This window comes from Pseudomonas saxonica (assembly GCF_007858365.1).
GTDB lineage: Bacteria > Pseudomonadota > Gammaproteobacteria > Pseudomonadales > Pseudomonadaceae > Aquipseudomonas > Aquipseudomonas saxonica.
Genome location: NZ_VFIO01000001.1, coordinates 913,007 through 1,027,051, shown reverse-complemented (window position 1 = coordinate 1,027,051; position 114,045 = coordinate 913,007). Strand labels below are relative to the sequence as shown.

Below are 114,045 nucleotides of genomic sequence, written 5' to 3'. Positions count from 1 at the left end.
CCGCGCCATGAATACCTTCGATCGCTTGCGTAGGGATGCGGTTGTCGAATGTATTGACCACTCCTCCAATAGCATTGCCGCCATACAGCAGGGCCGCTGGCCCGCGCACGATTTCGATGCGTTCAACATTGACCGGGTCGAGTGGAACCGCGTGGTCGTAAGACAGGGATGACGCATCAAGCGCACCAACACCGTTGCGCAATATACGAATACGGTCGCCATCAAGTCCGCGAATGATGGGTCTGCTGGCTCCGGGGCCGAAGTAGGATGACGACACGCCGGGCTGGTTTTTCAGCGTTTCACCCAAACTGCCCTGTTGTTGCAGGAGCAGATCGTCGCCTTCCAGAACCGTTGTGGGCGAGGCCAGCTGGCTGTTGCCTAACGGATTGCCGGTGATGACTTGGGGTTGCAGTTCGAGGGCGAAGACAGGGGAGGCGAACAGTAAAGCCGTGGCAATGGGTGTCAAGCGCAGGGGGCGTCGAGATAGAGCGGGGCAGGGCATTGCAGATTCCTTGGCAAGGAGAGATAAAGTCGCAAACAATAGTTACAATATAACATTGCTTTCATCATCTCCAAGCGGAACTTTCACCGCATCGGTGGTGACGTCTAGACTCTGCCTGTGCGAATGCGCTTCCCCCTGAGCAGGCGCTCGGCTAAGGTGCGCGGCTTTCCTTCACTTGCTAAAAGGCTCGGCATGACTGAACCCAACCACAATCCTTTGCACGGCGTGACGCTGGAACAGATCCTCACGGCGCTGGTGGCGCACTACGAGTGGGAAGGCCTAGCCGAGCGCATTGATATTCGTTGCTTCAAGAGCGATCCGAGTATCAAGTCGAGTCTGACCTTCTTGCGCAAAACACCTTGGGCGCGAGAAAAGGTCGAAAAGTTGTATGTGAAATATGCCCGTACCAAGCGCGAACTCTGAGTCGGGCATGAATGCCGCGCCAAAGCACTGGCTATGTACGTTGATGGCATTGCTGGGCTGGGGCGGGCTGGCGATTCAACTGTATGTGGTCCTGCTGATGCGCTGGGCATCGGGCGCCAGTGTGATCGGCGGTCTGTTGAGTTATTTCAGTTTTTTTACCGTGCTCACCAACACGATGGTTGCAACGGTGCTGACCTATGCAGTGATCTCTCGATCTTCAAAAGGCAGGAGTTTTTTCCTGCAAGCGTGGGTAAGCAGCGGTATTACGGTGAGCATTATCGTGGTGGGTGTCGCATACAGCCTGTTGCTGCGCCAGCTCTGGCAACCTCACGGTGTGGCATGGTTGGCCAACGAGTTGCTGCATGACGTGATGCCAGTGCTGTTTACGTTGTACTGGTGGTATTGCGTGCCTAAAGGCTTGCTACGTGTGAGTCATATCGGAGTATGGGCTCTTTACCCGGTCCTGTATTTCGCCTACATCTTGTTGCGTGGGCACTTGCTGGGTGTTTACCCGTACCCATTTATTGATGTGGGCAAGTTGGGGTATGCGCAGGTGTTTCTCAATGCGGGCGAAATTTTGGCGGGATTTTTCGTTGTGGCGCTGATGCTGGTGGCGCTTGATCGATGGGTGGGAAGCAAGCGCATGGTCGGCGACGCACTCTAACCCTCTGTAGAGGGTTAGAGTGAAGCCGCGATTTACTCTTCGTCGCTGCCTTCCAACCGCCAGTAACCGGCGGCTTTAACGAATTCGTCGTTCAAGCCATGGGTATCCAGCAGCACTCTGCGCACTTTGCGTGACAGCGTGCTTTCGGTAGCGACCCAGGCATACAACTGGCCCGCTGGGATTGTCAGCCCTTCAACGGTTTTGAGCAGATCTTGCTCAGGATTGTCTCGGTGTACCCAAATCACCTCAACGGCTGCCGCACTCTTCAGGGGTTGCTCTTCAAGCGCGTTTTCGACCTCCACGACCACCAGTGCACGGCGGTTGCCGGGCAGCTCTTCCAACCGACGGGCAATGGCTGGCAAAGCGGTCTCATCGCCAATCAGCAGATAGCTGTCGAAAATGTCGGGTACTACCATCGAGCCACGCGGGCCGCCAATGTGCAGGAACTGCCCAGGTTTGGCTTGTGCCGCCCATGTGGCAGCAGGGCCATCTCCGTGCAGCACAAAGTCGATATCCAGCTCCAGAGCGTCAAGGTCATAACGGCGCGGGGTGTAGTCGCGCATTGGGGGCATGGCACCGGTTTTTTTCCCAGCGCCTAACTCCAACGATTCCAGTGCCGTCAGTTCCTGTTCGTTCTGCGGGAAAAACAGTTTTACGTGATCATCGCTGCCCAAGCTGATGAACCCTGCCAATTCGGGCCCGCCCACGGTAATACGGCGCATGCGCGGGGTCAGGTCGACCACGCGCAGCACCTCCAGTTTGCGACGTTTAATTTCATGCATGACCCTGTGAATGGTCAGAGCATTGGTGTCGTTCATTGATCATTCTCCTGCACGGGCTGAGCAGTAACCGGGCCATCGACGATGGCTTTGGCGGTGTTGTTGAGCAACTCACGAACCCGCAGGATTTCTGCCGGGTTCCAGCGACCATGATGCATTTGCAAGGCGTGGCGCAGGTTGTGTATCGCTTCATGTATTTCTTCGGGACGGTCATGGCCGCGCAGTGAGCGCTTGCTCACATCGATGCGCATGCGTACACCATCCAGCGCCACGGCTTGATCACTCAAGGACTGACGGCCAAGATCGGTGATGGTGTAGCGTTTTTTGCCGCCTTGGGCATCGCCCTGAATCATTTCGCTTTCTTCCAGAAAGGTCAGTGTCGGATAGATGACACCGGGGCTGGGGCTATAAGCACCATCGAACAGCCCTTCAATCTGGCGGATAAGGTCGTAACCGTGGCACGGTTGCTCAGCAATCAGTGCCAGCAGCAGTAATTTCAAATCGCCAGGCGCAAATACACGAGGCCCACGTCCGCCGCGCTCGCGGCCAGTGCGTTTTTCAAAGCCGTCTTGGCCCGGGCCGCGTTCACGACCGTTGCGTTTCTCTGAACCTTCTTGTCCCGCGCGCTGTGCGTGGTGATGGGGATGATGTTCTCTCATTTCTCTTCGCTCTCTCATTAAGTTAGACATAACTTAAGATATATCTTAGATCGCGTAAAGTTGAGGCGATGAACGGTAATTATTCGTAATAAATACGGATTGGCGCGTTTCTTACAACGCGCTCAGATTTTGCGGGGCTGTGCATCGTGTATGGGAGCCGGGTTGCAGGTAGGGGGTGAGGATCGGAGCCATGCCTTTCAGCACTTGCACCGGTAAGGCAGAGGTGAACGTAAAGGCTTCTGCTGAGCGGCCGGGTACGAATGCCGTCAAGGTGCCAAAGTGATGTTCGCCGATATAGAACACAAAGGTTGCCGTGCGATTGATGGACTTGGAGCTGATGATTCGCCCCCCAGCGCCCATGCTTTCAATGCGGTTGTCGCCTGTGCCCGTTTTACCACCCATGGCCAGTGGGGAGCCGTTGTCGAGAGTGAAGCTGCCCGAGACCCGCCGTGCGGTGCCCGCGTCAACCACTTGCGACAATGCCTCGCGCAGGGCGGTCGCGACTTCGCTGGGCATTACTCTCACGCCTTTGTCAGGATCGTTTATCAGCCGTGTCTCATACGGTGTATTGGCCGCGAAATGCAGCGTATCAATACGTAAAACCGGTAAGCGCACACCATCGTTAAGGATGATGCCCATCAGTTCGGACAGCGCCGCCGGGCGATCCCCCGAGCTGCCCAGCGCTGTGGCAAGGGAAGGCACCAAATGGTCAAACGGGTAACCCACTTGTTGCCAGCGCTGGTGAATATCGAGGAAGGCTTCGATCTCAAGCATGGTGCGAATCCGGCTGTCGCGGGCGCTCTTGTGCCGGCTTTTAAACAGCCAGCTATACACTTCCTGACGCTCGAACACGCTGGCGGCGACCGCTTGCTTGAAGGTGGCCTCGGGGTTTTTCAGCAAATAGCCCGCCATCCATAAATCAAGCGGATGCACCTTGGCGATATAGCCCTGATCGGGGAGGTCGTAAGCACCCGGGCCGTAGCTTTGATAAAGCTTGGCTAAACGCTCATCGGTGATCTTGTCGCTCTTGAGATGAGCTCGCACAAAGCTGTCAAAGGTGTCCTGGCTGGCATTCGGAAACAGGTAACGGTGCACCGCCGCCATGCGGATAGGTGTCGGGCGCATGCTGTCGAGAAAGGTTTCAAGGCGCTCCTTGGAATCTTTGCCTTTGTATTTCTTCCAGAACTTGAGCATGTAGGTGGTGCCTTCGCGGTCGGCGAAGCGGCTCAGGTACTCCTGACGGCGCGGGTTCAAGTCATCCTTGAGCAATTCAGCGTTATTGCTGGGGGCTTGATACGAGGTGTATCTCACCACGTCCCGCATCAGGCGCACGAAGGGCAAGTTGATCGATTCACGTATTGCGTCGCGTAGCGTGGGGTTGCGGTTGTTGTCCTGATTGCGGAAGTTGTGGAAGTAATGCATGCCGCCGCCTGTGAAAAAACCTTCACCAGGACTGGCCGAATATGTGCGGTTAAGCGCCGCGTCGAGCATCTTGGCGAGGTTCGTCCCCGGATTCGCAATCATGTAACTCAGAGCCCAGCGGGTCAGCGGGTCCTGATCAGTCAGCTGTATTTGCTTCAGTTGGCTGCCCGACTGGCTGGCATAGCGGTCATGCAGCTCACTGATGATCTGCAAGTAAGTGGTCAGTACCCGCATCTTGGCGGTTGAACCCAACTCCAGCTTGCTGCCTTCGTTGATATCGAAAGGTTGGTCAGTGCTGTCAGTCTGCACCCGCGCCCGTGCGCCGTCGGGTGTCAATTCAAACAGCGTAAAGCTGTAGCGCACTTGCGCGGTGCTGGCTGGCGTCAGCAAGCTTTTTCCCAGCAGGCCCATCTTGCCGGCAAATACAGGGTCTGCCAGTTGCCGCAGGTAGTCGCTGGCTTGCAGCTGCAAATCGCTCTGCAAGGTGCTGGTGGCAGACAGATCGAGGCGGTCGAGGTCATACAGCGGGCGCTTGAGCATGGCCGACAGGCGCGTGCGTGCCAGGCTGATGCCCTTATTGGTTTCAATCGCTTGCAGGGTGGGCGACACCTGCCAGTCGCGGTAGGTCACGCGGCTGGTCAAAGCGGCTTGTGTCAGAGCCGGATCAATTACATTGTTTTGCGCCAGTAGCCGGATGTGGCTGTCAGTCAGTTGTGCAAGTTCATCGCGGCCCTTGGTCAAATAATAGGAGGGGCGACGCTGGGCAATCATCAAGGACAGCACTTCGCGCAAAGCCAGCCCCTTATTCGCAAGACTTTGCGGGTCGGTAGCAGCGCTGGCGAGGTACTGATTGACTTGATTGAAATCGGTGCCGTACCACACGCGCATGCCTTCAGCCATGCCATGTACCTCCCCGTGACCGGGGACGGCCGACAGCGGCACACTGTTGAGATAGTCACGCACTATGTTTTGACGGGCGATCAAGGTATCCGGGCCATCCTGATAAGCCCGCACGCTGGCTGAAATCATCTGGCGCAGCTTTTCGGTGCCCGATACGGTTAAACCATCAGGTGAGTGCCGATATTTCTCAAGCTGGGTTGCCAAGGTGCTTCCCCCTGCCGATTGCCCCGGCAGGTGAAACAGTTTGGCGACTTGTGAGTAAGCGGCCATGGCAAAACGGGGCCAGTCGACAGCAGGGTTATTTAAAGGCTGTTTAGGGTCCAACAGGTCGCGGTTCTCAATAAACAGCAAGCTGTGAACCACTAAGGGAGGAATGCTCGCAAAGGTCGGGTAAAGCTGTTGTGGGTAGTTGTACTGGTAAAGCGAACCACCCGAACAGTCAGTAATGGAAAGCCCTGCTTGAATCTTTTCGGCGTAGGGGACGAAAAAACCTTTTTGACCGTAGCTCAGCATTTCAGGGCTAAAACGAGCTTGCTCGGCAATCACGTAGTCACGCTTTAGCAGACGCGGCAGAAAATCCCCCAGTGCGCTGTAACCCAGACGTTTGTCGAAGGGCCCCAAGCCCGGGTAATAAATCGAATCGCTGGGGCCTGCCTGCACTGAGTAACTCAGGTTGGCAGCAAAGCGGCTGAACTCGCGTGACTGGATTTTTGAGGTGCGTACCTCTTTAGCGATGGCAAAGCCCAAAACGACAAGGCCAATCAGGGCCATAAGTAACAGGACCCAAAATACCCGCCAGCCATAGCGTTTGCGCGGAGGCTTTTGCGCAGGCGGATCAGGTTGAGCCATTGGCGCTATTGGTTGCGACGCTTTGCTGGAGTTGGAGTGCCACAGTGCGCCCATAGTTGATTGATCCATGTACGCATCTTTGCTGCGCTTGAATGAAGCGTAGACGCTGTGGGCGGGTCTTGATGAATAAATCTGAGGCGCTCATGACTGTTTCTAATCAGGCCATGAAGATCGAAGCAGAGCCTTCCAGAAGGTGACATAGGTCCTGGGGAGGGGCATGACTGTGCACCAACCCTGTGCAATACTCGGCGCCGATCTCTGTAGGACATTTCCCTTTTGATCTACTGACCTACAAGGTCAGGGCTGATCAAAAGGCGAGAGCAGGTGACCAACCCGGCCTACAGCTGCATATCCAATAACAATACGAGGTTGTACATTTATGCCAGTCGGCAACCACCAGCCCCACGGCGAAACCGTGCAGGGCGGTCCTCTGAAACGCGAACTGGGCGAGCGCCACATTCGTTTGATGGCGCTGGGCGCCTGTATCGGTGTCGGCCTGTTTCTAGGGTCGGCCAAAGCGATAGAAATGGCCGGGCCGGCCATCATGCTCTCTTACATCATCGGTGGCCTGGCCATTTTGGTGATCATGCGTGCCCTCGGTGAAATGGCCGTGCATAACCCGGTAGCAGGCTCCTTCAGCCGCTACGCCCAAGATTACTTGGGGCCGTTGGCCGGCTTTTTGACCGGCTGGAATTATTGGTTTCTTTGGCTGGTGACCTGTGTGGCGGAGATTACCGCCGTGGCGGTGTACATGGGTGTCTGGTTCCCCGATGTACCGCGCTGGATATGGGCCCTCGCAGCGCTCATTAGCATGGGCTCTATCAACCTGATTGCGGTCAAGGCCTTTGGTGAATTCGAGTTCTGGTTTGCCCTGATCAAGATCGTCACCATCATTGCGATGGTCCTGGGCGGTGTCGGCATTATTGCGTTCGGTTTTGGCAATGACGGCGTTGCGCTGGGTATTTCCAATCTCTGGACCCATGGCGGCTTTTTACCCAATGGCATGCAGGGCGTGCTGATGTCCTTGCAGATGGTCATGTTTGCCTATCTGGGCGTCGAAATGATCGGCCTGACAGCGGGTGAAGCGAAGAACCCGCAAAAAACCATCCCGAGTGCGATCGGTTCGGTGTTCTGGCGAATTCTGCTGTTCTACGTGGGCGCGCTGTTCGTGATTCTCTCGATCTACCCGTGGAATGAAATCGGCACTCAGGGCAGCCCGTTCGTGATGACTTTTGAGCGTCTGGGCATCAAAACGGCCGCGGGTATCATCAACTTTGTTGTTATTACCGCAGCATTGTCATCCTGTAATGGCGGTATTTTCAGTACCGGTCGCATGCTCTACAGCCTGGCGCAAAACGGACAGGCACCGGCCAACTTTGGCACCACTTCGAAAAATGGGGTGCCGCGTCAGGCGCTGTTGTTATCGATCGCGGTGCTCCTTCTAGGGGTGGTGCTTAACTATATGGCGCCCGAGAAAGTCTTTGTATGGGTAACAGCCATTGCCACCTTTGGTGCTATCTGGACTTGGTTGATGATTTTGCTGGCGCAACTGCGTTTCCGTCGAAGCCTGAGTGCTGAACAGGCCGCTGCCTTGAAATACCGGATGTGGCTGTATCCCTACAGCTCTTTTGCCGCCTTGGGTTTCTTGCTTATGGTGGTCGGCCTGATGGCATGGTTTGAAGAAACGCGCATCGCGTTGATCGTTGGACCGGCGTTTCTAGTGCTGCTGACAGTGCTGTTTTATGTCTTCAAGTTGTACCCCGCTGATAAGGTGACTTCCCCAGTAACCACGGCGGGCTGAACACCCTATAACCGCTAGCAGTACTTCTCTAAAACCCCGACGGTGATGTTTGCCCGTCGGGTTTTTTTATGCATGAATTAAAGGCGCTCATTACACCAGGTGTGGGTGTGCCGTTAGTTTTGATAGTTCTTTTATCCCCGGGTTCTGCGTAGCTTTAGAACAGCGCTTAAAGCGTAAATTTCATTCATGACTGATGTCAATATCGGAAGTGAAGGGTGGTGTTCTCATGTGGCAATAGGGCAGTGGGGCAATAGATGAGTAATTTTGATTTGGTAGTTGGCCTCTCGCAGTCAGAGGTCAGTCGTCTTTTAGCCGGTTATCATGCCAGTGCGCCGGTCGATGACAATCCCTTTAAAGGGCGTGAAGAAGTTGATGTGTTGGATCAGCTCGGGGTCATTGAGTGGGAAGTGCCGGTAGCGCCGAATGTAGTATTGGATACACCGGAGTGCAGCGTATGGAAGGCCGCCCAAGGCGAAGACGGCCTAACTAATCTTGAAGCCCATAGGCCGCGGCCTAAACTACCCATGCTACAACTTGTGTTTCCCTTGCTGGATCTGAAGTGGGGATTAAAAGACGCGGAGCTTGAACAGGGCACATCCCGTAATGTACTTGCGCACGTGACGCTGGACTTCAGAGAGGCGACTATTGCAATGGCAGTTGTTGCTCTGACGATCGACCAAAGCGAGTTTGAAGAGTTCGACAAACAATTGTTCAATCTGCTGGTACTGCCGATGATTTTTGCACAGGCACGCAAAATGCTGTCTGTGATTCATTTGCCAGAATTGAAATTGGGCGATGACCTGTTATTTAAACCCCTGCAACTTAGTTTGGTAGAGCGTTGTCTGCTAGGGGCTACGACCTTGACAGACAACCCGCACCCCCTGGACATAACTGATCTGACTTTGCCCGAAGAAGCTGTTTTTTTAATAGTGAATAATGCGTGCATTAACAGGGCCTTGGTCACTGCAGTCGAGTCTTTGGGTGATCTTGAAGCCAGTGATTCCGGCAAAATAGGTATTTTGGCAAATTGGACTTCATACGCCAGAGGAACGCCTAGCTTTACATTGGGTACATTGAGCCCGTTGACGTTTTCTGGAACGGCTGATTTGTTGCTGGACGTGGAAGTTACCTTATCCGAACAGTTTCTTGAAATATTGAATCCCTCCAAGTGCGCCATGATGATGTGGGGGGGCTGGGGTCGTAGGCGTGTAGGATGAAATGGATGATGAATGGATTGTATTCTCAAACTTAAGGTCGATAATTAATGAAACTTTACTATGACGTGGTTATTGACAATGCGCCACTCGACGTTCCTATAGAAGTGGAACTTGTTCGGGGCGATTTAAATATTGTTATTGGGCAGGTGCCCGAGCTGCAATTGTCGTTGAATCCACGAGGCGGTGGACTTGAGCAAGTGGTGTCAGACGTGTTAGAGCCGCTGGCAGCCAAGATGGTAGAAGATAATAAAGGCCGATTGAGTAGTATGTTGTCGGGTCGCGAAATAAATATTACTTCTGTCGAGAGTTTTACGGTGGGCGGTATTTCTATTTCGGTCGATGAACTTGAAGTGAGTAGTCACTCGGTAGGTTCGGAGCAGCATTTGATGTTGGTACCGACACTCTCAGTGGGCTCGCGTTGAACAGTTTAATTAGGTCGTCACTCATACAAGGTCTTCGACATGACAATTGATGGTTTTTTATCCCGCCTCGCTTCTCTGAGCGACTCACCGGCAGAGCATCCTTTTTTACCGCCTGTTTTTACCATAGCTGACGCGGGTCCTTTCCCGTTAAAGCAGCACATCAAACCCGACGGACACACATTGGGCGGGGAGCTGTTGCTCTCTTTTGACAGTCTGTCAGTGGCGCCTGTGATATTGGGGGCAGTGCAGTCCGGTAGTGATAAGCGTCATTTCAGCGTCACGCTTGAACCTGCGTCGCTCCGGGGAAAGTATCAGCTGTACTACAACGAGTGCGCGCAAGTCACGCTGGACACAGGCGGCTTTATGGCCCCATTGCCTGCTGAAGGCGAAGAAACAGGCGAGATGACCGAGGAAAAGTATTGGCGTTTAGTGCAACTCGAAAAAGAACGTGCCCAACTGAATCAATCGGCCAATGGCCGTGTGCTGGTTAATGAATATAACGAGCACAATGATGTCTATCATCAGGTGTTTACCGAAAACGAGCAATTGCGCAAGTTTTGGCATCAAGACGGCGCCAGTGATGAGATGGGCGAGCACACCTCTGAGGCACTCAAGAGCGGTGCTGTCATCAATCCGCCTGATGGCCAGTTTGGTGCCAAGGGTGTGAGTTACAACTCCAATGCTTTTGCGCAACAACTTAACTTGTGGGCCGCATGCTTAACTAATCACAAGGAAGCAGCTGAAGCGGCGTTGAAATTTTCTGACACAGTGGATCTCACGGGCAACACCCAAACGGTGACTGTGCCACTCACGGGTGAGCAGGTGCATGCCTCTGTTTATGCTGAAGGCCGCGCAGTCAACCCTGCTGAGTCGAGTGCCAAGGTGCAGGCTCTGCATACGGCTCTGTGCAATATCGTGGTCAATAAAGTAGCAACAGACAGCGATATACAGGTCTGCCATGGACAAGGTTACGTGATGGATCTTGAAACGCAGCAGAGGCTGCAAGAGATTTATCAAGCCTCATTGCGTGCGCAAGACCCAATGCAGCGAGTGGCACTGAGCAGTGAATGTTTCGAGATCGCTCTGCCTCAAAGTGAGTTCAACTACCTGCTGACTGCACAACCCGATGGCGCATTGACTCTAAAACTGTTGGCTACCACGTTGCGTATCCCGCAGATTCCCTTGGGGCCAGAGGTGGGAGAGCCAGTCAGCACACGCTTTATCCGAGGCTTGCTGGTTGATCGCATTGCCTCTGGGTTGACCCGTTGTTTGCGCGAAATGGCCAGGCAGGAAAGCTGATGAGCCTACTTGCCTGTGATCCTGAAGAGCAGCACTCCCCAGATTTTGCTGAGTCGCCCCTAACGCTTATCTGTGAAGGACTGCTGGGCGAAGATCTCCCGCAGTTTCGACACGAGATCAATCTAGCGTTGCAGGCGCAAGACTCTTACCTGACGGACATTGAGCGCCAAATGTTTCACGGCGGGAAAAAAATCCGGCCGGTGGTGATGATGCTGGCTGCCCGCATGGTTGCGGGGCCAGCTCCTCTAGACCCGAAGATCCATAAAGGCGCAGCGTCACTTGAAATGCTGCACGTTGCTACCTTGATCCATGACGACATTGTCGATGACGCGCCATTGCGTCGAGGCGTGCCCTCTGTATCGGCCGCACGGGGCATTAAAACCGCCTTGCTGGTGGGCGATTTACAGTTCGTTCAAGCGCTGCGCGGCTTCGCTCAGGCTGTCGAGACCGAAAGGGATATGAGCCTTGTGCGCATGGTGCTCGACACGGCTTTTGATATTTGCCGGGGCGAGCTGGACGAGTTGGATCGTACTTTGCCCACAGATATGGATTCGGCACTTACTCGCTATTACCAGACTATTGACCGCAAAACGGCTGAGCTGTTTCGCCTAGCGTGTCATGCGGGCGTCGAGTTGGCGGGCGGACGCTTGCGCGACGCAAGGCGAGCCGGTTACTTCGGACGTTCCTTGGGGCGAGCCTTCCAGATCATGGATGACGTTCTGGATATTGTTGAGTACGAGGGGTCGGCGGGTAAAGAAGCGGGCATCGACCTGGCTCAGGGTCGCTTGTCATTGCCGTTGCTCTATGCGCTGCAACGACTGGGGGCCGAGCATGAAATTGGCCGGGCCCTCAAGGGCGAACTGCACCTGAGCGGTGATGCGCTGCAACGATCGATTGATGACTTACGCGATTGCGGGGCCATCGATATGGCGTATTCCCATGCACGGCGCGAGGCCCACCAAGCGCTGTTTTATCTCAAAGGGTTTACCCCGTCGGCCTACCGCACGGCGCTGCAGGACTTGGCGCTGTATGTAATTGATCGCCCTCTGAACGGACAACTTTGATCATTTTAAGGAGGCGCTTCTCCATGAGCACCTTGATGAGTTTTATCCATAATTCCGTGCAACCGCGACTTAATGACCCTGCTAATGCCCGGCTCTGGTTGCCTCGGCTGTTGGTCGGGATGACCGAAAACGATGAACCTGTACTGCCGATCCGTTCTGATGTTCAGGATCTGGGCTTTCTGCAAGGCGAGCACGGCGGTTATGTGGCTGATCGCTTCGTGCAAGTGTGGAGCATCATGAACCAGAAAGATGCAGTGGCCGACCCACTGCAGCCTTTGCCTGCGATGAAGCTGACAGAAGTCACGCTGGGCGGTTTGCAAAATATGCTTGTACAGCAGGTCAGTTCGCTTCCCAAGCCAGCCGGCTATGACGCTAGCGTCGTCTTGCTGCCCAATCATTATCCCAACCCGACCCAAGGTCTGGAAATGCCATCGCTGACCTTCTCTGGGCGGTATCAGATTGAGCAATCACTGTGGGTAGAAGACGCTTATAGAACGTCCATCACGGGTATCGGGTCGTTTAGTGCATCATTCAGTGATTGTTCACTTAACGCTCTTCTGGCGCTTGAAACTGCGGGCAGTGCAGAGCAACGAGTGCCGACAGTGACGCTGTCAAGCTTGAACATGAACGCTATCGAGGGGGAGCAGCCCACACTCCTGTTCGAGAAGTTAACCCTTGAAGGCGATCTGGAACAAAGCGAGGTACTGATCCAGTTTATCCAACAGGCGTTGAATGCTCCGGATGGCAAGCTGAGTATGCTCAGCACCGTAGCGGACATGCTCAACGGGCCCGACAACCTGGATTCAATGAGTTCGGCATTGTCTACCTATTTGATCAACAGCCTGGATGAGTTATTCAGCCGTGTGCCAGACCAAGGTTTACCCACCGATAGCCATAACCAGCAGGGCGCAACTGTGCTGGATGTGTACCTGTTTGATCGCTTGCGTGTGGCATTAAATCAATCCGACAGCGAGTGGTATTTACCCCTGCTGCTCAGTGATAGCACTGACCCTGTACTTGAGCCCTATCACCACGCCCAAGTAGTGATCCCCGATCAAACCATTGCAGGCCTCGAATACACCAACATTGAACTCAACAACTTATACGTTGCCGGGTTATCCAATGCCTTTATGCCCCTTGAAAAATGCTTATTGGCATCGCCCGTGATGACCATGGAAGTGCTGTTTGGCGTCTTGCCTGAAGGTAATACGGTTTCACGGCAAGCGCTGCACTTAGGATTGCCACCCGCTCCGCCTGTCACGATCACCACTCGGCTATCACTGACCCAGCAGGGTAACGTCTCAGTGGACCTGAAAGGGGATGTTCACGCTTCGCTACACGATTGTCATCTGAACATTAACGTGAGTGTAAGCGGTGAAGACGTCAGCGATCTCGACGTCACAATCAACGCGTTGAATTTTGTGTGGGGAAGCGAGCCTGTTGAGTTCAACGTAGCGCTGGAGCCACGTAACAGTGTGTTGGAAAGCATGCTCCAGAAGATGCTGCTCAAACCTGAAATTCAAGACCCTCTTAAAGCTCAACTGGCCAATGCCTTGACCGCGCAACGATCTGAACTGTCTGCAAGCTTCACGCGTTTAGCGCGGGCCACATTGATTAATCAACTTAGTTAAGAGATTTATATGTCCAATAATCAGCTGGTCGATATTCTACAAAATATGCTGCTCACCCCCGCGTCGGATTTTTACGTGTCCAAGTTGCTGCACAGTCCTGAACAGGATTCTCTTGATCCGTGCAGCATCGCAGAAATTTATTTGGGTTCTTTTTATGTGTTAAATACTCTCTTTGAAATAGTCGTTAAGAACTTACACGTCAAGGGGCTGAGTAATACTCAGGTAAAATTCAATCAACAAGGTAATCCTGAAATTGTAGTGGTCGGTAATAAAGTGTCATTTACCGCCAAACAACCCAATACGCAGGAAGGGTACGAACGACCTTCAGATGTGCCTGCTCAAGTGGAAGCGTTGGGCGAATTGCATATCACTGGCGACGGCAGTCCAATGCCAGTGGGTTCCCTGAGCATCACCATCAAAGCCACTGATCAGATCATGGGGGTGTTTACGGCGGAGGAGGAAATTGAAGGCCAATTGGACAGTGCCAAAATTACTTTCTCGGCTTTTTCACTTCATCCGTCGGTTAGCGGTGACACCATTGAAGTTGAGGCGGACCTGGAAACATTATTTCTGGAGCAGATTAACCAGTTTCTTAACCGTGAAAGTTCAAAACAGACTTTGCTGAATGAAATGAATACTTATTTGGCAAGTGCTCAGACCTTGGCCAACTTTTCGCAGAAGGCGACGGAACAAGCCAGGTTGGCATTGGCTGATTTTTAAAGCTTCCCGTACCGCAATTAATCTCAGGTGTGAAGTCGGCTTGATATAGAGCGTGTTCCCGATGAAAGGGGTAAAACCTTTACGCCGGTGGATGCACATGGGCAGGTGTATTTGATTTAAAGGCCGTACTCTGGACGTTCATCTCGATAGTATTGGGTTGGACGCAGCTTCGTCGCACTCTTCAGTTGGGTTTACGCCACGGGTAAAGCTTAACGCTTATTCAATAACGCTTATTCAAACGGCGCTTAGCGCCGTTTGATCATAAAAACCGATTATTTAACCGGCTTCAAACCTGGAGTATTCAGCCGTTTATTCCATTCTAGCCAAGCGGCGAATACGGCCATCACGCCCACGCCCATTAAGGCGCTGAACAGCTTAATGGTCGTGGTGTCGCCTCCCAGTGCATTGAGCATGTCTGCCAAGGGCGCAAGGATCACACCTAAACAAAAGACTTCAAGAGAATATCGGCCCATGCGGCATATTTGACGGGCCAGCCATACGTTAAGCCACTCCGTGTGGGGCACGGATTTGGCAACAACATAAGCCAAGGCTAGAAAATGCAGTAATCGCACGGGCGAAAGATTGGTTTTGCTTATGGGATATATCGCCTCGCCCAGCCACATCGGCATCAATGCATCATGAACTTGCGGCCATCGCCAGGAAACGGCAATCAGGCCTGTAACCAGCAGATAAATAATGGCACTTATAAACAGCGGCTGACGGGAAAGCGGTCGGGTTTTTTGAGTTGTTTGTCGTTGGCCAATCATTGCGGCAGCCCCGCCCAAAATAAACAGAAACTGCCAGGCCAATGGATTAAAAAACCAGACGCCGCCTTCCTGTGCCGAGAAATTCCATTGCGGGGCGGTTAGATACACGATCAATGAAACAGCAACGACGTATTCAGCCTTGCGTAGCAGCATAGGCAGCACCAGTGGCAACCCCAACAACAGCACGATATAGAGCGGTAAGGGGTCCATCAGGTTGGGTTTGAAGCGCAACAACAACTCATCGGTCAACGCCTGCTGCGGATTGCTCAAAAAGTACTGCAACCCCATTTCTTGCACCAAGTCGCGCGTTTCTACGTGGTTGTTTGCAAAAAAAACAATCCCCATCAACACGGCAAGCAAGAAAATATGCACGACGTAAAGTACCCACGCGCGGCGCAGTATTTTAACCGTGGCGATGATGAAACCGTCGCGTTGAGCTATTTTTCCGTAAGCCAGAACGGCCGCGTATCCGGCCAGAAATACAAAAATCTCGGCCGCATCACTGAAACCAAAGTTGCGCACGGTCAACTCGGCCAGCGGGTTATGCGGGATGTGATCCCAAAATATAAAAATCAGTGCCAACCCGCGAAAGAAATCGATGCGGTGGTCACGTCCGTTCAGCGTCACGGCGAGTGCTCATTCAATTGTTCAATTAAAGACCTGCGGGTGCAGCCAAGATTGCACGCCGCGTTTATTGACGGCGCGCAGGGTGAGGGTATTGGCGGCTAAATGCAAAGGTTGGGTCGCTGAGTTTTCCGGTTTCGTACCGCCCGTGAGCGGCCCATGAAGGGCCGCTGCAACGGCTCAGACTTCAAGCAGCGTTTATGACATTGGCTTCAAAACTGTCCGCCCGGGCCATTTGCCACATGCGCGAATAGAACTCTCCGTTCACTTCGCCCGTCAACAATTCCCCCGGCTTGAGAAACACATGCAACTGCGAGAACAGTTTGATCTCGGTGGCGGACACACGGCGCACCAAGTGTTTTGCTTGCAGTTGAGAGGGATGCTCAAGGCCCGCAGCGGCGAGCATTTCAGCCAGCCCTTTAAGGGTATTGCGATGGAAGTGAAATACCCGTTGTGCTTTGTCCGGCACCACAAGCGCACGCTGACGCAAGGCATCCTGAGTCGCGACGCCGGTAGGGCATTTGTTGGTGTGGCACGACTGCGACTGGATGCAGCCGATAGCGAACATAAAACCGCGCGCGGAGTTGGCCCAGTCAGCGCCGATGGCCAGCACACTGGCGATGTCGAAGGCACTGACAATCTTGCCGCTGGCGCCCAGTTTGATCTTGCTGCGCAGGTTCAGGCCTACCAGGGTGTTATGGACAAACAGCAAGCCTTCGCGCATCGGCGCGCCCATATGGTCGGTGAATTCCACAGGGGCTGCGCCGGTTCCGCCTTCCTTGCCGTCAATCACGATAAAGTCTGGCAGGATGCCGGTTTCGAGCATGGCCTTGGCAATCCCCATAAACTCCCAAGGGTGGCCCAGACAGAATTTGAAGCCCACGGGTTTGCCGCCCGACAGTTCACGCAATTGGGCGATAAAGTGCATTAATTCCAGCGGGGTCGAAAAGGCACTGTGGCGCGACGGCGAAATGCAGTCTTCGCCCATCATGATGCCGCGGGTTTCAGCGATTTCCTGGGTGACTTTGTCTTTGGGCAAAATGCCGCCGTGGCCAGGCTTGGCGCCTTGGCTCAGCTTGATTTCAATCATGCGCACTTGTGGGTTTTGTGCTTGTACGGCAAAACGTTCGGGGTCGAAGCGACCATCGGCTGTGCGGCAACCGAAATAGCCACTGCCCAATTCCCACGTCAGGTCGCCACCGTTCTCACGGTGATAGGCGCTGATGCTGCCTTCGCCAGTGTCGTGGGCAAAATTACCGAGTTTGGCGCCCTGGTTCAGTGCGCGAATCGCGTTGGCGCTCAGCGAACCAAAACTCATGGCTGAAATGTTAAACACGGAGGCCGAGTACGGGTGGGTGCATTGCGGACCGCCCACAATGACCCGAAAACTTGCGGGGTCGCTCAAGGGCGCGGGGCGCATGGAGTGGCCGATAAATTCAAATCCGGACTGATACACATCCAGCAAGGTGCCAAACGGCTTGTCGGCACTCTCATTTTTGGCGCGAGAGTAAACCAGCGAACGTTGAGCGCGTGAGAAGGGCAGCGCGTCGCTGTCCGACTCCAGCAGGTATTGGCGAATTTCTGGGCGAATGGCTTCCACCAGATAACGAATATTGCCCAGGATCGGGTAATTGCGACGGACTGCGTGGGGGCTTTGCATCAGGTCAAAAATGCCGAGCAAGCTCAAGGCCAGTGTCAGGGCGGTAAAAGGCCACAACCACTCGTGGTGCATGAAGGGAAGGCTGGCGAGGGTGAATATCACGCATAACGCAAAAAACGCATAACGGCTTAACAGTGACAGGCTCATACGGTTTCCTGTTTCAGGCTTTTCTGTTCGTCGGTCGAGTGAACAGCAAGATCGGGACGGTTGACACCGGTAATACAGCGGGCCTCTCTAGCGTGGAGGTTTGTTGCGCCAAGGTGGTTGCTCAGTGTCAGGCCACCTGTTGTAAAGCATACCTGCCATTGAACGGGGTTTCGTGAAGAACAACATCCCGACCAAGGTCGTGGGCAGTTTAGCCGCCTGACGTAAAGGTGGCTGAAACTTCATAGGGTTGTTGCGGCAATCCCTTTCATCTGTGTCTTTTCAGCTGCGTGAAGGCATGTGATCCTTTGTGCCCTTACTCAACTGCAGGCTGATTTTTGCGATGCCCTCCGAAAGCTCAACAACACCTAAGATCCATATTGCCGCGGCTGTACTGATGGACCCGAAAGGCCGAACCTTGCTCGTACGCAAGCGTGGCACGCAAGCTTTCATGCAGCCGGGGGGCAAGATTGAGGCTCATGAGCAACCGATCAACGCTCTGGTACGTGAACTGGAAGAAGAGCTTTCATTGAAAATCGACCCGGCCAGTGCTACCTATCTGGGGCACTTTAATGCCCCGGCGGCCAATGAACCGGGCTATGAAGTGCTGGCTGAGCTGTTTCTGATATTGACCGAGCAAGCCATTACGCCCGCTGCCGAGATTGAAGAAGTGCAGTGGATTGATCCTGCCGGTGATGGCGGATTGGTGTTGGCCCCTTTGACTCGTGACGTGATCTTGCCCTTCTACCGCAATAGCGTGCGGGCACCTGCTTGATGCTGCTGGAACACCGTAAAACTGTATGACCTGGACATGTTATGGCAATCGAACTGCTTGAACCCTCCCACGCCAAGGCCTATCGTCAATTGATGCTTGATGCATACGCACTGCATCCTGAAGCGTTTGTGTCCACCCTCACAAACCGTGAGAGGTTGCCGTTGAGTTGGTGGCAAGGGCAACTGGACGATGAGTTAAGCGCCACGCTGGGCGCTTTTGTCGGTGACCGGCTGGCAGGCATTGTCGGTCTGGCGTTTGAGCCTTGGGAGGACGCACAACATAAGGCCACTTTGTTTGGCCTGTATGTGTCAGAGGCGTTTCGCGGCCAAGGGCTGGGCGAAGGGTTGGTACAGGCAGTGCTGTCACTGGCCGAAGAAGAGCCCCCACTCAAAGTGATAGAACTGACAGTGAGTGCCAATAGTGCCGCTGCCCTCGCACTGTACAAACGCTGCGGTTTTCAGCAATCGGGTCTTGAAGACTGTGCGATTCGGGTAGGGGAGGCGTACTACGACCGGGTGCATATGCGCCGCCTGGTCAACCAAGGCTCGCCGGACCCTCACCCTTGCTAACAAGGTGAGGGCGCTGGATTCACCGGCTATTTAACCGCGCTAACGCCATCGAGCGTCGAGAAAGAGGTGTCTTTGGCCGTCAGCAAAAAGTCGCGCATATAGGGCGCATCCAGCATGTCTGTGCGTACGGCTGCATAAAGGGTGGCAAACAACCCCTTTTCACCCAGACGCTTGGCTTTTACATAGCCCCGCGAGCTGTATTCATGCAGCGCCCAGTGCGGCATACCGCATACCCCACGACCGCTGGCGACCAGTTGCATCATCATCACCGTCAGCTCGGACGTACGCACCTGTGCCGGCTCAATATCGGCAGGTTCCAGAAAGCGGGTAAAGATGTCGAGGCGGTCGCGCTCCACCGGATAAGTAATCAGGATTTCCGTGCTCAAATCCTCGGGCACGATAAAAGGCTTGTGGGCCAATGCATGCTGATTGGCGACAGCGAGCATTGCCTCGTAGGTAAACAGCGGAACGTAGGTCAGACCCGCGATCTCTTGTGGATCAGAGGTCACGACCAGATCCAGATCGCCCCGTGCCAAGGCAGGCAGTGGGGCAAATGCAAAGCCCGAGGCCAGATCCAGTTCGACCTCCGGCCACGCATCGCGAAATTGGTCAATGGTGGGCATCAGCCACTGAAAGCAGCTGTGGCATTCAATCGCCATATGCAGCCGCCCTGCGGTCCCACCGACCAAGCGGGCGATATCGCGTTCGGCACCACGCAGCAAAGGCAGCATGGCGTCGGCCAGTTGCAGCAGGCGCAAGCCGCCGCTGGTGAAGCGTACGGGCTTGGTTTTTCGTACAAACAAGGGCATGCCCATGCGCTCTTCCAGCTCTTTGAACTGGTGGGATAACGCGGACTGGGTCAGGTGTAAACGTTCAGCGGCTTCGACCAGGCTGTCGGACTCGCGCAAAGCGTGCAGGGTTTTGAGGTGACGAATTTCCAGCACGTGGACTCCATGAGTAAATTTTGTGATCAACACTAAAGCGTTGAGTTTGTCTCATGTTGTCGTGGGTGTCGATAACAGTGCCATTACTCATACGAAGGAATGTTGTTCGGGCCCATGCGCGCGATCTTGTCGACATGAATATCCAGCTTTTTCAGGCGATACCATAAACTGCGCTCTGAAATTCCGATCAGCTGTGCGGCGGCAGCTTGAACCCCTTGGGTCTGTTGCAGGGCTGCAAGGATGTAGGCTCTTTCAACCTCAGCCAATGCTGCTTCCAGATCAGGCGGCACGTCACCCAACCGAGTAAACGGTTTATCGGCTTGATCCATTTGCCCGCTAAACAGATAAGGCGGCAGGTCGCTGTCTTCAATCGTGCTGCTGGTCGCCACAATCGTGGCACGCTCCACGCAGTTCTGTAATTCACGAATATTGCCCGGCCAGTGGTAATGCATCATGGCCTGCAAGGCAGTGGGGCTGAAGTCGGTGATCCGCTTACCTGCGGTCGCCCCCAAGCTGTGGGCAAAGTGTCGCGCTAACGGGGTAATGTCTTCCACGCGCTCGCGCAAAGCGGGCAATGGAATCGGAAACACGTTAAGGCGGTAATACAAATCTTCGCGAAACTCTTTTTTTGCCACCGCTTCCAGAAGGTTTTTGTGGGTCGCGGCTATCACGCGCACGTCCACTTTGCGCTCTCGAGTTTCGCCTACCGGCTCGATCACCCGCTCTTGCAGCGCGCGAAGAATCTTTGCTTGCAAGGTCAGCGGCATATCGCCGATCTCATCAAGAAACAAAGTCCCTTTGTCCGCCTGTAAAAACCGTCCAATCCGGTCAGCCACCGCGCCGGTAAATGCGCCTTTGCGATGGCCGAACATCTCGCTTTCCAGCAGCCCTTCAGGAATTGCCGCGCAGTTGACCGCTACAAAAGGCTGGTCAGCACGGCTGCCATGTTTATGGATGGCGCGAGCCACCATCTCTTTGCCGGTGCCGCTCTCGCCGGTCAGCAAGATCGTGGCATTACTGTCACGCACAGAGTCGATGGCCTGTAGCACCCGGCGAAAGCTCGGGCTGTCGCCGATCAAGCTGTCGATGTGCTGGTGTTCATCCAGCTCGGCACGCAGGCGAGCGTTATCGCGCAGGATGTCGCGAAATTGCAGGGCCTTGCTAACGGTGATGTCCAGTTCGTCAATGTCGAACGGTTTGGCGATGTAATCGTAGGCGCCGTTACGCATCGACTGTACGGCGTTTTTCACGGTGCTATAGGCGGTCATGACAATGACCGGTATGTGGGGGTAGCGAAGTTTTATTTCTGCCAATAACTGTGGGCCATCCATTCCGGGCATGCGCCAGTCGCTGATGACCAGATCAATACTCTCCTGCTCCAGTAAGGTCAGGGCTTGCAGGCCATTGCCTGCGGTGAAAACCTCTATTGCGTTCTGGCTCAATACCGAGCTGAGCAGATCGCACAGCTTGGGCTCATCGTCGACCACCAACACCTTATGACTCATGATTCGTCCCCTCCGTGGGTTGGAATGTACACATTGAAGGTGGCACCGGCCTCTTTCTCGCTGATGCATTCGATACGTCCATCATGGCTGTCCATGATGGAAAAGACCTTGGCCAGGCCCAAGCCTGTGCCTGAGGCTTTGGTGGTCACGAAGGGAGTGAAAATGCGCTCGATCATATCGGGGGCAATCCCTTCTCCTGTGTCCGTAATACTGATCACGGTGTAACCGTTTTCCTGATGAATGCCCAGTGTGAGCTTCCCGCCGTTGGGCATGGCGTCGATGGCGTTGATTACCAGGTTTAGACACGCTTGCTTCAACTGTGGCGCGTCGCCAAACAGGGTCGCGCCCGGTGCCTGATCGTCCAGGTAAACGTCAATCTGATGGCTTTGCAGCTCGGGGGCGCAAAACCCCAGAATATCTTCGACCAACGGGCGGGCAGCTTGCAGTGACCGAACTGGGGTGCTTGGCTTGGCGAAGTCGAGGAATTCAGTCAGCAAGTCATTGATGCGTGTTACTTCACTGACGACATATTCCAGATGGCGCTTGTCGGTTTCGCCCAGTGCTGCACGGCGATGCAATAGTTGGGTCGCCGTTTTGATAATGCCCAACGGGTTACGGATTTCATGGGCCAGCCCCATCGCCACTTCGCCCAATGCGTGCAGCCGATCGCGACGACGCAATTGTGCTTCGAGGTCTTGCAGCTCGCTCAAGCGCGCAGTCATATGGTTGAAAGTGCTGCTCAACTCCGCCAGTTCATCGTGCCCGGTCACGGCCACACGCTGGTTATAGTCCCCCGCAGTGACCGCCCGTACGCCCTCGGACAAATCGCGTAACGGGCGAGTCAGGCGCTCGGAAACCAGCCAGCCCACAGTCAGTGAAAGCACTGAGCCAAGCAGGAAAATAAGCACAAACAAATTGGTCTGGTTTACCAGGCCCACCAGACTGTTATGGCGCAGCAGGCCGCTATAAATCACCCCTTGCAACTCGCCACTACCATTGAAGATTGGCCAGTACAAACCGCTGTAACGGTTGGTGAACTGTTCAATGGGCTGACGGGTTTCGCGCAAGGTTTTTTCGATGCTCAGGGGCACGGTGGGCTGGCGGTCTTCAAAGCGCTGGCTGGAAAATATTTCGGAAAAGCCGCCGGGGTTGTGCAAGTACAGGCGCAGGTCAAGGGAATGCACTTCGGCAACACTGGTCAGGAAGCTGCTGTCCATATACGTCGCTACCAGCAATTGATAGTCAACGCCGTCCTCACTGGTAGGGAATGTCGAGACCACAGCACCGGTGGGTACTTCACCGACGTTGATGGTTTGCAGCACAGCATCGGGCGCCAGGTTGAGTTGGCTGACGATGCTATCGCTGGCGGTGCTGAATATAACCTTGTGGTCACTGCTGCGAATCAATGCCACCACATCGATACCCATCGCTTGGGCAATATCGGCACTCAGTCGGTCGTCGCGAAGGGCTTCTCGGGTCGCGGGCGGGTGGGTGTATTGCAAGAACAATTTGGCAACACGGGCATTGTCCGTAAGGATTTCACTGATTTCGTCCTCGAGGATTTTGGTCGACTCCAGCAGCCAGACCCGCACGTTGCTGTCGAAAATCTGCGACAAGGTGGTCGCTGCCAGTTCGGCGGCAATCATGGTCGGAATAACGCTCACCAGCCAGAAGGCTAATACCAGCTTGCGCTGTACGGTCCAGCGCGAGACTTTGAAAGATTCCGGCTTTTGCGATAAAGGCATCAATACTCTCTTAGTGCTGGCGCAGGACACGTAGATGGCAGATGGACAGTGTGTGCTCATTTGCAGCGGCTTTCGAGCCTATATCGAATGCGCAATGTCCCGGTTCCGATGATCAGCAGAATGCTCGATAGCGCGTTCTGCGGGGCTGCGGTGAGTGTTGATAAACCCGTCGCTGAGTTCAATGACCCGTCGATATTGCAGGTCAACGGTGATCATGTGATAGCAGTTATCGAGCAGCACTTTCGTCACAGGCCCACCTAAATGGCGCTCTACGTAATCAGCGTTCCAGCGGCTGGTAATATCGTCCTCGATAGAGTGCACCACAAGCGCGGGTGTCGTAATCGAAGGCATGCGCTTTTTCACCACGGCGTTCATCCGGTGCAGTTCACGCACAGTCACTCCTTCCATCGTCAGCAGGCCGGCATTGGTACTTTCCCCAGCTTTCATCTGGCGCTCCACGATGGCCCGCAAACGTTCGTTCTTGATGCCGTAAGGTGGCCTCTCCTCAAAGCTGCACAGGTGAACGCCAAAGGGTATGGCCATCAGCAATGGGGTCATAAAGGCCAGCTTGTTGATGCTCCATCCGTCATATCGAAGGGTGGTTGAATACAACATCAAACCGGCCACTTGCCCCGGGTGTTCGGCCGCCACGTACATGGACATAACCGCTCCCATCGACAGGCCGCCGACGAACACCTGCCGATGGCGCTGGCCAATGGCAACGAAGGTTTTACGCACGCCTTCGTACCAGTCTTGCCAACCCGTGGCTTGCAGGTCGCTGTTGTCGCCGCAGTGCCCGGCCAGGGTGGGCACGTACACCGTACGGGTTCCGTCTTTGGCCAGCCCCTGAGCCACCCGACGCAATTCTGCCGGGGTGCCGGTGAGGCCGTGGATCAACAGAACCCCGACCTCGCCCGTGCCGAGAACGAAACCGGCGCTGCCTTCGCCCAGATCGATCTCTGCACTGTTCACCGTTTCATGGCCCGATGCAGCAGGCGGTCGAGCAGGGCAATTCCCAAGTCAATTTCGCCGTAGCTGATTTCCAGCGACGGGGCCAGGGTGATGACGTTTTTGTAGTAACCGCCGACATCCAGAATCAGCCCCAGACGCTTGCCGTCGATTTCAATATCGCCTTTCATGCCTTCTTCAACCATGTAGTCCAGGGTTGCCTTGTCCGGCGTGAAACCGTCCGGGCCGCAAATCTCGCAGCGCAGGGCCAAGCCCAGACCGTCGACGTCGCCAATGATCGGGTAGCGTTTTTGCAGCTCTTGCAAACCGGCCAGGAAATATTTGCCCTTGGCCATGACCATCGCGCCATAGTCAATTTCACTGGTCATCTTGAACATTTCCAGTCCCACAGCGGTCCCCAGCGGGTTGGAAGCGAAGGTGGAATGGGTGGAGCCCGGCGGGAAGATTTTCGGGTTGATCAGCTCTTCTCTGGCCCAGATGCCGCCCAACGGATTGAGGCCGTTGGTCAAGGCTTTGCCGAATACGATTACGTCGGGTTTGACGTCAAAATGCTCAATCGACCACAGCTTGCCAGTGCGCCAGAAGCCCATCTGGATTTCATCCACCACCATTAAAATGCCGTGTTGGTCCAGCACGTGCTTGAGTTCACTGTAAAAATTCATCGGCGGAATGACGTAGCCGCCGGTGCCCTGAATAGGCTCGACGTAAAATGCGGCGTACTCGCTCTGGCCAACTTTCGGGTCCCATACGCCGTTGTATTCAGTCTCGAACAGGCGGGCGAATTGCTGCACACAAAGGCTGCCATACTCTTCCTTGGTCATGCCTTTAGGCCCACGGAAGTGATACGGGAACGGGATAAAGTTGGCGCGCTCGCCGAAGTGGCCATAGCGACGGCGATAGCGGTAGCTGGAGGTGATCGACGAGGCACCCAGGGTGCGGCCGTGATAACCACCCTCGAAGGCAAACATCAGGCTTTTGCCGTTGCTGGCGTTACGCACCACTTTCAAAGAGTCTTCGATGGACTGCGAACCGCCGACGTTGAAGTGCACGCGACCGTCCAGGCCGAACTTGTTTTTTGCGTCGACGGCGATACGTTCCGACAGTTCGATCTTGCCTTTGTGCAGGTATTGGCTGGCAATCTGAGGCAGGGTGTCGATCTGTTGTTTGAGTGCGTTGTTCAGGCGTGGATTGGAATAACCGAAGTTAACCGCCGAGTACCACATTTGCAGGTCAAGGTAGGCTTGGTCTTCGGTGTCCCAAACGTAAGAACCTTCGCAACGACTGAAGATACGCGGCGGCTCGATATAGTGAACGGTGTCGCCGTACGAGCAGTATTTGGCTTCTTTTTCCAGAAGAATCTGGTCTTCAGCGGTGGCGATTCGGATGTCAGACATGAGTGAAGAGTTCCTGCTGGTCACGAGAATAGGAAGGGGCGTTGGCGACATGTGTCGGTAGCTGATTAAGCAAGGCCGGTAGATCTGCAAAAGAGTCGAAGCGGGCATAGGGAATGCCGTTGCGCTCGCAGTGTTCGGCCAGGCTGTCCTTGGCGAATACGAAGTCGGCGCTGGCGGCCACGCACATATCGGAGCGGCCATCACCAATGACCAGCACGCGTTTGCCGCGGGGGGCGGATTTGCATTTGCAGTTGCCGGAGGCTGCGCGGCAGGCGTCGCTGGCGTAAGGGAAGTCAATGCGCCAGCTGTGATGGTCGACCTGACGCAGGCGGTTAGCGAGTATCGGCAACAAGGTGACGTAGTGGCGTGCCAGAATCCGCGCAATTCCCTGCTCGATACCGTCACTGACCACTTCAATGGAGGCACCGAGCCCAATCACCAGGTCAACAAAGTCGGGAAAGTCCGGGTCAATTTCAACCGTGTCGAAATAAGCCAGCAGCTCAGCCGGCAAGGCCCTAACCAGCGAGAGTTGGCGGCTGAGGCATTCACGCGAACCTATTTCGCCTTTTAGCCATTGATCTTCTATCGCTTCCCAGCTCGGGTCGGCGAAGCGTTGAAGAATGGTGTCGATGACGTCAGTTCGGGTGATGGTCCCGTCGAAATCACACACGATATGCCATTGCATCATCTGCATTGTCCTGTTGAGAAGACGCGCTTTTTGCGCTTGCCAGAGGAGATTGCATTGAGTGTGCCAAAAGCTTCATGCCCAACAGGGCCGGGCTTTTCTGAGTATTTAGGCGGTCAATGAAGGGCTTGAAGCTACAATTTTTGTAGCTCGCTACAAACAACATCAGTGCTTGCGCCGCCTGCAGGAAAAAGAGATTGATGCGCGCATGAATCTCTTTGGATCGTGGGCAATGAAGACGTTTGCTTATGTTGTGTGGTTGCTGATCGGGTTGGGATTGAGTGCCGCCGCCTATGCAGTTAGCGGCCCAAGCGGCGAAGTGGGCGCTGGGGTTGGTTACCAGCCGTACGATCCGGCTGGCAGTCGGCATCAGACGGTGCCATTGCCTTATTTCGATCTGGACTGGGGTGACGTAAGCCTTGATACCGACGATGGCTTGACCTGGAGTGCGTTGAAGGCTGATGGCTGGAGTGCCGGGCCCTCTATCAACTATGTGCCGGGTCGTAATGCCAATGGCTCGTTGCGTGGATTACGCGATGTGCCTGACAGGGCGCTGGTGGGTGGTTTTGTCCAATACAGCCCGGCCGAATTTTGGCGACTGTATGCACAGCTTGGCCAGACGGTAGGCGGTGCTGGCGGGCAAGGGGGCTGGGCGGGAAAGGTCGGTGGGGAGCTGGGCTACCCGTTGGCAATGGGCATCATCGGTAGCAACCAATTGATGGCGCATTTCGCGGATGGCCGAGAGATGTCTACGTTCTTTGGGGTAAGTGAGAGTGACGCGCTGGATTCAGGTATACCGGGCTACAAGGCCAGCGGCGGATTTCAGAATGTCACGTTGACCCAGAGTGTTGAATTCCCGTTGGCCCCGCGGTGGTCGTTGGTCGCCAGTGCCAGCTGGGCTCATTTGCTGGGTTCGGCGGCACAAAGCAGCATCGTGAAAGAGGTCGGTCAGGTTAACCAGACCAGCGTGCAGACGGCAATGAGTTATAAGTTCTAAACAACAACGCAGTGCCGGAAGTCGCTCAATGCAGACGCACCCACACGCTCACCAGCACGGTTGCCGCCATCAACCAGGCCACAGCAGCCAGCGCCAGAGAAGCCTCAAGGCGCATGCGGTCGACCAGCACATACAGCGCCGCGAGGTAGACGAAATAGGGAATGATCGACCACATACCGAAGACGATGGTGGTCTTCAGGTCATCTACCGAGCGCCCTTTGCCAACGATGTAGTGGGCAATGAGTGCGAACGTCGGAAACAGCGGAACCAAACCGGCGATGTAGTAATTTTTGGTTTTTGCCAGCATCGCCAGAATAATCACCACGGCGGCGCCCAATGCAGCTTTTAAAATCAGATCCACAGCATTCTCGCTTAATGTGCCAAGCCATATTTTTTGACTTTGTCGAACAACGTAGTCTTGGCCATGCCCAATTCCTGACTGGCTTGGGTCAAGTTGCCGCCGCTGCGTTGCAGTGCGTCGCTGAGCAGGTTGCGTTCAAACGCCTCTACGGCCTCGGAAAAGCCCAAGCCTTGTGAGGTGATGCTGCCGGTTTTTTTGAACGCCGGCAGGCCTAAAGCGAAGCGCTCGGCCACGTTGCGCAATTCACGCACATTTCCCGGCCAGTCATGGCTCATAAGGCTGGAAAGCGTCTGATTGTCCAGTTCCGGTACGGCGCGATCAAAGCGCAAGGAGGATTGCTGCAAGAAGTGTTCGAACAGCTGCAGAATGTCTTCGCGCCGCTCGCGCAACGGGGGCAGTTCGAGCGTAACGACGTTCAAACGGTAGTACAGGTCGCTGCGAAACTGACTGGCTTTGCTCAGTTGATCAAGGTCGGACTTGGTGGCTGCAATCACCCGACAATCCACATCAATGCTCTGGTTGGAACCCAAGCGTTCCAATGTGCGTTCTTGCAGCACCCGAAGCAATTTTATTTGAAGGTTGAGCGGCATGCTTTCGACCTCGTCGAGAAACAATGTGCCTCCATCCGCGTGTTCAATCTTGCCGACCCGACGTTTTCCAGCACCGGTGAACGCGTTGGCTTCGTGGCCGAAAATCTCGCTTTCAAACAGGTTTTCCGGCAACCCCCCACAGTTCAGCGCTACAAACTGCTGCGGTTGACGTCGGCTGAAATCGTGCAGGCAGCGTGCAACTAACTCTTTGCCAGTGCCCGTTTCACCCTCTATCAACACGTTGGCCGACGTATCGGCGACGTTGGCAATCAACTCCCGTAATTGCTGCATGGCTGGCGAGCGGCCGATAATGCGGCCTTCAAGAGAGTCGCGCTCAGCCAGTTGGCGACGCAACGACCACACTTCACGGGCCAGGCTGCGTTGTTCCAGCGCCCGTCGAGCCGCATCCACAAGGCGCTCAGGGGAAAACGGCTTTTCCATAAAGTCATAGGCGCCGTCGCGCATGGCACCTACCGCCATGGAAATATCGCCATGCCCGGTAATCAGAACCACGGGCAGGCTGCGATCCCGTGCCTTGAGCCGTTTAAGCAGTTCCAGGCCATCGATCCCCGGCAAGCGGATATCACTGATGACAATCCCTGGGAAGTTATCACCGACCATTGCCAGCGCCTGTTCTGCAGTGCTTACACCTTCGCTGCGGATGTCTTCAAGCGCCAGCGCCTGTTGGCATCCGAGCAAGACATGAGGGTCGTCTTCAACAATCAGAACGGTCAGATCGTGGTTCATATTGGCTCGGCCTTAGCAGGTTGCACCAGCGGTAAAAGTAGGACAAACGCAACACCACCGGCATCCGGAAACTCAACATTGAGGCTACCGCCAGCGGCGGCTGCCAGGCTGGCGGACAGTGTCAGGCCAAGGCCCAGACCCTGCTCGCCCGGTTTGGTGGTGAAGAACGGTTCAAACAGGTGCTTACGGCTTTGCGGGTCAATGCCGGGGCCGTTATCGCGCACCCTCAGGTGATATTTGCCTTCGCTGAACTCACCCTCAAGCCACAATTGCGGGGAGGTGGTCTGGGCGTGCATGGCGTCCAGCGCATTGCCTATCAGGTTCACGAGTATTTGTTCCAACCGGGTCTGGTCGATGGTTAGCTGGGCATCGCTGAAATCGCGATGCAACTCAACACCGGACGTTTCAAGGCGAGCAGCGAGAAGTTGCAGGGTTGCCTCAACTGCTTTATTCAGGCTGGCCTGGCCCTGATCGTCACCGCGACGAGCAAACGATCGCAGGTTAGCGGTGATACGGCCCATGCGATCAACCAAGTCGTTAATGGTCGTCAAGTTGTCCGCAGCGACCTTCAGGTCACCTCGTTGAAGAAACCTGACGGCATTGCCGGACAGAGTGCGCAAGGCGGCCAATGGCTGGTTCAACTCATGGGCAATGCTGGTGGACATTTGCCCGATTGCAGCAAGCTTGCCGGCTTGCACCAGTTCGTCCTGTGCGCGACGAAGGGTGTCTTCTGCGTGGCGACGTTCACGAATCTGAGCTTTGAGCCGTTCGTTGCTGGCGCGCAGGTGGGTGGTGCGATCAGTGATTTTTCGTTCCAGTTGATTATTGGCTTCTTGCAGGGCCTCGCGGGCCGCCAGTCGGGTAGCAATCACTTTGCGTCGTTCATTCCACGCAATCAGCAGAAAGGCCAGTAAAGCGAAAAACACGGCCACTAGCATGCCTTGATTGGCTGCCTCTCGGCGCAAGTCTTGCAGAGGGGTCAGTAAGGTGATGTCCCACGGTGTGTCATTCAGGTTGCGGGTCTGGGCCAGATAACTGACTTCTTTGTCATCGCTGGCCACGTCGCTGTGGGTGGCAAACGTGACGGTTTCGACGCCTTCGGCTAACTGTTCGCGTTCAAGGGGCTCAAGCTCATTGAGCGGCCACCAGTAATACTGCAGGCTGCGCGCCAAGCGCTCCTTTGTCTGCGAGGTCAGTGGGCGTACTGATTTAAGGCGTAAGTTTGGGTCGCTGGACAGAATAATGATGCCGTTTTCATCGCTCACATAAGCTTCGAGACGAGCACGCTGCCAGCGTTCTTCAAGGGCTTCGAGCCTGACTTTGATCACGGCGACGCCGATGATTTTGCCTTGCTGTTCCAGGCCGTGGGCCAGGTAGTAGCCAGGCTCACCTGAGGTGCTGCCTATTCCATAGAAACGCCCCGGTTGTCCGCGTACCGCGTCCTGGAAGTAGGCTCGGAAAGACAAATCCTCACCGAGATAACTGTCGGTATCGCGCCAGTTACTGGTGGCAACGACGCGCCCATTGGTGTCGAGCACATAGATGGCGCGGCTGCGGCTGCGTCGGTTAAGGCCTTCTAGGTATTGATTGACGCTGTCGCGGTTTTGCGCGGACGGTTCCGCCAGCAAGCTTGAAACACTGGACTCCAGCTCAAGCAGGCTGGGCAGATAGGTGTATTTGCCGAGCTCGCTTTCGACGGTGCGGGCATGTAATTCAAGCTGGCGCTCGCCGTTTTCGCTGAGGCTGCGAATACCAAAGTGTTCGCTGATGCGATAGCCCGCATAGCCCAGCCCTATGGTCAGCAGGAGGATGAGCGGCGGCAACAGTAAATGGCGGAGCAGGCGAGGTTTCACGGCAAGTGAAGGCGGGGCACCGCGATAAAGTGTGGGGTCGCATTTCATCACAGATGCCTTGGGTCGACCACTGCGCGGTAGAAGCTATACAAAACCTGCTACCGCTGGCGCAAGCAGCGCCCGCGGTAGCCAGGATTCCGGCGCTTAGTGTTGCAGGATCTTGGAAAGGAAGTTTTGTGCACGCTCGGAGCGGGCAGACACGTCGCCGAAGAACTCTTCTTTCTCGCAGTCTTCGACAATTTTGCCTTGATCCATAAAGATCACCCGGTTAGCCACTTTGCGGGCGAACCCCATTTCGTGGGTTACGCACATCATGGTCATGCCTTCGTGAGCCAATTGCACCATCACGTCGAGCACTTCGTTAACCATCTCCGGGTCGAGTGCCGAAGTGGGTTCGTCAAAGAGCATTACGATTGGGTCCATGGCCAGCGCGCGGGCAATGGCCACACGCTGTTGCTGACCACCCGAAAGTTGGCCAGGGTGCTTATGAGCGTGTGCCGACAGGCCGACACGCTCAAGCAGCTCCAGGCCTTTTTTGGTGGCTTCGGCTTTGCTCCGTCCCAACACCTTGACCTGCGCAATGGTCAGGTTTTCGGTGATGGTCATGTGCGGGAACAGTTCGAAATGCTGGAACACCATGCCCACGCGCGAGCGCAACTTGGGCAGGTTGGTTTTAGGGTCGGCAATCGAGGTGCCATCAACAATGATGTCGCCCTTCTGAAAGGGTTCAAGGGCGTTCACGCACTTGATCAACGTCGATTTTCCTGAGCCGGACGGTCCGCAGACCACCACCACTTCGCCTTTTTTGACTTCGGTACTGCAATCGGTCAGTACCTGAAAGTCCCCGTACCACTTGTTGATGTTCTTGATCGAGATCATACGGCAAACCTTTTTTGCAGACGCTTGACCAGCAGCGAGGCGGAAAAGCTGATGATGAAATACACCAGACCGGCGAAGATCAGGAACTCATTGGAGCGGCCGATGATGTCGCCACTGGAGCGTGACGCATTGAGGAAGTCGACCAAGCCTACGGTGTAAACCAGTGACGTGTCCTGGAACAAAATGATGCTTTGTTGCAGCAGTAACGGCGTCATTTTGCGGAAAGCCTGCGGCAGGATGATCAGACGCATGGCCTGGCCGTAACTCATGCCCAGTGCTTTGGCAGCCCCCATTTGCCCTTTGGGAATGGCTTGCACGCCTGCCCGGACAATTTCACAGAAGTAGGCGGCTTCGAACATGACGAAGGCGACCATGCACGACTCAAACGCACCGATCGGCGTGTCTTTACCGGTGATCCAGCGCAGCACAAACGGCACGGCCAGATAGAACCAGGTAATGACCAGCAGCAAGGGAATGGAACGGAAGTAGTTCACATAGGCGCCGGCCAGATTGGCCAGCCATTTGCTGGAAGACAAGCGCATCAAGGCCAGCACGGTACCCAGTGCAACGCCACCGATCACGCCCAGGACCATGAGTTTCAAGGTCATGATCATGCCGTTCCACAGGCCTGGGAGTGCGGGGACTATCCCGCTGAAATCGAAGAAGTCCATTATTTACCCCCCAAAGACATCAGCCCGGGCACTGCTACTTTCTTCTCGATCAGGCGCATCAACAGCATCAGGCTCATGTTCAGCGTGAAGTAGATCAGCGTGGCGAGTGTGAAGGCTTCAAACAGGTTGGCGGAAAACTCGGCGGTCTGTTTGGTTTGCGCCAGCAGCTCCATCAAACCGATCAACGAAGCCACAGACGAGTTTTTGAACACGTTGAGGAATTCGGAGGTGAGTGGAGGGATGATGATGCGGTAAGCCTGCGGCAGCAGCACGTTCCAGTAGATCTGAGCCATGCTGAAGCCCATGGCGCGGGCCGCTGACTCTTGGCCGCGAGGCAGGGCCTCAATGCCGGTACGTACTTGCTCGCACACCCGTGCCGCCGTAAACAGGCCCAGGCACACCACCACACTCAGGTAAGCCGAAGTGGTCGGGTTGAGGTCTTGCTTGTACCACTCTTGCAAACCGGGTGGCAGTAGATCAGGTACCAGGAAGTACCAGATAAACAGCTGCACCAGCAGCGGAACGTTACGGAAAATTTCCACGTAAACCGTGGCGATGCCGGCCAGGAAACGGTTCGGCAGGGTGCGCATAACGCCCAGCAGCGAACCCAGGATCAGGGCAACAATCCAGGCGACAACAGCAATCGCGATAGTCCAGCCAAGCCCCGAAATAAACCAGTCGAGATACGTCTCGCTGCCTACGCCGGTGGACTTGAAGAATACGCTCCAGTCCCAGTTGTAATTCATGCAGGGTCTCCCCTCAGATGGGTCTATTAACAAGCACTTGCTTCAGGGAGTCCGTTCTCTCCCGACAGTCTCGTCGGGTACACGCTTGCCGCTCGACAACCAGCGGTTCGAGTGTTCTCTCAGCAATTTAAAAGGCTTGTATGGCCTGTGAACAATGATCCCGAGCGCGATCAGCCACGCTCGGGAGTCAGTAGTGAATAATTAGATTTTCACTTCAGGCGCTGGTTTGTCGTTTGGATTAGCGATCAGCTCTTTGACTTTGTCGCTCATCGGGAACATGAGGTTCAAGCCTTTTGGTGGAATTGGCTGAGTGAACCACGTCTCATAGATTTTATTGATTTTGCCCGATTTGTAGATACCCACAATGGCGTCATCAACCGCTTTTTTGAAGTCCGGGTCGCCTTTGCGCACCATGCAGCCGTACACCTCAAACGATTGCGGTGTGCCGGTCACAGCCCAGTCGGTTGGCTTTTTGGCTTTAGCCATTTCACCGGCCAGCAAGGCATCATCCATCATGAACGCTACAGCGCGGCCCGACTCAAGCATCTGGAAGGATTCGCCGTGGTCTTTTGCGGAGATCACGTTCATGCCCATTTGTTTGTCGGCATTCATCGACTTGAGGATGCGTTCAGACGTGGTGCCAGCAGTGGTCACAACGTTTTTGCCTTTAAGGTCGGCAAAATCTTTGTAAGCCGAGTCCTTTTTGGACAGCAGGCGAGTACCGATTTCGAAGATGCCGACCGAAAAATCGACTTGCTGGGCACGTTCTGCGTTGTTGGTGGTGGAACCACACTCAATGTCAACGGTGCCATTTTGTACGAGTGGAATGCGGGTCTGGGAGGTGACCAGGTTGTACTTGACCTTGAGGTCTGGCATGTCGAGTTGCTTTTTCAGCCCTTCAACAATGGCCAACTGGATATCGTGTGAGTAGCCAACCGGCTTGCCGGAAGCGTCCGCGATGTAGGAGAAAGGAATGGAGGAGTCGCGATGCCCAAGGGTCACGGTGCCGGATTCTTTGATTTTCTTCAGTGTGCCGGTCAATTCGGCTGCAAAAACTGGAGTGCTCATCAGCGCGACAGCAATAGCGGCGCTCAAAAGTTGCGGAACGATGCGCATCGGTATTTCCTCGACATTGTTTTTTTTATTGAGCCCGTTGATAGGCCCTTATAGGAACTGCGTACAACTCAACCGCTGAATGCGCTGTATTGCATTCGGCCTAGAGTGTAGAGCATGACTCATGCCAAATACGGTTTTTACACCTAAGTCGCTGATATATATAGATATATTGTTTTTTGATTAGCGGCTTGGTGTCAGGGGATACCCGGAAAGCCGAATCAATGTGGTGCGAGGCGTTCGGAAAACCGAATGGGGCAGGCCTGCTGGGGCGCTCAATCGACGCCCCGGCAGGTGAAGTGGCAGGCAGGAATTTAAGCGGCTTTAACTTTGCGATGCTTGAGGTTCAAGCTGTCCAAGTAAAGCGCCAGATGTTCTTGTTCTTGAGCGGTGGTGAACAGGCCCAATTTGGTCCGACGCCACAGGATGTCCTGAGCGTCCAGCGCCCATTCCTGGCTGCACAAGTAATCGACTTCCCGGCTATAAAGGCCGCTGCCGATGTGCTCTCCCATATCGCTCAATGCATTTACACCGTCCAGCAGGCGCCATGAGCGGTTGCCATAGGTGATTGCCCAGCGTTTGGCGATGGCTGCATCCAGCCATCCGTGTTTTTGTGTCAGCGCGGCACTCAGCGCAGCAGGGGTGGTCATGTCTTCACCACCCGGCAGCGTGGCACTGGCTGTCCAGCTCGGTTTGATCTGGGTGAAGAACGGGGCTAACTGTGCCATGGCCGATTCGGCCAGCTTGCGATAGGTAGTGAGTTTGCCACCAAACACAGACAGCAGTGGGGCTTCGCCCTGTGCGCCGGACAAGGCCAGGGTGTAGTCACGTGTGACGGCTGAAGGGTTGTCCGACTCGTCATTGCACAACGGACGCACGCCGGAATAGGTGCGCAGAATATCGGCACGGCTGACGTGTTGTTTAAAGTGAGCATTGACCACGTTCAGCAGGTAGTCGGTTTCTTCTTCGGTGATGACGACCTTGGCCGGATCGCCGGTGTATTCACGGTCGGTTGTGCCGATGATGGTGAATTGATCCATGTACGGAATGGTGAACACAATTCGCTGGTCTTCATTCTGCAAAATGAAGGCGTTAGGTGCGTCGTACAGTTTGGGCACGATCAGATGGCTGCCTTGAATCAGGCGGATGCCATAAGGCGAGTCCAGCTTCAGGTCGTCCTTGATGAATTTGGCCACCCACGGGCCAGCTGCGTTGACCAGTGCTTTGCTGCGAATCGAGAACAGACTGCCGTCGGCACGCTCAAGATTCAATTCCCACAGCCCTTTGTTTCGACGAGCCCCGACGCAGCGGGTCTGGGTGTGAACATGCGCGCCTTTTTCGCGCGCAGCCATGGCATTGAGTACCACCAGGCGCGCGTCATCTACCCAGCAGTCTGAGTATTCGAAGCCTTTATTGATTTCTGTCTTCAGCGGGCTATCAGCACCAAATTTGATGCTTTTGGAGCCCGCGAGTTTTTCGCGCTTGCCCAAATGGTCATACAGAAACAACCCTGCCCGAATCATCCATGCAGGGCGCAGGTGAGGGCGGTGAGGCAATACAAAACGCATTGGCTTTACGATGTGCGGGGCTTTTGCCAGCAACACTTCGCGCTCAGCCAATGCTTCGCGCACCAGACGAAACTCATAGTGTTCCAGGTAGCGCAGGCCGCCATGAATCAGCTTGCTGCTGGCTGACGAGGTATGGCTGGCCAGATCGTCTTTTTCGCAAAGAAACACAGACAAGCCACGACCGGCTGCATCTGCCGCAATACCGACGCCATTAATCCCGCCGCCGATAACGGCAACGTCGTAAACCTCTGCGAGGGGGGTGGCAGGCAAGGTGGTCAGGGGCATGATTGGGCCTCGCGTTCTTGACGCATATTTTTGAATTCGAACATTAATGTTCATTTGCGAAAATAATAGCGGATAAATACGCCCACAGCCAGCCAAGTTCGATTGAAAAAACTCATCGAACAGGGCTTAAAAGAAGAATTACGAACATTACGAGGGGGGGTGAAGCTGTCTGAACAAGATCGTGAAGGCTATAGGGGGAAGGGGCTCATGCTTGGTCTTGCCTGCCGTGCAGTCAATTGCCCCCTCCCGCATTTGATCCTGCTGTCAGACGACTTCCAGACGGATTTTGTTCTGCGCCAGTAACTGAGCAAGCTCCGGTACAGGTGGCTGGTCTGTGACAAGGCAGTCAATCAAGGTGATCGGGCCAAGACGAACCATAGCGTTGCGCCCGAACTTGCTGGAATCCGCTGCCAGAATGACTTGTCGTGCGTTGGCAATAATGGCTTGGGATACGCGCACCTCCTGGTAGTCAAAGTCCAGCAGGCTGCCGTCGGAATCAATGCCGCTGATACCCACGAGTGCGAAATCGAACTTGAACTGGTTAATGAAGTCGACACTGGCTTGACCGACGATTCCGCCATCGCGACGGACTTTGCCGCCTGCAATCAATACTTCGAAGTCGTCTTTGGCGCTCAGGATTGAAGCGACATGAAGGTTGTTGGTGATGATTTTCAGATGATTGTGGTTGAGCAACGCCCGGGCAATTGACTCGGTAGTGGTACCGATATTAATGAAAATGGAGGCGTGGTCAGGAATCTGTGCGGCGATGGCTTCACCAATTCGGCGTTTTTCATCGCGCATTTGGTCGGCGCGCATGGCGTAGGCGGTGTTTTCAACGCTGGAGTCATAGGCGGCGCCCCCGTGGTAACGACGTAATAAATCGGCCTCGGCCAATTGATTGATGTCTCGACGGATGGTCTGCGGCGTTACGACGAACAACTGCGCCATTTCCTCGATGCTGACGTAGCCGCGTTCGCGAACCAGTTCGAGGATCTGCTGCTGGCGGGGAGGCAGATTCATGGAGTTTCCTTTAGGCGGCGAAGCAAAATTCGCCCATCATGCCGCAGGAAACAGCTGTCTGCTACTCATGGCAACGCTGAAACGCTTATGCAACAACGGACACCGAAGTGTCCGTTGCTGATTACAGCGTTAGTGCTTAGTGGCTTTCTTCGTGGGGTTCCCAATCACGCGTACGGCTTACAGCCTTTTTCCAGCCTGCGTACAGCTTCTCTTTGCAGGCTTCTTCCAGAGCAGGCTCGAACTCGCGTTCAATTACGGCCTTGCCGCGCAATTCATCCAGGCTGCCCCAGAAACCGCACGCCAGACCCGCCAGGTAAGCGGCACCCAGTGCAGTGGTTTCGCGCATTTGCGGGCGCTCTACCATTGTGCCGAGGATGTCGGCCTGAAACTGCATCAAGAAGTTGTTAGCCACTGCACCGCCATCTACGCGCAGTGCTTTGAGACGTTCACCCGAGTCTTGCTGCATAGCATCCAGCACGTCACGGGTCTGGTAGGCAATCGACTCCAGGGCGGCACGAATGATGTGATCCACACGTACACCGCGGGTCAGGCCGAACAGTGCGCCGCGTGCATACGGATCCCAGTAGGGGGCGCCGAGACCCGTAAATGCGGGCACCAGATACACGCCGTTGCTGTCTTTTACTTTGCTGGCAAAGTATTCAGTGTCGTGAGCATCATTGATGATCTTCAGTTCATCGCGCAGCCACTGGACGGTGGAGCCGCCGTTAAACACCGCGCCTTCCAGTGCGTAGGCCACTTCGCCGCGCGGTCCGCAGGCGATGGTGGTCAACATGCCGTGTGTTGACTTGACGGCATTGGTGCCGGTGTTCATCAGCAGGAAGCAGCCCGTGCCGTACGTGTTTTTTGCCTGACCCGGTTCAACGCACATTTGGCCGAACAAGGCGGCCTGTTGGTCGCCGGCAATACCGCCAATGGCGATGCCGCTTTTGGTGCGCCCGTAGATTTCGGACGAAGATTTGACCTCTGGCAGCATCTCACGCGGGATATCCAGCACCTCCAGCATCTTGGAGTCCCATTCCAGCGTGTGAATGTTGAACAGCATGGTGCGTGAGGCGTTGGTGTAGTCGGTAACGTGAGTCTTGCCGCCAGTAAATTTCCAGATCAGCCAGCTGTCGATGGTGCCAAACAGGAGTTCGCCGTTGCGTGCACGTTCGCGGCTGCCTTCGACGTTATCGAGGATCCACTTCAGCTTGGTGCCGGAGAAGTACGGGTCGGTGACCAGGCCTGTGGTGTCGCTGATGTATTGCTCGTGGCCATCGCGTTTTAGTTGTTCGCAGATTTCGGTGCTGCGTCGGCATTGCCAAACGATCGCATTGTAGATCGGACGGCCGCTGATTTTGTCCCACACCACGGTGGTTTCACGCTGGTTTGTGATGCCGATAGCGGCCACTTGGTCGTGATGAAGCCCGGCTTGAGCCAGGGCTTCAACCATCACGGCGCTTTGGGTGGCGAAAATTTCCATCGGGTCGTGTTCAACCCAGCCTGCTTGTGGGTAGTGCTGTTGAAACTCACGCTGAGCCGTGCACACCACATTGGCGTCACGATCAAAGATGATCGCTCGCGAGCTCGTGGTGCCTTGGTCCAGCGCAATAATGTAATTCTTATTCTGAGAGTCGGTCATGTGGTTGCCTTGCAGAATGAGGTAATGGTTTCAGGGCGCGAGAATGAAGTGGGCAGTGATCTCGTGCGCCCCGTTTCAAAATTCGATGTCAGGAAGCTTGGGTTTTCACCTCTGTGGTGGTTTGGGCTTCCATTGCCGTAGGCTCGACAGCAGGCAGATGGCGGGCAATCATCCCGCGATAAATAGCTGCGCCGAGGCAAGCACCGACGATCGGTGCAAAGATTGGAATCAAGAAATACGGTATGTCGCGGGCACCTGTGAATGAAATTTCACCCCAACCGGCAAAGAATGTCATCAGCTTAGGCCCGAAATCACGCGCAGGGTTCATTGCGAAACCGGTCAGCGGGCCCATTGAGCTACCAATGACAGCAATCAGCAGGCCAATCAACAGCGGGGCCAATGGGCCGCGAGGCAGTCCATTCTTGTCATCAGTCAAGGCCATGATCACGCCCATTAGAATGGCCGTAATCACCATTTCAACCAAGAACGCTTGAAGGGTCGAAAGCGCAGGGTGCGGATAAGTGGAAAAGACCGAGGCCAATTCCAGGCTTTCTTTGCTGCCGCGAATCATGTTGTGCGCTTGTTCGTAATCGAAGAACAGGTTGCTGTATAGCGTGTAAACCAATGCTGCCGCGCAAAAGGCGCCCGCTACTTGAGCAAGGATATAAAAGGGCAGCTTGCGCTTGTCGAAATCAGTAAACAGGCAGAGTGCGATACTCACGGCAGGATTCAAATGCGCGCCTGAAACACCTGCTGTCAAGTAGATGGCCAGGCTCACACCGATACCCCAAATGATGCTGATTTCCCACAAGCCGAAGCTGGCGCCTGCGACTTTGAGAGCTGCCACGCAACCAGTACCGAAGAAGATTAATAGTGCGGTGCCTAAAAACTCCGCTATGCATTGCCCTGAAAGGGTGGGGTGCTGTTTTGCAGTCGTCATTTGAAACCTCGTTTTTTTTGTTTTTTGACGTTGTCAGTCAGGGTGGCAATGAATCTGTACGGAAGCCGGATCGGTAAAATTCGGCATTTCATAAGTTCGGAACAGAAAACAAGTAACGGCATGGCATATTCAGAATCGAAAAAATATAGACAAGAAACACTGCTGTCAAAGGTCGAAAGTGAACGGGCATTCATATTCTGACTTTTAGGTAGGGGTTTGGTACTGATTTTTGTGTAAGAAAAGAATACGTTTTTGTAGGGGAAAGCCTGTAATTTACCACTTCAAGTGAGTTTCAAAGGCCTGTTTAACGCCTGTTTGCTCATCTAAATCCTAAAATTCGCTTACCTGATGCTTATATCCAACACAACACAGGAGCTGCCATGACACCTGCACTGGACCTGCTGAAAAAAGTTCGTGCCGAACATCGGATACACAGCTATGAGCATGATCCCAAAGCTGCGTCTTACGGCCTGGAAGCTGCAGAGAAGCTGAATCTTGAACCGGCCCGGGTCTTCAAGACGTTATTGGCCAGCAGTGAAAAAGGTGAATTGTTAGTCGCTGTAGTACCGGTCGTCGGAACGCTTGATTTAAAAGCGCTAGCTCATGCGGCAAGTGTCAAAAAAGTCGAAATGGCCGACCCTGCTGCCGCTCAACGGGCTACTGGCTATTTGCTAGGCGGGATTAGTCCACTGGGTCAAAAAAAGCGCCTGCGCACGTTTATTGATGAAAGTGCCCAAGGGTTTGAGACGATTTTTGTCAGTGCCGGACGGCGTGGACTTGAAGTGGAGCTAGCGCCTGCGGTGCTGGCTGAGCACACGCAGGCCAAGTTTGCGGGTATAGGGCGTATTTAAAGCTGTAACACTTAACTGGCGGTACTGAAACGTCTTACACCTGATTCAGTGTGAGCGATCTGTGCTGCCGTACTACCGCTGGTTTGAAACATGACCAGGTGCTCGGCCGCGACCCGAATCCCCACGTCTGTGCCTGGCAAGTGATCGGCATGGCTTGGGAAAATAGATTCAAGTTGGCTGCCGGTGGGCAATTGCAAGCGGTAGAGCGTCGAGGCGCCGAGGAAGGTTTTGCCGACTATGCGGGCTTTTAGCTCACTGTCGGGGGCATAGACGATATCGTCCGGGCGCAGTAATACATCGACCGCGCCACCCACAGGCCAGTTGTAAGCTCGATCACCGCGCAGCACGCCCAGCTCTGTTTGCACAGATTCGGGGCTCAACAGCTGTCCGCGAATGAAATAGCCCTGGCCGATAAAACTCGCTACAAACGGAGTCTTTGGCTCGTGATACAGGTTGTAGGGCGTATCCCATTGCTCAAGGCGACCCTCTTTGAAGACGCCGACGTGGTCGCTCACAGCGAAAGCTTCTTCCTGGTCGTGTGTCACCAGAATCGCACTGGTGCCGCGCGCCTTGAGGATATCGCGTACTTCATGACTAAGTTTGCGACGCAGCTCGCCGTCGAGGTTGGAGAACGGTTCGTCCAGCAAGAGCAATTGCGGTTCCGGCGCCAGAGCACGGGCCAGCGCAACACGTTGTTGTTGCCCGCCCGACAGTTCATGGGGGAAGCGCTTGCCAAGGTTCTTCAGGTTGACCAGTTCCAGCAGCTCTTGGGTGATACGCTCTTTTTCGGGGTGCTTGCGTATGCCGAAGGCGATGTTGTCAGCCACGCTGAGGTGCGGGAAGAGTGCGTAGTCCTGAAACACCATGCCGATTCGACGTTTCTCGGGCGCCAGTGTGAAACCGGCCCTGGAGATGACCTCTCCGGCGAGCTGGATTTCGCCCTGATGAACCGGCTCAAACCCGGCGATCGCCCGCAGCGTGGTAGTTTTACCGCATCCGGAAGAGCCCAGCAGGCAGCCAATGTCGCCAGCATTGAGGTGCAGGTTAAGGTTCTGCACCACGCTCTGGCCTTGGTACCCGCACGCCAGATCTCGCAGGTTAAGCAATAACGGCTGGCTCATGCGGGTTTGTACGCCGGTTGGACCAAGAACTCGAGAAGGGCTTTTTGCGCATGCAGGCGGTTTTCCGCTTGATCCCACGCGACCGAGCGTGTGTCGTCCAGCAGGTCAACACTGATTTCTTCACCGCGATGGGCTGGCAGGCAATGCATGAACAGCACGTCTTCTGCTGCCAGGTCGAGCAGGGCGCGGTTAACCTGATAGGGCGCAAATAGCTTCAAACGCTTGGCTGTTTCTTCTTCCTGGCCCATAGACGTCCAGACGTCTGTGCTCACCAGATGGGCGCCAATGACCGCCTCACGCGGGTCACGCACGATAGTCACACGATCGCCGGCTTGGGCAACGAACTCAGGATTAGGCTCATAGCCTTGCGGGCAGGCAACGCGCAGCTTGAAGTCAAACTGGATGGCCGCCTCTATATAGCTGTTGCACATGTTGTTGCCGTCGCCAATCCAGGCAACGGTTTTGCCTTTGATCGAGCCGCGATGCTCCAGAAAGGTCTGCATGTCAGCCAGCAGTTGGCACGGATGCAAGTCGTCCGACAGGCCGTTGATGACCGGCACGCGGGAATTTGCGGCGAACTCGGTCAGCGTGCTGTGAGCAAAGGTGCGGATCATGACTGCGTCGAGCATGCGCGACATAACGATTGCGCAGTCGCCAATCGGTTCGCCGCGACCCAGTTGGGTGTCACGCGGGGACAGGAATATGGCCTGGCCACCGAGCTGGATCATTCCAGCTTCGAACGACAGTCGTGTACGGGTTGATGACTTTTCGAAAATCATACCCAGCACGCGATTTTTCAACGGTTCGAAAAGCACGCCGCGCTGGCGCAGGTCCTTCAACTCGATACCGCGACGAATCACGCTGAGTAGTTCTTCGGGCGTGCAATCCATCAGGGAGAGAAAGTGCCTTGCGCTCATCATTAACTACCTTTTTTGCAACGACCGCAGATGCTCAGAGCCGGGTTTTTCGGAAAAACGGGCGAGACCTGCGGCGAAAGCCGCACGTGGCGACGAAATAGGGGAAGGCGCGATCTTATAAGGAAATGTCGCGTCTTGCCAATAAGGGTCACATTTAGAGGGGGCGAGACGTGAGCTGTACGGGCGCATGGCTTGCAGCACGGTTGTGTGGTTCGCCTCTCCTCAGCTGCACATTTGTACACTGGCCCTGTACTGCTTGGCAATTCTTAGGGGCTGGGGGGCAGACTATTGTCTGTCGGGGAGACCGAGCGTCAGGCTCGGGTTTCCGTTACAATGCGCCACCGTGCCGACAACTGAGTCGGAAAGTTCAGCCGAGGTGCTCCATGGATATCATCGAAACTATTAAAGATCAGATTGCCAACAACACCATTCTGCTCTACATGAAAGGCTCCCCGAATGCCCCGCAGTGCGGCTTTTCGGCTAAAGCAGCTCAAGCGGTCATGGCCTGTGGTGAGAAGTTCGCCTACGTGGACATCTTGCAGAACCCTGAAATTCGCGCCAACTTGCCGAAGTACGCAAACTGGCCAACTTTCCCACAGCTGTGGGTCGGTGGTGAGTTGGTCGGTGGTAGCGATATCATGGCCGAGATGGCAGCAGATGGTTCTTTGCAGGCGTTGATCAAGGACGCTGTTGAGAAAGCAGCTGCGACCAAGACTGAAGCCTGACTTCAGTTGCACGGTTACGTTTGACTAAGTAACCGTGCATAAAAAAGCCCCGCTTCTGATTAAACAGAGCGGGGCTTTTTAGTGGGCGCGTTACTCGCCCATTTGCGACTGCAGGTAATTCTCGATACCTATTTTGTCGATCAGGCCTAATTGTGTTTCCAGCCAGTCGATATGTTCTTCTTCAGACTCAAGAATATCTTCCAGAAGTTCGCGGCTACCGAAGTCACCCACAACTTCACAGTGTGCGATCGCGGCTTTGAGGTCGGCGTGACCCGTCTTTTCGATGCGCAGGTCACACTCCAGCATTTCCTTGGTGTGCTCACCAATGTGCAGCTTGCCGAGGTTTTGTACGTTAGGCAGGCCCTCAAGAAACAGGATGCGCTTGATGAGTTTGTCCGCGTGTTTCATCTCATCGATGGATTCGTGGTACTCGTGTGCACCCAACTTTTCCAGGCCCCAATCCTGATACATGCGTGCATGCAGGAAGTATTGGTTGATCGCAACCAGCTCATTGCCGAGAATTTTATTGAGATGCTGGATGACTGAGATATCGCCTTTCATGGCTGGGGCCTGCCTTAATTAACCGTGTATAAGGCAGAGTTTGAGCCGCACATAGAAGACTGTCAAACCTAAGTATTTGAATAATAAATGAAAATTAATCGGAATAAGAATGTTTGTGTTCCGCGTCTTGGGCGTAAGCACTTGAATTCAGGGCATAAAAAAACCGGACACTAAGTCCGGTTCTTCAAAATCTGTTGTTCAGGCCGCTGAAAATTCTGCTGGAAAACCCAATGTTGCCTGACTGGCTTGCAGCGAGGTGAGGGTTTCACGTACAACTTGCTTGGCTAAGCACGCACATTTACCGCATTGGCTGGCAACGCCTGTCGCTTCGCGTACTTCTCGGTAACTGCAGCAACCGTCATAGATTGCGTCGCGGATTTTGCCATCAGTGACGCCAGTGCAGATGCAAACGTACATAAATAAGAACCATCGCTGGTTGGGATTCAATGACGAAGATCTTAATGTTAACGAGAATGATTGTCAAAGTGCATTAGGTCTTGATTGAGGCTGATTTCCTACATGCTGACGAACGGTTCGAATCGTCTCGTTATGGGCTTTAAAAAGGCTTAAGGCTGGAGGGCGACGAGCGGTGTATGATGCCGGGTCTTTTTTACGCGGGATCTGGTTTTAGATTGTTGTTTTCCCACAACTTTTTTGCTCGGTTTCGTTTTTCACGTCGCACCAGGAGATAACCAATGAGCGTACTCGTAGGCAAGCAAGCGCCTGACTTCACCGTCGCAGCCGTACTCGGCAATGGCGAAATCGTAGACAGCTTCTCGTTGTCCACCGCCATCAAAGGCAAATATGGCCTGGTGTTTTTCTATCCATTGGACTTCACGTTTGTATGCCCATCCGAGCTGATCGCTCTGGATCACCGCATTCCTGAGTTTCAAGCGCGTAACGTTGAAGTGGTTGCCGTGTCGATCGACTCCCATTTCACACACAACGCATGGCGCAATACGCCGGTGAACAATGGTGGTATCGGTCAGGTTAAATACACCATGGCGGCCGACATCAACCACGCTATCTGCAAGGCATATGACGTTGAAACTGAAGGCGGTGTTGCATTGCGCGGCGCCTTCTTGATCGATGACAAGGGCGTTGTTCGCTCGCAAATCGTTAACGATCTGCCGTTGGGTCGCAACATGGACGAGTTGCTGCGTCTGGTTGACGCGCTGCAATTCCACGAAGAGCACGGCGAAGTGTGCCCTGCCAACTGGAAAAAAGGTGACAAGGGCATGACCGCTTCCACTGAAGGTGTAGCGGCTTACCTGACTGAGAATGCTGGCAAGCTGTAAGCGTTCGTCGAAGCAAAAAAAAACCGGACTTAATGTCCGGTTTTTTTATGCCTGGATTTCAGCCTGATCAACAGACTCAGTCGTTGAAATCTTTCCAACCGCCCATTTGTTTCCAGCGGTTAACGATGCCGCAGAACAACTCAGCGGTTTTTTCAGTGTCGTAGCGTGCTGAGTGCGCCTCGCGGCCATCGAAGTCGATGTCGGCCGTTTGGCAGGCCTTGGCCAATACCGTCTGGCCATACGCCAGACCTGCCAGCGTTGCGGTGTCAAAGCTTGAGAATGGGTGAAACGGATTGCGTTTCATGTCCAGACGCGCAACCGCAGCGTTCAGGAAGCCCAAATCGAAGCTGCTGTTGTGCCCCACCAGAATGGCACGTTTGCAGCCATTGGCTTTCAGCGCTTTGCGCACGCCACGGAAGATGTCGGTCAGCGCAGTTTCTTCGCTAACGGCCATACGCAGCGGGTGATCAAGCTTGATGCCGGTGAATTCCAGAGCCGCTGCTTCGATATTGGCGCCTTCAAACGGTTCAACACGGTGAAAATAAGTGTGCTCCGGGAACACGAAGCCTTTTTCATCCATGCCGATCGTCACGGCTGCGATTTCCAGCAGGGCATCGGTGGCGCAATTGAAACCGCCAGTCTCAACGTCGATTACGACAGGCAGGTAGCCGCGAAAGCGCTCGGCCATCGGGTGGCGTGGGCCGCCATGACCGCCTTCGTGTTCGTCATCATAATGGTCGTCGCTCACAGTGTTTCCTCCAGCAGGCGCCAGCGCAGTTTTTCACCGGCGCGCAGCGGAATTACGTTCAGCTCGCCAAATGGCAGGCTTGTAGGTGCGGTCCACTCCTGGCGAACCAGAGTGATATGTTCGGTGCTGGCAGGCAGTCCGTAGAAACGAGGACCGTTGAGGCTGGCAAACGCCTCCAGTTTGTCCAGCGCATTACGCTGTTCAAAGGCCTCGGCATACATTTCAATTGCCGCGTAAGCGGTGTAGCAACCGGCACATCCACACGCAGCTTCTTTGGCGTGTTGAGCATGCGGCGCAGAGTCTGTGCCCAGGAAGAATTTTTCGCTGCCACGGGTGGCTGCATCCAGCAACGCTTCCTGATGAGTGTTGCGCTTGAGAATCGGCAAGCAATAGAAGTGCGGGCGAATACCGCCCACCAGCATGTGATTGCGGTTGTAAAGCAGGTGATGGGCAGTGATGGTTGCGCCGACGTTGGCCGAAGCCTCATTGACGAACTGCACGGCGTCAGCAGTTGTGATGTGCTCAAACACTACCTTGAGTGTAGGGAAGCGCTCAACAACTCGACGCATATGCTCATCGATGAATATTTTCTCGCGATCGAAGACGTCTACGTCGGAGCGAGTCACTTCGCCGTGAATCAGCAGAGGCATGCCCACTTCGGCCATGACTTCCAGAACCGGGAAGATCGCATCGATACTGGTCACGCCAGAGTCGGAGTTTGTCGTAGCGCCAGCCGGGTAAAGCTTGGCTGCATGGACGAAACCGCTGGCCTTGGCCGTACGAATATCTTCTGGCTGTGTGCGGTCAGTCAGGTAAAGCACCATCAGCGGTTCGAAACGGCTGCCGGCAGGGCGGGCAGCCAGAATGCGCTGGCGATAGGCATCGGCTTCGGCAGCATTACGCACCGGCGGTACCAGGTTAGGCATGATGATGGCGCGGCCAAAAGTACGCGCAACATCCGCGACAGTGTGGGGCAACACAGCACCATCGCGAAGATGTATATGCCAGTCGTCGGGACGCAGCAGGGTCAGGCGGTCAGACATTGGGGATTCCAGGCGGGTCAAACTGAAGCGAATGCTACCGGAAAAGACACTTTCAGGCACTCGCTATCAAGTTTTGTAGCTGCTAACCGATATAAAAAAGGTCTGCCGTAAACCAATGGCCTGATTTTTTGCTTTTCAAGCCTGTGGAGCTTGCCGTGCGCCAGTGTTATTTATTCCTGCTGACCCTGTTCACCTGCCTGCCTGCCATGGCGATGACTTTCCAGACGCGACTGGAGAGTATTGAGTGGAAAGTAGAAGGGGACAAGTTTGAGTGTCGTCTGATCCAGCCAATCACCGATTTTGGCTCTGGGGCTTTTGTCCGTCGGGCAGGTGAGCAAGCCGTATTTCGGCTTAACAGCTCTAACTCAGTGCTGGGGGAAGGCTCTGCAACTTTGTTGGCAGCAGCGGCACCGTGGCAGCCGGGTCGCGGGGACATTAACCTCGGCTCAGTGCGTATTGGGCGTGGGCACGTGCTGTTCAACAGCTCTCAGGTTCAGGCCGGGCGCTTGTTTCGTGGTTTGCTGGAGGGGCGCAGTCCAGTGGTGAGGCATTACTCGGCGACCAGTGGTGTGTCAGAGGTACGATTACTCCCCGTCAGATTTCGCCAGGCCTATGGTGATTTCCAGGCTTGCACCACAAAGCTGCTGCCCAAAAATTTCGAACAGGTTCAGCAAAGTCGAATTGCTTTTCCGGGGGCCGCCATTGAGCTTGATGCCTCGGCGCTGAGAAGCCTTAATGTGATCATCGAGTATTTAAAGGTAGATCCCACGGTCAATCGCATCATCCTTGACGGCTATTCAGATAACAGTGGCAATCGCTTAACCAATCGTGAACTGTCACGGCGACGGGCATTGGCAGTCATGGACTTTTTCAAGGCCCATGGATTCGACGAATCACAGATCAGCTTGCGTTTTCATGGCGAACAGTACCCTTTGGTGCCTAACACCAGTGCGGCTAACCGCGCAAAAAACCGCCGGGTCATCGTACGATTGGAGCGTACGGGCACGTCAGGCAAGGCCGTTCCGCAAACGGCTGTCAGTAACCCCGCGAGCCTTACTTGAGAACATTTCTCGTCGCCTTGTTGAAACTTACTGTCGCTTTGTCGTCTTAAGGTGTCGCCCCTCTGTAAATTAGCGCACGTGGGCGGTAGACTGTTCGGCTTTTCGAACAACCCGTGGAGTGATGGCATGGCGGACGTAAACAAGGTCGTTCTGGCTTATTCGGGCGGCCTGGACACTTCGGTGATCCTCAAGTGGCTGCAGGATACTTATAACTGTGAAGTCGTAACCTTTACCGCTGACCTGGGTCAGGGTGAAGAGGTTGAACCTGCACGCGCCAAGGCGCTCGCCATGGGCGTCAAGGAAATCTACATTGACGACCTGCGTGAAGAGTTTGTTCGAGACTTCGTGTTCCCGATGTTCCGCGCCAACACCGTTTATGAAGGTGAGTACCTGCTGGGTACCTCCATCGCGCGTCCTCTGATTGCCAAGCGTCTGATCGAAATCGCCAACGAAACAGGGGCTGATGCCATCTCCCATGGCGCGACGGGCAAAGGTAACGACCAAGTCCGTTTCGAGCTGGGTGCTTACGCACTTAAGCCGGGCGTAAAAGTTATTGCTCCTTGGCGCGAGTGGGATTTGCTGTCTCGTGAAAAGCTCATGGATTACGCTGAAAAGCACAACATCCCTATCGAGCGTCACGGCAAGAAGAAGTCCCCGTACTCGATGGACGCAAACTTGCTTCACATCTCCTATGAAGGCGGCGTGCTGGAAGATACCTGGACCGAGCACGAAGAAGATATGTGGCGTTGGACCAAGTCGCCAGAGGACGCGCCTAATACGCCGACCTATCTGGAGCTGACGTATCGCAATGGCGATATTGTGGCGCTGGACGGCGTTGAAATGACCCCTGCGACGGTTTTGGCGACATTGAACCGTATTGGTGGCGAGAATGGCATTGGCCGTCTAGACATCGTTGAGAACCGCTATGTGGGTATGAAATCCCGTGGCTGTTACGAAACGCCTGGCGGCACCATCATGCTGCGTGCTCACCGTGCCATTGAGTCGATAACGCTGGACCGTGAAGTGGCTCACTTGAAAGATGAGTTGATGCCCAAGTACGCCAGCCTGATCTACACCGGCTACTGGTGGAGCCCTGAGCGCTTGATGTTGCAACAAATGATTGATGCGTCGCAGGCTCACGTTAACGGTGTTGTTCGCCTCAAGCTGTACAAAGGTAATGTAATCGTTACCGGTCGCAAGTCTGACGACTCACTGTTCGATGCCAATATTGCCACCTTCGAAGAAGATGGCGGTGCCTATAATCAGGAAGACGCAGCCGGCTTTATCAAGTTGAATGCTTTGCGCATGCGTATTGCTGCCAACAAAGGTCGCTCGTTCTTCTGATTTCTTTGGTTGTGCAAAAGCCCTGGTCCATGACCAGGGCTTTTTTTTGTTTGATAAACGGTTCTGGACAGTTATTCATCATCAGGCAGGGCACAAAATATTCAACTGCCGGGTTTCAATGTTGTAAGTAATGATCGTTGAATCTGCGAATGCAGAGGGAGTTTTGAAACCCATCAGAGAGCGTTTTTGAAGGTGCAGTTGTGGTTCTGACTGCGGGGTGGTCAGCAAGAGCAGCATGTCATTTTTTTGAATATGGGTGCTGTGTGTTCGTGTTCTCTTCTTGTAGGTATTCAATATGTCAGTGAGGGTATGTTTGGGCGACAGCTGTAAAGCAGAGTGACTGATGTCAATCACGTGTAAATGGCTGAACTCAGTGCCTTCTAACAACAGATGATGGTCTGCTGAAGAAACGAGCGACGTCTTGGTTGAAACAGCTTCAGGGCTTGAGCCAGGGTCGTAATCCCTGTGCCCTTGTGGCAAAAAGGTGAAGCGCTGAGGGTGAAACGCGCCGGGTTTGTTATCGGCTTTGGACAGTAAGAGTGATGAGCGCTCCCGATGAGGGGCCTGTTGCTGTGCCGGAGCTTGATCGGTGTTGTGCAGGCACACTTCAGCGCAGCGATCAGCTCGATGGCTTTCTTTAGTGTGTTCCCTGGGCGTGTACAGTGTCTTGCTGTTGAAGTTCAGGGTGAGAAAGAAAAAAGTAATCAAGACGGAGGGGAATATAATCAAAAACCAGACATATATATGCTGGTTTTCACTGTCAATGTAAGGAAGGGAAACGGCTGCCGAAGTCTCCGTTAACATTGAGAAAATGGCGATTACCGTAAGGGGGTTGTTTATTTTTATGGGGCGTTTAATCATTTTAAAACCTGCATTTAATAGTGTGGCCGGTGAGTAATTGAGGTGCGTAATAGGCATGAGCGGTGGGTGATAATATTTGAAGGGTAGCGCCAAGACAGGGAAATAGATGCTCGGGTTTCAGTGGGATGTGGATTATTTACTGAAGGAAAAATCATGCAGATCGATCATGTGCTAAGTAGGGGGGTGTTTTTTATCGGAGTTTGGATGGGTGTTTCGATAGGTGGGTTATTTTGACTTTTTAAGTAGGGTAAATCTTTGAGTAAAACTTGAGAGGTATTTCTTCCGGTTTGTAGGCGAGGTGATAGGGTTGTGCGCTCTAGGTATTTGTTATTAAGTGTTTTCTGATTTGCTTGTAGTCCTAATCTTTATGTTTGGTTTGGTAATATTTCTTATAACAAAATAGGCTAGGGTTTTTAGAGCGTTAGTGTTAAAGGTGCTGCGTGGCAGGTATTTATGTTCAACGTGCGAAGCATTTTTTGTCTACGTTGTTGGTGACGTTTCAGGGAGGGCTGGAAACGCTGGAGTTCGATGCGTGAGCATATTTTTACCAAGGTAAAGTATCGCCTTGGTTGTGTTCTGTATTGGTTTTTTCGTAGGCGGATTTTTAATTGTCCTGTGCTGTTTTTGTCGTGTTGTTTATCCTGTGTTAATCAGAAAATAAGGAGGGTTAAGGTTGAATGGATACGTTGATGAGCTATTGTTTGAATATCGTATTTGGTTTTTAATGACGAAGGCAGATTTGTAAAAGGATAAAACCAGATGGAATCAAGTCAGGGCATTTCCGGTTAGTGGTATAAGGAGGAGACCGCTCATCATTAGAATTTTCTTTTTAAATATGAAGATGGACCTGCATATAGGGAGCTCGCACGCTGAGCATTTTGCGAGAGGATGTAGCAAGAGCTTAATATTTATGAGTGATTTTTTTGTAGGGCAAATCTTGATTGTCCGTAGGAAATGTCTTTGGCTGTTGGTGCTTGGGGGGGAGTGCTATGCCCAGGGTGTTGTGACTAGGCTATTGTGCTGGCTCTAAAATTCGAACAGCGAAAAAATTGGAATTACCCATGAATAAAGTGCTGATCGTGGATGATCATCCTGTCATTCGTCTTGCTGTACGCATGCTTATGGAACGACATGGCTACGAAGTTGTTGCAGAGACGGATAATGGAGTAGATGCATTACAACTCGCGCGCGAACACGCGCCTGATATTGTAATTTTGGATATTGGAATTCCGAAACTTGACGGGCTTGAAGTCATTGCGCGCCTGTCAACACCAGTTGTGCCTATTAAGGTGTTGGTGTTGACGTCTCAGGCGCCGGGTCATTTTTCCATGCGCTGCATGCAAGCAGGGGCCGCTGGCTATGTTTGCAAACAGCAGGACTTAACTGAACTGTTGAGTGCAATTAAGGCTGTGCTATCGGGATATAGTTATTTTCCAAATCAAGCGTTGCACTCAGTTCGTTCAAGTTTAGGCAATGCGAGTGAAGCGGATATGGTGAATCGCCTCTCAGGGCGGGAAATGATGGTTCTACAACAGTTGGCCAGAGGTAAAAGTAATAAAGAAATAGCAGACGGAATGTTTCTGAGTAACAAAACCGTCAGCACCTACAAAACGCGCCTTTTATTGAAGCTTAATGCCCGTTCGCTGGTTGATCTCATTGAGCTTGCACAGCGTAATGGGTTGGTCTGATTAGAGTCAGGCTTGAAGCCTGGATTCTTCTGCCTTGCTGAACACAAAAAGCCTCCGCTTCAGGAGGCTTTTGATTTTTTCTTAAGCTCATAGATCGTAAGGGTAATCTTCCAGCTCTTTCTGAAGACGCTTTTCAGCCAAAAGCGCATCAATAGTGCGGCGCTTTGCCAGGTTGGTTTTAGCGACTTCCGCAGGGGGTTCCACAACCTCATCCTGGTCTACGACAGGAAAATCTTCTTCTACTTCCAGTTCTTCTTTGCCAGTGCTCATTCAGTTCACTCCAGGCTAAGACGTGTAATGGCGCCTCTTATAGCGATAATCGCTTCAAGCGTAAAAAAGATTTTCTCAATCGATCAACCCATAAAATGACTATCACTCAATCGTCAGAGGTTTTGTCCTTGTAATCACACAGGTCCTCAATGCGGCAGCTGCCACAGCGTGGTTTTCTTGCCTGGCAGACGTATCGGCCATGCAAGATCAACCAGTGATGTGCGTCCATCAGGTAGGGCTTGGGAACAAATTTCATTAACTTCTGTTCGACCTCCACTACGTTTTTACCCGGTGCGATTCCGGTTCGGTTGCTCACTCTGAAGATGTGAGTGTCAACGGCCATGGTTAATTGCCTGAAAGCAGTATTGAGCACGACGTTTGCCGTTTTACGACCTACGCCTGGAAGTGCTTCCAGTTCCTCTCGGGTTTGCGGCACCTGACCACCATGCTTTTCAATTAGCAGGCGGCAAGTTTCAATCACGTTCTTGGCCTTGCTGTTGTACAGGCCAATCGTCTTGATGTACTCGGACAGTCCTTCAACCCCCAGAGCGTAGATGGCTTCTGGTGTATTCGCGACTGGAAACAATTTAGCCATTGCCTTGTTCACGCTCACATCAGTGGCTTGAGCAGACAAAATTACGGCGATCAAAAGCTCGAACGCAGAGGAATAGGCCAGCTCAGTTTTGGGCTCGGGATTGTCTTCGTGAAACCGGCGAAATATTTCAAGGCGCTTGGCGGCATTCATGGATAAAGCGTTTCCTGGAGAGGCGGTCCGATAAACGAGTAAAGCTTGATTGGGTGCAACGCACTATTGGATTTTGTCTGGCTCCAAAGCAGTCAGGGTGGATTCTGCCAGCCTTACTGCTTCCTCCAGCAGCCCCAGTTGTGGGCTCGAAAGCTCTTGGGCGATGGCCTTTTTGAGGTCGGCACGACGCATGGCGAGCTGTATTTTTGCCCGTTTGAGTTCTGCAGTATTGGCGACAGGAGCGGGTGTCGAGATCTCGGCTCCTGTTTCCAGTCGAGCCAGTGCGCGCTCTGCCAATTCAAATTGCTGCTGGAGCGAGACCAACTGGGCTTGTTGGGAGGCCGTTGGCGGGTGGCCGAATGCCTTCAGTGATTTATTCAGTTGTGCGCGTGCCATTGCGAGCGACACCTTGGCCTTTTTCAGTGCCGCTTCATTTGGGTTCGCAGCGGCACTTGTCTCCCTTGCAAGTAGTTCAGGGGTTTGAGCGGGTGTAGGCGAGCGCTGGAGGCGTGCCAGCCGTTCTGCCTGTCGGTGCTGTTCTTCGCGTTGAAGGCGCTCCTCACGGTGCTCATGGCGGATGCGAGCGTGGGCTCGCTTTTGCAGGCGTGCTGTCAGGTCTTCTGATTCGTAAGCAAAGCCGCTGACAATGGGTGTGACATTGGCAGGTAGTGGCCGCATTTCAATGCAATCCACCGGGCAGGGGGCGACACATAGATCGCATCCTGTGCATTCGTCCACAATCACGGTGTGCATTAGCTTGGCGGCACCGAGAATTGCATCGACCGGGCAAGCTTGTATGCACTTTGTGCAACCAATGCATTCTGCTTCGCGAATGTAAGCCACTTGTGCGGGGGCGTTACCGCGTTCAGTGTCCAGTGCGATCACGGGAATGCTCAACAAATTCGCCAAGGCAGCGATTGTTTCGGTGCCTCCGGGCGGGCATTTGTTGATTGCTTCGCCTTGGGCAATACCCTTTGCATACGGTTTGCAGCCAGGGTGTCCGCATTTTCCGCATTGGGTTTGCGGTAGCAAGGCATCAATTTGTTGAATCAGACTCATGGCGTGATCAGTCCAGCGACAGTGGGTCGCACCTCGGCGGCACTCATTGTGCGCAGTGATTAATTAGGGTGGGGTGATCAAATATCAATGTCAGGTCTGTCATGGTCGGTAAAGGCGAACGAGCAGAACTGAGCAGGCGGGAAGATCATAAGCAGATAAAGGATGAATGTCCGCTAACAGCTGGTGAGCTGTTAGCGGATTTTGAAGCTTTACTTGATTCGTTGACCCGGCTTGGCGCCGCTGTCCGGGCTTAGCAGGTAAATTTCTTCACCGCCCGGGCCGGCAGCCATCACCATGCCCTCTGAAATACCAAAACGCATTTTACGCGGCTTCAAGTTGGCAATCATCATGGTGAGACGGCCTTCCAGCTCAGCCGGATTCGGGTAAGCGCTTTTGATACCAGAGAATACGTTGCGTTGCTCGTCACCGATATCCAGCGTCAGGCGCAGCAATTTGTCAGCGCCCTCTACCGCTTCGGCTTTAACAATCAAGGCGACACGCAGGTCGACAGCGGCAAAAGCATCGAAGTCGATTTCAGCTGCCAACGGCTCTTTAACCAGCTCGCCGTTGCCTTGCGGTGGTTGAGCGCCAGTATCCGTCTGGCTGGCTGCCAGGTCTTCTTTGGAGGCGTCGGTCATGGCTTGTACTTTTACCGGGTCAATACGGGTCATCAATGGTTTGAATGCATTCAACTGATGGTTGGCCAGCAAGACGCGGTGATCATCCCACGTCAGCGGTTCGACGTTCAGGAAGGCTTCTGCATCGGCGGCAAGCACTGGCAAGACCGGCTTGAGGAAGATGATGAGTTGGCGGAACAGGTTGATGCCCAGCGCGCACACGGCTTGAACTTCATCCTGCTTGCCTTCCACCTTGGCCATTGCCCACGGTGCCTTGTCAGCAATCCAGGCGTTGGCGCGATCGGCCAGGCCCATGATTTCACGCATGGCGCGGGCAAAATCGCGAGCTTCATAGGCTTCGGCAATGCTCGGTGCGGCCTCTAGAAAAGCGTCGGTCAGCTCAGGAGCTGCATTGCCTTCAATCAGGATGCCGGCGTTACCTTTTTGAATGAAGCCTGCACAACGACTGGCAATGTTGACTACTTTGCCGACCAGATCCGAGTTGACCTTCTGTACGAAGTCTTCAAGGTTCAGGTCAAGGTCATCGACGCCACGACCCAGTTTGGAGGCGTAGTAGTAACGCAGGTATTCCGGCGACAGGTGGTCCAGATACGTGCGGGCCTTGATGAAGGTGCCGCGTGATTTGGACATCTTCTGACCGTTGACGGTCAGGTAGCCGTGCACGTTGATTGCAGTTGGCTTGCGATAGCCTGCGCCTTCAAGCATGGCGGGCCAGAACAGCGCGTGGAAGTTTACGATGTCTTTGCCGATGAAATGGTACAGCTCGGCGGTGGAATCCTTGGCCCAGTAGGCGTCGAAGTCCAGCTCCGGACGGCGGGCGCAGAGGTTTTTGAAGCTGGCCATGTAGCCGATCGGAGCGTCTAGCCAGACATAGAAATACTTGCCAGGCGCGTCCGGGATCTCGAAGCCGAAGTAGGGTGCATCGCGGGAAATATCCCACTGCTGCAAGCCTGCATCAAGCCATTCGGCGATCTTGTTGGCCACGGCATCTTGCAAAGCGCCGCTGCGGGTCCAGCTTTTCAGCATGGCGTCGAAGTCAGGCAGCTTGAAGAAGAAGTGTTCGGAGTCTTTAAGGACTGGCGTGGCACCCGAAATCGCTGACTTGGGATTTTTCAGGTCAGTCGGGGCATAGGTGGCACCACATTTTTCACAGTTGTCGCCGTACTGATCTTCCGCGCCGCATTTCGGGCAAGTGCCCTTGATGAAGCGATCGGCCAGGAACATTTTCTTTTCCGGGTCGAAATACTGGGTGATCGAACGGGTGGCGATATGGCCAGCCTCACGCAATTTGATGTAAATCGCACTCGACAGCTCACGGTTTTCTTCGGCGTGGGTCGAATGGAAATTATCGAAGTCGACGAGGAACTCTGCAAAGTCGGCGCTATGTTCAGCCTGCACGTTGGCGATCAGTTGCTCGGGGGTGATGCCTTCTTTCTCGGCTCGCAACATGATTGCCGAGCCGTGGGCGTCGTCTGCGCAGACATAGGTGCATTGATTACCGCGATGCTTCTGGAAGCGCACCCACATATCGGTCTGGATGTACTCAAGCATATGGCCAAGATGGATTGAACCATTGGCATAGGGCAGGGCGCTGGTGACGAGGATCTTGCGTGGCTCGGACATGGGGCTCGGCTACTTGATGAGACGGTGGTCGGCCACTATAAAGCGCCGGGCAATTTATTTCACCCCGTGGGCGACTATCTGGGTGATTACGGTGTTTTAGATTGTGTTTAGGGTGCTTTTTTACAGGTACGATAGCGGCCTGTTTTTACTCAGTCTTTCGGGAGTTGCCCATGAGCGCAGTGAATCGCGCGGCGGTGGAAGCCGTCCTTCGCCAATACACCGACCCTTATTTGAATCAGGACCCCGTCAGTGCGGGCTGCGTGCGCAACATCGAGGTTCAGGGCGAGCACGTCAGTGTTCAGCTTGAGCTGGGCTATGCCGCAGGCCTGTTCAAGAACGGTTGGGCGCAAATGCTGCAAATGGCCATCAGCAATCTTGACGGTGTTTCCTCTGCCAAGGTCGAGGTTAGCTGTGTGATTGCCGCGCATAAGGCGCAAGCACAGATTCCCGGCCTGGCCAATGTGAAGAACATTGTGGCTGTCGCTTCCGGCAAAGGCGGAGTAGGAAAATCGACCACAGCCGCCAACCTGGCGTTGGCATTGGCGCGTGAAGGGGCCCGGGTCGGGATACTGGATGCAGATATCTACGGGCCGAGTCAGGGTGTGATGTTTGGTATCCCAGAAGGCACGCGCCCTCAGATTCGTGATCAAAAGTGGTTTGTGCCCATTGAAGCTCACGGTGTTGAAGTGATGTCCATGGCATTTCTGACCGACGACAACACCCCGATGGTGTGGCGTGGCCCGATGGTGTCCGGTGCACTGTTGCAATTAGTGACGCAGACGGCCTGGAATGATCTGGACTATCTGGTTATCGATATGCCTCCCGGCACGGGTGACATTCAGCTGACGCTGGCGCAGAAAGTTCCGGTGACGGGGTCGGTCATTGTGACCACGCCGCAGGATCTGGCGTTGCTGGACGCGCGCAAAGGTGTCGAGATGTTCCGCAAGGTGAACATTCCGGTATTGGGCGTAGTGGAAAATATGGCTGTGCATATTTGCTCTAATTGCGGTCATGCCGAGCATTTGTTTGGTGAGGGTGGTGGCGAGAAGCTGGCGACTCAGTACGGTGTTGAAGTGCTGGCGTCGCTGCCGTTGTCCATGGACATTCGCGAACAGGCCGACCGTGGCAAGCCAACGGCCATCGCCGATCCGGAGAGCCCGATCGCTCTGATCTATCAGGAACTGGCTCGCCACGTGGGTGCTCGCATCGTTCTGAGCGAAGCGACTTCGCAAGCGATGCCGACGATTACCGCCAGCGACGATTGATCTGATTGTCAGTTCCTACAGGGTTCTAATAGGACCTTGTAGGAGCGGGCTTGCTCCCGATGCCACCTGTAGCCCGCGGTTTCATTTTCTGCAGGCATAAAAAAACCCCGCTTTTGAGGGCGGGGTTTTTTACTGGATCAGTACAAGTTAGATAACTTGAACTTCCTCAGCTTGCATGCCTTTCTGACCGCGAGTAGCGATGAAAGAAACCTGTTGGCCTTCTTTCAGGCTTTTGAAGCCGTCGGATTGGATTGCTTTGAAGTGAACAAACAGGTCGTCACCGGATTGTGGAGTGATGAAGCCGAAGCCTTTTTCATCGTTGAACCACTTAACGGTACCAGTTTGGCGATTAGACATGGTGTAACTCCTTGAACAAAGATAACTGCGACGCAGGAAAAGCCCTGGCCGAGACTGAGTGCAAAGAGCAGGAAAAATTCTTGGAGATGGTTGGATCGAAATTCAACATATCGTGTAGAGATTCTCAGTGACACAAGCAACACAGTGGCGCCACCTTAACGCTTTTTTCCAAACGTGCAAAGGGTCTTTGCGAAGGTTTCTCTAAAAACGTGACTGGCGGTTGCCCTTGCACCCTGTATTCACGGCTTCTTAAGCTATTTTCAATATTTTTCTTCCAGATTTTTGAACCGGGCCTTATGGGGCGGTAAGATGCCGATCAGAATTTTTCTACCTCGCTATTCAGGACACCCGCCATGAGCATCAAACCAGACAAGTGGATTCGCCGCATGGCGCAAGAGCACGGCATGATCGAACCTTTCGTCGAGCGGCAGGTGCGTGAAGAGGGTGAGAACCGTCTTATCTCCTACGGCGTATCGAGCTATGGCTACGATGTGCGTTGCGCGAATGAATTCAAGGTGTTCACCAACATCAACTCGGCAACCGTTGATCCGAAGAACTTCGATGCCGGCAGCTTTGTGGATGTCACGAGCGATGTGTGCATCATCCCGCCCAACTCTTTTGCGCTGGCGCGCACGGTTGAGTACTTCCGCATCCCGCGTAACGTGCTCACCATCTGTCTGGGTAAAAGCACCTATGCACGGTGCGGCATCATCGTTAACGTCACGCCGCTTGAGCCTGAATGGGAAGGTCACGTAACACTGGAGTTTTCCAACACGACCACGCTGCCGGCCAAGATCTACGCCAATGAAGGTGTCGCGCAGATGCTGTTCTTTGAATCCGACGAAGAATGTGAAGTGTCTTACAAGGATCGTGGCGGCAAGTATCAGGGCCAGCGCGGCGTCACCTTGCCGCGTACCTGATGACCTTAGGGAATTCTTGAGCGATTTTGCACTCTATTGAGTGTATTCCCGGTTGCGCACCCCGCGGGCCGGATTATCGCTCAGGAGTGCCCTATGAAGATTGATCCGAGTATCCAAGCCCAATTGGCAAGCCTTGAGCCCAATCAGGTTGGGCTGTTGGCGTGGTCACTCCTCGCCCAGCCTCATCTGCAAGCCGGTGGTATTCCCGGCCAGCCTGATCCGGACACCCCGCAGCCCACTGAGCCCGGCGTACCGACCATTCCTGACGAGCCACCACCCGCTCCCGTGGCGTAATCAGACGAATGTGGTCAGTGGCCATACGGCCCCGTCTGCAACCAGATAAATACGATGGTTGCTGGCGCCAGCGTCGATATTCATCCCGCCTGTGAAAGCACCAAAAGCCGGTAACAAGCTAATGCGCTCACCCAGGCTGAAGCAGGGGGCGCGCACACTTTGCCGGCCTCTGCCCTGCAGTCGATAAGTAGGGTGTACATGCCCGGCCAGCACGTGATGGGTCGGGTGCGGCACCGGCTCGTGTTGCAAGGCAAAAGGCGCCATCAGTAGCGGTTCTGCCACGACTTCTATGCGCAGTTGCGCAGGTGGATCGCCCGCGCGTAAATCGTGATTGCCGCGAATCAGTGTCAACTTCAATTCAGCGTGTCGTGCTCGCCATTGTTCAAGCAAAGCCAGTGTGCGAGGCGCGTGAGACTCTTTGGCGTGTAAGAAATCCCCCAAAAAGATGATCTGCTGGCAGTCATACTCGGCCAGAAGCTGATCAAGTACGTCTAAGTTGGTTTGAGTGGTACCGACAGGGACCGGTTGACCAAAACGTCGATAAGCGGCCGCCTTGCCGAAGTGTGCGTCGGCGATCAGCAGTGCCCTGTGACGCGGCCAGTACAGGGCTTTTTCTGCCAGCAAGCATATGTCTTCGTCCGCGAGATTGACGGTAAGTGCGCGTTTCATCATTTTTTCGAGCCTTTTGTCACCGCCGCTTCCAGATCCTTGACCATTCGGGCCACGCGGTCGGCGAGTTTTTCGGTGCTCAGACTTTCACGAAAGCGTTCCACCAGCAGGGGGAAGGCAAAAGGCGTGGCGCGCTTGATGAGTTGCAGATCCAGCGTACGCGCACGAATGTCCTTCAGCGTGAGTTCAAGGCGCGTAATATCCAGCTCCTGACGCAAGACTTCCTCTTCAGCTTGTGTGAGCAGGAGGTTGTCAGGGTCGTAGTTTTTGAACACCTCGTAGAATAATCCGCTTGAAGCTTGCACTTGCCGCGTGCTTTTTTGCGCGCCGGGGTAGCCACCAAACACCAGACCGGAAATGCGTGCAATTTCGCGAAAGCGTCGCAAAGCCAGCTCTCCGGCATTGAGACTGGCCATAACATCGGCCAACAGATGTTCTTCGCTGAATAATTCGGGTCGCAATAGCGCTGACCAATTCACTTCGGTCGCACACAGCAGCTCGAAACCATAGTCGTTGACTGCGATTGAAAAGCTCAACGGTTGTTGTCGGCTGATGCGCCATGCCAGCAGGCTGGCCAGCCCCAGGTGCACCTGACGCCCGGCGAACGGGTAAATAAACACGTGCCAGCCTTCACGAGACTTAAGGGCTTCGGCCAGAAGTGTTTGGCTGCCGGGCAGCGCTGACCATTGCTGTTGGACTTCTAACAAAGGCCTTACCGCTTGCATTTCGGGGCCCTCGAAGTGCCCGTGACGAGCCGCGTCCAGTTGGGCCACAACAGCCTCTGCCAGTTCGCTGGACAGCGGCATGCGGCCTCCGTTCCAGCGTGGCACGGCCGCTTTTTTGCCCGTAGTGCGTTTTACATAGGCGGTCATATTTTCAACCCGCACCAGCTCCAGCAAACGCCCGCCAAACAAAAATCCATCGCCGGGTTTGAGGCGGGCGATAAAGCCTTCCTCCACGCTGCCCAGCGCCTTGCCGCCGCCACCTTTACTCCAGTATTTGAGCTGAATACTGGCATCGCTGACGATAGTGCCGATGCTCATGCGATGGCGTCGTGCCAGCCGGGCATTGGGCACTTGCCAGCGGCCCTCTGCATCCGGCTCTACCCGCTGATAGTCGGGGTAGGCCGTCAAAGAGTGGCCGCCGTGGCGGACAAACGCCAAGGCCCAGCGCCACTGTTCGTCACTCAAGTCCTGATAGGCCCACGTACTGCGCACTTCGGTGAGCAGTTCGTCAGGTCTGAAACCACCAGCCAGTGCCATGCTCACTAAATGCTGGACCAGCACGTCCAACGGGTTGCGCGGGGATTCGCGCGGTTCGATCATGCGTGCGGCCACGGCCGCTTTGGCGGCCGCCGCCTCAACAAGTTCCAGACTATGGGTGGGCACCAGGGTCAGCCGCGAGGCACGGCCCGGTGCATGCCCCGACCGGCCTGCGCGCTGCATGAGGCGGGCAATGCCTTTGACTGAGCCGATCTGTAACACGCGCTCAACGGGCAGAAAGTCTACTCCCAGGTCCAGGCTGGAGGTGCACACCACAGCTTTGAGCCGCCCCTCCTTAAGGCTTCGTTCCACCCAGTCGCGTACCTCGCGGGCCAATGAACCATGATGTAAGGCGATGAGCCCGGCCCAGTCGGGGCGAGCCTCCAGCATGGCTTGATACCACAGCTCTGACTGCGCTCGGGTATTGGTGAAAATCAGGCAACTGGAACTGCTCTCAACCTCGGCAATCACCGCAGGCAGCATGCGCAGGCCGATATGCCCGGCCCAGGGGAAGCGTTCAAGCGTGGGTGGCAGCAAGGTGTCGATGTGCAAGTCCTTGATGACTTTGCCCTCCACGCTCACCCCGTCGCCTTGAGGGAGCAACACTTGCTGGGCGTGTGCCTGATTGCCCAGCGTGGCAGAAACTCCCCACACGATCAGTGCAGGATTCCAGTGCCGCAGGCGAGCGAGGGCCAGTTGTAATTGCACGCCGCGCTTGTTGCCGATCAATTCGTGCCATTCGTCCACCACAACCATGCGCAGATGACTCATTTGTGTCTGGGCATCGGCTCGGGTGAGCAAGAGGGTCAGGCTCTCGGGCGTGGTCACCAAGGCGCTGGGCAGACGTCGGCCTTGGCGGGCACGTTCGCTGCTGCTGGTATCGCCGGTGCGTAAACCCACGCTCCAGGGGATGTTCAGCTCTGCCAACGGCGCCTCAAGGGCGCGGGCCGTGTCTGCCGCCAGCGCCCGCATCGGGGTGATCCACAGCACGGTGAGGGGCGCGAACGCAGGCTTACGCGCGCGAGGGGGTGCGCTTGGGGCGGGTGGCGTTGAGGTTGCAAAGCGATTCAGGGCGCCAAACCACACGGCATAGGTCTTGCCCGCGCCTGTCGACGCATGCAGCAAGCCCGATTGCCCCTGTTGAATGGCGGCCCACACCTGGCGTTGAAAGCTGAAAGGCTTCCACTGGCGGCTGCTGAACCACTGGGTTGCGTAGCGGGATGAACGTGCCATGGCGAGTGCGACACTCTGAGTGGGCTTGTTTCAGAGACCGCACGCGACCGGCATTAGTGCCGAATAAAACCATCCTGGGCTATTTCAGATTGCCACTGAGAAACTGGCGCAAGCGCTCGCTCTTGGGGTGGTCGAGTACCTCTTGAGGGGGGCCTTGTTCTTCGACCAGACCTTGGTGCAAGAACATCACCTGACTTGCGACTTTGCGCGCAAAGTTCATTTCGTGGGTCACCATGATCATGGTGCGGCCTTCTTCGGCCAGCCCTTGAATGACCCGTAACACTTCACCCACCAGTTCTGGGTCAAGCGCTGAGGTCGGCTCATCGAACAGCATGACTTCGGGTTCCATCGCCAGTGCCCGTGCGATCGCTACGCGTTGCTGCTGGCCGCCTGACAGGAAAGCCGGGTATTGATCCGCGACGCGGGACGCCAGCCCTACTTTGTCGAGGTAGCGTCGGGCGCGTTCTTCAGCCTCCTTTTTGCTGACGCCCAGCACCCGGCGCGGTGCCAGGGTGATGTTCTCCAGCACTGTCATATGGCTCCACAGGTTGAAGTGCTGAAAGACCATGGCCAGGTGGGTGCGCAAACGCTGCAGCTCATCGTCGCTGGCAACCCGCATGCCGTTTTTGTCGGTCACCATGCGAATCAACTGTCCATCCAGTGTCATTGCGCCGTCGTTGGGTGTTTCGAGAAAGTTGATGCAGCGCAAAAAGGTGCTTTTGCCTGAGCCGCTGGCGCCGATCAGACAAATGACATCCCCGGTTTTGGCCTTGAGCGACACCCCTTTGAGCACCTCATTGTCGCCATAGCGTTTATGCAGGCCTTCAACGGTCAGTTTGTACATGCACACCTCAAGCAGAAAGAAGGTAGCCGCTTCGATAAGCGTCACGGCTGGCCACGTGGGCGATCACCATGCCCGCAGTTGCCATCCGCCTTAACGAGCGGGCGAAGAGCAGGCCGGCGCGGGTGGCATGCACCGGTGTCAGGCGGTCACTGACAGGATCAATGATTTCGGCAATCATCTGGCCGACCTCGATCCAGTCGCCAGGTTTTGCGCTAAAAACCAGTAACCCGCCCACCGGCGTTGCAACAGGCTCTACCCCGGCCAATGGGGTGGCGGGGTAAAGCAGCGGCGGCAAGGGGTTGGCGGCTCCTGAAATCGCGCCAAAGTCGATCAAGTAATCAATCAATGCCTGGCAATCTTGCTCGGCGTAGGCATGGCTGACATCGCCCTGGCCGCGCAGCTCAACGGTGACGGCAAAACAGCCCTGCGGGATGGCATAGCAATGCTCAAAGCGTTGTTGCAATTGCCACCACAGCAAGGGCAGGCATTCGTCAAATGACTGGCCGCCCGAGTCCGTTGCCAGCAGGCTGGCTTGAGCGCCCAGATAGCGCGCCAACGGCTCAACCTGCGGCCAGGCTTGCGGCGTGGTGTAGAGGTGGGCCACGGCCTCAAAGTCGCAGTGCAAATCCACGATCAGATCGGCGTCGCAAGCCAGCGTTTGCAGGGTCAGGCGTTGTGAGTGCAGTTGCGTCGTCGGTGTTTGCGCCGACATGGCCTGACGCAGATGATGGCGAATCAGTTGCAGATTATGCGCAGGGTCTTGGTTTAACTGGCCTTCTAGCTCGTCACCGATTTGCGTGCTGAGGTCGAGGAAGTTCCGATTGAAGTTTTGCCCGCTTTCAAGCTCATAACGCCCCAACGGAATGTCCATCAGCACTTGGTCAAGGCCCACCGGGTTAGCGACGGGCACCAGCACGATTTCACTGCGTAACAGGCCGGCGCTTTCCAGTTCGGCCAGCCGCTGCTTGAGGTGCCAGGCCACCAACATGCCAGGTAGCTCATCGGCATGCAGGGAGGCTTGTATGTAGACCTTGCCCTGTGGAGCGGCAGGGCCGTAGTGGAAGCTGTGGATATGCCGTTCTGTGCCGGGAACAGGTGCCAGCAAGGGATGGGACTGATGTCGCTGCATGTGAAAATCCTAGTGAGCAGGCCCAAGGAAGGCTAACCAGCGGCGTTCTGCCAAACGAAACAAACCGACCAACATAAAGGTAATGCTCAGGTAAATGACGGCTGCGATACCGAATGATTGAAAGGTCAGAAACGTCGCTGAGTTCGCGTCCCGGGCCACCTTCAAAACATCGGGGATGGTTGCGGTAAAGGCCACGGTGGTCGAGTGCAGCATCAAGATCACTTCATTGCTGTAAAACGGCAACGAGCGCCTCAAGGCCGAAGGCATGATCACATAAGCATAAAGTTTCCAGCCGCTCAGGCCGTAGGCTTTGGCCGCTTCGACTTCCCCGTGAGCCATGCTGCGAATGGCCCCGGCAAAAATTTCGGTGGTGTAGGCGCAGGTGTTCAGGGCAAAGGCCAGAATCGTGCAATTCATGGCATCGCGAAAGAACGCATCCAGTTGGGGTTGGGCGCGAACGGCTGCGATGCTGTAAATCCCTGTGTAGCAAATCAGCAGTTGGATATACAGGGGCGTGCCGCGAAACAGGTAGGTGTAGAACTGTACCGGCCAGCGTACCCAGGGGTTGGCGGAGACCCGCGCAATCGATAGCGGGATCGACACCACAAAGCCGATCACCAGGGCGGCACTCAATAGCCACAACGTCATTGCCAGGCCGGTCAGGTGATAGCCGTCGCTGTAGAGAAACGGGCGCCAGTATTCTTGCAGTAGCTCAATCATCGCACCGCCTCCCGCACGCCTGCGCCGTAGTGGCGTTCCAGCCGGCGGATGACGAAGTTGGAGGCACTGGTAATGGCTAGATAGATCAGCGCGGCGATGACCAGAAAATAAAACAGTTGATAGGTGCTTTTGCCTGCATCCTGCGCCGCCTTGACCAGATCGGCCAGGCCAATGATTGACACCAGTGCGGTGGCCTTGAGCATCACCATCCAGTTGTTGCCGATGCCCGGCAGGGCGAAGCGCATCATTTGCGGGAACACCACATAACGAAACCGTTGCCCGCGTTTGAGCCCATAAGCGGTTGCGGCCTCAACCTGACCACGGGGCACAGAGAGGATTGCCCCGCGAAAGGTTTCAGTGAAGTACGCCCCGTAGATAAACCCCAAGGTGATGACCCCGGCACTGAACGGGTTGATTTCGATGTACTCCCATTCCATCGCGTCCGTAAGGCTCGTTAACCAGGTTTGCAGGCTATAGAAAATCAGCAGCATCAGCACCAGGTCGGGAACGCCGCGAATCAGCGTGGTGTAGAGCTGAGCGGGGAGGCGCAGCACTTTAAGGCTGGAGAGTTTGGCGCTGGCGCCCAGCAAGCCGAGCAGAACGCTCACTGCCAGCGACAGTACCGATAACTTGAGGGTCATCCACGTGCCTTCCAGCAACAGCGGGCCAAAGCCCTGAAGGCTGAGAGATGAAAGCCCAAGGTTTTGCAGCAGAGTATCGACCATGACAATCAAACCTGTGGCGTGTCGTAAAGCGCCCACTGGGCAGTGGGCGCCGGGGTTTTACTTGCCGCTGTACAGGTTCAAATCACCGAAGTGTTTTTTCTGGATTTTGCTGTAAGTACCGTCGTCATGTAACGCTTTGATACCTTTGTTCAGCAGGGCTTGTAGCTCTTTGTTACCTTTATTGATACCGATGGCTGTCTTCGAGGGCAGCAGTTCACTGTCTACCGGTTTGCTGACTTCATAACCGGCGCCTTGCGGTGATTTCAAAAAGCCCAACTCGGCTTGCAACATGTCTTGAATCGATGCGTCCAGGCGGCCAGAGATCAGGTCTGCGTACACTTGGTCCTGGTTGGCATAGGCCTGTGTTTTAACCCCGGCTTTGTCCAGAACCGCTTTGGCATAGGCTTCTTGAATGGTGCCTTGCTCATAGCCGACAGTTTTGCCTTTGAGCGATTCGGGGGTTGCGTCCAGGCCCGAGCCTTTTTTGAACACGAGAGAGGTCGGCCCGGAGAACAGCTCATCGGAGAAATCGATGACCTTTTCGCGGGCGGGGGTGACGGTCATGGACGAGATAACGCCATCAAATTTTTTGGCTTTAAGCCCCGGAATCATTCCGTCGAAATCGGATTCGACCCATTTGCACTTCACTTTCAGTTCGGCGCAGATGGCATTGCCCAAGTCGATATCAAAACCCACCAGGCTGCCGTCGGCAGCTTTGGACTCAAAAGGGGCGTAGGAAGGGTCTACACCAAAGCGCAGCTCTTTGTACTCTTTGGCAAACGCGGTGCCCGCAGCCATGCATAAGGTGAGTGCAGAAAGGGCCAGAAAGACTTTTTTCATTATTCATTCCCTAAAACCATTGAGCGCTTATGGCGCGTGAGTACTGTTACTGCAAAGCCACGACAGAGGCGCAGTAGCAATTTCCGATCCAAAGTCGTATTGCCAGTCGGTAAAAGGGCTGAAAAGGGTCAATTAGGGTTGTAAGTGTCCATTTTGGAGCACGAACACGGGGGCGCGCCAAAACAGGGCGAACGCCTCAATTCAATAAGGCACTGAGTGTTTCCAGGCTGTCGGCGTCCTGGATGCCCTTGTCATGCCGCCAACGCAGCATGCGCGGAAAACGCACGGCAATGCCGCTTTTATGGCGTTTTGACAGGGCGATTCCCTCAAAGCCCAATTCAAACACCAGGCTGGGCGTGACGCTGCTGACCGGGCCGAATTTTTCGACCGTGGTTTTGCGCACAATCGCATCCACTTTGCGCATTTCTTCATCGGTCAGCCCGGAATATGCCTTGGCGAACGGGACTAGTTGGCGGTCGGCTTTTTCGGCGGGCCCGTCCCATACGGCAAAGGTGTAATCGCTGTACAGGCTAGCGCGCCGGCCATGGCCGCGCTGAGCGTAAATCAATACTGCATCAACGCTGAACGGGTCGACTTTCCACTTCCACCACACGCCCACCTCCTTCGTGCGCCCAACGCCATAGTGAGCATTGCGCGACTTGAGCATCATGCCCTCAACCCCGAGGCTGCGTGACGCGAGGCGCTGTTGGGCCAGATCCGCCCAGTCTTTGCCCTGCAGGACAGGAGACAGCCGCAAGCACGGGTCGCTGCTGGTGTTGACCACGGACTCCAGTTGCTCCCGGCGTTGGTGTTGGGTGTGTTGGCGCCAGTCGTCGCCTTGCCACTCCAGCAGGTCATAGGCCAGCACGACGACGGGAATATCGTTGAGTATTTTTTTGCTGAGGGTTTTTCGGCCGATCCGTTGTTGCAGCAGGGCGAAGGGCTGGACGGCCGGCGTCTTAGCATCGGCAGAGTCTTTCCAGACAACGATTTCACCGTCCAATACCGTGCCGTCGGGCAAGTCGAGGGCCATGCGCTGTAACTCCGGAAAGCGTTCGCTGATCAGCTCTTCGCCTCTTGACCATATCCATACCTGACCCTCCCGTTTGACGATTTGGGCGCGGATGCCGTCCCACTTCCATTCCACCTGCCAGTCGCTGCATGGTCCCAGTTGTGCGTCGAACTGTTCTGTTGGCAGTTGCAGGGGGTGAGCCAGGAAAAAAGGGTAGGGCTGGCCCCCGCGCAGGGCGTGTTCGTCAGCGGACTCAATGGCGATCAGCTTGAGGTAATCGGCCGCGGTGGGTGTGCGTGAGAGTTCGGTATAACCCACCAAACGCTGAGCCACGCGTTTGCTGTCGACTCCGGCTAATGCAGCAAGGGCGCGGGTGATCAGTAACTTGGAGACGCCCACCCGAAAGTTGCCGGTGATCAGCTTGATGCACACCATCAGGCTTTGTTGATCCAGTTGCGCCCATAACTCCGGTAATCGCTGCGCCAAGTCTGCTGGCGATTGACCGCGCAAGGGCAGCAATTGCTGTTCAACCCACTCGGCCAATCCGGCTTCGCTAGTGTGGCGGTTTTCAGGGAGCAACAGGGACAAGGTTTCAGCCAGGTCCCCGACCGCTTGATAGCTCTCTTCAAACAACCACTCGGGTAAGTTCGCCAATTGCATGCCGATTTCACGTAAAACCCGGCTGGGTACCAATTGCCGTGGCCGCCCACCGGCCAGGAAATACACGGCCCACGCCGCGTCACTGGGTTGAGCCTGGCTGAAGTAGCCTTGCAACGCGGCCAGCTTGGCATTGCTGGACGTTGTGGCATCCAGCTCACTGTATAACTGCGCAAAGGCTTTCATGGGGCAGGCTCCGGTTCTGGCATCGCCTCTTCGTCGTCCCCGTACTCAGTGTTGAAGCCCTGAGCGTTGAGGCCTTTGTCGCTCAGGTAGCGCACCAGCGTTGCCACTGATCCGTGGGTCACCATCACCCGCTCGGCGCCGGTTTGCTCAATCGCCCACAACAAACCCGGCCAGTCAGCATGGTCGGAAAGCACAAAGCCACGGTCTACGCCCCGGCGCCGACGAGGTCCTCGCAGGCGCATCCAGCCGCTGGCAAACGCGTCGCTGTAATCGCCAAACCGGCGCATCCAGGTGCTGCCGCCCGCAGACGGCGGCGCTAGAATCAACGCCTGACGAAGCAGCGGGTCGTTTTTCTTTATGTCGCCGGCATACAGCGTCGGCGGGATGAAAATGCCTGCGTCGCGATAGACGCGGTTCAGCGGCTCGACTGAACCGTGGGCGACGATGGGGCCGAGGGTTGAATCTATCCCGTGCAAGATGCGTTGTGCTTTGCCGAACGCATAACAGAACAGCACGCTGGCTTTGCCCTGTTGCTGATTGGCGCGCCACCAGTGATTAATTTCGGCAAATATCTCGGCTTGAGGCTGCCAGCGGTAAATCGGCAGGCCAAACGTCGACTCCGTGATGAAGGTGTGACAGCGCACGGGTTCGAACGGTGCGCAGGTGCCATCGGGTTCGACTTTGTAATCCCCCGACGCGACCCACACCTCGCCCTCGTACTCAAGCCGAACCTGGGCGGAACCCAACACATGACCGGCTGGATGAAAGCTGAGGGTGACACCCTGATGTTTGAGCGTTTCGCCATACGCCAGGGTTTGCAGGTTAATATCCTGCCCCAGTCGCGCGCGCAGAATTCCAGCGCCGGGTTCTGCGGCCAGATAATGAGAATTGCCCGTACGGGCGTGGTCGCCATGGCCGTGAGTGATCACTGACCGCTCCACGGCACGCCATGGGTCGATGTAGAAATCACCGGGCGGGCAATACAACCCTTCGGGACGAGCGATAACAAGGTCCATAAGCATGCCGGGGCAGAGGGCTTGTTAATTGAGAGCGCAGGGCAGGGCGGGAAGTTCGATCCCGAAGTGCAACGCCTGTAGCCGCTGTCGAGTAATGCGAGGCTGCATTCGACGATGCACCAGATATAAGGGGTTACGACGGCTGCGCCGCCGATCGTAGCCTCGCATTACTCGTCAACTGCTACGGTTTATCCGGGTTGATTCATTTACCCGGCACCAGTGTCAGGCGGGTTTTGCCGTACACCCTGTCGAAATTTTGCGGCTGCATCGGGAAACTGATGTATTGGCCCTTCAGCCACGGATCAATGCCATCCAGGTAGTGCGGGCTGGCCGGGTTGCTGGATTGGCCGGTGCTGTTTTGAGCCATCATCGGTTCAATCTGACCAAAGTCGACGATCATGCGCATCGCCGGTATGAGGGTCGTTTCGAAGGAGTTTGCTCCTACGTTGTAAGCCGCCATATTGAGCGTGGTGTGGTCGCCGCCTGCCGCTATCGGGCCGCGAACAGTCTGACCCGTGGTGTTGCGCCACAGGTAATAATGCAACTTGCCCCACTGCCACGCCTTGTGATCGCTGCCCATCAGGCTATCGCCCGTGTTGATTGCGCCGACAAGGCTGCGGGCCAGTATCGCGGGCTTGTCCTCTTTTTGCGGGGTGCGGGTGTCATCCCAGAACGGGCTGTCTTCGCGGCCCAGCAAGTGATCGGCCTGAGCGGAATACGATTGGCCGCCATTGGCGATAAAGGCGTTCCAGCCCGCGCTGTTTTCAGGGCCCAGTTCATCCTGAAAAATCTGTTGGGTGCTGGTTTGCAAGAACAGCTCGTACAACGCGGCATCGGCTGAGGTGGCGCTGAGTTTGCCGTCAAAGGCCATCAAGCGGGTCAGGGCTTCGTGGGCTTTGCTTTGATCTGCCGCAGGCAAGGCCGCAATGGCCTGCTTCAATGGCTGGGCCATGCCGGGTGCACTGAACATGGCTTTGAGCTTGGCTGCAAACAGGGTGGTCTGGTCGTATTGCATCGCAATCATGCTGCGAGCGTCCTGCTTGCCACTGCCAGCCAATTGCGCAAGACGTTCGCTGCGCTCCGGCGACAGCCACGAATTGGACAACTGCATGCCGTAACCAAATGCCGCCGTGCGTTGGTTGGCCGTGCCCAGCCAGCCCTGAGTCGGATCCTGATCGTAGGGGTGAAGCATCGCGTCGGCGTAACCATTCCAGTCATAGCGGCTGTCCCAGCCCGGCGACGGCAGCAGCCCGATGCCTTCCTGGCGGTTTGGATATAGCCCGGTGACTTGCCAGCCAATATGGCTGGCATCGGCATACAGAAGATTGAGCGCGACAGCGCGGATTTCTCGGCTGGCGTCAGACGCTTTTTCACTGTTCTGGGCGCGGGACAGGTCGAAGAACGCATCCAGGGTTTTATCGCCTTTCACTTCCGGGGTTTGCAGGGCAAGACCCAGGCCGCTATTCAGTGCTGTCGGTGTGCCCAATGCACTGTTGAGCAATGGCCCGTGGCGGGTGACATAAATCGTTTCGCGGACCGGGCGCTGACCCTTGATGAAAAAGGTTTCGGTGCGTGCTTTGGCCGGTAGCCATTTGCCGTTTGCCAGGTAATAAAGCGTGTTGCCCTGGCGTTTGAGTTTTTCCAGAAACACATCCTGGTTATCGCCCATGGCCATGCTCATGCCCCAGGCAACCTTGCCGTTGAACCCGGCAAACAAGGTGGGCAGGCCGGCGATCGTGGCGCCTGCTGCCTGGTATTTAGGCGCGCGGATTTGCACGTAACTCCAGGCTGACGGTACGCCGATGGGCTGGTGAATGTCGTTGGCCAGCAAGCTTTTGCCGCTACGGCTGCGTTGGGGGGCGATGGCCCAGTCACTGGACGCCGTGACGCCGGGCAGGCTCAGTTGTGTGACCTGCTCAAGGGCTTGGTTCACACCGCTCAAACCTTGTAACTGGCGGCCAAGGTCGAGACCTTTGAGTTTGTCGGCTTCGGCTGCAGGCAAGGCTTCACCTGGATAGGTGGGGGTTAGCCAGGCGAGTTTGTCAGTGCCGACTGTTTGCGCGAGTGCGAGCGAATTGAGCTCTTCTTGCAGGTTGGTCGACATGCCGAAGCTCAACAAACTGAAAATCAGCGCACTGTCTTCGGGCTTCCAGTACTCGGCTTTATAGCCGGCCTGAGCCAGATCGGCCGGGAGCTTGTCGCGGTAGCGGAACAGGTAGGCGTTGACTCCGCGCGCGTATACCTCGAAGAACTTTTTGAGGCGCGGGGACGCGCTTCTATACAGTTCATCGGCATTGGCTTTCAGATTGATACTGCGCATCAGGCGGTCGGCGGGCAGTGCATCGCTGCCATTGAGTTCCGCCAATCGGCCTTGAGCCATCAGGCGCAGGCGCACCATTTGGCTGATACGGTCGCTGGCGTGTACGTAACCCAGGGTGAACAAGGCGTCATGGAAACTGCTGCTTTCAATCAGCGGCATGCCTTGGCTGTTGCGCCGAACCGATACGTTTTGTGCCAGCCCTTTAAGTGGCTGTGTGCCAGAGGTGGGAACCAGACTCTCGCCTGCATTATTTTGGCTCTGACAACCGGCCAGACCCAGCAAGGTGCCTATTGCCGCGGCAGCGCCGAACCGGGGTAAAAAACGAAAAAGGGCTGGCGAGGCCATGGCAAAGCTCCTGCGGGGGGTAGTGTCGTCGAAAGGCGCTACGTTAGTGAGGCCGATGACACTGCGCAAGCGCTATCTTGGTGGCTGATTGATAATGCAAAAACCTGTAGCAGCTGGCGAGCAGCGCGAGACTGCGTCCGGCTGCATCGCAGTCGTAAAACCATTCACTTCAGTGTGTCGGCGCATCACAGTGGTCAGGTTTACGATCGCTTCGCGCTGCTCGTCAGCGGCTACAGATGTGGTTTAGTGCGGCGGGTTGATTTTTTCGACCAGCGCATAGGCCCGTACAGTCGCTGGGCGCTCTTGGATGCGCTCAAACCACACTTTCAGGTGCGGGAAGTCGTCAAGGTTCTGACCTTGCCAGGTGTGCGGCACAATCCACGGATAAATGGCCATGTCAGCGATGCTGTACTCGTCTCCCGCTACGAACTGGCGGCCTTCCAATTGCTTGTTCAGCACGCCGTACAGGCGCGTGGTTTCGTCGACGTAACGCTTTATCGCGTAGGGGATTTTTTCGGGGGCGAAGCGATTGAAGTGATGGTTTTGCCCGGCCATCGGGCCAAGGCCACCCATTTGCCAAAACAGCCATTGCAAGGCCATTTGCCGTCCACGCAGGTCTTTAGGCAGGAAGCGCCCGGTTTTCTCTGCGAGATAGAGCAGGATGGCGCCTGATTCAAAGAGGGAGAGGGGGCCGCCGCCATCGGCTGGCGCCTGATCGACAATTGCCGGGATGCGGTTATTCGGGGAAATCTTCAGAAAGTCCGGGGCGAACTGTTCGTTCTTGCCGATATTGATCGGATGAATCGTGTAGGGCAGACCGGCTTCTTCAAGAAATAACGAGACTTTGTGCCCATTGGGGGTGGTCCAGTAATAAAGATCGATCATGAAGAGCTCCAGAAAGGAAGGTTCACGCAGCCTTTGCAATTCACTGCGGGCTCTCTGTTTTACTCCCTATGGCGCATCGGTTGAAGGTGTTTGTGGGAATTTTCATGTTTGCAAAAACACACACGCCGCACATGCCCAAGGCAGGTGCGGCGTGTGCCGGGCGCTTTAAACGATCAGGCGCCGTGGCATTTTTTGAATTTCTTGTTGCTGCCACAAGGGCACGGGTCGTTGCGGCCAACGTCTTTCAGCTCGTTGCGCACAGGTTCTTGAGGCGCATGGCCACAGTGAGGGCCATGTACGTGACCGTTGTCGTGGTCATGGGCATGATCATGGTGATCATGATCGTGGTTGCAGTCTGGGCCATGAACGTGGGGTTGTTGGGTCATTACTGAATCACTCTGGAATAAAATCGGCGGCGATTATCTCGCCTTTACGCATCACGTGCACGTCGTTACCGAAGAACAGGCCTGTTTCAAGTGTGCCTTCGAGACGATAGGGGATGGCTTGCTCGGGTGTTTCAAGCAATTTGACCAAGGTCCGCACATGGGGCCACAGGTTGGTCCGGATCGGCACCACAAACTGGGCGTGGCTGTTGGGCTCCACGCTGAACCACTGGCTGTATTCACCTTCGCTGAGTTTTATCGGCCCCAGGTACACCGCATATCGGATACCGCGCACGGTCAACGTCGAGTCATTGGGGTTATCGACCCTGAAGTGCAACTTGAAGCGTTGTTCCAGCACCTTGGCCTTGACCAGTTCGACGCGAACCAACTGCACTTGTGGGTCTTTGTCACCGGAACCAAACCAGGAGGCACAACCCGAGAGTGTCAGAACCATCATCAACAAGAGGGTTCGAGTTATTCGAGTTCGAGAATCCATTCGCTACTCCTGATCAGGTTTTCACCCGATTACTGGTTGAAAAAGCCGGCGCAACATTTTTTGAATTTGAGTCCGCTGGCACACGGGCAAGCGTCATTGCGTCCGACTTTAAGCGGCACGGTCGGGTCGATGAAATACCAACGACCTGCACATTGCACAAATGAAGAGCGTTCACGATGGCTGTGCTCGCCGTTGGCGTCATGCCACCGTGCAGTAAAGGTCACAAACGCGTGTTCCGGTTGGCCGCCGAACACTTCGCTGTTTTCAACCTCCAGACCCAGCCACGTGCTTTGCGCGCTCCACTGGGAAATGGACTGGCGATCAAGCCCTGCTTGCTGCACGGGCAACGTCGTCCCAACAAGATAGTCAATCAGCCCCAGCACGTAGGCGCTGTAGCGTGACCGCATCAACAGTTCGGCACTGGGAGGCGGATGACCGGCGTGATACTGCCCGCAGCAGGCGTCGAGCGAATTACCGCTGCCGCACGGGCAAATAGAGGTACTCATGGGGTTACCACCAATATTTGCCAAAATTCTCGGGATTGGCCCAAAACCTTGCATTGAGCCAGTCGGGGACTTGCTTGTACTCGCGCAGGTCGTAAGTGAACAGCGTCAGTACCTGTTCATCGCGCTGGAAATGCTCACTGCTTTGTAAGGCCAGGGCGAAAAAGTCAGTTTCTGCCCAGCCACATGCGTTCAGATCCGCCAGCACAGCAATACGGCTGGCGTTAAGGTTGCGAATACCGCCCAACAGTTCCAGTCCTTCGCGTTTGGGCAAATGCTCCAGACAATCGAGCACCAGCGCCAGATCAAAGCGTTGTGCTGCCAGATTTGAGGGCAAAGCACCCGGTCTTGCATGGCAGACAACGGCATCCGGGTGCGCGTTCTTGAACGCGGCCAGCGCCGGGAACTCGCTGGCGCCGACAACCAGCAGGCGTGGGGGCGCATAGCGATCAAGCAATGCCGCCAATGCTTGCTGGGGCGTGCGTGTAGAAAAACCAGACGTCATGGAAAGTCCTCAATCAGAACGACCAAGACTAGCCTGCTCAAGCCTTGCGGCCTAGTGCCTATCGCCAGGTGTGTGCAGAACGGGCGGCGTGTCTTTACTTTCGAGGCGTTTGGCGGCTTCCAAGACCGGAATCAACGGTCAGTGAATAAATTTGTCCGGTTTACTGGCGTCCCCCTCCTGCGAGCCGTTAATGTACGGTCAAAGAAAAACTTATATAGGGCAAGGGGTATGAAGGTGCTTTGGGGGTTGGGGAAAATACTGATGGTGTTGTTTTGGGGGGTGGCGCTCTACAACGTCTTCAAACCGCTGATTAACCCCTTTGATTTACTGATTAATCTGGCGGGCAGCTTATTGTTGCTCACCCATTTGCTTGAAATACTTTTATTCAATCGCAGCCTGCGGGATCGTCCGCATCCTTGGCGTGACCGCCTGTACATCCTGTTATTGGGCGTTCTTCACGTACAGACTTTTCGTCCTTCGACCGAGCGAGACCCCAGCCATGCGTAAGTTATGCCTGTTGGCTGCCCTGTGCAGCCCTTTTGCCCATGCTGAAGTTGTCAGGGTTGAACCCAATACCTTCATGCGCTTGCCTGCCACTACGGGCGTGCTGCAGCTGGAAAAACTCGATGTGGCTGAATACGGCACGTTGCTGATCCCGGCGGGTGTGACCCAGGTCAGCATCGACCAATTGCATCTGGGGCGAGAGGCGCGCATCACCATCGTGCCGGCCGACACTGCCATTGAATTGCGCGTGGCTCAGGCTGAACTGGAAGAGGGCAGCCAGATCAACGCCCGTGGCGCTGCTGGCAATTATGAAAAACCAGCCCGCCCGGCCCGTGATCTGAATGTTCGGATTGAATCGTTGCAAGCGCCCAAGCTGATTATTGATGCGCGTGGCGGCAAGGGTGCGCCCGGTTATGCGGGGCTTGATGGTGGCAACGGCTCGGAGCCGGGTTGCACTTGGGGTTCTGCGGGCAAAGGTCATAACGGAGACAATGGCGGTGATGGGCAGGCAGGTGCTGCGGGTGCCCACGTGCGTCTCGAATTGCCCCGCGACTACCCGGATGACTGGGTCAGCGTTCGGGTTGACGGCGGGGCGGGCGGTAACCCGGGCGAAGCCGGTCGGCCTGGTGCGGGGGGTAAATCAAAAGGCTGCGTGGTTTACCGCACCGATGGCGCCAAACCGGGACGTCCAGGCTTGGCCGGTCAGCCGGGCGAAGTAGGCAGTGCGGGTGCGGTAACAATCAATCGGTTGTAGATGAAACTCCAGCTGCAAGCGGCAAGCTTGCAGCTGTATTTCTCAAAACATCGGGCGTGCGGCCGCAATGGCTACCAGCACCACTCCCACTATCAAGTTACACCCCACCAAGCGCCGAATCTTGCCCATCACCGCCGCACCGGCCGCCCACTCCTGAGCCTCTACTGCCCGGCGTAACTCCGGCACCTGCAATGACTGAACCCGAATAAACAACGCTACCATCACAATGTACAAACCCATCATCACCTGTACATAGCGTGGCGCGGTTTCAAAACCGCTAAACCGCATCTGTAACAGCCCCACACCGCTTATCGGCAAAATGACCACTGCCACCCACACCCACACAAAAAAACGCTGAAACACTTCTGCCCACAGCTTCAACCGTGCAGGCCCCTCAAGGGCCGCCACAGCAGCAGGGCGCAGGATCATCCAGGCGAAAAACATGCCGCCCACCCATAGCATGGCGGCCAATAAATGAAGGCTGTAGGCGAGGGCAAAGGCTGTCATTGGGGTACTCCGTTCGGCGCAGGATGAATTAGCGGGGTATGATAGCGGCCATTCGAACCACTGAAAATTTATCCAGCGTTTCTTGCGCCCGAAGAACCATGATTAGTACCGAACTCAAATCCCAGATCCAGGGCGCATACTCGCGTTTTCTCGAAGCCAAGAGCCTCAAGCCGCGCTATGGCCAGCGTTTGATGATCGCCGAAGTGGCCAAAGTGCTGGGCGACATCGACACCGATGATGAAGGCCACCGCAGTGGTGACCCGGCCGTGGTTGCAGTAGAGGCCGGCACCGGCACGGGTAAAACCGTTGCTTATAGTCTGGCGGCCATTCCCACGGCCAAAGCAGCGGGCAAGCGTCTCGTGATCGCCACGGCGACTGTCGCGCTGCAAGAGCAAATTGTCTACAAAGACCTCCCCGACTTGATGCGTAACAGCGGGCTGAATTTCAGCTTCGCGCTGGCCAAGGGGCGCGGGCGCTATATGTGCCTGTCCAAACTCGACATGCTGCTGCAAGAAGGTCACGCACAGACCGCAACGGCGCAGTTGTTTGAAGAAGAAGGCTTCAAGATTGAAGTCGATGAAGCCAGTCAAAAGCTGTTTACCAGCATGATCGAAAAGCTCGCCGGCAATAAGTGGGATGGCGACCGTGACAGCTGGCCCCAAGCCCTGGAAGACCAGGACTGGGCGCGCCTGACCACTGATCACAGTCAGTGCACCAACCGTCATTGCCCCAACTTCGGCCAGTGCGCCTTTTACAAGGCGCGCGAAGGCATGAGCAAGGTGGATGTGATCGTCACCAACCACGACATGGTGCTGGCCGATTTGGCGCTGGGCGGCGGCGCAGTGCTGCCCGACCCACGGGACACGCTGTATGTGTTCGATGAAGGGCATCACTTGCCCGACAAGGCCATCGGTCATTTCGCGCATTACACCCGTTTGCGCTCAACGGCCGACTGGTTGGAGCAAACCGCCAAAAACCTGACCAAACTGCTGGCTCAACACCCGTTGCCGGGTGATTTGGGGCGTTTGCTTGAGCAGGTGCCGGAGCTGGCGAAAGAGATCAAGGGCCAGCAACAGTTCATGTTTAGCGCCTGCGAGCAAATCGCCGACTTCAAGACTGGTGACGAGCCCGAGGGGCGTGAGCGTCCGCGCCACCGTTTCGTTGGGGGGCTAATTCCTGATCACTTGCGTGAAATGGGCATCGAACTTAAAAAAGGCTTTTCGCGCCTTACCGATCTGTTCACTCGTCTGACCGAGATTCTCAAGGACGGCATGGATGGTGAGGTCAATATTGGTATCACCAGCAATCAGGCCGAAGAGTGGTACCCGCTGTTCGGCAGTCTGTTGTCCCGTGCTCAGGGTAATTGGGAACTGTGGACGGCTTTCACCACCGAAGATCCTGAAGACAGCCCTCCCATGGCACGCTGGCTAACGCTGGCCGAGAGCGGCTCGCTGTTTGATATCGAGGTGAATGCCAGCCCGATTCTTGCCGCCGAAATGCTTCGCCGCAACCTGTGGAACGTCGCCTACGGCGCGCTGGTGACGTCGGCGACATTGACTGCGCTGGGCACATTTGACCGTTTTCGCATGCGCGCCGGGCTGCCCAAAGCCGCGGTCACGGCGGTGGTGCCAAGCCCGTTTCATCATGCAGATGCCGGAGTCTTGCGCGTACCTGACCTCAAAGCCGACCCGCGCGATGCCGTGGCACATACGGCGGCAATCATTCGTGACTTGCCCGGCCTGGTTGAGGGCTCGCGGGGCACGCTGGTGCTGTTCTCCTCGCGCAAACAAATGCAGGACGTCTTCGACGGCCTGGAGCGCGACTGGCGCAAACAAGTGTTCATTCAAGGCAACCTGTCAAAACAGGAAACCCTTAACAAGCACAAGGCGCGAGTGGACGGCGGCGATTCCAGCGTGTTGTTCGGGCTGGCCAGTTTTGCCGAAGGGGTGGATTTGCCCGGCGCGTACTGCGAACACGTGGTCATCGCCAAAATTCCGTTCTCGGTGCCTGATGACCCCGTCGAAGCCGCTTTGGCTGAGTGGATCGAAGCCCGGGGCGGTAACCCGTTCATGGAAATTTCGGTGCCTGATGCCTCGCTCAAACTGGTACAGGCGTGTGGTCGTTTACTGCGTACTGAGCAGGACCGCGGCACTATCACCTTGCTGGATCGTCGGCTGGTGACTCAGCGCTATGGCAAAGCAATCCTCAATGCCCTGCCGCCTTTTCGTCGTGAAATTTCATAAGTGCAGGCCGGCTCAATGGCCGGCTTTGCTGTCGTCTATGCTGTGACATTCGAAACCTCACAGGCCGACTTTCGGCCGTTAGGGAGAACCTGATCCATATGATTCGCCGCTCGCTCTCTGCTGTTTTTGCGCTGCTGGTCACGACGCCGCTGTTGGCAGCGCCTACCAGTCAACAAACCCTGTTCAATTTCGTTCGCCCTGCCGATGTGGTGCAGGTGGCGACCGAAGATGCGACCTTGCCGCAATACAATGCGGAGCAAACGGCCGAAGGCGAAGTACTGCGCCGCGTGACGTTCAGTCCGGCAGACGCGCCCAACTTGCGGTTATCCCCGCAGACCGGAGTTTGGGACTGGTCGCAGTCGGGCATGATGACTCTGCGTATCCAGAATGCGATGAACTGGGCTCTGACCCTCGATATCACCGTCAAGAGTTCGGACGGCAAGACCCTCACCAGTCGTGTCGATTTGCCGCCAGGTCCTGCGCAAACATTGCTGCTGCCATTGCAGGCCAATACGCCGCATAGCCAGGGGATGCGTGCAGGCCCGCCGATGCCAATGACCCTCGACGGGCAGCGCATTCTGCTGGCCAGCAGCCAGGGCCAGATTGATCGCAGCCAAGTGGCTTCAGTGACGCTGTCGATCCCGCAACCCAAAGCCGCGCAAAGCATATTGCTGGAGCGCTTCGGTGTTCAGGACGGCGAGGGTGTCATCCAGTCGGTATATGGCTCAATTGTCGATGGTTACGGCCAGTCAACCCGGGCCAAGTGGCCGGAGCGTGTGGCCAATGACGAACAACTCAAAGCCGCTGCCGCCAAAGAACAGCAGCAACTCAAGGGATGGTTGGCCAACCGTACCGATGTTGATAAATACGGCGGCTGGCTGAAAGGTCCGGCGTTTGAGGCCACCGGTTTCTTCCACACTGAAAAGCGCAATGGTCGCTGGAATCTGGTGACGCCTGAGGGGCACCCGTTTTTCTCGCTGGGGCTTAATGCGGTTACCGCCAACGACAGTCAGACGTACATCGCTGGCCGCGAGTGGATGTTTACTGACCTGCCCAAAGGCGATGCACCGCTGGCGGGTTATTACGGTTCTTCGAACAACAACAACGGCAACGGTGCCTCGCAGGGCCGTGGGTTCAACGCCGGTCGTTGGTACAACTTCTATGGGGCCAACCTGCAACGTATTTATGGTGAGCCCTGCGTAGCCGGCAAAACACAGCCCGGCGCAGAACCTGTTATTCCGTGTGCGCCTGAAGCGTTTGATGCCAAGCGCTGGCAAACCCATACCCTGGATCGCTTGCAGGCCTGGGGCTTTAACACCATCGGTAACTGGAGTGACCCGGCACTTGGCCTCAACGACCGCGTGCCTTATACCTTGCCGCTGTCGATTGTTGGCGATTATGCCAGCATCAGTACCGGCACCGACTGGTGGGGTGGCATGCCTGACCCGTTCGACCCGCGTTTTGCCATGGCCACAGAGCGCGCGGTGGCCATTGCTGCCCGCGATCACCGTGATGACCCGTGGCTGATTGGCTACTTTGCCGATAACGAACTGGCGTGGGCTGGCCCCGGAGCTGATCCAAAGTCGCGTTATGCCCTCGCTTTCGGCACCTTGCGCTTGACCACTGATGTGCCTGCCAAGCGAGCGTTCCTCAAGCAGTTGCGTGACAAGTATCGCAACCAGCAAGGCCTGTCAAAAGCCTGGGGCGTTGATATCCCTGCCTGGGAATTGATGGAAGACCCGGGTTTTGAGGCCCCCATGCCCAATCCCGAGCATCCGGAAATCGAGGCGGACTATCAGTATTTCCAAAAGGTCTTCGCCGATACGTATTTCAAGACCATCTCGGACTCTCTGAAATGGCATGCGCCCAATCATTTGCTGCTCGGCGGGAGGTTTTCGGTCAGTACTCCGGAAGCAGTGGCTTCGTGCGCTCAGTACTGCGATGTGTTGAGTTTCAACTTTTATACCCTGCAACCCCAGGACGGCTATGACTTCGCCAAACTGCGCGAATTGAACAAGCCGGTAATGATTACCGAGTTCAACTTCGGCTCGCGTGACCGTGGCCCGTTCTGGGGGGGTGTAACAGAGGTCGCCAACGAAGAGGCCCGTGGGCCTGCGTACGCGAAATTCATCAAACAGGCCGTGGCCGACCCTTCGATTGTCGGTGTGCACTGGTTCCAGTATTTGGACCAGCCCGTGACAGGCCGCCTGCTTGATGGCGAGAACGGTCACTTTGGCATGATCGGCATCACTGACCTGCCCTTTACCGGCTTTGTTGAAAGTGTTCGCAAAACCAACCTTCAAGCCCTCGACCAATTGGGCGATGAAGCCGCCAAGGCGCAAGTGGATGCCGAACACGCAGTCAAAGCCGCTCGCCAAACGCCGCAGGAAGGTAATGGCGAACGCTCTGGCACAGGGCATGCAGGCGGTCACTCGGGTAAAGGCCACTGATCATCTGAACCGGATGAGTGGCGATGCATTTCGTCGCTCATCAAGGGTTAGCTTCTTTATTAATTCCATTTAAAAACTAAGGTCATCCGTTCCAACTGAATGGAGTCTTCGAGATGGAAGCTAAAGGAAGATGTGCAAGTGGGTTCGAAGCCGTTCAGAAGGCGTTTGAGTCAATCTTCGACGACCCGCAGGAGCGTGGGGCAGGACTGTGTGTGCAGGTCGGCGGCGAAACAGTGGTCGATCTGTGGGCCGGAGTGGCGGATCTGGAGGGTCAAAAACCTTGGGATCGCGACACACTGGTTAATACCTATTGCGCCATAAAGCCGTTTACGGCAGTGGCTGCCTTGATGCTGGTAGAAGAGGGCAAGCTGGAGCTGGACGCCCCAGTTGCCCGCTACTGGCCTGAGTTCGCTCAAGGCGGCAAAGAGCGCATCACCTTGCGGCAGGTGATGTCACACACCTCGGGCATTCCCGCCCTGCGGCTGCCGAATCGCACGCCCATCATGTTTGAGTGGGATGACATGGTGGAAATAATGGCGGCCGAACCTGTGTGGTGGCAACCAGGGACTGATCTGGGCTATGGCGCCCTGACCTATGGCTGGATTATCGGTGAGCTGATTCGGCGGGTGGATGGGCGGGACCCTTGTACGTTTATCGCAGAAAACATCTCACAGCCTTATGAGCTGGAAGTGCACATGGGGGTGGCTGACGAGCATTTTCATCGTATTGCACATTTCGATCGCGCCGAAGGACGAGTCGGTGATCAATATGCACTTGATCTGCGCGAGGTCATTGTCAATGAACCCGAGCACGTGGCCACGCTTGCCTTTACCAATCCAAGATTCGGTCCTAAAACCACTCACGATCCCCGATGGTGGCGTTATCGCCAGCCTGGCGTGAATGGGCACGGTACGGCCCATGGCCTGGCGGGTTTCTACAGTGCGCTGCTGGCCGGTCAATTGATCGGATCGGAGTTACTGAGTGAATTCACCCGCGAACACAGCAACAGCATGGACCGCACGCTCTTGAGACCTATGCGCTATGGCCTGGGCTGCATGATGGAGCAGCCAGCCGACCCCGCAGCATCTAACTGCATGGGCCCCAATACGTTTGGCCATGTGGGGCTGGGTGGCCCTGTCAGCTTCGCTGATCCGGAACGCGACGTGACCTTCGGGTTTGTCACTACGACGATGGGCAGTCACGTCTTGATGGACCCACGGGCCAGAGAGCTGGCAACCCGGGTTTACGCCGCACTCTGAGCTTCACTTTTCAGGACCCTCTTGCGTCTGGAGAGGGTTCTGAAGAACCGCGATTGATCCCGCATTACCCTCGCCATTTTCACAAAAAATCCACTCCGCCGCTGATACGGTCGTGGAAGTCTGCCTAACGCACAAAATTTGTGCGGTTGAGACCTTTGCTCTGTTTCAAAATTTGACCGGGGCTGGAACAATGCACGCCATTGACAGCCATGCTTGATCCAGGAGGTAGGTGGTGCAGATTCAAGGTTTTCACGACCTTCAGTTTGAAACGGTTCGCGAGGCATTTGCTGATCTGTTTAATGATCCGCAAGAGCGCGGTGCTGCCTTGTGTGTCCAGATAGCCGGTGAAACAGTGCTGGACGTGTGGGCGGGGACTGCCGACAAAGACGGTCATCAACCCTGGCACACCGACACCATTGCCAATCTGTTTTCGTGCACCAAACCTTTTACGGCAGTCACGGCGCTGCAATTGGTCGAAGAAGGCAAACTGGAGCTGGATGTACCCGTTGCTCGTTACTGGCCCGAATTTGCGGCAGCCGGTAAGCAGGCCATCACGCTGCGCCAGTTGCTGAGCCATCGGGCCGGTTTGCCGGCGATACGCCAAATGCTGCCACGCGAAGCTTTGTATGACTGGCAGACCATGGTAGATGCGCTAGCCGCCGAAGAACCGTGGTGGACGCCGGGTGAGGGCCACGGTTATGCCGCGATTACCTATGGCTGGTTGCTGGGCGAGTTGATTCGGCGTGCGGACGGTCGCAGTGCTGGCCAGTCGATCGTGGCCCGCACGGCCAAGCCGTTGGGGCTGGATTTCCATGTGGGGCTGGCAGACGACGAGTTTTACCGGGTCGCCCATGTTGCCCGCAGCAAGGGCAATGAGGGGGATGAGGTGTCGAAACGTATGTTGATGACGATGATGCGCGAGCCAAATTCCATGACTACGCGAGCATTTGCCAATCCACCTTCTATCATGACCAGCACCAATACGCCGGAGTGGCGCCGTATGGAGCAACCCGCGGCTAATGGTCATGGCAATGCCCGCAGCTTGGCCGGCTTTTATAGCGGTTTGCTTGATGGCCGTTTGCTTGAAGCCGAAATGCTGGAGCAACTGACCCGCGAACACAGCATTGGCGAGGATAAAACCTTGCTGACCCAGACACGATTCGGGCTGGGTTGCATGCTGGATCAACCGAATGTACCGAACGCTACGTTCGGGCTGGGGCCAAAGGCGTTTGGTCACCCCGGCGCAGGGGGGTCAATAGGATTTGCTGATCCGGAGCGAGAAGTGACATTCGGATTTGTAACTAACACCTTGGGACCTTATGTATTAATGGACCCGAGGGCGCAAAAGCTGGTCAAGGTATTGGCCGCGTGTCTGTAACGGTGTATTTGTAGTCCGTAGGTCGGATCGCTGTAGCTTTTATCCGTTTAATACGTTTTTTTAGTGGGCATATAGCCTTTTTTCATCAATTCATTGTGTGGATATTCAATGTCATCTAATAAGACCCTCGCCTTGGCACTTTGCCTGGCTATTACTGGTTGCGCACAAACTCCACAGAATAATGCCGACGGCGGCCAGAAATGGTGGCAGTTTGGCTCGTCAGAGTCGTCGACATCGACCGATAAGACAGCAGACGCCTCTGATAAAAAGGCCACACCTGCGGTGGAAAAACCTAAGGTCGCGGTCATCGCCGCACCTGCTGCTGCCACGACCTCCGCCAAAAAATGGTGGTGGCCGTTCGATAGCGACGCTAAAGAAACCCAAGCGGCGCCTATTGGCGTGATCCCGATGCCAGACCCGAAAATCACTCAGGCCTGGCTTGATGAGTACGAACCCCGTCTGCGTACTGCTATCAAAGGCACCGACCTGCAGTTGGAGCGTCGCGAAAACCTGTTAGTGGTAGTGGCCTCGGCTGACAGCTCGTTCAAGGCAACGCGCCCGGACTTGTTGATGCCGTCGATGCTTGGCCCGTTTACCCGTGTCGCCAAGGTGGTTGAAGGTGATCCTAAGACCGCCGTATTAGTGCTCGGTCATGCTGACTCAACCGGCGCCATGGCCAGCAATACCAAGCTGAGTCTGGACCGCGCCAAGTCAGTGGCGGCCATCTTTCGTATGAGTGGTTTGCAGGGTAATCGTCTGACGCTTCGTGGTATGGGTTCGGTCATGCCGCGTGCGGCGAACGACAGCAATGAAGGCCGTGCCTTGAACCGTCGCGTTGAAATCCTGATGACGCCGCAAGCCACTATGGTCGCACTGGTCAGCAAATACGCTCAGCCAGCTTTGACCGCTGAACAGTTGGCCGCCGTGCAACCAGCCGTTTCGGCTTCCGCAGCTAAAAAGGCAGCCGCTGCTCCGGCGAAAAAGGCCACCGTGGCCAAGAAAGCCGCTCCGGCTAAAAAAGCTGTCAAGCCAGCTCCCGCCAAAAAGGCTGTCGTGGCTAAAACAGCAGCGGCTAAAAAGGTAGCTACCAACGATCAAGCCAAGAACTGATTCGCTTGGCCAAGGAGCGCCTCATGACCCAAGCGCTGGCAGATATGCGCCGAGATTACACCCGAGACGGACTGGTCGAAGCGCAGGCACCCGACGAACCTTTTGCACTGTTTCGTCAATGGTTCAGTGACGCAGTCAGCACTGAGCAGGCGCCGGTCGAAGCCAATGCCATGACACTGGCAACGGTAGATGCTCAGGGGCGCCCGCATTGTCGGGTGCTCCTGCTCAAAGGCCTGGATGAGTTGGGTTTTACCTTCTTTACCAACTACACCAGCGCGAAGGGGCAGCAATTGGCTGCTCATCCTTTTGCGGCCATGACTTTTTTCTGGCCAACCCTGGAGCGTCAGGTACGCATCGAAGGGCGGGTCGAAAAGGTTTCGTCTCAGGAGTCCGACGCCTACTACCAGGTTCGCCCTTTGGGCAGCCGGATCGGGGCGTGGGCATCACCGCAAAGTCAGGTCATTGCTGATCGCGAGGAGCTAAACGAGCTGCTCAAGGCTACGCAGGCGCGCTTTAGTGATACACAGCCCCATTGCCCGGAGCACTGGGGGGGCTATCGCCTGATCCCTGAGCGCATTGAGTTCTGGCAGGGCCGTCCGAGCCGTTTGCATGACCGACTCAACTATTTGCGTCAGGGTGCTGACTGGGGCCGTGAGCGACTGGCCCCCTGAACGCTTTGAGTAATAAGGTCTGTGCACAGGAAAAAAACCTTGCAACGGGCTACCCTTGAATGTGGCTTGCAACGACGGTTGGTGTTGATTTGGCTGTACTGGCGCTGAATGAATACCCCGTTATCCGTACTGTGCGGTGACAGGCACCCGGCTGCGGAGTTTTAATGAATCCCTGTTCTTTTGGAGTTGAACCTATGCGTAAGTCCGTACTGCTAATTGCTGCATTTTCGACCATGACGGTCTTGTTGGGCGGCTGCACCTCGAACCTGACGGGCGATTCCTATTCGCGCGATGAAGCGCGTCGTGTTCAAACCGTGCGCATGGGCACTATCGTTGCCCTGCGTCCTGTACAGATCGAGGGCACTAAAACCCCAATCGGTGCGGCAACAGGTGCCGTTATCGGTGGTGTCGGCGGCAGCGCCATTGGCGGCGGCCGTGGCAGCATTGTGACCGCAGTGATCGGTGCAGTAGCGGGTGGCCTGTTGGGCTCGGCCGCTGAGTCGGGTTTGACCAAGACCCAAGGTGTTGAAATTACCGTCCGTGAAGACGACGGCAGCACCCGTGCTTATGTGCAGCAGGTAGAGCCTAACCAAGTGTTCCGTACCGGCGAGCGCGTTCGCATCATGACCGTTGACGGTACAAGCCGCGTTACCCAGTAAGCCTTCAGGGCCGTTCAATAAAAAACCCCGACCCATTTGCATGGGTCGGGGTTTTTTATTGTGCTCAGCGTTCTGGATTCAGAGTGCTGGCTGCTTGCGACTAAAGGCTGCCGTCACGGCATAGCCGATAAGTGCGGCCAGAATGGAGCCGGTCAGGATGCCCATGCGGTCCATACCGACGTAATCGCTGCTGCCCGGTACGAATGCCAGTGAGCCTACAAACAAGCTCATGGTAAAGCCGATGCCGCAGAGAATAGCGACGCCAAACACCTGGCCCCAATTCGCGCCATTAGGTAATGCGGCCATGCCGGTTTTGATCGCAATCCAGGTAAAGCCAAACACACCCACTGTTTTACCGATCAGTAAACCGGCGGCAATACCCAGAGGTACATGGTGGGTGAAACTGTGCAGGTTGACACCGGTCAGCGAGACGCCCGCATTGGCGAAGGCAAATAAAGGCAAGATCGCGTAGGCCACCCAAGGGTGCAACGCATGCTCAATGCCCATAAGAGGTGAGGGCTCGGAGTTTTTAGTGCGCAGCGGTATGCAGAATGCCAGCGTCACACCTGCCAGCGTGGCATGCACGCCGCTTTTCAGTACGCAGACCCAGAGAATCAGGCCGATGATCATGTACGGGGCTATTTTCACCACACCCATTCGGTTCATCGCGATCAAGGCCACAAGACAGGCGGCGGCCAACATCAGCGATACACCCGACAATTCGCTGGAGTAGAATACGGCGATCACAATGATTGCGCCCAGATCATCAATGATTGCCAGCGTCATCAGAAAAAGCTTCAACGACACCGGTACGCGTTTGCCGAGCAGTGCCAACACACCCAGGGCGAAGGCGATGTCGGTGGCCATCGGAATGGCCCAGCCATCGAGTGCATCGGGGAAGTCTTTGTTGATGAACCAGTAAATCAGTGCAGGTACGACCATCCCGCCAATGGCGGCACCGCCTGGAAGCACGACTTGTGAGGGCTTGGACAGTTGGCCTTCCAGCAATTCGCGTTTGACTTCAAGGCCGATCAGCAGGAAAAACAGGGCCATCAGGCCATCGTTGATCCACAGCAATGAGGGTTTGGCAATTTGCAGGGCGCCGATCTGAACCGCTACCGGAACATCCAGAAAGGCGGTGTAGTAGTGAGAAAGCGGCGAATTGTTGATGATCAAAGCCAGAGCCGCTGCGGCAATCAACAACAAGCCGCTGGCAGCTTCCAACTGAAAAAAACGAGTGAAAGTGCTACGCAGAGGCAAGGTGGCTCTCCATCAAATAGTTATAAGGTGCGACACCCTAACCCGACTTCTTAGCAGTTAAAACAAAAACTATATTCGTTTTTGTTATAAGCAACCGGAAGATTACCTATCGACGAAGAGCCTAGCAGTTGTGTGACAAAGTGAGACGAAAAACAGCCTGTCTACACGACGCAGAAGTCCGTATCCGCTGGCGTTCAAACGAGGTAGCGTGCGATGGAGAAGCTATCGTGAAGCCAGGATTTACGAAAGCTTCGCAGCCGGACGCAGCCTTTGGCAGCTGCGACCGGGTGCGAAAGTGTATTAGGCTTCGATACCCAAAATATCCCGAGCCACTGCTTCGGCAATGCGAATGCCATCAACGCCAGCCGACAGAATACCGCCGGCATAGCCTGCGCCTTCACCGGCCGGGAACAACCCTTTGACGTTGAGGCTTTGCATCGACGCATCACGGGTCATGCGCAACGGTGACGAGGTACGGGTTTCAATCCCGGTCAAAATCGCGTCATGCATTGAGAAGCCTTTGATCTGCTTCTCGAAGGCTGGCAATGCTTCGCGGATGGCTTCGATGGCAAAGTCCGGCAATGCCAGGGCCAAATCCCCCAGAGACACCCCCGGCTTGTAGGACGGCTCAACGCTGCCCAATGCGGTAGAGGGTCTACCGGCGATAAAGTCGCCGACCAACTGGGCTGGCGCTTCATAATTGCTGCCGCCCAGCACATACGCGTGAGACTCCAGGCGTTCTTGCAACTCGATACCCGCCAATGGTCCACCCGGGTAATCCTCAGGTGTAATGCCGACAACGATGCCCGAGTTAGCATTGCGTTCGTTACGTGAGTATTGGCTCATGCCGTTAGTCACAACGCGGCCCGGTTCGCTGGTAGCGGCAACCACAGTGCCGCCCGGGCACATGCAGAAGCTGTAAACCGAACGACCGTTTTTGGCGTGGTGCACCAGTTTGTAGTCGGCAGCACCGAGTTTAGGGTGACCGGCGTACTTGCCCAGGCGCGCACTATCGATCAAGGATTGCGGGTGTTCGATACGGAAGCCCACCGAGAACGGCTTGGCTTCCATATACACGCCGCGCTCGTGGAGCATGCGGAAGGTGTCACGGGCGCTGTGGCCCAGAGCCATGATCACATGCCGTGAGTTCAACTGTTCGCCATCGGCCAGGACCACACCAGTCAGTTGGCCGTTATCGATCAGCACATCAGTCACACGCTGCTGGAAGCGAACTTCGCCGCCCAGCGCTTCGATTTGCTGACGCATGTTCTCAACGACGCCGGTCAGACGGAATGTACCGATATGCGGTTTGCTGACGTAAAGAATTTCGTCAGGAGCACCGGCTTTGACGAACTCGTGCAGCACTTTGCGGCCGTGGTGTTTCGGGTCTTTGATTTGGCTGTAGAGCTTGCCGTCCGAGAACGTGCCCGCGCCGCCTTCACCAAACTGTACGTTTGATTCCGGGTTGAGGACGTTTTTACGCCACAGGCCCCAAGTATCTTTGGTGCGCTGACGCACTTCGGTGCCGCGCTCAAGAATGATCGGTTTGAAGCCCATCTGTGCCAGTAGCAGGCCAGCAAAGATACCGCACGGGCCAAAGCCTACGACAATCGGGCGTTCATTCAAGTCCTGAGGGGCCTGACCGACGACTTTGTAGCTGACATCGGGTGCTGGATTGACGTTACGGTCGTCGGCAAACTTGATCAGCAGCGGCGCTTCATCACGCACACTCAAATCAATGGTGTAGATAAAGCACAGTTCGGACGATTTTTTGCGCGCATCGTAGCTGCGCTTGAACAAGGTGAAATCGAGCAGGTCATCACTGGCGATGCCCAGGCGCTGCAGGATGGCAGGGCGCAGGTCTTCTTCGGGATGGTCGATCGGCAACTTGAGTTCGGTGATTCGTAACATGACAGTGTCCAGTATCGGGGCCGGGTAAACCCCGGCAGCCTTATGCGAACCGGCGATTATAAGCTGCTGGGCCCCTTAACAGTCAGCACTATGAGGTCACAATCGTCGGTTAGTCGTTACGGGCCCCACCGAAGTAGCCACAGCCACGCTGTACCTGACCGTTGATTCGCAGCTCTGCGCCCAGGTGCTGCACGCTCCCATTGGCGCTGTCGGTGCAGCGTTGCGGGGCGACCCACAGCTCGATACGTTGATGGTTGGCTTCGGTAGACAGCGAGAAGCGACCCTCGCCCACTTGCTCTTCGACGTAGGGCAGCGCGAGATCGGGCTGGCCGTCACGCTTGATGATCATGCCTTTGCCGCTCGCTTGCACTTCCCATGCAGGGCCATTGCCATTGGCGTGCACGGTCAGTTGTTTGAAGTTGGGATCTTTGCAGGCGGTGTTGCTGCGTTCCAGGCGATACAACTGTTGTAACTGCACCTCGCCTTCAGTTCCGGGAGTTTTAGCCGAGGTAAAGCTGCCACGAATGTCAGCGAACAGCTTGCCTGGCAGGTTGGGCATATTGGTGGCGTCTTGAATCAGAGTGGTGTTAGTGCCGTCGCGCACCACATAGCGTTGTTGGCCGACGCAGGGTTGAAAAATAAGTTGGTCATTGGCCGACACCAGTTCGCCTTGTAGGCGGGTCAGGCCGGCGTTGCTGTCAACGGGTTTGCTGTTGAACAGTTGGCAGCCGGCAAACACGGGTAACAGGGCGAGTAAAACAAAAGGGCGGACAGCACGCATCATTAGGACTCCTGACTAGTGCCGCCACGTTACTCAGGCTGATCGGGCATCACAAGGGGGATATTTTACGCCTACCCCACTTGATACGTTTGCCCCGTCTGTAAGCCCTCTACACTTTTGGCGTAAGCCAGTGCTGCCTCAGCGGCTGCTACAGGCTTGAATCCGCGGAAGTACGGTGCGTATTTATCCATCGCCTCAATCAGTACAGTCGGGCTCACTGAGTTCACCCGCAACCCGCGTGGTAGCTCAATTGCAGCGGCTTTTACAAAACCGTCCACTGCGGCATTAACCATGGCAGCGCTGCTTCCGGTGCGGATCGGTTCGCGATTGATCACGCCGCTGGTGAAGGTGAACGAGGCACCGTCATTGGCGAATTCACGACCAATCTGCAGCAAGTTGACCTGGCCCATTAATTTGTCCTGCAAGCCCAGCGCGAAGTCTTCTTCACCCATATCGCTCAGTGCTGCAAATTTGACGTTACCCGCGGCGCAGATCAATGCATCGAAGTGTCCGGTTTGCTCGAACAGTGCGCGAATGGAAGCACTGTTGCTGATATCAACCTGAAAATCGCCGCTTTTACGGCCGATGCACACGATTTCGTGACGCGCTGACAGTTCGCGATCAATCGCTGAGCCCAGGGTACCGTTAGCGCCGATCAACAATATCTTCATTGCGATGTTCCTTCGATGATGAGGTGTGCGTTGAGTCTAGTAGTCGTTTTCAGGGTGAAGCCCTCGTGCAGCACTCCGGTGCGCAGCAGTGCAAAAAAAACGGCCCGTGAGGGCCGTTTTTTACGGGCGCAAGGGGTTAGCCACCCAAGTAAGCGTCACGCACTTTTGGATCGTTTAGCAATTGCTCGCCTGTGCCTTGCATGACCACCCGGCCGTTTTCGAGCACGTAGGCGCGGTCAGCGATTTTCAGCGCTTGGTTAGCGTTTTGCTCCACGAGGAACACCGTCACACCTTCATCACGCAGCTGTTCGATGATGTCGAAAATCTGCTGGATGATGATGGGTGCCAGCCCCAAGGAAGGTTCGTCCAGGAGCAACAGTTTTGGTTTGCTCATCAGCGCCCGGCCAATCGCAAGCATTTGTTGCTCACCACCGGACATGGTACCGCCGCGCTGGGTAAAACGTTCTTTAAGGCGCGGGAACAAGTGCAAAACCTTATCCATTTGCTCCTGATAGTCGTGTTTCTCGGTGAAAAAACCACCCATGGCGAGGTTTTCTTCGACGGTCAGGCGAGCAAATACCCGGCGACCTTCAGGCACCACAGCGATGCTCTTGCGCATGATTTGTGCCGAGCTCAGCCCCACCAGTTCTTCGCCGAGGTAGCGAATGCTGCCGCTATGGGCTTGAGGTGAGCCGCATAAGGTCATCATCAATGTCGATTTGCCCGCGCCGTTGGCACCGATCAGTGTCACGATTTCGCCCTGGCGCACATCGACATTGACGTTGTGTAGCGCCTGAATCTTGCCGTAGAAGGTCGAAACGTTTTCGAACTTAAGCATTTACGCTTCCCCCAAATAGGCTTTGATCACGTCCGGGTTATCGCGGATCTGCTCCGGTGTACCGTCAGCCAGCGGTTTGCCCTGATTGATCACGACGATATGGTCAGAAATGCTCATGACCAGTTTCATGTCGTGCTCGATCAGTAGCACCGTGGCGTTGTGCTCATTGCGTAATACGCTGATGAGCGCCTTCAAGTCTTCGGTTTCCTTGGGGTTCAAACCCGCGGCCGGTTCGTCGAGCATCAGGATGCGCGGGCGGGTCATCATGCAGCGGGCGATTTCCAGCCGACGTTGTTGCCCGTAGGCGAGGGTGCCCGCCGGGCGATTGGCAAACTCGGTCAAGTTGACCTTGTCCAGCCAATAGGCGGCGTACTCCATGGCCTCGCGTTCACTTTTGCGGAACCCGGGGGTTTTGAACAGCCCGGCGAAGAAGTTAGTGTTGAGGTGGCGATGCTGAGCTATCAGCAGGTTCTCAACGGCGGTCATGTCCTTGAACAAGCGCACGTTCTGGAAGGTGCGCACCACGCCTTTTGCCGCGATTTCATGCCCGGGCAGGCCCTGGATAGGCTGATCGTCCAGCAAGATGGTACCTGCCGAGGGTTTGTAAAAACCGGTCAGGCAATTGAATACCGTGGTTTTGCCGGCGCCGTTAGGGCCGATCATGGAAACCACCTGTTTTTCCTGGACGGTCAGGGATACCCCATTCACCGCCAACAAGCCGCCAAAGCGCATGCTCAGGCCGCTGACTTTCAGAATCTCGCGGCTCATTTTCGCAGCTCCAGGTGAGGACGTTGCATGGGTAGCAGGCCTTGCGGACGCCAGATCATCATCAGCACCATCAATGCTCCGAACAGCAGCATCCGGTACTCACTGAAGTCTCGCATCAATTCGGGCAGCAGGATCATCACCACGGCGGCCAGAATCACTCCCAATTGTGAACCCATGCCACCCAATACCACGATGGCCAAAATAATCGCCGACTCAAGGAAGGTGAAGGATTCTGGCGTCACCAGGCCTTGGCGTGCGGCGAAGAAACTGCCTGCAAAACCGGCAAAAGTGGCGCCCAGGGTGAAAGCCGACAGTTTGATGATGGTCGGATTCAAGCCCAGTGCACGGCAGGCAATTTCGTCTTCACGCAGCGCTTCCCAGGCGCGGCCGATAGGCATGCGCAGCAAGCGGTTGATCACGAACAGAACGATCAGTACCAGCACCAGTGCGATCAGGTACAGGAAGATCACTTTGTTGATCGAGTTATAAGGAATGCCGAAATATTCGTGAAACGTCTGCATGCCTTCGGCGGCTGTGCGGTCGAAGCTCAGGCCGAAAAGAGTCGGTTTCGGAATGTTGCTGATGCCGTTTGGCCCGCCGGTAATGTCCGTCAGGTTACGCAGGAACAAGCGAATGATCTCGCCAAAACCCAGGGTGACGATTGCCAGGTAGTCGCCGCGTAAACGCAGTACCGGGAACCCGAGCAGGAAGCCGAAGGTAGCGGCCATCAAGCCGGCCAATGGCAGGCAGACCCAAAAGCTGAAGCCCAAGTAGTGCGAGAGCAGCGCGTAGGTGTAAGCGCCCACCGCGTAGAAGCCCACGTAGCCGAGGTCGAGCAGGCCAGCCAAACCGACCACGATGTTAAGGCCCAGACCCAGCATCACGTAGATCAGGATCAGGGTGGCGATGTCTACAGCGCCGCGTGATCCGTAGAACGGCCAGATCAATGCCAGGACGACCAGTGCGAGAATGATCCAGCGCTGGGTGCTGGGCAGGGTCAGGAAGTTGGTCGCTTTGCCTGGGACCTTGGGCATGTTGGGTGAGGATTTCCAGGCGGCACTCAGTTGATCGCTGAACAGCACGCGCAGGAACAATAGCAACGAGCAGATGGCGATGACGCTGAGTGTGAAGGCGCTGGTGTTGTGAACTTCGATATTGACCCCGACGATAGTCAGTTTCAGACCGAGTATCGGGTAGGCCACTGCCCAGACCAACAGGGCGCTGAACAGCGCCGATTTAAGATGCCTAGTCATACTTTTTCAATCTCCGGACGTCCCAGAATGCCGGTCGGACGAAACAGCAGTACCAATACGAGCAAGCCGAAGGCCACTACGTCTTTGTACTGGTCGCCAAAAATATCGGCACCAAAGGCTTCGGCTACACCGAGAACCAAACCACCCAACATCGCGCCGGGAATGCTGCCTATTCCGCCTAAAACCGCAGCGGTAAAGGCTTTCAGCCCTACCAGGAAGCCGGAGCCGGGGTTGATCACGCCGTATTGCACGCTGATCAGAACGGCTGCAACGGCAGCCAACGCCGCGCCAATGACAAAGGTCAGGGCAATGACGTTGTTGGTATTGATGCCCAGCAGGTTGGCCATCTTCATGTCTTCGGCGCAGGCACGGCAGGCGCGGCCCAAGCGTGAACGGGAGATAAACAGGGTCAGGCCGAGCATGGCCAGAAGCGTGACCACGAAAACGACGATTTGCATGTAAGAGACAACGACTTCACTTGCACCGCCCGGGCCGAAGGTGAAACCGCCGGGAATCAGGTTAGGGATCGATTTGTCTTTTGAGTCTTGAGACAGAAGCACCATGTTTTGCAGGAAGATCGACATACCGATGGCAGAAATCAACGGGATGAGGCGATTGCTGCCCCGTAGAGGACGGTAAGCCACCCGTTCAATGCTGTAGCCATAGGCACTGGTGACCACGATGCTGGCGATAAACGCCCCGGTCAGCAGTAATGGCACGCTGTCCAGACCCATCATGGTCAGGCCGGCGATGGCAATAAACGCGATATAGGAACCAATCATGTACACCTCGCCATGGGCGAAGTTGATCATTCCAATGATGCCGTAAACCATCGTGTAGCCGATGGCGATCAGGGCATACGTGCTGCCAACGTTGAGGCCGTTAACCAGCATTTGGAAGAAGTGATAGATGTCAGGCATTACAAAGCTCCTAAAAACCTGAGACGCATTTCACTGGTGGAGTCATTTTCCGGCCTGTGTTGCATGGGATTTCACCCACTTCGGACACAGGTCATTTGCCAGCGAACCGCTGGTGACGGTTTTAAAGATTTTCAGGTGGGCGAGTCTTCGGATCACGAAAGCGCGGCCCCATGTGCGTCAAACAATGATCGGTAAAACAAAACCCACCGCTCGCGCAGTGGGCTTTGTGGTCAGATCAGCGATCAGCCCTTACTGAGGGGTTGCTTCGGTTTTAGGTTTGCCGAAGTGCCATTCGTAGACGACGAATTTGAAGTCTTTCAAATCGCCTTTGTCGTCAAAGGACAGATCGCCCGTAGGGGTTTTGAAAGTGCCAGCGTGGATAGCCTCGGCCACTTTGGCCGGGTCTTCGCTGTTGGCTGCTTTGATACCGCCGACGATGACGTCAACCGCGGAGTAAGACGGGAACACGAATGGGCCGGTCGGATCTTGCTTTTTGTCTTTAAGCGCCTTAACCAGCGCGGCGTTGGCAGGGTCTGTATCGAACGCTTTAGGCAGGGTTACCAGCAAGCCCTCGGACGCACCTTGGGCGATTTGCGAGATGGAGTCGTTACCCACACCTTCAGGCCCCATGAACTTGGCTTTCAGGCCTTTTTCTTGAGCCTGACGCAGAATCAAGCCCAGCTCTGGGTGGTAACCGCCGTAATACACGAAATCTACGTCAGCTTGCTTGAGTTTGGCGATCAGGGAGGCGAAGTCCTTGTCACCGGCATTGATGCCTTCAAAGACAGCAACCTTGACGCCTTTGCTCTCCAGGGTTTGTTTAACAGCCGTGGCGATGCCTTCACCGTATTGCTGTTTATCGTGTACCACCGCGACGACTTTAGGTTTTACGTGGTCAGCGATGTAGTTACCGGCAGCTGGACCTTGGGCGCTGTCCAGGCCAATGGTGCGGAACACCAATTTGTAACCACGCGAAGTGATCTCAGGAGATGTGGCGGCTGGCGTAATCATGATCACGCCTTCATCTTCGTAGATATCCGAAGCAGGCTGAGTGGAGCTGGAGCACAGGTGGCCGACTACAAATTTAACGCCGTCGTTGACCACTTTGTTGGCCACTGCAACCGCTTGTTTCGGGTCGCACGCGTCGTCGTACTCTACGGCCTCAAGCATCTTGCCATTCACGCCACCTTTGGCATTGATGTCCTCAATGGCTTGGTTGGCACCCATGAACTGCATGTCACCGTACTGGGTAACAGGGCCGGTTTTAGGGCCGGCAATACCGATCTTGATGGTGTCTGCGGCAAATGAATGGCTGGCAACCCCGGCCAGAACCATTGCGGCAAACAGTTTAGTAATGTGCTTAGTAGCCATCTCTATTGGTGCTCCACTCTATGTTGTAATTTTTATAGTCCTGGAAGCCAAGGCAGCCGGACCGGGTATTCTTCTGCGCGAATTTCCCGGTCAATCCCCCCTGCAACTGTACCGGTACAGTGTAGAGCGCCGGTTCTGCGCTTGAATAGCAGGCTGCAGGTGGAAAAAACAGGGAATGTCGCTTAAACGAAAGAAAGAGACAGAAATGCGGCGAATTTTGCTGATCATTGTTATCAGGATGTTGCCAGCTAATTCAGGCATTTCTGCGCCTTTGTGCTTTCGTCGCTCTGCGCCTTTATTCGGGTTTTTCTACCGGGTCAGCGGCGCTATCATTACGCCGATTTTTTTACCTGGTGGAACCCATGACGCAAGAACCTAGCACCCTCTATGCCAAGCTGCTTGGCGAGACTTCAACTATTGAATGGAACGCCTTACAGCCGTTCTTCGCCAAAGGGGACCTGTTGTGGGTTGAGCCGGGTCTGGACTTGATCGAAGCAGCGCAGGCCGTGACTCAGGATGATGCAGCGAAAGTCTCGGCCTGGATGGCATCTGGCCTGCTTGGGAGAATGACGGGAGAGCAGGCGCTAGACGTGCTTGAGCGCGACCCGCAGCTCTGGGCCGTGGTGGTTTCGCCTTGGGTGATGGTCCAGGAAAGGGCGCAGCAATAGGTTGGCGCACCATTGCGGTGCGTACCTGTTCGTTCATTGACGGGGCAGGAACGGGTAGGGAAGTAACCTGTTTCAGGGTAGTGGCTAATTGCCGTAGATAATCGCTACAGTCAGCGCTGCGGCGTTTGAAGCGTTACAAGCCCTCTACCGCTGGGCAGAGGGCTTGTGGCGCTGATGGTCGATTAGCCTGCGACCAGTACTCGAATGGCTTCAAGACGCAAGGCTGCTTTTTCAAGCATGGCCAGGCTTTGTTCGCGTTGTTTGCGCAAGGCAACCAGTTCGCTGTCACGTACGCTCGGGTTGACCGCTTGCAATGCAGTCAGGCGGGCCAGTTCTTCTTCGGTGTCGGCAGCCAGGCGGCGTTTGGCTTCGGCGACGCGCTCGGCGTGACGGGGCGCGATCTTGGCTTCACCGGCGTTGATCTTCGGTGTCAGGGTGTCGCGCTGAGCCTGAATGAACTTGTTGGCGCTGGCGCGTGGAACGCTTTCCAGTTGCTCGTTCAGGGTGTCAAAGGCCACACGCGACGACAGATCATTGCCATTGGCATCCAGCAGGCAACGCAGTGCTGCTGGCGGCAAGTAACGGCCCAGTTGCAGTGACCGAGGCGCAACGACTTCGCTCACGTAGATCAGCTCAAGCAGCACAGTGCCGGGTTTCAGCGCCTTGTTTTTGATCAGCGCGACAGCCGTGTTGCCCATGGAGCCAGACCTTACGAGATCCATCGCGCCTTGCACCATCGGGTGTTCCCAGGTGATGAACTGCATGTCTTCGCGGGACAGCGCCAGGTTACGGTCGTAGGTGATGGTCACCCCTTCGTCATCGCCCAGCGGGAAGCTGGCGTCGAGCATTTTCTCGCTCGGTTTGAGGATCAGGGCATTTTCCGAGTGGTCTTCGCTGTCGATACCAAAGGCGTTAAACAGCGTTTCCATGTAAATCGGCAAGGTGAATTGATCGTCTTGCTCAAGAATCGCTTCAACCAGTGCTTCGCCTTCACCCGAACCCCCGGAGTTCAACTCCAGCAGGCGGTCACGACCGGTGTGCAACTCCTGTTCGAGGCGCTCGCGTTCAGTGCGTGCTTCATCGATCAGCGCTTGCCACTCTTCATCGTCAGCAGCTTCCAGTAATGGCAACAACCGAGGACCGAACGTATGTTGCAGTGCGTTACCGGTCGGGCAGGTGTTGAGGAAGGCATTCAGCGCTTCGTGGTACCACTGGAACAGGCGCTGTTGCGGGCTGGTCTCAAGGTATGGCACATGCAATTCAATGACGTGCTTCTGGCCGATACGGTCCAGACGCCCAATGCGTTGCTCAAGCAAGTCAGGGTGTGACGGCAGATCGAACAACACCAGGTGGTGGGCAAACTGGAAGTTGCGACCTTCACTGCCGATTTCAGAGCAGATCAGCACTTGAGCCCCGAACTCTTCATCAGCGAAGTAGGCGGCCGCACGGTCGCGCTCAAGAATGTTCATGCCTTCGTGGAAGACGGTGGCTGGAATGCCGGAGCGCACGCGCAGGGCGTCCTCCAGATCCATGGCCGTCTCGGCGTGGGCACAAATCACCAGCACTTTGGTGCGTTTGAGCATTTTCAGGGTGTCGATCAGCCACTCAACACGCGGGTCAAAGTTCCACCAGCGTTGTTCATCAGTGGCGTCCGGCTGGGCCTGAAAGCTGACCTCGGGGTACAGCTCGGCGTGTTCGCCCAGCGGCAGCTCAAGGTATTCGTCCGGGCATGGCAGCGGATACGCATGCAGTTTGCGCTCAGGGAAGCCCTGAATCGCGGCGCGGGTGTTACGGAACAGGACGCGGCCGGTGCCGTGACGGTCGAGCAGCTCGCGAACCAGGCGGGCGCTGGCCTCGCTGTCACCTTCGTTGACGGCTGCCAGCAAGGCATCGCCCTGAGCGCCGAGGAAATTGTGAATGGTGTCGTGAGCCTGTGGCGAAAGACGGCCTTTATCCAACAGTTCTTGTACGGCTTGAGCGACCGGGCGATAGTTTTCGCTCTCGGCGCGGAAGGCGGCCAAATCGTGAAAACGATTGGGGTCAAGCAGGCGCAGACGGGCGAAGTGACTGTCCTGACCCAGTTGTTCCGGTGTTGCGGTCAGCAGCAGCACGCCCGGGATGACGCCGGCGAGTTGCTCCACCAGACCGTATTCAGGGCTGACTTGATCTTCGTGCCACACCAGGTGGTGAGCCTCATCGACCACCAACAGGTCCCAGTCGGCATCAAAGAGGGCGGCCTGCGCTTTAGGATCGTCAACCAGCCATTCAAGAGCGACCAAGGCCAGTTGGCAGTCTTCAAACGGATTGCTGGCGTCGCTTTCAATGAAACGTTCTTCATCAAACAGCGCAACTTCAAGGTTGAAGCGACGGCGCATCTCGACCAGCCATTGATGCTGGAGGTTTTCCGGGACGACGATCAGTACACGGTTGGCGCGGCCACTGAGCAGTTGGCGATGAATCACCAGACCGGCTTCAATGGTTTTACCCAGGCCTACTTCATCCGCCAGCAATACGCGTGGAGCGATTCGGTCGGCCACTTCGCGGGCAATGTGCAATTGATGCGCGATAGGCTGCGCACGTACGCCACCCAGGCCCCACAACGGCGATTGCAGTTGGCGGCTGGTGTGCTCCAGGGTGTGATAACGCAGTGAGAACCAGGATAGCGGGTCGATCTGACCTGCGAACAGGCGGTCGCTGGCCAGGCGGAACTGGATAAAGTTAGACAGCTGCGTTTCTGGCAGGGTGACCGGCTCGTTTTGCTCGTTGAGCCCGTGATAGACCATCAAGCCGTCGACATCTTCGACTTCGCGCACGGTCATTTTCCAGCCTTCGAAGTGGATGATGGTGTCACCCGGCGAAAAACGAACCCGCGTCAGCGGTGCGTTGCGCAGCGAATATTGGCGGGTTTCGCCAGTGGCCGGATAGAGCACGGTCAACAAGCGACCGTCCTGTGCCAGAACGGTGCCTAAACCTAGCTCTGCTTCGCTGTCACTAATCCAGCGTTGCCCCGGTTGATACTGCTGCGCCATGCTGCCTGACTCCCGCTTTGAAAAAGCCGAGTATATTAACGCAGCAGGGGCCTCAGTCCAAAGGTCTCTCACAAAAAGCTGATCAGCAACCGAATGAGTATTCGATAAGCGGTTAAGGAGAACACCTGCATGCTGCCACCGATCTTGCCTTTGAGCGTTGTACCCGTGACGTCGCAACAGGATCCGGTGCGCCAGCGGCCGGACATTCCACCCGTAGTGCCTGCCCAGCCTTCGTCGGCAGACAGCACGATCAACCTGAGTGAGGGCGACCGTGAGCGGGCCGCGTTGTTGCTGCGTGAAGAACAGCAGCGTCAACACGACAAGCGCCGCGGTGAAGCTGAGGCCTCGTTGCCGCACGATGAGTCGGGCGAAGAAAGCGATGTGGTTGATTTGCCTGCTGTAGATGGGTTGCAGCGTCAGGGCGTGTGGGTGGATATCAAAGTCTGAGCTGTTTTTACTGGTCATGGGGATGAGGCCGTCGCATTATTGGCCCATCACACACACAGACAGTGACCTTATAGCGCCATGAGCCAAGACAACACGCTGGTCGACTTGGGTGCCGAGCGCGCCAAGCGAGTGCATGACCTCAAAGAAAAGAAGTTGAACGAAGTACGCTTGGCTTTCGAGCAGGCGATGCCTTTGTCAGCCGTCAAGAAAAAGCCCAAGAAAAAATCCAAAAAGCGCTGAAGTCCGGCGATTTAGATGATCTGTGTCAACCCTCCCGTTTAAGTGACTCTGATCGTGGATCATTATTGATCCCGGTCAAGGTCTGCACCTGCGTGTGTGGTTAATCTAGCTTCAACACACAGACAGACACGCAGGAGGCCGTCATGTTTCTCGATAACGTTGTTATCGCCGGGGTACTTACGGTGGGACTCATGATGGTGTTTTTTGCGGGTCTGGGCATTTTTATCTGGAAGGACTCTCGCAAGCGCAAGTAGCGCGAGTTTTTTTGGGGTATGAGCACGCAAGGCATTTTGGGCGACTTCGGTCGCCTATTTTTTTGCCCGAAGAAAACTACCCATGATCACCATGCAGGGGAGGGAGCTCAATTGTGGTTGTGCGCAGATTTGCTGTTGCCTTTAGTCTCCTCTCCCTCTGGGAGAGGGCTAGGTTGAGGATTCTTTGGCATAAAAAAAGGCACGACCCTGAGGGGCGTGCCTTCTCATGTTGCCAGGCGGTTATCAGGCGAGTGCTTTGGAAGCCAGCCAGAACAGCGCTGCAGACAGTGCAATGGTAGCGGGCAACGTCAGTACCCACGCCATCAGGATGGTCTTGATCGTACCGCCTTGCAGGCCGCTTTTATTCGCGACCATCGTACCCGCTACACCCGACGACAAAATGTGCGTCGTCGATACTGGCAGCGAGTAGACGTTAGCCAGGCCAATGGCAAGGGTGGTAGTGATTTGCGCCGACATGCCTTGGGCATAGGTCATGCCCTGCTTGCCGATTTTCTCACCGATGGTTTTAACCACACGTCTCCAGCCGACCATGGTGCCCAGGCCCAATGCCAGCGCAACCGCCAGAATCACCCAGAACGGGGCGTATTCCGTGGTGGCCGTCAGGTCTTTGCGTAGTTTTTCGAGGTCCGCTTTCTCGCGGTTATCAAGCACTGGCAATTTGCTGACTTTCTTGGCGGTGTCGTCCAGGCACAGCAGGTAGCGACGAATTTCGATGCGCTTTTCAGCCGGGATCGAGTGATAGTCAGCCACGCCTTTCAATGAACCCAGCAACGCCGCAATGGTCGGCTCGGTTTGCTGCGGGTTGCAGCTGAACTGCTCTGGCAAGTCGCCTTTAGCACTTTTGCCCAGTGCCAGGAATTCACTCAGGGTGGCGTTGTTGCGCTGGTAGAACTGGCTCAGATGCAAGGTGGCATCGCGAGTTCGCTCAATTTGATAGGTCGTACTGTTGAGGTCCAACACAAAGACACTCGGGACGATACCAATCAATACCAGCATGATCAGGCCAATGCCTTTCTGACCATCGTTGGAGCCGTGAACAAAGCTTACGGTCATGGCGCTGATCACCAGCACCAGACGGTTCCAGAAAGGTGGATGCTTTTTGTCATCCATCTTGCGGCGCTGTTCCGGGGTCTTGTGCATCTTGGAATTAGGGCGCCACCACTTCAGGCCGATCAACAGCAGAGCTGCAATCAGAAAACCGGCGAGTGGCGAGAAGACCAGCGAGGCGCCAATGTCGATCGCCTTCTGCCAGTTCACGCCTTCACTCACAGGAATACCCGTGATCAAGGCATTGGCCAGGCCTACACCGAGGATCGAACCGATCAAGGTGTGGGAGCTCGACGCTGGAATCCCGAAATACCAGGTGCCCAGGTTCCAGGTAATGGCAGCAGCGAGCAGCGAGAACACCATAGCCAGGCCGTGTCCGGTATTCACATTCACCAGAAGCTCAACGGGCAGCAGGTGGACGATGGCATAAGCCACGCCCACACCGCCCAGCAGAACGCCGAGAAAGTTGAACACACCGGAGAAGAACACCGCCAGATGAGGCGGCATGGCTTTGGTGTAGATGACGGTCGCTACCGCATTCGCGGTGTCATGAAAGCCATTAATGAACTCAAACGCGAGAACAAAGGCTAGGGCGAAGAAGAGGCTGACAAGAACCCAGGCATCCAATGCGCTTAGTAAATCGATCATGAAGGTTTTCTGACACGGACATAAAGGGGGCGGAATTATGCCAGAAAACCCCGTGAATCAATGCACTAGCTGCTGGTTGGTAACATCTATAAATGAAAAATCTTGTAAGACACAGCGGGTTTTGAAAACAGAAAAAGCGCTACAAGCCCCTGAAAACAAAGGCTATAAGCGATCACGAATGAGTGGCTAACGCTTCTGGTTGAGTCTGATTCTGCTGTATGAAATATCTCATATCAGACGTTCGGCTGGGGTAGGTTCCAGCTTCAACGCAGCAAACGGACACATTCGTGATCATAAACGCAGGGCATTGAGCAAGGCTCGGGGAGCTCAATCCGAGGCTCACGATTCCTCGGATTTGAGCTCTTTTTCAATTTTTTGGATTTCCTGGCTGAAAGCCTGATCGAGCAGGCTGGCGCGTTTTTTCCAGGGTTTGCGCTCGGGCTCAGGTTGCGCGGCGTAGGTCGTTATTTCGCCGCCGTAGACTTCCTTGTAACGTTGTTCCTGACGCTCAAGTTCTGCGCGCAGTTCGTCTTTCGTCGTCACAGTGTTACCTAATTGAGTAGTGGTTAAATGGATTAGACCATCGTGTATTAGAGCCGGGAAGATGAGTTAATTAAACTCGTCTTTAGAAACTACCTGCCAGCAACTTTAGCGGCAAACATCGTGTCCATTCCTACGGTATCAATTAACAGTGGCACCGTGCGCAGGGGACACTTTAATGTTCCACCCGCGTGGGCAAGAAGCTCGGGAGTAGATTGGATCCAATCCGTATCAGTGTGCCTGAGCTCTTGCACTCATGATGCTGCTGGCCATAAAGGCTCAAGGGATGGCGCTACTATCGCTGAATAACTTCGTTTACGTCAACTTCCAGATGATCGACGTGTAACAGAAGCGGCACGATTAACTAAGCGCTTCGCCATCCGGTTAATAATGGGCGAGCCAGTGAAGTATACGCGGATATTAGTGTCTTCCCTGAACGGATTTAAAACGCGCGCTTAATAAAAGAGAGTTTCGACTGAGCTTCTCGTCTGTATGTAAGTGTTCAATACCCGGAGGGAGCGACATACAGATGGCGGCAGGAAAGCAGATTGCGATTATCGGACGAAGGTTCGATAATCGCCCAACTTAGCGTGCGCCCTACAGGTTTTTGGCTCAAGCAAGCCTGTCATTGCAACCAATAGTCAACGCAGGGGTTAGGAATGAATGATCAAATGCGCACGTCCACTTCCTCTATCGCTCCGCCTATCGTGGCGTCTCCTGCAAAGCGAATCCAGGCGTTCACCGGTGACCCTGATTTTATGGCGTCGTTGGCACGTGGCCTGGCTGTGGTGCAAGCCTTTCAAGAGCGCAAACGGCATTTGACGATTGCGCAAATCAGCCACCGTACCGAGATTCCGCGAGCTGCGGTACGTCGATGCTTATACACGCTGATCAAGTTGGGTTATGCCACAACGGACGGTCGTACCTATTCCTTGTTGCCCAAAGTGTTGACGCTAGGTCATGCCTACTTGTCATCAACACCGCTGGCGGTTTCAGCCCAGCCCTATCTGGACCGCATGAGCGAGCAGTTGCACGAGGCGTGCAACATGGCGACCCTTGAGGGTGACGACATCTTGTACATCGCCCGTTCGGCGACTACGCAACGTTTGATCTCAGTGGACCTTTCAGTGGGCGGGCGCCTACCGGCCTATTGCACCTCCATGGGCCGAATATTGCTGGCCGCGCTGGACGATGTAACGCTGCATGAATATTTGGCCAATGGTGAATTTCAGGCTAAAACCAGTCGCACCGTTCACACGCCCCAGGCGCTGCTTGAATGCTTGCAGCAAGTGCGAGAGCAGGGCTGGTGCATTGTCGATCAAGAGCTGGAGCAGGGGCTGCGTTCTATTGCCGTGCCGGTCTACGACGCTTCGGGGCAGGTTTTGGCCGCGTTGAACGTCAGCACCCATGCCGGACGGGTAACACGTACGGAGCTGGAGCAGCGCTTTCTGCCCATCATGCTCAGCTCTAGCCGTGAATTGAGTGCCCAGCTGTTCACCTAAGGTGCAGCGAACACATTCCTCCCCCCCCCCCCATTCCATTAGCCAGCACACTAACTATGTGTTCGATAAACGAACACATAGTCGATTATCGGATTGTTTTGGCCCGTGACGGCGGCTTAACCTGCTGAGCATACGGTGTCGCCTCGGCGCGCCTTTCTCTACTGCAAGTGGCCAACAAGAAACGGGAGCTACCCCTCATGGCAGACATCATTTCACTGCACGACGCCGTGAAACAATTTGTGGGCGATGGCGATACCGTTGCCCTCGAAGGTTTTACCCATTTGATTCCGACTGCTGCAGGTCATGAAATCATTCGTCAGGGCAAGAAAGACCTTACTCTGGTACGCATGACGCCTGACCTGATTTACGACCAGTTGATCGGTGCCGGGTGTGCGCGCAAATTGATTTTTTCATGGGGGGGCAATCCTGGCGTGGGTTCATTGCACCGTTTGCGCGATGCCGTCGAAAAACAGTGGCCGCAGCCATTGGAAATTGAAGAACACAGCCACGCCGATCTGGCCAATGCCTACGTGGCAGGGGCTTCGGGCTTACCATTCGCCGTGCTGCGAGCCTATGCCGGTTCAGACCTGCCCAAAGTTAACCCGCTGATCAAAACCGTCACTTGCCCGTTCACAGGCGAAGTGCTGGCAGCGGTGCCGTCGGTGCGCCCGGACGTTACGGTCATTCATGCACAAAAGGCTGACCGCAAAGGCAATGTGCTGTTGTGGGGGATTTTGGGCGTTCAGAAAGAAGCCGCACTGGCTGCCAAACGCTGCATCGTGACCGTTGAAGAAATCGTCGACGATCTGCAAGCGCCCATGAACGCCTGCGTGTTGCCGACCTGGGCCTTGAGCGCAGTGTGCCATGTGCCTGGCGGCGCCCATCCGTCCTATGCCCACGGCTACACCGAGCGTGATAACCGCTTTTATCAGGCGTGGGACCCAATTGCCCGTGACCGCGAGACGTTTACCGCGTGGATTAACGAGTTCATTCGTGGCACTGCCAATTTCAGCGAATTCCAAGCCAAATTGGCGCGCGCTTCGGAGGCAAAATAATGACGTACTCCACCAATGAAATGATGACCGTTGCTGCTGCTCGTCGCCTGAAAAACGGCTCGGTCTGCTTTGTCGGCATCGGTCTACCTTCCAAAGCCGCTAATCTGGCGCGTCTGACCTCGTCGCCTGACGTGGTGCTGATTTATGAATCTGGCCCGATTGGCGCCAAACCGAACGTGCTGCCGCTGTCGATTGGCGATGGGGAGCTGGCTGAAACGGCAGACACTGTTGTCTCCACCAGTGAGATTTTTCGCTATTGGCTGCAAGGCGGCCGCGTTGACGTAGGCTTTTTGGGCGCGGCTCAAGTCGACCGCTTTGGCAATATCAACACCACCGTAGTAGGTGATTATCACCAGCCAAAAGTTCGCCTGCCGGGGGCCGGTGGAGCGCCGGAGATCGCCGGCTCAGCGAAAAGCGTGCTGATTATCCTCAAGCAGTCGGCGCGCTCGTTTGTTGAGCGTCTGGACTTCATTACTTCTGTGGGGCATGGCGAGGGCGGTGATTCACGCAAGCGTCTGGGCCTGCCGGGCGCTGGGCCAGTGGGCATCATTACTGACCTGTGCATCATGGAGCCGGAAGCCCAAACCCACGAATTTGTAGTGACTGCCCTGCACCCAGGCGTGACCCGCGAGCAGGTAATTGGCGCGACGGGTTGGGCTATTCGCTTTGCCGATAACGTTGAGCAGACCCCTGTGCCTACCGAAGTGGAGCTTAAAGCCCTGCGTGATCTGGAAGCACGTACTGCCCTGGCCCACGGCCAAACGCCAGGAGAAGCGTGATGCGCGAGGTCTTTATTTGCGACGCAATTCGCACCCCTATTGGGCGTTTTGGCGGTGGTTTGGCAACGGTGCGTGCTGATGATCTGGCCGCCATACCGATCAAGGCGCTGATGGAGCGCAACCCTAGCGTGCAGTGGGCTGAAGTCGACGAGGTGTTCTTCGGTTGTGCCAATCAGGCCGGTGAAGACAATCGCAATGTGGCGCGCATGGCCGCCTTGCTGGCCGGTCTGCCGGAGACAATTCCTGGGGTGACCCTCAACCGCTTGTGCGCTTCAGGCATGGATGCCATTGGCACGGCTTTCCGGGCCATTGCCAGCGGCGAGATGGAGCTGGCGATTGCTGGCGGTGTCGAGTCAATGTCTCGCGCACCCTTCGTCATGGGCAAGGCGGATGCAGCGTTTTCGCGCAACATGAAGCTGGAAGACACCACGATTGGCTGGCGCTTCATCAACCCGTTGATGAAAGCTCAATACGGTGTGGATGCCATGCCACAGACGGCAGATAACGTGGCCGACGACTACGGTATCTCACGCGCCGATCAGGATGCGTTTGCCTTGCGCAGCCAGCAGCGCACTGCGGCAGCCCAGGCAGCAGGCTACTTCGCGGAGGAAATCGTGCCGGTACGCATCGCCCATAAAAAAGGCGAGACCGTGGTTGAGCACGATGAGCACCCCCGTGCCGACACGACTCTGGCAACACTCAGCAAGCTCAAGCCGGTCAACGGCCCTGATAAAACCGTCACCGCGGGCAACGCTTCGGGTGTCAATGATGGCGCGGCAGCCTTGATTCTGGCTTCCGCCGAGGCGGTTAAACGTCACGGCCTGACGGCTCGGGCGCGTGTGCTGGGCATGGCCAGTGCCGGCGTCGCACCTCGGGTCATGGGTATCGGCCCGGTGCCTGCGGTGCGCAAGCTGGTTGAGCGCCTGGGTGTGGCCGTCAGTGACTTTGATGTGATCGAACTCAATGAAGCCTTTGCCAGCCAAGGGCTTGCAGTGTTGCGCGAGCTGGGTCTGGCAGACGATGCGCCGCAGGTTAATCCCAATGGCGGGGCGATTGCCTTGGGTCATCCATTGGGGATGAGCGGGGCGCGTATTGTGATGACCGCATTGCATCAGCTGGAGAAAACCGGCGGCAAAAAAGGTCTGGCGACCATGTGTGTCGGCGTCGGCCAAGGTCTGGCATTGGCGATTGAACGAGTCTGACAGCGTGATGTGAAAAAGCCGGGCGATTGTTCATTCAATCGTTCGGCTTATTGTGATTAAGGCGTTACATGTTGCAAGGTATGTCGGTAAGCAACTAAACCCTGATGAGTATAAAAAACATGACAACAGCCACTCACTACACAGGAGAGGAACGCAGAAAAAGGATTTTTGCGATTGTCGGTGCTTCTTCCGGCAACCTCGTCGAATGGTTCGACTTCTACGTTTATGCCTTTTGCGCGATCTACTTTGCGCCTGCTTTCTTCCCATCCGATGACCCGACGGTTCAATTGCTGAACACGGCCGGGGTATTCGCAGCTGGCTTTTTGATGCGTCCTATCGGCGGCTGGATTTTCGGCCGGGTGGCAGACAAACACGGCCGCAAGAACTCAATGATGATATCGGTGCTGATGATGTGCGCCGGTTCACTGGTGATTGCCTTCTTGCCGACCTATGCCTCAATCGGCGCCTGGGCGCCGGCGTTGCTACTGGTAGCGAGGCTGTTCCAGGGGCTGTCGGTGGGCGGTGAGTACGGCACCACGGCGACCTATATGAGCGAAGTGGCCCTCAAAGGTCAGCGTGGCTTTTTTGCGTCCTTCCAGTACGTCACCCTGATCGGCGGGCAACTGCTGGCCGTATTGGTGGTAGTGATCCTTCAGCAATTTCTGTCGGAAGACGAGTTGCGTGCCTGGGGCTGGCGCGTGCCGTTCGTGATCGGAGCCCTGGCGGCGCTGATCTCGTTGATGCTGCGTCGCTCCCTGAAGGAAACCACCAGTGCTGAAACGCGACAGGATAAGGACGCTGGCAGTATCAGGGCCTTGTTCCGCGACCATAAAGCCGCGTTTATTACCGTGCTGGGTTACACCGCAGGTGGTTCGCTGATTTTCTACACCTTTACAACGTATATGCAGAAGTACCTGGTGAACACGGCCGGTATGCATGCCAAAACCGCCAGCTACATCATGACCGGCGCTCTGTTCCTTTATATGTGCATGCAGCCGGTGTTCGGCATGTTGGCGGACAAGATTGGCCGCCGCCAGTCGATGCTGTGGTTTGGCGCGCTGGGCACACTGTGCACGGTGCCGATCCTGATGACATTGAAAACCATCTCCAGTCCGTTTTTGGCGTTTGTGCTCATCACCCTGGCGCTGGCGATTGTCAGCTTTTACACCTCGATCAGCGGATTGGTTAAGGCTGAAATGTTCCCGCCTCAAGTGCGGGCGCTGGGTGTCGGTCTGGCTTACGCCGTAGCCAATGCCATTTTTGGCGGGTCAGCTGAGTACGTGGCGCTGGGGCTCAAGTCGATGGGCATGGAAAACACCTTTTACTGGTATGTGACGGCCATGATGGCCATCGCTTTTCTGTTCAGCTTCCGCTTGCCCAAGCAACCCAAGTACCTGCACCACGACCTATGAAGCACCGCGCGCGCCTTTGAAGGGCGCGCGCCTTCCAGGAAGGGTTTATGAGCGAGTGCAAGAGTCACCAACTGTTCGATGCGTACTTCACGGCCAAGGCCATGGGCGACGTGTTCAGTGATCATGGTCGGGTTCAGGCCATGCTTGATTTTGAAGCGGCACTGGCGCGTGCTCAGGCGCGGGTCGGGCTGATCCCTCAGTGCGCGGTGATGCCAATTCACGTGGCATGCCGAGCCAGCTTGTATGGCTTCGAAGCCTTGGGGCAGTCAATTGCCACAGCGGGGAACTCGGCAATTCCTTTGGTCAAAGCCTTGGGCAAACAGATAGCCATTGCCGCGCCAGATGCAGAACGCTATGTGCATCTGGGCGCTACCAGTCAGGATGTGATGGATACCGGGTTGGTGTTGCAACTGCGATCAGCCCTCGACTTGATTGATCAGGATCTGCGTCGGCTGGGCGATGTGCTGGCCGAGTTAGCCCTGCGTTATGCCACTACGCCGCTCGCCGGTCGTACCTGGCTTCAGCAGGCCACGCCTGTCACCTTGGGCATGAAAATAGGCAGTTGGCTGGGGGCGGTGAGCCGAAACCGTCAGCGTCTGGGCGAATTGAAACCCCGCTTGCTGTGCCTGCAATTTGGCGGAGCTTCGGGCACCCTCGCTTCACTGGGTGATCAAGCATTGCCCGTGGCACACGCGTTGGCCGAAGAGCTTCACTTGCAGCTACCCGAACAGCCCTGGCACACCCAGCGTGATCGTTTGGTGGAGTTCGGCGCGGTTTTGGGTCTGATTGCGGGCGGTCTCGGCAAAGTTGGCCGTGACATCAGTTTATTGATGCAGACCGAAGCCGCTGAAGTATTCGAACCCTCGGCACCGGGCAAGGGCGGCTCTTCAACCATGCCGCACAAGCGCAACCCTGTGGGTTCGGCGGTGTTGATCAGTGCCGCCACACGTGTGCCGGGTTTGCTGAGCATCTTGTTCAGCGCCATGCCGCAAGAGCATGAGCGCAGCCTGGGGCTGTGGCACGCCGAATGGGAAACCCTGCCTGAGATTTGTTGCCTGGTGTCCGGGGCACTGGCTCAAGCGCTCACGATTGCGCAAGGGCTGGAAGTGGATGCCGAGCGCATGGCCAGCAACCTTGATCTGACCCACGGGTTAGTGCTGGCTGAGGCGGTCAGCAGTGTGCTGGCTCAGCGCGTTGGGCGTGAAACAGCCCATCACTTGCTGGAGACATGTTGCAAGCGGGCCGTCGCCGAGCATCGCCACTTGCGCGCGGTACTGGGCGAAGAGCCTCAAGTGTGCGCCCAACTGTCGTCACACGAACTGGATCGCCTGCTTGATCCGGCTTATTACCTTGGTCAGGCGACGACGTGGGTTGAGCGCGCGCGGGCTGAACATTTTGCACTTGAATCATAAGAAGGAGCACTGCGTGGGACGTGTACAACTTGCTGAAGGTGAACTCAATTACCAGCTGGACGGCCCGCAAGGTGCGCCGGTGCTGGTCTTGTCCAACTCGCTGGGCACGGATCTGGGCATGTGGGACACGCAGATGCCTGCGTTTACCGAGCATTTTCAGGTACTGCGCTACGACACCCGTGGTCATGGCCAGTCACTGGTGACCAAAGGTCCGTACACCATTGCTCAACTGGGCGCTGATGTGTTGGCCTTGCTGGATGCGCTGAAAATCGAGCGTGCTCATTTTTGCGGCTTGTCGATGGGGGGATTGATCGGTCAATGGTTGGGCATCAATGCCGGGTCTCGCCTAAACAAATTAGTGGTGTGCAATACCGCCGCCAAGATCGGCGAGCCGGCCGTGTGGAACCCGCGTATTGAAATGGTGCTGCGTGAAGGTGCTGCGGCCATGGCCGGTCTGCGTGATGCGTCAATTGCCCGCTGGTTCACCCCAGACTTTGCCCAGGCCAACCCGCAGCAAGCCAAGCGCATTACCGATATGCTGGCCTCCACCTCGCCACAGGGCTACGCCGCCAATTGCGCAGCGGTGCGCGATGCTGATTTTCGTGACCAGTTAGGCTCAATCACGGTTCCCATGCTGGTGATTGCCGGCACTGAAGACGCGGTCACTCCGCCTTCAGGCAGCCGTTTCATTCAGGAACATGTACAGGGCGCGCAGTATGCCGAGTTCCATGCTGCTCACCTGTCCAACGTGCAGGCTGGTGATGCTTTCAGCCGGCGAGTACTGGATTTTCTGTTAGTTGAGAAGTCGGTTTAAGGAGCGTTTTGTGGACGAGAAACAACGTTACGACGAAGGCATGAGCGTGCGCCGCGAAGTGCTCGGCGATGCCCATGTGGATCGCAGTCTCAATGCCCTGACCGAATTCAACAGCGAATTTCAGGAAATGATCACCCGCCATGCCTGGGGTGATATCTGGACTCGCCCGGGCCTGCCGCGCCATACCCGCAGCCTGATTACCATTGCCATGCTGATTGGTATGAACCGCAGTGAAGAATTGAAGTTGCACCTGCGGGCGGCCGCCAATAATGGGGTGACCCGTGCCGAGATCAAGGAAGTGTTGATGCAGAGTGCCATTTACTGCGGCATCCCGGCGGCCAATGCAACGTTCCATCTGGCTGAGTCGGTATGGGATGAGCTGGGTGTTGAGTCGCGCGGCTGATTCAAAGCGTTTTGATACCCCGTAGCCGCTGACGAGGAACGAAGGCTGCGATCGGCGGCAAAGCCGCCGTAAAACCTGGCACGCCGAGGTGCCCGATTGTGCGAACGCTTTGCGCTCGATCGCAGCCTTCGTCAGCGACGACAGGCGCCATCGCCGCATTGAACAACAAACCCGCCAAAAGGCGGGTTTGTTGTTTAACCGGTATGCATCAAGCCTTGGGCGGCTCGTCCGAAATTGGACGGTTTTGCCCGGTCTGTTCGTACCAGCCACCACCCAGTGCCTTGTACAGATTGACCTCACTGGTCAGCTGCGACAGGCGATCAGTGATCAAGGATTGCTGCGCGCTGAACAACGAGCGCTGAGCATCAAGGAAGGTCAGGTTGCTGTCGATGCCGATGCGATAACGACGCTCTGCCAAGCGATAGTAATCCTGGTTGGCATTGACGAATTGGCTTTGAGCCTCCAACTGCTGTTTGTAGGTCTCGCGGGATGCGAGCCCGTCAGAGACTTCCTGAAACGCCGTCTGGATCGTTTTCTCATACTGAGAAACAGTGATCTCTTTCTGGATTTTCGAGTAGTCCAGGCTTGCGCGCAAAGCCCCTGCGTTAAAGATCGGCAGGGTGATTTGCGGCGAGAACAGCCACGTACCCGAACCGCCCTTGAACAACCCTGACAAGTCAGGGCTCAGGGTCCCGGCATTGGCTGTGAGGCTGATGCTAGGGAAGAACGCTGCACGTGCGGCCCCGATGTTGGCGTTGGCGGCCAACAGCTTATGCTCGGCTTCAAGGATGTCCGGACGACGTTGCAACAAGTCTGACGGCAAGCCTGCCGGGACTTCATTCAACAGGTCGACGGCCAGCGGTTTGGCTGCCGGCAGGTTGTCCGGTAACGATGTACCTAACAGTAGAACCAGACTGTTCTGATCCTGAGCGACCTGACGGGTATAGCGTGCCAGTTGCACCTTGGCGTTTTCGACAGAGGTCCGCAACTGGCTCACATCCAGTGCTGAGGCCACACCCACTTCGTTGCTGCGCAAGGTCAGCTTGTAGCTCTCGTTGAAGTTTTTCAGCGTGTCTTCAGTGAGCTTCAGCAGTTCTTTGTCAGCCTGCCAGGTCATGTAGGCATTGGCGACACTGGCCACCAGACTGATCTGGGTGGTGCGTCGCGCTTCTTCGGTTGCAAAGTAGTTCTGGAGCGCTTGTTCACTGAGGCTGCGGACTCGGCCGAACAGGTCCAGTTCGTAGGCACTGACCCCAAGGGTCGCCGAGTACTGGCTGGTGATGCCCGACTCTCCGGTTTGCGACATGCGCGCCGGGGTGCGTTGACGACTGCCGCTGGCATCCGCATTGACCGCCGGAAACAGATCGGCACGCTGGATACGGTATTGCGCTGCATACGCGTCGATGTTCAACGCTGCGACCCGAAGGTCGCGGTTGTTGACCAAGGCCGTTTGAATCAGCTGTTGCAGGGCAGGATCATGGAAAAACTGACGCCAGCCTTGTTCGGCGGCGGCCTGGTTGGCCGACTCCGCAGGTGAGTAAGCCGGGCCTTTAGGGTACTGCGCGGCTACCGGCGCTTCAGGGCGCTGGTAATCCGGGATCAACGAGCAGCCGCCCAGCGTAAACGCGGCGATAGCTACTGCGAGAAGCGACTTGCTCATTGGCCAGCCTCTTTATTTGGAGTTTTAGTCAGGTCCACTTTCTTTTTACCTTCGGCGCGGTTGCCGACGGAGGACACGGCTACGAAGAACAGAGGCACCCAGAAGATGGCCAGAATGGTAGCGCTCAACATACCACCGATTACGCCGGTACCGATGGCATGCTGGCTGCCCGAACCAGCACCATTGGAAATGGCCAGTGGCACCACCCCGAGGATAAAGGCCAGCGAGGTCATGATGATCGGACGCAGACGCATACGGCACGCCTCAATCGCGGCCTCCGTCAAGGTTCGGCCCTGTTCGTGCAGCTCCTTGGCAAACTCGACAATCAGAATGGCGTTTTTCGCTGCCAGACCGATGGTGGTTAACAGCCCCACCTGGAAGTACACGTCGTTGGACAAACCACGCAGGCTGGTAGCCAGCAATGCACCGATAATCCCCAGCGGCACCACCAACATGACCGCAATTGGAATCGACCAGCTTTCATACAAGGCTGCAAGGCACAGGAAGACCATCAGCAAGGAAATTGCGTACAGTGCAGGTGCTTGCGAACCGGACAGACGCTCCTCGTAAGACAGCCCCGTCCAGGCAATACCGACGCCTGCAGGCAACTTCTTGGCCAGTGCTTCAACTTCTGCCATCGCCTCGCCGCTGCTGTAGCCCGGAGCGGGAGCACCCAGAATCTCCATGGCTTCTACACCGTTGTAACGCGACAGCTTGGGTGCGCCGTAGGTCCATTCGCCGCGGGCGAAGGCCGAGAAGGGCACCATCGTTCCCTGATCGTTTGTCACGTACCACTTTTTCAGGTCTTCGGGGTTCATGCGCGAGGTCTCATTGCCTTGCAAGAACACCTTCTTCACCCGTCCACGGTCGATAAAGTCGTTGACGTAACTGGCACCCAATCCGATAGACAGCGTGTCGTTGATGTCTGACAGGCTGACCC

General features: G+C 55.6%; 107 protein-coding genes (2 of these 107 only partly in view). 42 read left to right on the top strand and 65 right to left on the bottom strand.

Translation table 11 applies throughout. The features are described from left to right. A protein-coding gene (locus tag FJD38_RS04780) for a TonB-dependent receptor (protein WP_146384145.1) crosses the window boundary here: on the bottom strand, window positions 1-502 show its 5' end (the start). Its footprint begins 1,529 nt before the window's first position; the window shows 502 of its 2,031 coding nt (coding positions 1-502); its start codon is at window positions 500-502; the stop codon falls past the left edge of the window. Between the two features lie 192 nt (window positions 503-694). On the opposite strand from FJD38_RS04780, the gene FJD38_RS04775 reads away from it, so the two are divergent. Both FJD38_RS04775 and FJD38_RS04770 read left to right on the top strand, forming a co-directional pair. Then, window positions 695-925 carry a VF530 family protein gene (locus FJD38_RS04775; RefSeq protein WP_122784817.1) on the top strand — a complete coding sequence of 77 codons (231 nt, stop codon included), beginning with the start codon at window positions 695-697 and terminating at the stop codon, window positions 923-925. 7 nt (window positions 926-932) lie between these two features. Then, entirely contained in the window at window positions 933-1,589 is a 657-nt protein-coding gene (locus tag FJD38_RS04770) for a Pr6Pr family membrane protein (RefSeq protein ID WP_146384143.1), read from the top strand. A gap of 32 nt (window positions 1,590-1,621) precedes the next feature. On the opposite strand, the gene FJD38_RS04765 is transcribed toward FJD38_RS04770, so the two are convergent. The 3 genes from FJD38_RS04765 to FJD38_RS04755 all read right to left on the bottom strand — a co-directional run bounded on the left by FJD38_RS04765 (window position 1,622) and on the right by FJD38_RS04755 (window position 6,252). After that, a complete protein-coding gene (locus FJD38_RS04765; RefSeq protein ID WP_146384141.1) occupies window positions 1,622-2,407 on the bottom strand; it encodes a siderophore-interacting protein in 786 nt (261 codons plus the stop codon). Continuing rightward, a complete protein-coding gene (locus tag FJD38_RS04760; protein WP_233609085.1) occupies window positions 2,404-3,027 on the bottom strand; it encodes a PadR family transcriptional regulator in 624 nt (207 codons plus the stop codon). Before FJD38_RS04760 ends, FJD38_RS04765 begins: the two co-directional genes overlap by 4 nt. 111 nt (window positions 3,028-3,138) lie before the next feature. Beyond that, window positions 3,139-6,252, bottom strand: coding sequence for a transglycosylase domain-containing protein (locus FJD38_RS04755; protein WP_146384612.1), 3,114 nt, complete (start codon window positions 6,250-6,252; stop codon window positions 3,139-3,141). A gap of 325 nt (window positions 6,253-6,577) precedes the next feature. Here FJD38_RS04755 and FJD38_RS04750 point away from each other — a divergent pair, with 325 nt between their 5' ends. From FJD38_RS04750 to FJD38_RS04720, 7 genes are all read left to right on the top strand, one after another. Continuing rightward, window positions 6,578-7,999, top strand: coding sequence for an amino acid permease (locus FJD38_RS04750; RefSeq protein WP_146384139.1), 1,422 nt, complete (start codon window positions 6,578-6,580; stop codon window positions 7,997-7,999). A gap of 254 nt (window positions 8,000-8,253) precedes the next feature. Beyond that, window positions 8,254-9,216, top strand: coding sequence for a hypothetical protein (locus FJD38_RS04745; RefSeq protein ID WP_146384137.1), 963 nt, complete (start codon window positions 8,254-8,256; stop codon window positions 9,214-9,216). 47 nt (window positions 9,217-9,263) lie between these two features. Next, window positions 9,264-9,638 (top strand): hypothetical protein, encoded by a 375-nt coding sequence (locus FJD38_RS04740; protein ID WP_146384135.1) that lies wholly within the window; start codon window positions 9,264-9,266, stop codon window positions 9,636-9,638. A gap of 363 nt (window positions 9,639-10,001) precedes the next feature. Continuing rightward, window positions 10,002-10,937: a hypothetical protein gene (locus tag FJD38_RS04735; RefSeq protein WP_146384133.1), complete on the top strand. Its 936-nt coding sequence runs from the start codon at window positions 10,002-10,004 to the stop codon at window positions 10,935-10,937. Then, entirely contained in the window at window positions 10,937-12,001 is a 1,065-nt protein-coding gene (locus tag FJD38_RS04730; protein WP_122784809.1) for a polyprenyl synthetase family protein, read from the top strand. Before FJD38_RS04735 ends, FJD38_RS04730 begins: the two co-directional genes overlap by 1 nt. Window positions 12,002-12,024: 23 nt before the next feature. Continuing rightward, on the top strand, window positions 12,025-13,632 hold the full coding sequence (locus FJD38_RS04725; protein ID WP_146384131.1) for a hypothetical protein: 1,608 nt from the start codon (window positions 12,025-12,027) through the stop codon (window positions 13,630-13,632). Window positions 13,633-13,641: 9 nt separating this feature from the next. After that, window positions 13,642-14,352 (top strand): hypothetical protein, encoded by a 711-nt coding sequence (locus tag FJD38_RS04720; protein ID WP_146384129.1) that lies wholly within the window; start codon window positions 13,642-13,644, stop codon window positions 14,350-14,352. Between the two features lie 272 nt (window positions 14,353-14,624). Here FJD38_RS04720 and FJD38_RS04715 read toward each other — a convergent pair whose 3' ends face one another. Then, window positions 14,625-15,746, bottom strand: a complete 1,122-nt coding sequence (locus FJD38_RS04715; RefSeq protein ID WP_146384127.1) for an OpgC family protein — start codon at window positions 15,744-15,746, stop codon at window positions 14,625-14,627. A 184-nt stretch (window positions 15,747-15,930) separates the two neighbouring features. Then, the gene (locus FJD38_RS04710) at window positions 15,931-17,550 is read right to left on the bottom strand and encodes an FMN-binding glutamate synthase family protein (protein ID WP_122784805.1); all 1,620 of its coding nucleotides are present in this window, start codon (window positions 17,548-17,550) and stop codon (window positions 15,931-15,933) included. 340 nt (window positions 17,551-17,890) lie between these two features. Between FJD38_RS04710 and FJD38_RS04705 the strand changes: the two genes are divergently transcribed. Together FJD38_RS04705 and FJD38_RS04700 are read left to right on the top strand one after the other, a co-directional pair. After that, window positions 17,891-18,322: an NUDIX hydrolase gene (locus tag FJD38_RS04705; RefSeq protein WP_146384125.1), complete on the top strand. Its 432-nt coding sequence runs from the start codon at window positions 17,891-17,893 to the stop codon at window positions 18,320-18,322. A 41-nt stretch (window positions 18,323-18,363) separates the two neighbouring features. After that, a complete protein-coding gene (locus FJD38_RS04700) occupies window positions 18,364-18,891 on the top strand; it encodes a GNAT family N-acetyltransferase (RefSeq protein WP_146384123.1) in 528 nt (175 codons plus the stop codon). A gap of 26 nt (window positions 18,892-18,917) precedes the next feature. Here FJD38_RS04700 and metR read toward each other — a convergent pair whose 3' ends face one another. The 6 genes from metR to FJD38_RS04670 all read right to left on the bottom strand — a co-directional run bounded on the left by metR (window position 18,918) and on the right by FJD38_RS04670 (window position 26,136). Further along, window positions 18,918-19,835, bottom strand: a complete 918-nt coding sequence (metR, locus tag FJD38_RS04695; RefSeq protein WP_146384121.1) for a transcriptional regulator MetR — start codon at window positions 19,833-19,835, stop codon at window positions 18,918-18,920. 83 nt (window positions 19,836-19,918) lie between these two features. Then, window positions 19,919-21,340, bottom strand: a complete 1,422-nt coding sequence (locus FJD38_RS04690) for a sigma-54-dependent transcriptional regulator (protein WP_146384119.1) — start codon at window positions 21,338-21,340, stop codon at window positions 19,919-19,921. Further along, entirely contained in the window at window positions 21,337-23,085 is a 1,749-nt protein-coding gene (locus tag FJD38_RS04685) for a sensor histidine kinase (protein ID WP_146384117.1), read from the bottom strand. The genes FJD38_RS04690 and FJD38_RS04685 overlap by 4 nt, the downstream gene beginning before the upstream one ends. A 78-nt stretch (window positions 23,086-23,163) precedes the next feature. After that, a complete protein-coding gene (locus FJD38_RS04680; protein ID WP_146384115.1) occupies window positions 23,164-24,057 on the bottom strand; it encodes an alpha/beta hydrolase in 894 nt (297 codons plus the stop codon). Continuing rightward, window positions 24,054-25,448 carry an aspartate aminotransferase family protein gene (locus tag FJD38_RS04675; RefSeq protein ID WP_146384113.1) on the bottom strand — a complete coding sequence of 465 codons (1,395 nt, stop codon included), beginning with the start codon at window positions 25,446-25,448 and terminating at the stop codon, window positions 24,054-24,056. Before FJD38_RS04675 ends, FJD38_RS04680 begins: the two co-directional genes overlap by 4 nt. Further along, on the bottom strand, window positions 25,441-26,136 hold the full coding sequence (locus tag FJD38_RS04670) for an MtnX-like HAD-IB family phosphatase (RefSeq protein ID WP_122784797.1): 696 nt from the start codon (window positions 26,134-26,136) through the stop codon (window positions 25,441-25,443). The genes FJD38_RS04675 and FJD38_RS04670 overlap by 8 nt, the downstream gene beginning before the upstream one ends. A gap of 229 nt (window positions 26,137-26,365) precedes the next feature. Between FJD38_RS04670 and FJD38_RS04665 the strand changes: the two genes are divergently transcribed. After that, a complete protein-coding gene (locus FJD38_RS04665) occupies window positions 26,366-27,130 on the top strand; it encodes a MipA/OmpV family protein (protein ID WP_146384111.1) in 765 nt (254 codons plus the stop codon). A 25-nt stretch (window positions 27,131-27,155) separates the two neighbouring features. Here the strand turns inward: FJD38_RS04665 and FJD38_RS04660 are convergent, their stop codons facing one another. The 11 genes from FJD38_RS04660 to FJD38_RS04610 all read right to left on the bottom strand — a co-directional run bounded on the left by FJD38_RS04660 (window position 27,156) and on the right by FJD38_RS04610 (window position 39,545). Further along, window positions 27,156-27,482: a GlpM family protein gene (locus tag FJD38_RS04660; protein ID WP_167654246.1), complete on the bottom strand. Its 327-nt coding sequence runs from the start codon at window positions 27,480-27,482 to the stop codon at window positions 27,156-27,158. Between the two features lie 20 nt (window positions 27,483-27,502). Beyond that, complete coding sequence (aauR, locus tag FJD38_RS04655) at window positions 27,503-28,828, bottom strand: two-component response regulator AauR (RefSeq protein ID WP_122784794.1); 1,326 nt, start codon at window positions 28,826-28,828, stop codon at window positions 27,503-27,505. Next, entirely contained in the window at window positions 28,825-30,729 is a 1,905-nt protein-coding gene (gene aauS, locus FJD38_RS04650; protein ID WP_146384109.1) for a two-component sensor histidine kinase AauS, read from the bottom strand. The genes aauR and aauS overlap by 4 nt, the downstream gene beginning before the upstream one ends. Window positions 30,730-30,825: 96 nt before the next feature. Next, window positions 30,826-31,560, bottom strand: coding sequence for an amino acid ABC transporter ATP-binding protein (locus FJD38_RS04645; RefSeq protein ID WP_122784792.1), 735 nt, complete (start codon window positions 31,558-31,560; stop codon window positions 30,826-30,828). Continuing rightward, on the bottom strand, window positions 31,557-32,231 hold the full coding sequence (locus tag FJD38_RS04640) for an amino acid ABC transporter permease (protein ID WP_122784791.1): 675 nt from the start codon (window positions 32,229-32,231) through the stop codon (window positions 31,557-31,559). The genes FJD38_RS04645 and FJD38_RS04640 overlap by 4 nt, the downstream gene beginning before the upstream one ends. After that, entirely contained in the window at window positions 32,231-32,977 is a 747-nt protein-coding gene (locus tag FJD38_RS04635) for an amino acid ABC transporter permease (RefSeq protein ID WP_122784790.1), read from the bottom strand. Before FJD38_RS04635 ends, FJD38_RS04640 begins: the two co-directional genes overlap by 1 nt. 201 nt (window positions 32,978-33,178) lie before the next feature. Further along, a complete protein-coding gene (locus tag FJD38_RS04630) occupies window positions 33,179-34,093 on the bottom strand; it encodes a glutamate/aspartate ABC transporter substrate-binding protein (RefSeq protein WP_167654227.1) in 915 nt (304 codons plus the stop codon). Between the two features lie 311 nt (window positions 34,094-34,404). Beyond that, the gene (gene glpD / locus FJD38_RS04625) at window positions 34,405-35,943 is read right to left on the bottom strand and encodes a glycerol-3-phosphate dehydrogenase (protein ID WP_122784788.1); all 1,539 of its coding nucleotides are present in this window, start codon (window positions 35,941-35,943) and stop codon (window positions 34,405-34,407) included. Window positions 35,944-36,207: 264 nt separating this feature from the next. Further along, window positions 36,208-36,963, bottom strand: coding sequence for a DeoR family transcriptional regulator (locus FJD38_RS04620; protein ID WP_122784787.1), 756 nt, complete (start codon window positions 36,961-36,963; stop codon window positions 36,208-36,210). 136 nt (window positions 36,964-37,099) lie between these two features. After that, on the bottom strand, window positions 37,100-38,605 hold the full coding sequence (gene glpK / locus FJD38_RS04615; protein WP_146384105.1) for a glycerol kinase GlpK: 1,506 nt from the start codon (window positions 38,603-38,605) through the stop codon (window positions 37,100-37,102). Window positions 38,606-38,693: 88 nt separating this feature from the next. Further along, on the bottom strand, window positions 38,694-39,545 hold the full coding sequence (locus tag FJD38_RS04610; RefSeq protein WP_122784785.1) for an MIP/aquaporin family protein: 852 nt from the start codon (window positions 39,543-39,545) through the stop codon (window positions 38,694-38,696). Window positions 39,546-39,925: 380 nt separating this feature from the next. Here FJD38_RS04610 and ybaK point away from each other — a divergent pair, with 380 nt between their 5' ends. Beyond that, window positions 39,926-40,396: a Cys-tRNA(Pro) deacylase gene (ybaK, locus tag FJD38_RS04605; protein ID WP_146384103.1), complete on the top strand. Its 471-nt coding sequence runs from the start codon at window positions 39,926-39,928 to the stop codon at window positions 40,394-40,396. An 11-nt stretch (window positions 40,397-40,407) separates the two neighbouring features. Here ybaK and FJD38_RS04600 read toward each other — a convergent pair whose 3' ends face one another. Then, window positions 40,408-41,517, bottom strand: a complete 1,110-nt coding sequence (locus FJD38_RS04600) for an ABC transporter ATP-binding protein (protein WP_122784783.1) — start codon at window positions 41,515-41,517, stop codon at window positions 40,408-40,410. Then, window positions 41,514-42,434 (bottom strand): ornithine carbamoyltransferase, encoded by a 921-nt coding sequence (argF, locus tag FJD38_RS04595; protein ID WP_122784782.1) that lies wholly within the window; start codon window positions 42,432-42,434, stop codon window positions 41,514-41,516. Before argF ends, FJD38_RS04600 begins: the two co-directional genes overlap by 4 nt. A gap of 383 nt (window positions 42,435-42,817) precedes the next feature. On the opposite strand from argF, the gene grxD reads away from it, so the two are divergent. Then, a complete protein-coding gene (gene grxD / locus FJD38_RS04590) occupies window positions 42,818-43,159 on the top strand; it encodes a Grx4 family monothiol glutaredoxin (RefSeq protein WP_122784781.1) in 342 nt (113 codons plus the stop codon). A gap of 90 nt (window positions 43,160-43,249) precedes the next feature. On the opposite strand, the gene bfr is transcribed toward grxD, so the two are convergent. Together bfr and FJD38_RS04580 are read right to left on the bottom strand one after the other, a co-directional pair. Then, window positions 43,250-43,720, bottom strand: coding sequence for a bacterioferritin (gene bfr, locus FJD38_RS04585; RefSeq protein ID WP_146384101.1), 471 nt, complete (start codon window positions 43,718-43,720; stop codon window positions 43,250-43,252). 198 nt (window positions 43,721-43,918) lie between these two features. After that, window positions 43,919-44,137 carry a bacterioferritin-associated ferredoxin gene (locus tag FJD38_RS04580; protein WP_122784779.1) on the bottom strand — a complete coding sequence of 73 codons (219 nt, stop codon included), beginning with the start codon at window positions 44,135-44,137 and terminating at the stop codon, window positions 43,919-43,921. A gap of 278 nt (window positions 44,138-44,415) precedes the next feature. On the opposite strand from FJD38_RS04580, the gene FJD38_RS04575 reads away from it, so the two are divergent. Then, entirely contained in the window at window positions 44,416-45,018 is a 603-nt protein-coding gene (locus tag FJD38_RS04575; RefSeq protein WP_019411008.1) for a peroxiredoxin, read from the top strand. Between the two features lie 76 nt (window positions 45,019-45,094). Here FJD38_RS04575 and rnt read toward each other — a convergent pair whose 3' ends face one another. Further along, window positions 45,095-45,766 carry a ribonuclease T gene (gene rnt / locus FJD38_RS04570; RefSeq protein ID WP_146384099.1) on the bottom strand — a complete coding sequence of 224 codons (672 nt, stop codon included), beginning with the start codon at window positions 45,764-45,766 and terminating at the stop codon, window positions 45,095-45,097. Further along, window positions 45,763-46,809: a dihydroorotase gene (gene pyrC, locus FJD38_RS04565; protein ID WP_146384097.1), complete on the bottom strand. Its 1,047-nt coding sequence runs from the start codon at window positions 46,807-46,809 to the stop codon at window positions 45,763-45,765. The genes rnt and pyrC overlap by 4 nt, the downstream gene beginning before the upstream one ends. A gap of 155 nt (window positions 46,810-46,964) precedes the next feature. Between pyrC and FJD38_RS04560 the strand changes: the two genes are divergently transcribed. Continuing rightward, window positions 46,965-47,870, top strand: coding sequence for a flagellar protein MotY (locus FJD38_RS04560; protein ID WP_146384095.1), 906 nt, complete (start codon window positions 46,965-46,967; stop codon window positions 47,868-47,870). A gap of 126 nt (window positions 47,871-47,996) precedes the next feature. Continuing rightward, window positions 47,997-49,214, top strand: coding sequence for an argininosuccinate synthase (locus FJD38_RS04555; protein ID WP_122784775.1), 1,218 nt, complete (start codon window positions 47,997-47,999; stop codon window positions 49,212-49,214). Window positions 49,215-49,295: 81 nt separating this feature from the next. On the opposite strand, the gene FJD38_RS04550 is transcribed toward FJD38_RS04555, so the two are convergent. After that, on the bottom strand, window positions 49,296-50,075 hold the full coding sequence (locus FJD38_RS04550; protein ID WP_146384093.1) for a hypothetical protein: 780 nt from the start codon (window positions 50,073-50,075) through the stop codon (window positions 49,296-49,298). Between the two features lie 1,061 nt (window positions 50,076-51,136). Between FJD38_RS04550 and FJD38_RS04545 the strand changes: the two genes are divergently transcribed. Then, window positions 51,137-51,763, top strand: a complete 627-nt coding sequence (locus tag FJD38_RS04545) for a response regulator transcription factor (RefSeq protein WP_122784772.1) — start codon at window positions 51,137-51,139, stop codon at window positions 51,761-51,763. An 87-nt stretch (window positions 51,764-51,850) separates the two neighbouring features. Here FJD38_RS04545 and FJD38_RS04540 read toward each other — a convergent pair whose 3' ends face one another. From FJD38_RS04540 to metG, 4 genes are all read right to left on the bottom strand, one after another. Next, window positions 51,851-52,033 (bottom strand): PA3496 family putative envelope integrity protein, encoded by a 183-nt coding sequence (locus tag FJD38_RS04540; RefSeq protein ID WP_122784771.1) that lies wholly within the window; start codon window positions 52,031-52,033, stop codon window positions 51,851-51,853. A gap of 106 nt (window positions 52,034-52,139) precedes the next feature. Beyond that, complete coding sequence (gene nth / locus FJD38_RS04535) at window positions 52,140-52,778, bottom strand: endonuclease III (protein ID WP_122784770.1); 639 nt, start codon at window positions 52,776-52,778, stop codon at window positions 52,140-52,142. Between the two features lie 63 nt (window positions 52,779-52,841). Beyond that, entirely contained in the window at window positions 52,842-53,837 is a 996-nt protein-coding gene (gene rsxB, locus FJD38_RS04530; protein ID WP_146384091.1) for an electron transport complex subunit RsxB, read from the bottom strand. A gap of 209 nt (window positions 53,838-54,046) precedes the next feature. Beyond that, window positions 54,047-56,098 carry a methionine--tRNA ligase gene (metG, locus tag FJD38_RS04525; protein ID WP_146384089.1) on the bottom strand — a complete coding sequence of 684 codons (2,052 nt, stop codon included), beginning with the start codon at window positions 56,096-56,098 and terminating at the stop codon, window positions 54,047-54,049. A 170-nt stretch (window positions 56,099-56,268) separates the two neighbouring features. Here metG and apbC point away from each other — a divergent pair, with 170 nt between their 5' ends. After that, complete coding sequence (gene apbC, locus FJD38_RS04520) at window positions 56,269-57,363, top strand: iron-sulfur cluster carrier protein ApbC (protein WP_122784767.1); 1,095 nt, start codon at window positions 56,269-56,271, stop codon at window positions 57,361-57,363. A 147-nt stretch (window positions 57,364-57,510) separates the two neighbouring features. Here the strand turns inward: apbC and FJD38_RS04515 are convergent, their stop codons facing one another. Next, on the bottom strand, window positions 57,511-57,720 hold the full coding sequence (locus FJD38_RS04515; RefSeq protein WP_002554837.1) for a cold-shock protein: 210 nt from the start codon (window positions 57,718-57,720) through the stop codon (window positions 57,511-57,513). A gap of 353 nt (window positions 57,721-58,073) precedes the next feature. Between FJD38_RS04515 and dcd the strand changes: the two genes are divergently transcribed. Next, window positions 58,074-58,640 (top strand): dCTP deaminase, encoded by a 567-nt coding sequence (gene dcd, locus FJD38_RS04510; protein WP_016779707.1) that lies wholly within the window; start codon window positions 58,074-58,076, stop codon window positions 58,638-58,640. A gap of 93 nt (window positions 58,641-58,733) precedes the next feature. Further along, on the top strand, window positions 58,734-58,934 hold the full coding sequence (locus FJD38_RS04505) for a hypothetical protein (protein ID WP_122784766.1): 201 nt from the start codon (window positions 58,734-58,736) through the stop codon (window positions 58,932-58,934). On the opposite strand, the gene pdeM is transcribed toward FJD38_RS04505, so the two are convergent. The 15 genes from pdeM to FJD38_RS04430 all read right to left on the bottom strand — a co-directional run bounded on the left by pdeM (window position 58,935) and on the right by FJD38_RS04430 (window position 74,664). Next, window positions 58,935-59,603 (bottom strand): ligase-associated DNA damage response endonuclease PdeM, encoded by a 669-nt coding sequence (gene pdeM / locus FJD38_RS04500; RefSeq protein WP_146384087.1) that lies wholly within the window; start codon window positions 59,601-59,603, stop codon window positions 58,935-58,937. Continuing rightward, window positions 59,603-62,098, bottom strand: coding sequence for a ligase-associated DNA damage response DEXH box helicase (locus FJD38_RS04495; RefSeq protein ID WP_146384085.1), 2,496 nt, complete (start codon window positions 62,096-62,098; stop codon window positions 59,603-59,605). Before FJD38_RS04495 ends, pdeM begins: the two co-directional genes overlap by 1 nt. Before the next feature lie 79 nt (window positions 62,099-62,177). Continuing rightward, a complete protein-coding gene (locus tag FJD38_RS04490) occupies window positions 62,178-62,942 on the bottom strand; it encodes an ABC transporter ATP-binding protein (RefSeq protein ID WP_122784764.1) in 765 nt (254 codons plus the stop codon). A 7-nt stretch (window positions 62,943-62,949) separates the two neighbouring features. Continuing rightward, window positions 62,950-64,071, bottom strand: a complete 1,122-nt coding sequence (locus FJD38_RS04485; RefSeq protein ID WP_146384083.1) for a succinylglutamate desuccinylase/aspartoacylase family protein — start codon at window positions 64,069-64,071, stop codon at window positions 62,950-62,952. A 9-nt stretch (window positions 64,072-64,080) separates the two neighbouring features. After that, window positions 64,081-64,791, bottom strand: a complete 711-nt coding sequence (locus FJD38_RS04480) for an ABC transporter permease (protein ID WP_146384081.1) — start codon at window positions 64,789-64,791, stop codon at window positions 64,081-64,083. Then, a complete protein-coding gene (locus FJD38_RS04475) occupies window positions 64,788-65,516 on the bottom strand; it encodes an ABC transporter permease (RefSeq protein WP_122784761.1) in 729 nt (242 codons plus the stop codon). Before FJD38_RS04475 ends, FJD38_RS04480 begins: the two co-directional genes overlap by 4 nt. Before the next feature lie 57 nt (window positions 65,517-65,573). Continuing rightward, complete coding sequence (locus FJD38_RS04470) at window positions 65,574-66,356, bottom strand: ABC transporter substrate-binding protein (protein WP_122784760.1); 783 nt, start codon at window positions 66,354-66,356, stop codon at window positions 65,574-65,576. Between the two features lie 196 nt (window positions 66,357-66,552). Next, entirely contained in the window at window positions 66,553-68,211 is a 1,659-nt protein-coding gene (locus FJD38_RS04465; RefSeq protein ID WP_146384079.1) for an ATP-dependent DNA ligase, read from the bottom strand. Continuing rightward, on the bottom strand, window positions 68,208-69,227 hold the full coding sequence (locus FJD38_RS04460; RefSeq protein ID WP_122784758.1) for a ligase-associated DNA damage response exonuclease: 1,020 nt from the start codon (window positions 69,225-69,227) through the stop codon (window positions 68,208-68,210). Before FJD38_RS04460 ends, FJD38_RS04465 begins: the two co-directional genes overlap by 4 nt. Window positions 69,228-69,429: 202 nt before the next feature. Next, window positions 69,430-71,892 (bottom strand): penicillin acylase family protein, encoded by a 2,463-nt coding sequence (locus FJD38_RS04455; RefSeq protein ID WP_146384077.1) that lies wholly within the window; start codon window positions 71,890-71,892, stop codon window positions 69,430-69,432. A gap of 243 nt (window positions 71,893-72,135) precedes the next feature. Beyond that, on the bottom strand, window positions 72,136-72,777 hold the full coding sequence (locus FJD38_RS04450; protein WP_122784756.1) for a glutathione binding-like protein: 642 nt from the start codon (window positions 72,775-72,777) through the stop codon (window positions 72,136-72,138). A gap of 173 nt (window positions 72,778-72,950) precedes the next feature. Continuing rightward, window positions 72,951-73,163 (bottom strand): SEC-C metal-binding domain-containing protein, encoded by a 213-nt coding sequence (locus FJD38_RS04445; protein WP_122784755.1) that lies wholly within the window; start codon window positions 73,161-73,163, stop codon window positions 72,951-72,953. A gap of 7 nt (window positions 73,164-73,170) precedes the next feature. Further along, window positions 73,171-73,656, bottom strand: a complete 486-nt coding sequence (locus tag FJD38_RS04440) for an LEA/WHy family protein (protein ID WP_199750880.1) — start codon at window positions 73,654-73,656, stop codon at window positions 73,171-73,173. Window positions 73,657-73,685: 29 nt separating this feature from the next. Next, window positions 73,686-74,162 (bottom strand): YchJ family protein, encoded by a 477-nt coding sequence (locus FJD38_RS04435; RefSeq protein ID WP_122784753.1) that lies wholly within the window; start codon window positions 74,160-74,162, stop codon window positions 73,686-73,688. Window positions 74,163-74,166: 4 nt separating this feature from the next. Continuing rightward, entirely contained in the window at window positions 74,167-74,664 is a 498-nt protein-coding gene (locus FJD38_RS04430) for a DUF6231 family protein (RefSeq protein WP_122784752.1), read from the bottom strand. Window positions 74,665-74,892: 228 nt separating this feature from the next. On the opposite strand from FJD38_RS04430, the gene FJD38_RS04425 reads away from it, so the two are divergent. Both FJD38_RS04425 and FJD38_RS04420 read left to right on the top strand, forming a co-directional pair. Next, complete coding sequence (locus FJD38_RS04425; RefSeq protein WP_122784751.1) at window positions 74,893-75,171, top strand: DUF1145 domain-containing protein; 279 nt, start codon at window positions 74,893-74,895, stop codon at window positions 75,169-75,171. Then, the gene (locus FJD38_RS04420; protein ID WP_122784750.1) at window positions 75,164-75,922 is read left to right on the top strand and encodes a collagen-like protein; all 759 of its coding nucleotides are present in this window, start codon (window positions 75,164-75,166) and stop codon (window positions 75,920-75,922) included. Before FJD38_RS04425 ends, FJD38_RS04420 begins: the two co-directional genes overlap by 8 nt. 42 nt (window positions 75,923-75,964) lie before the next feature. On the opposite strand, the gene FJD38_RS04415 is transcribed toward FJD38_RS04420, so the two are convergent. Continuing rightward, window positions 75,965-76,429: a CopD family protein gene (locus FJD38_RS04415; RefSeq protein ID WP_122784749.1), complete on the bottom strand. Its 465-nt coding sequence runs from the start codon at window positions 76,427-76,429 to the stop codon at window positions 75,965-75,967. Between the two features lie 98 nt (window positions 76,430-76,527). Here FJD38_RS04415 and dinG point away from each other — a divergent pair, with 98 nt between their 5' ends. From dinG to FJD38_RS04380, 7 genes are all read left to right on the top strand, one after another. Then, complete coding sequence (dinG, locus tag FJD38_RS04410; protein ID WP_122784748.1) at window positions 76,528-78,672, top strand: ATP-dependent DNA helicase DinG; 2,145 nt, start codon at window positions 76,528-76,530, stop codon at window positions 78,670-78,672. 98 nt (window positions 78,673-78,770) lie between these two features. After that, complete coding sequence (locus FJD38_RS04405; protein WP_122784747.1) at window positions 78,771-81,122, top strand: beta-galactosidase; 2,352 nt, start codon at window positions 78,771-78,773, stop codon at window positions 81,120-81,122. 113 nt (window positions 81,123-81,235) lie between these two features. After that, complete coding sequence (locus FJD38_RS04400; protein ID WP_146384075.1) at window positions 81,236-82,381, top strand: serine hydrolase domain-containing protein; 1,146 nt, start codon at window positions 81,236-81,238, stop codon at window positions 82,379-82,381. Window positions 82,382-82,613: 232 nt separating this feature from the next. Further along, window positions 82,614-83,759, top strand: coding sequence for a serine hydrolase domain-containing protein (locus tag FJD38_RS04395; protein WP_122784745.1), 1,146 nt, complete (start codon window positions 82,614-82,616; stop codon window positions 83,757-83,759). Between the two features lie 108 nt (window positions 83,760-83,867). Next, on the top strand, window positions 83,868-84,869 hold the full coding sequence (locus FJD38_RS04390) for an OmpA family protein (RefSeq protein ID WP_122784744.1): 1,002 nt from the start codon (window positions 83,868-83,870) through the stop codon (window positions 84,867-84,869). 23 nt (window positions 84,870-84,892) lie between these two features. Beyond that, entirely contained in the window at window positions 84,893-85,540 is a 648-nt protein-coding gene (gene pdxH / locus FJD38_RS04385; RefSeq protein WP_146384073.1) for a pyridoxamine 5'-phosphate oxidase, read from the top strand. 194 nt (window positions 85,541-85,734) lie between these two features. After that, window positions 85,735-86,199, top strand: a complete 465-nt coding sequence (locus tag FJD38_RS04380; RefSeq protein ID WP_122784742.1) for an outer membrane lipoprotein — start codon at window positions 85,735-85,737, stop codon at window positions 86,197-86,199. 78 nt (window positions 86,200-86,277) lie between these two features. Here FJD38_RS04380 and nhaA read toward each other — a convergent pair whose 3' ends face one another. The 9 genes from nhaA to FJD38_RS04335 all read right to left on the bottom strand — a co-directional run bounded on the left by nhaA (window position 86,278) and on the right by FJD38_RS04335 (window position 95,978). After that, window positions 86,278-87,459, bottom strand: a complete 1,182-nt coding sequence (gene nhaA, locus FJD38_RS04375; RefSeq protein ID WP_122784741.1) for a Na+/H+ antiporter NhaA — start codon at window positions 87,457-87,459, stop codon at window positions 86,278-86,280. Window positions 87,460-87,759: 300 nt separating this feature from the next. Continuing rightward, window positions 87,760-89,370, bottom strand: a complete 1,611-nt coding sequence (locus FJD38_RS04370; protein WP_122784740.1) for an NAD(P)/FAD-dependent oxidoreductase — start codon at window positions 89,368-89,370, stop codon at window positions 87,760-87,762. A 109-nt stretch (window positions 89,371-89,479) separates the two neighbouring features. Then, the gene (locus FJD38_RS04365; RefSeq protein ID WP_411172350.1) at window positions 89,480-90,151 is read right to left on the bottom strand and encodes a COG3650 family protein; all 672 of its coding nucleotides are present in this window, start codon (window positions 90,149-90,151) and stop codon (window positions 89,480-89,482) included. A 71-nt stretch (window positions 90,152-90,222) separates the two neighbouring features. Continuing rightward, the gene (locus tag FJD38_RS04360) at window positions 90,223-90,822 is read right to left on the bottom strand and encodes a short chain dehydrogenase (RefSeq protein WP_146384071.1); all 600 of its coding nucleotides are present in this window, start codon (window positions 90,820-90,822) and stop codon (window positions 90,223-90,225) included. A 136-nt stretch (window positions 90,823-90,958) separates the two neighbouring features. Then, window positions 90,959-91,660: an ABC transporter ATP-binding protein gene (locus FJD38_RS04355; protein ID WP_146384069.1), complete on the bottom strand. Its 702-nt coding sequence runs from the start codon at window positions 91,658-91,660 to the stop codon at window positions 90,959-90,961. After that, complete coding sequence (gene livG / locus FJD38_RS04350; protein WP_122784736.1) at window positions 91,661-92,428, bottom strand: high-affinity branched-chain amino acid ABC transporter ATP-binding protein LivG; 768 nt, start codon at window positions 92,426-92,428, stop codon at window positions 91,661-91,663. It abuts the gene before it with no gap. Then, a complete protein-coding gene (locus tag FJD38_RS04345; RefSeq protein ID WP_122784735.1) occupies window positions 92,425-93,681 on the bottom strand; it encodes a high-affinity branched-chain amino acid ABC transporter permease LivM in 1,257 nt (418 codons plus the stop codon). The genes livG and FJD38_RS04345 overlap by 4 nt, the downstream gene beginning before the upstream one ends. Further along, window positions 93,678-94,601, bottom strand: coding sequence for a high-affinity branched-chain amino acid ABC transporter permease LivH (gene livH, locus FJD38_RS04340; RefSeq protein WP_003443109.1), 924 nt, complete (start codon window positions 94,599-94,601; stop codon window positions 93,678-93,680). The genes FJD38_RS04345 and livH overlap by 4 nt, the downstream gene beginning before the upstream one ends. Window positions 94,602-94,850: 249 nt before the next feature. Beyond that, window positions 94,851-95,978 (bottom strand): branched-chain amino acid ABC transporter substrate-binding protein, encoded by a 1,128-nt coding sequence (locus FJD38_RS04335; protein WP_122784734.1) that lies wholly within the window; start codon window positions 95,976-95,978, stop codon window positions 94,851-94,853. A 356-nt stretch (window positions 95,979-96,334) separates the two neighbouring features. On the opposite strand from FJD38_RS04335, the gene FJD38_RS04330 reads away from it, so the two are divergent. After that, window positions 96,335-96,640, top strand: coding sequence for a DUF2288 domain-containing protein (locus FJD38_RS04330; RefSeq protein WP_122784733.1), 306 nt, complete (start codon window positions 96,335-96,337; stop codon window positions 96,638-96,640). Window positions 96,641-96,822: 182 nt separating this feature from the next. Here FJD38_RS04330 and rapA read toward each other — a convergent pair whose 3' ends face one another. After that, a complete protein-coding gene (gene rapA / locus FJD38_RS04325; RefSeq protein ID WP_122784732.1) occupies window positions 96,823-99,669 on the bottom strand; it encodes an RNA polymerase-associated protein RapA in 2,847 nt (948 codons plus the stop codon). Window positions 99,670-99,798: 129 nt separating this feature from the next. Between rapA and FJD38_RS04320 the strand changes: the two genes are divergently transcribed. The 3 genes from FJD38_RS04320 to ccoM all read left to right on the top strand — a co-directional run bounded on the left by FJD38_RS04320 (window position 99,799) and on the right by ccoM (window position 100,610). Continuing rightward, window positions 99,799-100,116 (top strand): aspartate-semialdehyde dehydrogenase, encoded by a 318-nt coding sequence (locus FJD38_RS04320; protein ID WP_146384067.1) that lies wholly within the window; start codon window positions 99,799-99,801, stop codon window positions 100,114-100,116. Window positions 100,117-100,194: 78 nt separating this feature from the next. Then, entirely contained in the window at window positions 100,195-100,356 is a 162-nt protein-coding gene (locus tag FJD38_RS24510; protein WP_122784730.1) for a hypothetical protein, read from the top strand. 143 nt (window positions 100,357-100,499) lie between these two features. After that, on the top strand, window positions 100,500-100,610 hold the full coding sequence (gene ccoM / locus FJD38_RS24970) for a cytochrome c oxidase subunit CcoM (RefSeq protein ID WP_280116024.1): 111 nt from the start codon (window positions 100,500-100,502) through the stop codon (window positions 100,608-100,610). 243 nt (window positions 100,611-100,853) lie between these two features. On the opposite strand, the gene FJD38_RS04315 is transcribed toward ccoM, so the two are convergent. After that, window positions 100,854-102,326 (bottom strand): inorganic phosphate transporter, encoded by a 1,473-nt coding sequence (locus tag FJD38_RS04315; protein WP_122784729.1) that lies wholly within the window; start codon window positions 102,324-102,326, stop codon window positions 100,854-100,856. A 339-nt stretch (window positions 102,327-102,665) separates the two neighbouring features. Further along, window positions 102,666-102,869 (bottom strand): hypothetical protein, encoded by a 204-nt coding sequence (locus tag FJD38_RS04310; protein ID WP_122784728.1) that lies wholly within the window; start codon window positions 102,867-102,869, stop codon window positions 102,666-102,668. Between the two features lie 656 nt (window positions 102,870-103,525). Between FJD38_RS04310 and pcaR the strand changes: the two genes are divergently transcribed. The 8 genes from pcaR to pcaC all read left to right on the top strand — a co-directional run bounded on the left by pcaR (window position 103,526) and on the right by pcaC (window position 111,445). Further along, window positions 103,526-104,368: a pca regulon transcriptional regulator PcaR gene (pcaR, locus tag FJD38_RS04305; protein ID WP_122784727.1), complete on the top strand. Its 843-nt coding sequence runs from the start codon at window positions 103,526-103,528 to the stop codon at window positions 104,366-104,368. A gap of 197 nt (window positions 104,369-104,565) precedes the next feature. Next, a complete protein-coding gene (locus FJD38_RS04300; protein ID WP_122784726.1) occupies window positions 104,566-105,423 on the top strand; it encodes a CoA transferase subunit A in 858 nt (285 codons plus the stop codon). Then, on the top strand, window positions 105,420-106,202 hold the full coding sequence (locus tag FJD38_RS04295) for a CoA-transferase subunit beta (RefSeq protein ID WP_208727498.1): 783 nt from the start codon (window positions 105,420-105,422) through the stop codon (window positions 106,200-106,202). The genes FJD38_RS04300 and FJD38_RS04295 overlap by 4 nt, the downstream gene beginning before the upstream one ends. After that, entirely contained in the window at window positions 106,199-107,404 is a 1,206-nt protein-coding gene (gene pcaF, locus FJD38_RS04290; protein ID WP_208727491.1) for a 3-oxoadipyl-CoA thiolase, read from the top strand. The genes FJD38_RS04295 and pcaF overlap by 4 nt, the downstream gene beginning before the upstream one ends. A 119-nt stretch (window positions 107,405-107,523) precedes the next feature. Further along, window positions 107,524-108,816 carry an MFS family transporter gene (locus FJD38_RS04285; RefSeq protein WP_122784723.1) on the top strand — a complete coding sequence of 431 codons (1,293 nt, stop codon included), beginning with the start codon at window positions 107,524-107,526 and terminating at the stop codon, window positions 108,814-108,816. Window positions 108,817-108,863: 47 nt separating this feature from the next. Then, complete coding sequence (locus FJD38_RS04280) at window positions 108,864-110,228, top strand: 3-carboxy-cis,cis-muconate cycloisomerase (protein WP_146384061.1); 1,365 nt, start codon at window positions 108,864-108,866, stop codon at window positions 110,226-110,228. Window positions 110,229-110,241: 13 nt separating this feature from the next. Then, entirely contained in the window at window positions 110,242-111,042 is an 801-nt protein-coding gene (pcaD, locus tag FJD38_RS04275) for a 3-oxoadipate enol-lactonase (protein ID WP_146384059.1), read from the top strand. Between the two features lie 10 nt (window positions 111,043-111,052). Then, window positions 111,053-111,445, top strand: coding sequence for a 4-carboxymuconolactone decarboxylase (gene pcaC, locus FJD38_RS04270; protein WP_122784720.1), 393 nt, complete (start codon window positions 111,053-111,055; stop codon window positions 111,443-111,445). 208 nt (window positions 111,446-111,653) lie between these two features. Here pcaC and FJD38_RS04265 read toward each other — a convergent pair whose 3' ends face one another. Beyond that, complete coding sequence (locus tag FJD38_RS04265; RefSeq protein WP_122784719.1) at window positions 111,654-113,105, bottom strand: AdeC/AdeK/OprM family multidrug efflux complex outer membrane factor; 1,452 nt, start codon at window positions 113,103-113,105, stop codon at window positions 111,654-111,656. Next, on the bottom strand, window positions 113,102-114,045 hold the 3' portion of the coding sequence (locus FJD38_RS04260; protein ID WP_122784718.1) for an efflux RND transporter permease subunit. It continues 2,212 nt past the right edge of the window; only the last 944 of its 3,156 coding nucleotides appear in the window; its start codon lies off the right edge, out of view; the stop codon is at window positions 113,102-113,104. The genes FJD38_RS04265 and FJD38_RS04260 overlap by 4 nt, the downstream gene beginning before the upstream one ends.

What these genes read in the sequence shown, in the direction of transcription:
- FJD38_RS04775 (WP_122784817.1), top strand. Translation starts at nt 695, where the DNA reads ATGACTGAACCCAACCACAATCCTTTGCACGGCGTGACGCTGGAACAG.
- FJD38_RS04770 (WP_146384143.1), top strand. Translation starts at nt 933, where the DNA reads ATGAATGCCGCGCCAAAGCACTGGCTATGTACGTTGATGGCATTGCTG.
- FJD38_RS04765 (WP_146384141.1), bottom strand. Translation starts at nt 2,407, where the DNA reads ATGAACGACACCAATGCTCTGACCATTCACAGGGTCATGCATGAAATT.
- FJD38_RS04760 (WP_233609085.1), bottom strand. Translation starts at nt 3,027, where the DNA reads ATGAGAGAACATCATCCCCATCACCACGCACAGCGCGCGGGACAAGAA.
- FJD38_RS04755 (WP_146384612.1), bottom strand. Translation starts at nt 6,252, where the DNA reads ATGGGCGCACTGTGGCACTCCAACTCCAGCAAAGCGTCGCAACCAATA.
- FJD38_RS04750 (WP_146384139.1), top strand. Translation starts at nt 6,578, where the DNA reads ATGCCAGTCGGCAACCACCAGCCCCACGGCGAAACCGTGCAGGGCGGT.
- FJD38_RS04745 (WP_146384137.1), top strand. Translation starts at nt 8,254, where the DNA reads ATGAGTAATTTTGATTTGGTAGTTGGCCTCTCGCAGTCAGAGGTCAGT.
- FJD38_RS04740 (WP_146384135.1), top strand. Translation starts at nt 9,264, where the DNA reads ATGAAACTTTACTATGACGTGGTTATTGACAATGCGCCACTCGACGTT.
- FJD38_RS04735 (WP_146384133.1), top strand. Translation starts at nt 10,002, where the DNA reads ATGGCCCCATTGCCTGCTGAAGGCGAAGAAACAGGCGAGATGACCGAG.
- FJD38_RS04730 (WP_122784809.1), top strand. Translation starts at nt 10,937, where the DNA reads ATGAGCCTACTTGCCTGTGATCCTGAAGAGCAGCACTCCCCAGATTTT.
- FJD38_RS04725 (WP_146384131.1), top strand. Translation starts at nt 12,025, where the DNA reads ATGAGCACCTTGATGAGTTTTATCCATAATTCCGTGCAACCGCGACTT.
- FJD38_RS04720 (WP_146384129.1), top strand. Translation starts at nt 13,642, where the DNA reads ATGTCCAATAATCAGCTGGTCGATATTCTACAAAATATGCTGCTCACC.
- FJD38_RS04710 (WP_122784805.1), bottom strand. Translation starts at nt 17,550, where the DNA reads ATGAGCCTGTCACTGTTAAGCCGTTATGCGTTTTTTGCGTTATGCGTG.
- FJD38_RS04705 (WP_146384125.1), top strand. Translation starts at nt 17,891, where the DNA reads ATGCCCTCCGAAAGCTCAACAACACCTAAGATCCATATTGCCGCGGCT.
- FJD38_RS04700 (WP_146384123.1), top strand. Translation starts at nt 18,364, where the DNA reads ATGGCAATCGAACTGCTTGAACCCTCCCACGCCAAGGCCTATCGTCAA.
- FJD38_RS04690 (WP_146384119.1), bottom strand. Translation starts at nt 21,340, where the DNA reads ATGAGTCATAAGGTGTTGGTGGTCGACGATGAGCCCAAGCTGTGCGAT.
- FJD38_RS04685 (WP_146384117.1), bottom strand. Translation starts at nt 23,085, where the DNA reads ATGCCTTTATCGCAAAAGCCGGAATCTTTCAAAGTCTCGCGCTGGACC.
- FJD38_RS04675 (WP_146384113.1), bottom strand. Translation starts at nt 25,448, where the DNA reads ATGTCTGACATCCGAATCGCCACCGCTGAAGACCAGATTCTTCTGGAA.
- FJD38_RS04670 (WP_122784797.1), bottom strand. Translation starts at nt 26,136, where the DNA reads ATGATGCAATGGCATATCGTGTGTGATTTCGACGGGACCATCACCCGA.
- FJD38_RS04665 (WP_146384111.1), top strand. Translation starts at nt 26,366, where the DNA reads ATGAAGACGTTTGCTTATGTTGTGTGGTTGCTGATCGGGTTGGGATTG.
- aauR (WP_122784794.1), bottom strand. Translation starts at nt 28,828, where the DNA reads ATGAACCACGATCTGACCGTTCTGATTGTTGAAGACGACCCTCATGTC.
- aauS (WP_146384109.1), bottom strand. Translation starts at nt 30,729, where the DNA reads ATGAAATGCGACCCCACACTTTATCGCGGTGCCCCGCCTTCACTTGCC.
- FJD38_RS04645 (WP_122784792.1), bottom strand. Translation starts at nt 31,560, where the DNA reads ATGATCTCGATCAAGAACATCAACAAGTGGTACGGGGACTTTCAGGTA.
- FJD38_RS04640 (WP_122784791.1), bottom strand. Translation starts at nt 32,231, where the DNA reads ATGGACTTCTTCGATTTCAGCGGGATAGTCCCCGCACTCCCAGGCCTG.
- FJD38_RS04635 (WP_122784790.1), bottom strand. Translation starts at nt 32,977, where the DNA reads ATGAATTACAACTGGGACTGGAGCGTATTCTTCAAGTCCACCGGCGTA.
- FJD38_RS04630 (WP_167654227.1), bottom strand. Translation starts at nt 34,093, where the DNA reads ATGCGCATCGTTCCGCAACTTTTGAGCGCCGCTATTGCTGTCGCGCTG.
- glpD (WP_122784788.1), bottom strand. Translation starts at nt 35,943, where the DNA reads ATGCCCCTGACCACCTTGCCTGCCACCCCCCTCGCAGAGGTTTACGAC.
- FJD38_RS04620 (WP_122784787.1), bottom strand. Translation starts at nt 36,963, where the DNA reads ATGAATCTGCCTCCCCGCCAGCAGCAGATCCTCGAACTGGTTCGCGAA.
- glpK (WP_146384105.1), bottom strand. Translation starts at nt 38,605, where the DNA reads ATGACCGACTCTCAGAATAAGAATTACATTATTGCGCTGGACCAAGGC.
- FJD38_RS04610 (WP_122784785.1), bottom strand. Translation starts at nt 39,545, where the DNA reads ATGACGACTGCAAAACAGCACCCCACCCTTTCAGGGCAATGCATAGCG.
- ybaK (WP_146384103.1), top strand. Translation starts at nt 39,926, where the DNA reads ATGACACCTGCACTGGACCTGCTGAAAAAAGTTCGTGCCGAACATCGG.
- FJD38_RS04600 (WP_122784783.1), bottom strand. Translation starts at nt 41,517, where the DNA reads ATGAGCCAGCCGTTATTGCTTAACCTGCGAGATCTGGCGTGCGGGTAC.
- argF (WP_122784782.1), bottom strand. Translation starts at nt 42,434, where the DNA reads ATGAGCGCAAGGCACTTTCTCTCCCTGATGGATTGCACGCCCGAAGAA.
- grxD (WP_122784781.1), top strand. Translation starts at nt 42,818, where the DNA reads ATGGATATCATCGAAACTATTAAAGATCAGATTGCCAACAACACCATT.
- bfr (WP_146384101.1), bottom strand. Translation starts at nt 43,720, where the DNA reads ATGAAAGGCGATATCTCAGTCATCCAGCATCTCAATAAAATTCTCGGC.
- FJD38_RS04580 (WP_122784779.1), bottom strand. Translation starts at nt 44,137, where the DNA reads ATGTACGTTTGCATCTGCACTGGCGTCACTGATGGCAAAATCCGCGAC.
- FJD38_RS04575 (WP_019411008.1), top strand. Translation starts at nt 44,416, where the DNA reads ATGAGCGTACTCGTAGGCAAGCAAGCGCCTGACTTCACCGTCGCAGCC.
- pyrC (WP_146384097.1), bottom strand. Translation starts at nt 46,809, where the DNA reads ATGTCTGACCGCCTGACCCTGCTGCGTCCCGACGACTGGCATATACAT.
- FJD38_RS04555 (WP_122784775.1), top strand. Translation starts at nt 47,997, where the DNA reads ATGGCGGACGTAAACAAGGTCGTTCTGGCTTATTCGGGCGGCCTGGAC.
- FJD38_RS04550 (WP_146384093.1), bottom strand. Translation starts at nt 50,075, where the DNA reads ATGATTAAACGCCCCATAAAAATAAACAACCCCCTTACGGTAATCGCC.
- FJD38_RS04545 (WP_122784772.1), top strand. Translation starts at nt 51,137, where the DNA reads ATGAATAAAGTGCTGATCGTGGATGATCATCCTGTCATTCGTCTTGCT.
- FJD38_RS04540 (WP_122784771.1), bottom strand. Translation starts at nt 52,033, where the DNA reads ATGAGCACTGGCAAAGAAGAACTGGAAGTAGAAGAAGATTTTCCTGTC.
- nth (WP_122784770.1), bottom strand. Translation starts at nt 52,778, where the DNA reads ATGAATGCCGCCAAGCGCCTTGAAATATTTCGCCGGTTTCACGAAGAC.
- rsxB (WP_146384091.1), bottom strand. Translation starts at nt 53,837, where the DNA reads ATGAGTCTGATTCAACAAATTGATGCCTTGCTACCGCAAACCCAATGC.
- metG (WP_146384089.1), bottom strand. Translation starts at nt 56,098, where the DNA reads ATGTCCGAGCCACGCAAGATCCTCGTCACCAGCGCCCTGCCCTATGCC.
- apbC (WP_122784767.1), top strand. Translation starts at nt 56,269, where the DNA reads ATGAGCGCAGTGAATCGCGCGGCGGTGGAAGCCGTCCTTCGCCAATAC.
- FJD38_RS04515 (WP_002554837.1), bottom strand. Translation starts at nt 57,720, where the DNA reads ATGTCTAATCGCCAAACTGGTACCGTTAAGTGGTTCAACGATGAAAAA.
- dcd (WP_016779707.1), top strand. Translation starts at nt 58,074, where the DNA reads ATGAGCATCAAACCAGACAAGTGGATTCGCCGCATGGCGCAAGAGCAC.
- FJD38_RS04505 (WP_122784766.1), top strand. Translation starts at nt 58,734, where the DNA reads ATGAAGATTGATCCGAGTATCCAAGCCCAATTGGCAAGCCTTGAGCCC.
- pdeM (WP_146384087.1), bottom strand. Translation starts at nt 59,603, where the DNA reads ATGAAACGCGCACTTACCGTCAATCTCGCGGACGAAGACATATGCTTG.
- FJD38_RS04495 (WP_146384085.1), bottom strand. Translation starts at nt 62,098, where the DNA reads ATGGCACGTTCATCCCGCTACGCAACCCAGTGGTTCAGCAGCCGCCAG.
- FJD38_RS04490 (WP_122784764.1), bottom strand. Translation starts at nt 62,942, where the DNA reads ATGTACAAACTGACCGTTGAAGGCCTGCATAAACGCTATGGCGACAAT.
- FJD38_RS04485 (WP_146384083.1), bottom strand. Translation starts at nt 64,071, where the DNA reads ATGCAGCGACATCAGTCCCATCCCTTGCTGGCACCTGTTCCCGGCACA.
- FJD38_RS04480 (WP_146384081.1), bottom strand. Translation starts at nt 64,791, where the DNA reads ATGATTGAGCTACTGCAAGAATACTGGCGCCCGTTTCTCTACAGCGAC.
- FJD38_RS04475 (WP_122784761.1), bottom strand. Translation starts at nt 65,516, where the DNA reads ATGGTCGATACTCTGCTGCAAAACCTTGGGCTTTCATCTCTCAGCCTT.
- FJD38_RS04470 (WP_122784760.1), bottom strand. Translation starts at nt 66,356, where the DNA reads ATGAAAAAAGTCTTTCTGGCCCTTTCTGCACTCACCTTATGCATGGCT.
- FJD38_RS04465 (WP_146384079.1), bottom strand. Translation starts at nt 68,211, where the DNA reads ATGAAAGCCTTTGCGCAGTTATACAGTGAGCTGGATGCCACAACGTCC.
- FJD38_RS04460 (WP_122784758.1), bottom strand. Translation starts at nt 69,227, where the DNA reads ATGGACCTTGTTATCGCTCGTCCCGAAGGGTTGTATTGCCCGCCCGGT.
- FJD38_RS04455 (WP_146384077.1), bottom strand. Translation starts at nt 71,892, where the DNA reads ATGGCCTCGCCAGCCCTTTTTCGTTTTTTACCCCGGTTCGGCGCTGCC.
- FJD38_RS04450 (WP_122784756.1), bottom strand. Translation starts at nt 72,777, where the DNA reads ATGATCGATCTTTATTACTGGACCACCCCCAATGGGCACAAAGTCTCG.
- FJD38_RS04445 (WP_122784755.1), bottom strand. Translation starts at nt 73,163, where the DNA reads ATGACCCAACAACCCCACGTTCATGGCCCAGACTGCAACCACGATCAT.
- FJD38_RS04440 (WP_199750880.1), bottom strand. Translation starts at nt 73,656, where the DNA reads ATGGATTCTCGAACTCGAATAACTCGAACCCTCTTGTTGATGATGGTT.
- FJD38_RS04435 (WP_122784753.1), bottom strand. Translation starts at nt 74,162, where the DNA reads ATGAGTACCTCTATTTGCCCGTGCGGCAGCGGTAATTCGCTCGACGCC.
- FJD38_RS04430 (WP_122784752.1), bottom strand. Translation starts at nt 74,664, where the DNA reads ATGACGTCTGGTTTTTCTACACGCACGCCCCAGCAAGCATTGGCGGCA.
- FJD38_RS04425 (WP_122784751.1), top strand. Translation starts at nt 74,893, where the DNA reads ATGAAGGTGCTTTGGGGGTTGGGGAAAATACTGATGGTGTTGTTTTGG.
- FJD38_RS04420 (WP_122784750.1), top strand. Translation starts at nt 75,164, where the DNA reads ATGCGTAAGTTATGCCTGTTGGCTGCCCTGTGCAGCCCTTTTGCCCAT.
- FJD38_RS04415 (WP_122784749.1), bottom strand. Translation starts at nt 76,429, where the DNA reads ATGACAGCCTTTGCCCTCGCCTACAGCCTTCATTTATTGGCCGCCATG.
- dinG (WP_122784748.1), top strand. Translation starts at nt 76,528, where the DNA reads ATGATTAGTACCGAACTCAAATCCCAGATCCAGGGCGCATACTCGCGT.
- FJD38_RS04405 (WP_122784747.1), top strand. Translation starts at nt 78,771, where the DNA reads ATGATTCGCCGCTCGCTCTCTGCTGTTTTTGCGCTGCTGGTCACGACG.
- FJD38_RS04400 (WP_146384075.1), top strand. Translation starts at nt 81,236, where the DNA reads ATGGAAGCTAAAGGAAGATGTGCAAGTGGGTTCGAAGCCGTTCAGAAG.
- FJD38_RS04390 (WP_122784744.1), top strand. Translation starts at nt 83,868, where the DNA reads ATGTCATCTAATAAGACCCTCGCCTTGGCACTTTGCCTGGCTATTACT.
- pdxH (WP_146384073.1), top strand. Translation starts at nt 84,893, where the DNA reads ATGACCCAAGCGCTGGCAGATATGCGCCGAGATTACACCCGAGACGGA.
- FJD38_RS04380 (WP_122784742.1), top strand. Translation starts at nt 85,735, where the DNA reads ATGCGTAAGTCCGTACTGCTAATTGCTGCATTTTCGACCATGACGGTC.
- FJD38_RS04370 (WP_122784740.1), bottom strand. Translation starts at nt 89,370, where the DNA reads ATGTTACGAATCACCGAACTCAAGTTGCCGATCGACCATCCCGAAGAA.
- FJD38_RS04365 (WP_411172350.1), bottom strand. Translation starts at nt 90,151, where the DNA reads ATGCGTGCTGTCCGCCCTTTTGTTTTACTCGCCCTGTTACCCGTGTTT.
- FJD38_RS04360 (WP_146384071.1), bottom strand. Translation starts at nt 90,822, where the DNA reads ATGAAGATATTGTTGATCGGCGCTAACGGTACCCTGGGCTCAGCGATT.
- FJD38_RS04355 (WP_146384069.1), bottom strand. Translation starts at nt 91,660, where the DNA reads ATGCTTAAGTTCGAAAACGTTTCGACCTTCTACGGCAAGATTCAGGCG.
- livG (WP_122784736.1), bottom strand. Translation starts at nt 92,428, where the DNA reads ATGAGCCGCGAGATTCTGAAAGTCAGCGGCCTGAGCATGCGCTTTGGC.
- FJD38_RS04345 (WP_122784735.1), bottom strand. Translation starts at nt 93,681, where the DNA reads ATGACTAGGCATCTTAAATCGGCGCTGTTCAGCGCCCTGTTGGTCTGG.
- livH (WP_003443109.1), bottom strand. Translation starts at nt 94,601, where the DNA reads ATGCCTGACATCTATCACTTCTTCCAAATGCTGGTTAACGGCCTCAAC.
- FJD38_RS04330 (WP_122784733.1), top strand. Translation starts at nt 96,335, where the DNA reads ATGACGCAAGAACCTAGCACCCTCTATGCCAAGCTGCTTGGCGAGACT.
- rapA (WP_122784732.1), bottom strand. Translation starts at nt 99,669, where the DNA reads ATGGCGCAGCAGTATCAACCGGGGCAACGCTGGATTAGTGACAGCGAA.
- FJD38_RS04320 (WP_146384067.1), top strand. Translation starts at nt 99,799, where the DNA reads ATGCTGCCACCGATCTTGCCTTTGAGCGTTGTACCCGTGACGTCGCAA.
- FJD38_RS24510 (WP_122784730.1), top strand. Translation starts at nt 100,195, where the DNA reads ATGAGCCAAGACAACACGCTGGTCGACTTGGGTGCCGAGCGCGCCAAG.
- ccoM (WP_280116024.1), top strand. Translation starts at nt 100,500, where the DNA reads ATGTTTCTCGATAACGTTGTTATCGCCGGGGTACTTACGGTGGGACTC.
- FJD38_RS04315 (WP_122784729.1), bottom strand. Translation starts at nt 102,326, where the DNA reads ATGATCGATTTACTAAGCGCATTGGATGCCTGGGTTCTTGTCAGCCTC.
- pcaR (WP_122784727.1), top strand. Translation starts at nt 103,526, where the DNA reads ATGAATGATCAAATGCGCACGTCCACTTCCTCTATCGCTCCGCCTATC.
- FJD38_RS04300 (WP_122784726.1), top strand. Translation starts at nt 104,566, where the DNA reads ATGGCAGACATCATTTCACTGCACGACGCCGTGAAACAATTTGTGGGC.
- FJD38_RS04285 (WP_122784723.1), top strand. Translation starts at nt 107,524, where the DNA reads ATGACAACAGCCACTCACTACACAGGAGAGGAACGCAGAAAAAGGATT.
- FJD38_RS04280 (WP_146384061.1), top strand. Translation starts at nt 108,864, where the DNA reads ATGAGCGAGTGCAAGAGTCACCAACTGTTCGATGCGTACTTCACGGCC.
- FJD38_RS04265 (WP_122784719.1), bottom strand. Translation starts at nt 113,105, where the DNA reads ATGAGCAAGTCGCTTCTCGCAGTAGCTATCGCCGCGTTTACGCTGGGC.